At 64.9% G+C, this 93,485-nt stretch carries 104 protein-coding genes and 1 tRNA gene (1 of these 105 cut by a window edge); 73 read left to right on the forward strand and 32 right to left on the reverse strand.

All coding sequences use genetic code 11. The features are described from left to right. Positions 1-536 carry the 3' portion of a malate synthase G gene (locus LV82_RS06550; RefSeq protein ID WP_104070124.1) on the forward strand. The gene continues 1,615 nt to the left of window position 1, outside the view, so only the last 536 of its 2,151 coding nucleotides appear in the window; its start codon lies off the left edge, out of view; its stop codon occupies positions 534-536. 99 nt (positions 537-635) lie between these two features. Continuing rightward, positions 636-1,412 (forward strand): gamma-glutamyl-gamma-aminobutyrate hydrolase family protein, encoded by a 777-nt coding sequence (locus LV82_RS06555; protein ID WP_104070283.1) that lies wholly within the window; start codon positions 636-638, stop codon positions 1,410-1,412. A 76-nt stretch (positions 1,413-1,488) separates the two neighbouring features. Here LV82_RS06555 and ssb read toward each other — a convergent pair whose 3' ends face one another. Continuing rightward, the gene (gene ssb, locus LV82_RS06560; RefSeq protein ID WP_104070125.1) at positions 1,489-1,974 is read right to left on the reverse strand and encodes a single-stranded DNA-binding protein; all 486 of its coding nucleotides are present in this window, start codon (positions 1,972-1,974) and stop codon (positions 1,489-1,491) included. Between the two features lie 275 nt (positions 1,975-2,249). Between ssb and LV82_RS06565 the strand changes: the two genes are divergently transcribed. From LV82_RS06565 to LV82_RS06580, 4 genes are all read left to right on the forward strand, one after another. Then, entirely contained in the window at positions 2,250-2,501 is a 252-nt protein-coding gene (locus LV82_RS06565) for a PepSY domain-containing protein (protein WP_104070127.1), read from the forward strand. A 70-nt stretch (positions 2,502-2,571) separates the two neighbouring features. Continuing rightward, positions 2,572-3,123, forward strand: a complete 552-nt coding sequence (locus LV82_RS06570; protein ID WP_104070128.1) for a cytochrome b/b6 domain-containing protein — start codon at positions 2,572-2,574, stop codon at positions 3,121-3,123. After that, on the forward strand, positions 3,120-3,698 hold the full coding sequence (locus LV82_RS06575; RefSeq protein WP_245873091.1) for a helix-turn-helix transcriptional regulator: 579 nt from the start codon (positions 3,120-3,122) through the stop codon (positions 3,696-3,698). The genes LV82_RS06570 and LV82_RS06575 overlap by 4 nt, the downstream gene beginning before the upstream one ends. 75 nt (positions 3,699-3,773) lie before the next feature. Continuing rightward, positions 3,774-4,379, forward strand: coding sequence for a lytic transglycosylase domain-containing protein (locus LV82_RS06580; protein ID WP_104070130.1), 606 nt, complete (start codon positions 3,774-3,776; stop codon positions 4,377-4,379). Between the two features lie 5 nt (positions 4,380-4,384). Here LV82_RS06580 and LV82_RS06585 read toward each other — a convergent pair whose 3' ends face one another. The 6 genes from LV82_RS06585 to rpsF form a co-directional block, all read right to left on the reverse strand. Next, the gene (locus LV82_RS06585; RefSeq protein ID WP_104070131.1) at positions 4,385-5,002 is read right to left on the reverse strand and encodes a class I SAM-dependent methyltransferase; all 618 of its coding nucleotides are present in this window, start codon (positions 5,000-5,002) and stop codon (positions 4,385-4,387) included. Between the two features lie 15 nt (positions 5,003-5,017). Beyond that, a complete protein-coding gene (pssA, locus tag LV82_RS06590) occupies positions 5,018-5,785 on the reverse strand; it encodes a CDP-diacylglycerol--serine O-phosphatidyltransferase (protein WP_104070133.1) in 768 nt (255 codons plus the stop codon). Between the two features lie 4 nt (positions 5,786-5,789). Further along, complete coding sequence (locus LV82_RS06595; RefSeq protein ID WP_281259913.1) at positions 5,790-6,509, reverse strand: phosphatidylserine decarboxylase; 720 nt, start codon at positions 6,507-6,509, stop codon at positions 5,790-5,792. 147 nt (positions 6,510-6,656) lie between these two features. Then, complete coding sequence (gene rplI / locus LV82_RS06600; RefSeq protein WP_104070136.1) at positions 6,657-7,259, reverse strand: 50S ribosomal protein L9; 603 nt, start codon at positions 7,257-7,259, stop codon at positions 6,657-6,659. 12 nt (positions 7,260-7,271) lie between these two features. Continuing rightward, a complete protein-coding gene (rpsR, locus tag LV82_RS06605; protein WP_104070138.1) occupies positions 7,272-7,499 on the reverse strand; it encodes a 30S ribosomal protein S18 in 228 nt (75 codons plus the stop codon). A gap of 26 nt (positions 7,500-7,525) precedes the next feature. Next, positions 7,526-7,870 (reverse strand): 30S ribosomal protein S6, encoded by a 345-nt coding sequence (gene rpsF / locus LV82_RS06610; protein WP_104070140.1) that lies wholly within the window; start codon positions 7,868-7,870, stop codon positions 7,526-7,528. A gap of 205 nt (positions 7,871-8,075) precedes the next feature. On the opposite strand from rpsF, the gene fabD reads away from it, so the two are divergent. From fabD to LV82_RS06625, 3 genes are all read left to right on the forward strand, one after another. Next, a complete protein-coding gene (fabD, locus tag LV82_RS06615; protein WP_104070141.1) occupies positions 8,076-9,005 on the forward strand; it encodes an ACP S-malonyltransferase in 930 nt (309 codons plus the stop codon). Between the two features lie 61 nt (positions 9,006-9,066). Then, a complete protein-coding gene (gene fabG / locus LV82_RS06620; RefSeq protein WP_104070286.1) occupies positions 9,067-9,804 on the forward strand; it encodes a 3-oxoacyl-ACP reductase FabG in 738 nt (245 codons plus the stop codon). Positions 9,805-10,023: 219 nt separating this feature from the next. Beyond that, positions 10,024-10,257, forward strand: coding sequence for an acyl carrier protein (locus LV82_RS06625; RefSeq protein ID WP_104070143.1), 234 nt, complete (start codon positions 10,024-10,026; stop codon positions 10,255-10,257). Between the two features lie 106 nt (positions 10,258-10,363). Here the strand turns inward: LV82_RS06625 and LV82_RS06630 are convergent, their stop codons facing one another. After that, on the reverse strand, positions 10,364-11,356 hold the full coding sequence (locus LV82_RS06630) for a PilZ domain-containing protein (protein WP_170063364.1): 993 nt from the start codon (positions 11,354-11,356) through the stop codon (positions 10,364-10,366). A 149-nt stretch (positions 11,357-11,505) separates the two neighbouring features. On the opposite strand from LV82_RS06630, the gene fabF reads away from it, so the two are divergent. The 22 genes from fabF (at position 11,506) to cysE (ending at position 29,912) form a co-directional block, all read left to right on the forward strand. Further along, the gene (gene fabF, locus LV82_RS06635) at positions 11,506-12,768 is read left to right on the forward strand and encodes a beta-ketoacyl-ACP synthase II (RefSeq protein ID WP_104070146.1); all 1,263 of its coding nucleotides are present in this window, start codon (positions 11,506-11,508) and stop codon (positions 12,766-12,768) included. Further along, positions 12,768-13,922, forward strand: coding sequence for an endolytic transglycosylase MltG (gene mltG, locus LV82_RS06640; protein ID WP_104070147.1), 1,155 nt, complete (start codon positions 12,768-12,770; stop codon positions 13,920-13,922). The genes fabF and mltG overlap by 1 nt, the downstream gene beginning before the upstream one ends. A 173-nt stretch (positions 13,923-14,095) precedes the next feature. Beyond that, complete coding sequence (locus tag LV82_RS06645; RefSeq protein ID WP_104070149.1) at positions 14,096-14,422, forward strand: hypothetical protein; 327 nt, start codon at positions 14,096-14,098, stop codon at positions 14,420-14,422. Continuing rightward, a complete protein-coding gene (locus tag LV82_RS06650) occupies positions 14,370-15,713 on the forward strand; it encodes a DNA-packaging protein (protein WP_170063365.1) in 1,344 nt (447 codons plus the stop codon). Before LV82_RS06645 ends, LV82_RS06650 begins: the two co-directional genes overlap by 53 nt. A gap of 57 nt (positions 15,714-15,770) precedes the next feature. After that, a complete protein-coding gene (locus LV82_RS06655) occupies positions 15,771-16,943 on the forward strand; it encodes a phage portal protein (protein WP_104070150.1) in 1,173 nt (390 codons plus the stop codon). A gap of 1 nt (position 16,944) precedes the next feature. Further along, complete coding sequence (locus LV82_RS06660; protein ID WP_104070152.1) at positions 16,945-17,181, forward strand: GTA head formation protein, RCAP_rcc01685 family; 237 nt, start codon at positions 16,945-16,947, stop codon at positions 17,179-17,181. Positions 17,182-17,191: 10 nt separating this feature from the next. Continuing rightward, complete coding sequence (locus tag LV82_RS06665) at positions 17,192-17,752, forward strand: HK97 family phage prohead protease (protein WP_104070153.1); 561 nt, start codon at positions 17,192-17,194, stop codon at positions 17,750-17,752. A 38-nt stretch (positions 17,753-17,790) separates the two neighbouring features. Further along, positions 17,791-18,987: a phage major capsid protein gene (locus LV82_RS06670; RefSeq protein WP_104070155.1), complete on the forward strand. Its 1,197-nt coding sequence runs from the start codon at positions 17,791-17,793 to the stop codon at positions 18,985-18,987. 160 nt (positions 18,988-19,147) lie between these two features. Then, on the forward strand, positions 19,148-19,744 hold the full coding sequence (locus LV82_RS06675) for a head-tail connector protein (protein WP_104070156.1): 597 nt from the start codon (positions 19,148-19,150) through the stop codon (positions 19,742-19,744). After that, positions 19,741-20,079 (forward strand): head-tail adaptor protein, encoded by a 339-nt coding sequence (locus LV82_RS06680; RefSeq protein WP_104070158.1) that lies wholly within the window; start codon positions 19,741-19,743, stop codon positions 20,077-20,079. Before LV82_RS06675 ends, LV82_RS06680 begins: the two co-directional genes overlap by 4 nt. Continuing rightward, positions 20,076-20,483, forward strand: coding sequence for a DUF3168 domain-containing protein (locus LV82_RS06685; RefSeq protein ID WP_104070160.1), 408 nt, complete (start codon positions 20,076-20,078; stop codon positions 20,481-20,483). The genes LV82_RS06680 and LV82_RS06685 overlap by 4 nt, the downstream gene beginning before the upstream one ends. 57 nt (positions 20,484-20,540) lie before the next feature. Beyond that, positions 20,541-20,954, forward strand: a complete 414-nt coding sequence (locus tag LV82_RS06690; RefSeq protein ID WP_104070162.1) for a phage major tail protein, TP901-1 family — start codon at positions 20,541-20,543, stop codon at positions 20,952-20,954. Then, entirely contained in the window at positions 20,954-21,274 is a 321-nt protein-coding gene (locus tag LV82_RS06695; protein WP_104070163.1) for a gene transfer agent family protein, read from the forward strand. The genes LV82_RS06690 and LV82_RS06695 overlap by 1 nt, the downstream gene beginning before the upstream one ends. Further along, positions 21,271-21,474: a rcc01693 family protein gene (locus tag LV82_RS06700; RefSeq protein ID WP_104070165.1), complete on the forward strand. Its 204-nt coding sequence runs from the start codon at positions 21,271-21,273 to the stop codon at positions 21,472-21,474. Before LV82_RS06695 ends, LV82_RS06700 begins: the two co-directional genes overlap by 4 nt. Before the next feature lie 2 nt (positions 21,475-21,476). Continuing rightward, positions 21,477-22,151: a phage tail tape measure protein gene (locus LV82_RS06705; RefSeq protein WP_104070166.1), complete on the forward strand. Its 675-nt coding sequence runs from the start codon at positions 21,477-21,479 to the stop codon at positions 22,149-22,151. A gap of 10 nt (positions 22,152-22,161) precedes the next feature. Next, positions 22,162-22,794 carry a DUF2460 domain-containing protein gene (locus LV82_RS06710; RefSeq protein ID WP_104070168.1) on the forward strand — a complete coding sequence of 211 codons (633 nt, stop codon included), beginning with the start codon at positions 22,162-22,164 and terminating at the stop codon, positions 22,792-22,794. After that, positions 22,791-23,678, forward strand: coding sequence for a DUF2163 domain-containing protein (locus LV82_RS06715; RefSeq protein ID WP_104070169.1), 888 nt, complete (start codon positions 22,791-22,793; stop codon positions 23,676-23,678). Before LV82_RS06710 ends, LV82_RS06715 begins: the two co-directional genes overlap by 4 nt. Before the next feature lie 2 nt (positions 23,679-23,680). After that, positions 23,681-24,115 (forward strand): NlpC/P60 family protein, encoded by a 435-nt coding sequence (locus LV82_RS06720; protein WP_425427740.1) that lies wholly within the window; start codon positions 23,681-23,683, stop codon positions 24,113-24,115. A gap of 12 nt (positions 24,116-24,127) precedes the next feature. Continuing rightward, positions 24,128-28,030: a baseplate multidomain protein megatron gene (locus tag LV82_RS06725; protein WP_104070172.1), complete on the forward strand. Its 3,903-nt coding sequence runs from the start codon at positions 24,128-24,130 to the stop codon at positions 28,028-28,030. Beyond that, positions 28,023-28,733 carry a DUF2793 domain-containing protein gene (locus LV82_RS06730; protein ID WP_104070174.1) on the forward strand — a complete coding sequence of 237 codons (711 nt, stop codon included), beginning with the start codon at positions 28,023-28,025 and terminating at the stop codon, positions 28,731-28,733. The genes LV82_RS06725 and LV82_RS06730 overlap by 8 nt, the downstream gene beginning before the upstream one ends. A gap of 3 nt (positions 28,734-28,736) precedes the next feature. Continuing rightward, the gene (locus LV82_RS06735) at positions 28,737-29,021 is read left to right on the forward strand and encodes a DUF7742 family protein (protein WP_104070175.1); all 285 of its coding nucleotides are present in this window, start codon (positions 28,737-28,739) and stop codon (positions 29,019-29,021) included. Positions 29,022-29,108: 87 nt separating this feature from the next. Further along, positions 29,109-29,912, forward strand: a complete 804-nt coding sequence (gene cysE, locus LV82_RS06740; RefSeq protein WP_104070289.1) for a serine O-acetyltransferase — start codon at positions 29,109-29,111, stop codon at positions 29,910-29,912. Between the two features lie 74 nt (positions 29,913-29,986). Here the strand turns inward: cysE and LV82_RS06745 are convergent, their stop codons facing one another. From LV82_RS06745 to LV82_RS06775, 7 genes are all read right to left on the reverse strand, one after another. After that, positions 29,987-31,297 (reverse strand): pyruvate dehydrogenase complex dihydrolipoamide acetyltransferase, encoded by a 1,311-nt coding sequence (locus LV82_RS06745; RefSeq protein ID WP_104070177.1) that lies wholly within the window; start codon positions 31,295-31,297, stop codon positions 29,987-29,989. A gap of 10 nt (positions 31,298-31,307) precedes the next feature. Next, positions 31,308-32,684: a pyruvate dehydrogenase complex E1 component subunit beta gene (locus LV82_RS06750; RefSeq protein ID WP_104070178.1), complete on the reverse strand. Its 1,377-nt coding sequence runs from the start codon at positions 32,682-32,684 to the stop codon at positions 31,308-31,310. Positions 32,685-32,699: 15 nt separating this feature from the next. Further along, positions 32,700-33,689, reverse strand: coding sequence for a pyruvate dehydrogenase (acetyl-transferring) E1 component subunit alpha (gene pdhA, locus LV82_RS06755; RefSeq protein ID WP_104070180.1), 990 nt, complete (start codon positions 33,687-33,689; stop codon positions 32,700-32,702). Between the two features lie 157 nt (positions 33,690-33,846). Continuing rightward, the gene (locus LV82_RS06760) at positions 33,847-34,149 is read right to left on the reverse strand and encodes an FtsB family cell division protein (protein WP_104070181.1); all 303 of its coding nucleotides are present in this window, start codon (positions 34,147-34,149) and stop codon (positions 33,847-33,849) included. A gap of 194 nt (positions 34,150-34,343) precedes the next feature. Further along, a complete protein-coding gene (locus tag LV82_RS06765; RefSeq protein WP_104070183.1) occupies positions 34,344-35,234 on the reverse strand; it encodes a fructose bisphosphate aldolase in 891 nt (296 codons plus the stop codon). A gap of 87 nt (positions 35,235-35,321) precedes the next feature. Next, positions 35,322-36,113 (reverse strand): SDR family NAD(P)-dependent oxidoreductase, encoded by a 792-nt coding sequence (locus LV82_RS06770; RefSeq protein WP_104070184.1) that lies wholly within the window; start codon positions 36,111-36,113, stop codon positions 35,322-35,324. Between the two features lie 145 nt (positions 36,114-36,258). Further along, on the reverse strand, positions 36,259-37,452 hold the full coding sequence (locus tag LV82_RS06775; RefSeq protein WP_104070186.1) for a phosphoglycerate kinase: 1,194 nt from the start codon (positions 37,450-37,452) through the stop codon (positions 36,259-36,261). A 181-nt stretch (positions 37,453-37,633) separates the two neighbouring features. Here LV82_RS06775 and LV82_RS06780 point away from each other — a divergent pair, with 181 nt between their 5' ends. Together LV82_RS06780 and LV82_RS06785 are read left to right on the forward strand one after the other, a co-directional pair. Then, a complete protein-coding gene (locus tag LV82_RS06780; protein WP_104070187.1) occupies positions 37,634-38,140 on the forward strand; it encodes a peptidylprolyl isomerase in 507 nt (168 codons plus the stop codon). Further along, positions 38,133-38,747, forward strand: a complete 615-nt coding sequence (locus LV82_RS06785; protein ID WP_245873092.1) for a peptidylprolyl isomerase — start codon at positions 38,133-38,135, stop codon at positions 38,745-38,747. The genes LV82_RS06780 and LV82_RS06785 overlap by 8 nt, the downstream gene beginning before the upstream one ends. A 9-nt stretch (positions 38,748-38,756) precedes the next feature. Here the strand turns inward: LV82_RS06785 and LV82_RS06790 are convergent, their stop codons facing one another. Both LV82_RS06790 and tyrS read right to left on the reverse strand, forming a co-directional pair. Then, positions 38,757-39,506, reverse strand: coding sequence for a heparan-alpha-glucosaminide N-acetyltransferase (locus LV82_RS06790; protein WP_104070189.1), 750 nt, complete (start codon positions 39,504-39,506; stop codon positions 38,757-38,759). 10 nt (positions 39,507-39,516) lie between these two features. Further along, positions 39,517-40,767, reverse strand: a complete 1,251-nt coding sequence (gene tyrS, locus LV82_RS06795; RefSeq protein ID WP_104070292.1) for a tyrosine--tRNA ligase — start codon at positions 40,765-40,767, stop codon at positions 39,517-39,519. Between the two features lie 64 nt (positions 40,768-40,831). On the opposite strand from tyrS, the gene LV82_RS06800 reads away from it, so the two are divergent. Next, the gene (locus LV82_RS06800; protein ID WP_104070190.1) at positions 40,832-41,935 is read left to right on the forward strand and encodes an anhydro-N-acetylmuramic acid kinase; all 1,104 of its coding nucleotides are present in this window, start codon (positions 40,832-40,834) and stop codon (positions 41,933-41,935) included. Here the strand turns inward: LV82_RS06800 and rarD are convergent. Continuing rightward, positions 41,916-42,854, reverse strand: a complete 939-nt coding sequence (gene rarD / locus LV82_RS06805; protein ID WP_211289171.1) for an EamA family transporter RarD — start codon at positions 42,852-42,854, stop codon at positions 41,916-41,918. The genes LV82_RS06800 and rarD overlap by 20 nt on opposite strands. 285 nt (positions 42,855-43,139) lie before the next feature. Here rarD and rplU point away from each other — a divergent pair, with 285 nt between their 5' ends. The 7 genes from rplU (at position 43,140) to LV82_RS06840 (ending at position 48,595) form a co-directional block, all read left to right on the forward strand. Then, positions 43,140-43,583 (forward strand): 50S ribosomal protein L21, encoded by a 444-nt coding sequence (rplU, locus tag LV82_RS06810; RefSeq protein WP_104070193.1) that lies wholly within the window; start codon positions 43,140-43,142, stop codon positions 43,581-43,583. Between the two features lie 6 nt (positions 43,584-43,589). Then, positions 43,590-43,859: a 50S ribosomal protein L27 gene (rpmA, locus tag LV82_RS06815; protein WP_104070195.1), complete on the forward strand. Its 270-nt coding sequence runs from the start codon at positions 43,590-43,592 to the stop codon at positions 43,857-43,859. 269 nt (positions 43,860-44,128) lie between these two features. After that, the gene (locus LV82_RS06820) at positions 44,129-44,668 is read left to right on the forward strand and encodes a GNAT family N-acetyltransferase (protein WP_104070196.1); all 540 of its coding nucleotides are present in this window, start codon (positions 44,129-44,131) and stop codon (positions 44,666-44,668) included. A 153-nt stretch (positions 44,669-44,821) separates the two neighbouring features. Next, positions 44,822-45,850: a GTPase ObgE gene (obgE, locus tag LV82_RS06825; RefSeq protein WP_104070198.1), complete on the forward strand. Its 1,029-nt coding sequence runs from the start codon at positions 44,822-44,824 to the stop codon at positions 45,848-45,850. Continuing rightward, positions 45,838-47,001: a glutamate 5-kinase gene (proB, locus tag LV82_RS06830; RefSeq protein WP_104070200.1), complete on the forward strand. Its 1,164-nt coding sequence runs from the start codon at positions 45,838-45,840 to the stop codon at positions 46,999-47,001. The genes obgE and proB overlap by 13 nt, the downstream gene beginning before the upstream one ends. Continuing rightward, positions 46,998-48,251, forward strand: a complete 1,254-nt coding sequence (locus LV82_RS06835) for a glutamate-5-semialdehyde dehydrogenase (RefSeq protein WP_104070202.1) — start codon at positions 46,998-47,000, stop codon at positions 48,249-48,251. The genes proB and LV82_RS06835 overlap by 4 nt, the downstream gene beginning before the upstream one ends. Then, a complete protein-coding gene (locus LV82_RS06840; RefSeq protein ID WP_104070203.1) occupies positions 48,248-48,595 on the forward strand; it encodes a TraR/DksA family transcriptional regulator in 348 nt (115 codons plus the stop codon). The genes LV82_RS06835 and LV82_RS06840 overlap by 4 nt, the downstream gene beginning before the upstream one ends. 265 nt (positions 48,596-48,860) lie before the next feature. Here the strand turns inward: LV82_RS06840 and LV82_RS06850 are convergent, their stop codons facing one another. Next, a complete protein-coding gene (locus LV82_RS06850) occupies positions 48,861-49,475 on the reverse strand; it encodes a histidine phosphotransferase family protein (RefSeq protein WP_104070206.1) in 615 nt (204 codons plus the stop codon). A 29-nt stretch (positions 49,476-49,504) separates the two neighbouring features. On the opposite strand from LV82_RS06850, the gene LV82_RS06855 reads away from it, so the two are divergent. From LV82_RS06855 to olsA, 3 genes are all read left to right on the forward strand, one after another. Next, a complete protein-coding gene (locus tag LV82_RS06855; RefSeq protein ID WP_104070208.1) occupies positions 49,505-49,684 on the forward strand; it encodes a DUF3553 domain-containing protein in 180 nt (59 codons plus the stop codon). Between the two features lie 136 nt (positions 49,685-49,820). Then, the gene (gene olsB, locus LV82_RS06860; RefSeq protein ID WP_104070209.1) at positions 49,821-50,606 is read left to right on the forward strand and encodes an L-ornithine N(alpha)-acyltransferase; all 786 of its coding nucleotides are present in this window, start codon (positions 49,821-49,823) and stop codon (positions 50,604-50,606) included. Next, complete coding sequence (gene olsA, locus LV82_RS06865) at positions 50,603-51,442, forward strand: lyso-ornithine lipid O-acyltransferase (protein ID WP_104070211.1); 840 nt, start codon at positions 50,603-50,605, stop codon at positions 51,440-51,442. Before olsB ends, olsA begins: the two co-directional genes overlap by 4 nt. 4 nt (positions 51,443-51,446) lie before the next feature. Here olsA and LV82_RS06870 read toward each other — a convergent pair whose 3' ends face one another. Next, positions 51,447-52,070: a thiamine phosphate synthase gene (locus LV82_RS06870; protein ID WP_104070294.1), complete on the reverse strand. Its 624-nt coding sequence runs from the start codon at positions 52,068-52,070 to the stop codon at positions 51,447-51,449. Positions 52,071-52,197: 127 nt separating this feature from the next. On the opposite strand from LV82_RS06870, the gene LV82_RS06875 reads away from it, so the two are divergent. The 11 genes from LV82_RS06875 to LV82_RS06925 all read left to right on the forward strand — a co-directional run bounded on the left by LV82_RS06875 (position 52,198) and on the right by LV82_RS06925 (position 63,532). Next, a complete protein-coding gene (locus LV82_RS06875; protein WP_104070212.1) occupies positions 52,198-52,941 on the forward strand; it encodes an RNA methyltransferase in 744 nt (247 codons plus the stop codon). Between the two features lie 70 nt (positions 52,942-53,011). Further along, positions 53,012-54,238: an aminotransferase class V-fold PLP-dependent enzyme gene (locus LV82_RS06880; RefSeq protein ID WP_104070295.1), complete on the forward strand. Its 1,227-nt coding sequence runs from the start codon at positions 53,012-53,014 to the stop codon at positions 54,236-54,238. 55 nt (positions 54,239-54,293) lie between these two features. Continuing rightward, on the forward strand, positions 54,294-55,739 hold the full coding sequence (locus tag LV82_RS06885) for a cryptochrome/photolyase family protein (protein WP_104070214.1): 1,446 nt from the start codon (positions 54,294-54,296) through the stop codon (positions 55,737-55,739). A 52-nt stretch (positions 55,740-55,791) separates the two neighbouring features. Beyond that, the gene (locus tag LV82_RS06890) at positions 55,792-57,006 is read left to right on the forward strand and encodes an SAM-dependent methyltransferase (RefSeq protein ID WP_104070215.1); all 1,215 of its coding nucleotides are present in this window, start codon (positions 55,792-55,794) and stop codon (positions 57,004-57,006) included. A 1-nt stretch (position 57,007) separates the two neighbouring features. After that, positions 57,008-57,445 (forward strand): TrgA family protein, encoded by a 438-nt coding sequence (locus LV82_RS06895; protein ID WP_104070217.1) that lies wholly within the window; start codon positions 57,008-57,010, stop codon positions 57,443-57,445. After that, positions 57,442-58,569: an NUDIX domain-containing protein gene (locus LV82_RS06900; protein ID WP_170063366.1), complete on the forward strand. Its 1,128-nt coding sequence runs from the start codon at positions 57,442-57,444 to the stop codon at positions 58,567-58,569. The genes LV82_RS06895 and LV82_RS06900 overlap by 4 nt, the downstream gene beginning before the upstream one ends. Before the next feature lie 67 nt (positions 58,570-58,636). After that, the gene (locus LV82_RS06905; protein WP_104070220.1) at positions 58,637-59,668 is read left to right on the forward strand and encodes a cysteine synthase A; all 1,032 of its coding nucleotides are present in this window, start codon (positions 58,637-58,639) and stop codon (positions 59,666-59,668) included. After that, positions 59,668-62,079, forward strand: coding sequence for a DUF3772 domain-containing protein (locus LV82_RS06910; protein WP_104070221.1), 2,412 nt, complete (start codon positions 59,668-59,670; stop codon positions 62,077-62,079). Before LV82_RS06905 ends, LV82_RS06910 begins: the two co-directional genes overlap by 1 nt. Beyond that, positions 62,076-62,807, forward strand: a complete 732-nt coding sequence (locus LV82_RS06915; protein WP_104070223.1) for an alanyl-tRNA editing protein — start codon at positions 62,076-62,078, stop codon at positions 62,805-62,807. The genes LV82_RS06910 and LV82_RS06915 overlap by 4 nt, the downstream gene beginning before the upstream one ends. Continuing rightward, complete coding sequence (locus LV82_RS06920) at positions 62,804-63,373, forward strand: hypothetical protein (protein ID WP_104070224.1); 570 nt, start codon at positions 62,804-62,806, stop codon at positions 63,371-63,373. Before LV82_RS06915 ends, LV82_RS06920 begins: the two co-directional genes overlap by 4 nt. Positions 63,374-63,442: 69 nt before the next feature. Further along, a tRNA-Ser gene (locus tag LV82_RS06925) sits at positions 63,443-63,532 on the forward strand. 366 nt (positions 63,533-63,898) lie between these two features. Here the strand turns inward: LV82_RS06925 and LV82_RS06930 are convergent. From LV82_RS06930 to LV82_RS06940, 3 genes are read right to left on the reverse strand one after another with little or no spacing between them, the layout of a single operon-like run. Continuing rightward, on the reverse strand, positions 63,899-65,575 hold the full coding sequence (locus LV82_RS06930) for a recombinase family protein (RefSeq protein ID WP_104070226.1): 1,677 nt from the start codon (positions 65,573-65,575) through the stop codon (positions 63,899-63,901). Next, positions 65,572-65,988, reverse strand: a complete 417-nt coding sequence (locus tag LV82_RS06935) for a DUF2924 domain-containing protein (protein ID WP_245873093.1) — start codon at positions 65,986-65,988, stop codon at positions 65,572-65,574. Before LV82_RS06935 ends, LV82_RS06930 begins: the two co-directional genes overlap by 4 nt. Beyond that, on the reverse strand, positions 65,985-66,212 hold the full coding sequence (locus LV82_RS06940) for a DUF3489 domain-containing protein (RefSeq protein ID WP_104070227.1): 228 nt from the start codon (positions 66,210-66,212) through the stop codon (positions 65,985-65,987). Before LV82_RS06940 ends, LV82_RS06935 begins: the two co-directional genes overlap by 4 nt. 424 nt (positions 66,213-66,636) lie before the next feature. On the opposite strand from LV82_RS06940, the gene LV82_RS06945 reads away from it, so the two are divergent. The 4 genes from LV82_RS06945 to LV82_RS06955 all read left to right on the forward strand — a co-directional run bounded on the left by LV82_RS06945 (position 66,637) and on the right by LV82_RS06955 (position 71,162). Beyond that, positions 66,637-68,025 carry a site-specific DNA-methyltransferase gene (locus LV82_RS06945; protein ID WP_245873094.1) on the forward strand — a complete coding sequence of 463 codons (1,389 nt, stop codon included), beginning with the start codon at positions 66,637-66,639 and terminating at the stop codon, positions 68,023-68,025. After that, the gene (locus LV82_RS14865; protein WP_170063367.1) at positions 68,018-68,449 is read left to right on the forward strand and encodes a DUF5681 domain-containing protein; all 432 of its coding nucleotides are present in this window, start codon (positions 68,018-68,020) and stop codon (positions 68,447-68,449) included. Before LV82_RS06945 ends, LV82_RS14865 begins: the two co-directional genes overlap by 8 nt. Continuing rightward, positions 68,436-69,902, forward strand: a complete 1,467-nt coding sequence (gene terL / locus LV82_RS06950; protein ID WP_170063368.1) for a phage terminase large subunit — start codon at positions 68,436-68,438, stop codon at positions 69,900-69,902. Before LV82_RS14865 ends, terL begins: the two co-directional genes overlap by 14 nt. A gap of 429 nt (positions 69,903-70,331) precedes the next feature. Next, positions 70,332-71,162 carry a protein NO VEIN domain-containing protein gene (locus LV82_RS06955; protein WP_104070232.1) on the forward strand — a complete coding sequence of 277 codons (831 nt, stop codon included), beginning with the start codon at positions 70,332-70,334 and terminating at the stop codon, positions 71,160-71,162. A 19-nt stretch (positions 71,163-71,181) separates the two neighbouring features. On the opposite strand, the gene LV82_RS06960 is transcribed toward LV82_RS06955, so the two are convergent. The 9 genes from LV82_RS06960 to LV82_RS06995 form a co-directional block, all read right to left on the reverse strand. Further along, positions 71,182-73,512, reverse strand: coding sequence for a phospholipase D-like domain-containing protein (locus LV82_RS06960; protein WP_104070233.1), 2,331 nt, complete (start codon positions 73,510-73,512; stop codon positions 71,182-71,184). Continuing rightward, the gene (locus tag LV82_RS06965; RefSeq protein WP_104070235.1) at positions 73,509-74,981 is read right to left on the reverse strand and encodes a hypothetical protein; all 1,473 of its coding nucleotides are present in this window, start codon (positions 74,979-74,981) and stop codon (positions 73,509-73,511) included. The genes LV82_RS06960 and LV82_RS06965 overlap by 4 nt, the downstream gene beginning before the upstream one ends. 153 nt (positions 74,982-75,134) lie before the next feature. Then, positions 75,135-75,521 carry a hypothetical protein gene (locus tag LV82_RS06970; RefSeq protein ID WP_104070236.1) on the reverse strand — a complete coding sequence of 129 codons (387 nt, stop codon included), beginning with the start codon at positions 75,519-75,521 and terminating at the stop codon, positions 75,135-75,137. Further along, the gene (locus tag LV82_RS06975) at positions 75,521-76,840 is read right to left on the reverse strand and encodes a recombinase family protein (RefSeq protein WP_104070238.1); all 1,320 of its coding nucleotides are present in this window, start codon (positions 76,838-76,840) and stop codon (positions 75,521-75,523) included. Before LV82_RS06975 ends, LV82_RS06970 begins: the two co-directional genes overlap by 1 nt. Beyond that, entirely contained in the window at positions 76,837-77,313 is a 477-nt protein-coding gene (locus LV82_RS06980) for a DUF2924 domain-containing protein (RefSeq protein WP_104070239.1), read from the reverse strand. Before LV82_RS06980 ends, LV82_RS06975 begins: the two co-directional genes overlap by 4 nt. Further along, positions 77,310-77,528, reverse strand: a complete 219-nt coding sequence (locus tag LV82_RS14765; protein ID WP_146065135.1) for a hypothetical protein — start codon at positions 77,526-77,528, stop codon at positions 77,310-77,312. Before LV82_RS14765 ends, LV82_RS06980 begins: the two co-directional genes overlap by 4 nt. A 250-nt stretch (positions 77,529-77,778) precedes the next feature. Beyond that, entirely contained in the window at positions 77,779-79,524 is a 1,746-nt protein-coding gene (locus LV82_RS06985; protein WP_146065136.1) for a hypothetical protein, read from the reverse strand. Then, on the reverse strand, positions 79,521-81,218 hold the full coding sequence (locus tag LV82_RS06990; RefSeq protein WP_104070242.1) for a hypothetical protein: 1,698 nt from the start codon (positions 81,216-81,218) through the stop codon (positions 79,521-79,523). Before LV82_RS06990 ends, LV82_RS06985 begins: the two co-directional genes overlap by 4 nt. 75 nt (positions 81,219-81,293) lie before the next feature. After that, the gene (locus LV82_RS06995; protein WP_104070244.1) at positions 81,294-81,971 is read right to left on the reverse strand and encodes an XRE family transcriptional regulator; all 678 of its coding nucleotides are present in this window, start codon (positions 81,969-81,971) and stop codon (positions 81,294-81,296) included. Between the two features lie 110 nt (positions 81,972-82,081). On the opposite strand from LV82_RS06995, the gene LV82_RS07000 reads away from it, so the two are divergent. The 14 genes from LV82_RS07000 to LV82_RS07065 form a co-directional block, all read left to right on the forward strand. Further along, positions 82,082-82,765 carry a hypothetical protein gene (locus tag LV82_RS07000; RefSeq protein WP_104070245.1) on the forward strand — a complete coding sequence of 228 codons (684 nt, stop codon included), beginning with the start codon at positions 82,082-82,084 and terminating at the stop codon, positions 82,763-82,765. A gap of 211 nt (positions 82,766-82,976) precedes the next feature. Further along, positions 82,977-83,183: a helix-turn-helix transcriptional regulator gene (locus LV82_RS07005; protein ID WP_104070247.1), complete on the forward strand. Its 207-nt coding sequence runs from the start codon at positions 82,977-82,979 to the stop codon at positions 83,181-83,183. Further along, positions 83,183-83,545 (forward strand): hypothetical protein, encoded by a 363-nt coding sequence (locus LV82_RS07010; protein ID WP_245873095.1) that lies wholly within the window; start codon positions 83,183-83,185, stop codon positions 83,543-83,545. The genes LV82_RS07005 and LV82_RS07010 overlap by 1 nt, the downstream gene beginning before the upstream one ends. A 29-nt stretch (positions 83,546-83,574) precedes the next feature. Continuing rightward, positions 83,575-84,063 carry a hypothetical protein gene (locus LV82_RS07015; RefSeq protein WP_104070248.1) on the forward strand — a complete coding sequence of 163 codons (489 nt, stop codon included), beginning with the start codon at positions 83,575-83,577 and terminating at the stop codon, positions 84,061-84,063. Next, positions 84,060-84,938, forward strand: coding sequence for an ATP-binding protein (locus LV82_RS07020; protein ID WP_104070250.1), 879 nt, complete (start codon positions 84,060-84,062; stop codon positions 84,936-84,938). The genes LV82_RS07015 and LV82_RS07020 overlap by 4 nt, the downstream gene beginning before the upstream one ends. 13 nt (positions 84,939-84,951) lie before the next feature. Continuing rightward, positions 84,952-85,554 (forward strand): hypothetical protein, encoded by a 603-nt coding sequence (locus tag LV82_RS07025; protein WP_104070251.1) that lies wholly within the window; start codon positions 84,952-84,954, stop codon positions 85,552-85,554. A gap of 10 nt (positions 85,555-85,564) precedes the next feature. After that, positions 85,565-87,241 carry a DEAD/DEAH box helicase gene (locus LV82_RS07030; protein ID WP_104070253.1) on the forward strand — a complete coding sequence of 559 codons (1,677 nt, stop codon included), beginning with the start codon at positions 85,565-85,567 and terminating at the stop codon, positions 87,239-87,241. Between the two features lie 224 nt (positions 87,242-87,465). Next, a complete protein-coding gene (locus LV82_RS07035; protein ID WP_104070254.1) occupies positions 87,466-87,666 on the forward strand; it encodes a DUF6511 domain-containing protein in 201 nt (66 codons plus the stop codon). After that, positions 87,666-88,424 (forward strand): PD-(D/E)XK nuclease family protein, encoded by a 759-nt coding sequence (locus LV82_RS07040; protein ID WP_104070256.1) that lies wholly within the window; start codon positions 87,666-87,668, stop codon positions 88,422-88,424. Before LV82_RS07035 ends, LV82_RS07040 begins: the two co-directional genes overlap by 1 nt. Further along, positions 88,376-90,787, forward strand: coding sequence for an AAA family ATPase (locus tag LV82_RS07045; RefSeq protein ID WP_245873096.1), 2,412 nt, complete (start codon positions 88,376-88,378; stop codon positions 90,785-90,787). The genes LV82_RS07040 and LV82_RS07045 overlap by 49 nt, the downstream gene beginning before the upstream one ends. A 356-nt stretch (positions 90,788-91,143) precedes the next feature. Then, positions 91,144-91,665, forward strand: a complete 522-nt coding sequence (locus tag LV82_RS07050; RefSeq protein WP_211289172.1) for a crossover junction endodeoxyribonuclease RuvC — start codon at positions 91,144-91,146, stop codon at positions 91,663-91,665. Then, the gene (locus tag LV82_RS07055) at positions 91,662-91,868 is read left to right on the forward strand and encodes a hypothetical protein (RefSeq protein ID WP_425427739.1); all 207 of its coding nucleotides are present in this window, start codon (positions 91,662-91,664) and stop codon (positions 91,866-91,868) included. The genes LV82_RS07050 and LV82_RS07055 overlap by 4 nt, the downstream gene beginning before the upstream one ends. Then, positions 91,865-92,293 carry a DUF6362 family protein gene (locus LV82_RS07060; RefSeq protein WP_104070257.1) on the forward strand — a complete coding sequence of 143 codons (429 nt, stop codon included), beginning with the start codon at positions 91,865-91,867 and terminating at the stop codon, positions 92,291-92,293. Before LV82_RS07055 ends, LV82_RS07060 begins: the two co-directional genes overlap by 4 nt. 407 nt (positions 92,294-92,700) lie before the next feature. Next, on the forward strand, positions 92,701-93,485 hold a 785-nt coding region (locus LV82_RS07065), incomplete at its 3' end, for a ParB/Srx family N-terminal domain-containing protein (RefSeq protein WP_146065137.1).

Raw genomic sequence — 93,485 nt, forward strand, 5'->3', positions numbered from 1 at the left:
CGCTGCATGCGCTGCATTACCACAAGGTCGATGTCTTTGCCGTCCAGCGCCGGTTGCGCGCGGGCGGGCGCCGGGCGCATCTGGATGCGTTGCTGGAAATCCCGCTCGCCGCCTATCGCCGCTGGACGCCCGACCAGATCCGTCGTGAGGTGGAAAACAACTGCCAGGGGATACTGGGCTATGTCGTGCGCTGGGTCGATCAGGGCATCGGCTGTTCCAAGGTGCCGGACATCAACGATGTCGGCCTGATGGAGGACCGCGCGACCTGCCGCATCAGCGCCCAGCACGTGGCCAACTGGCTGCATCACGGCGTGGTCTCGCGCGATGAGGTGATGGAGATCCTGCGCCGCATGGCCGAGGTCGTCGATCGCCAGAATGCGGGCGACCCGGCCTATCGGCCGATGGCGCCGGATTTCCAGGGGCCGGCCTTCAGCGCGGCTTGCGACCTGATCTTCCAGGGACGCGATCTGCCCTCGGGCTATACCGAGCCGGTGCTGCACCGCTATCGCCTGCAGGTGAAGGCCGCGCAGGCCTGATCGCGCGGTTGCGCATGGATGCAGGGCGCCTGTGACAGGGCGCCCTTTTCCTTTGCCGCTTTGATGCCTATTGTCAGACCGCAGACAGGGGACATGGGCATGACACGACCGATCGTCGGCATCATAGGCAACCACAACGTTCTGGACGGCGATTATCCCGTCCACGCCACGGGCACCTTGAACACGGCGGCGGTGGCGCAGGTTGCGGGCTGCATGCCGCTGCTGATCCCGTCGGACCCGCGCTTTGTCACGGTCGAGGAATTGCTGGAGACGTTCGACGGCTTCCTGCTGACAGGCGGGCGGCCGAACGTCCACCCGTCGGAATACGGCGAAGAGTCGACCGAGGCGCATGGCACCTTTGACCGTTGCCGCGATGCGATCACGCTGCCCCTGGTGCGGGCATGTGTCGAACGCGGCCAGCCGTTCTTCGGAATCTGTCGCGGTTTCCAGGAAATCAATGTCGCCATGGGCGGTACGCTGCACCCGGAAATCCGCGAGCTGCCCGGCCGGATGAATCACCGCATGCCGCCCGATGGCACGCTGGAAGAGAAATTCGCCCTGCGTCACAAGGTGCGGTTCACCGAGGGCGGCGTCTTCCACCGCCTGCTTGGCGCGACCGAGGTGATGACGAATTCCCTGCACGGCCAGGGGGTCAAGACACCGGGCAAGCGCATCGTGATCGACGGTTGGGCCGAGGATGGCACCCCCGAGGCGCTGTATGTCCGCGATGCGCCGGGTTTCACGCTGGCCGTCCAATGGCACCCCGAATGGAACGCGGCGCAGGACCCGGTCTCGCGCCCTCTGTTTCAGGCCTTCGGAGATGCGGTGCGCGCCTATGCCGCCCAAAGGCATGGTTGCCTGCGCCAGTCGGCCTGAGGCGACGCAGATCTCGTGACCGGCAAAAAGGGGCGCCGACAGTTCGACGCCCCTGCAGGATGCAATCCCCGTCCGATCAGAACGGGATTTCGTCGTCCAGTTCCGGCCGGCTGGAGCCGCCCGACATGCCGCCCGAAGACGCCCCGCCCGACGACCCGCCACCAAAGCCGCGATCGTCGCCATAGCCGCCACCGCCGCCGGCACCTTCGCCGCGGCTGTCAAGCAGCGTCAGCTCGCCCCGATAGGGGCGCAGGGCGATTTCGGTCGTGTAGCGTTCCTGGCCCGATTGGTCGGTCCATTTGCGCGTTTCCAGCTGGCCCTCGATATAGACCTTGGACCCCTTGCGCAGATATTGCTCGGCGATGCGCACCAGGTTTTCGTTGTAGATCGACACGCGATGCCATTCGGTGCGTTCGCGCCGTTCCCCGGTGTTGCGGTCGCGCCAGGTTTCGGACGTGGCGATTCGCAGGTTGCAGACCTTGCCGCCGCTGGGGAAGTCCCGCACTTCGGGGTCTGCGCCCAGATTTCCGATCAGGATGACCTTGTTAACCGATCCCGCCATTCGGGCATTCTCCTTCCGATTCCATTTTTTCCTTTAGACCATCCCGCAGCGCGCATTTGAAGTCGATCTTCGGGCAATGGACCGCCGGTCCGGGGAGCAAATGGGCAAAGCCCCGCGTATCACTTGGGTTTATGGCGTGTCTGACGGGCATTCTAGCACCCCCGGTGGATTTGCCGGAGGTCGGACGGGTGGCAGGTCTCACTCAACCGCGCTGCCCGGGCATGGCACCAGGCTCGCGGTCCACGGAACCGATACTTCTGGAAAGGGACCATACCATGAAACGGAAACTGACCGCTGCCGCCCTGTCGGCCCTTGTGATCCTGTCGGCGCCGGCCTTCGCGTCCGGCATGATTGACGACGCAACCAAGGCGAAGATCACCGAACAGCTGACGGCCGAGGGCTATGACATCCGCAAGATCGACAGCGAGGACGGCATGATCGAGGTCTATGCGATCAAGGATGGCAAGATGTACGAGTTGTATCTGGACGAGTCGCTGAACATCGTTCGCAGCAAGGAAAAGAGCTGATCGGCCCGGGTCTCGGCGGCGCATTGCGCCGCCGTTTCCCATGTCGGCGTTTCATTCAGGGAGAGTGCGGATGATGCGTTACAAGGTCTGGGACCCTTTCGTCCGGGTCTTTCACTGGTCTGTGGTGGCGGGTTTCACCGCCAATGCCCTGTTCACGGACCCCGAAGCCAAACTTCATGAAAATATCGGCCTGGCCATCCTGGGGCTGGTCGCGCTGCGCATCGTATGGGGCGTTTTTGGCACCCGCCATGCGCGGTTCTCGGACTTCCTGCCTTCCGTTTCGGCCTCGATCGGCCAGCTGCGCGAGATGGCGACGGGACGCCGCCGCATCCATCTGGGCCATTCGCCGCTGGGCGCGCTGATGATCTACAACCTTCTGGGAACCTTGCTGGTGATCTGCATCAGCGGCTACATGATGACGACGATCGCCTTTTTCGGCGTTGACTGGGTCGAGGAACTGCATGAGCTCGCCGTGACCTGGGCCGAAATCTCGGTCCTGGCCCATATCGCGGCGGTGTTCCTGGAAAGCCGCCGGCTGGGCGTGAACCTTCCGAAGTCGATGGTGACGGGCTACAAGGAAATCGACGACGACGTCATCAATGGCAGGGCAACAGAGGCATGAGCAAACAGCCTGAACCGCGGCGCTACATGGGGGTGGAGCTCGCCCTGATCGTATTGATCGCGGTCCAGGGCTTCTGCGCGGCCTTCTTCCTGGTCGATCTGGCGCGGGACTTCATCGAGTCGCCGTCGGCCGCGATGGGTGATCTGCACTTCTGGGTCGAGATGATCGCCAATGTCGGACTGGTCGCTGGAATCGGTGTCGAATGGGTGTTCCTGATGCGTCTGCTGCGGCGTCAGGCGCGGGCGGAACGGGCGCTTTCGGCCGCGTCGGGAGCGCTGCACGACGTCATCGAGGCGCATTTCGAGGATTGGGGGCTGACGCCCGCCGAGGCGGACGTCGCCACCTTTGCCATCAAGGGTCTGTCGATCGCCGAGATCGCCCGAATGCGTGGCTCTGCCGAAGGCACCGTCAAGACCCAGCTGAACGCCGTGTATCGCAAGGCCGGAGTGCGGGGGCGCACGGAACTGGTGACAATCCTGATCGAGGATCTTCTGGATGGTGCCCTGTCGCGGCGGCGCAAGGACGAAAGGGCGGGCGCAGAATCCTGCGAAGACGCGGATGTCGTGGTGAACTGACCGCGCGATCCTTCGGGCTGGCCCCGACGGGGGACTTTGCGCTATAGTCCGCCGGGCAAAAACGGGGGGCAGTCAATGCGCAAGGTGCTTCTTGCGGCGCCGATCATGGCGCTGGCCCTGATCGCCGGGCCGGTGCCGGTCAAGGGCGAAGGGTTGTCTTTGTCGCGCGCGACGACCGGTTCGCGACTGGCCATGTTCCGCAAGCAGGTCGCCGTTCTGGATAGCCGTGCGGCCGTGCAATATGACAACTCGGTCAGGCTGACGCCCAAGGCGAAGGTTGTGACGCAGGTTGCCATTCCATCCTATTCCGGCGCGTATCGCGGACTTTACCTCGAGCCGGCACGCGCTGCCGCCCGGCGCCATGGCGTGCCCGAGGACCTGTTCCTGCGCCTGATTCAGCAGGAATCGGGCTGGAACCCGCGCGCGATATCGCCAAAGGGCGCCCGGGGTCTGGCGCAGCTGATGCCCGCCACTGCCCGGCTGCTGGGCGTGGACATCAATGATCCGAACCAGAACCTGGACGGGGGCGCGCGCTATCTGCGGATGATGTACGACAGGTTCGGGAACTGGCGCCTGGCGCTGGCCGCCTACAATGCCGGACCCGAGGCCGTCGAGCGGCATGACGGCATCCCGCCCTATCGCGAGACCCGCAATTACGTGCGCGCGATCCTGGGAAGCTGAGCAGCCTATGCGCGCTTGACGAAGCGCAGGAAGGTGAAGACCCCGAACGGGTCCAGCTGGCGGCTTTCGGCAAGGGTCAGATCGGGCTGGCCCATGACGCGGTGCACGGGAAAATCGGAATGCCAGCCGATACGATCGGCCAGCGGCGCAAACAGCCGTTCCAGCAGGGCAAGCGCGCCCTTGTCGCGCGCGAAATGGCCGGCGATCAGCACCTCTCCGCCCGGCTTGCAGACGCGCGCGGCCTCGGCCATCACGCGTTCGGGTTCAGGCACGACCGAGATGACGAACATCGCCACGACCGTATCGAAGCTGCCATCGGGGAAATCGAGATTTCGGGCGTCCATCTCGTCCAGCCGGACGACATTGGCCAGCTTTTGACGCGCGACCTTCTCGCGCGCGCGGGCAAGCATGTCGGGCGATGCGTCGATGCCGGTAACGGTGATCTCGGGTCGATAATGCGACAGCGAAAGGCCCGTGCCGACGCCGATTTCAAGGACAGAGCCGGGCCGGGTATTCACATGGGCCACGACCTTTCGCCGCGCCTGCCGGGTGATCCATCCGAAGCTGTGGTCATAGATCGGAGCCCAGAAACGATAGGATTTCCTGACGGCCGAGATATCCATGACCCTTCCTTTCGTTCAGTGTTGTCGAATGCCCCGTGCAGCCAGCACCTTGCCGGCCGAATGCAACAGGATCACGATGTAGATCAGCGTCAGGACGATCAGCGACAACCAGAAGCGCGTGAACAGCGCGCCGATCACCAGCGCCATTGCCAACAGAATCAGCCCCGAACGTTCGCGCGGGACGCGCAGCGATTTCAGCGATGGCGTCGGCAGGCGGCTGATCATCAGCCCGCCGACCAGCAAAAGCCAGACCCCCGTCAGCACCGGATGCGTCGCCGGCGTCCAGCCGGTTTCGAATGCGGCCACGACCGGCAACAGGGCAAGCATCGCGCCCGCGGGGGCGGGGACGCCGGTGAAATGCGCCGCGGGCTTGGTGCCGGCCAGCTTGGCCCGTCCATCGTCCACGTTGAATCGTGCCAGCCGCAGGCAGGCGCACGAGACATAGATCAGCACCACGACCCAGCTGCCCATGCGCTCGCTGCTGGCGAGTGCGTATTGATACACGATCAGGCCGGGCGCCACGCCGAAATTCAGGAAGTCGGAAAGCGAATCCAGCTGCGCGCCGATATCGGATGTCGCGCGCAGTCGCCGGGCCAGCTGACCGTCCAGGCCGTCGATTGCCGCCGAAAAGACGATCAGCGCGACGGCAAGTTCGAACCGGCCGGCAAGTACGAGGCGGATCGCCGTCAGCCCCGCGCACAGGCCCAGCATGGTGACCATGTTGGGCAAGAGCGCCAGAAGGGGCTGGCTGTCGCTTCTGCCTGACGGGCGTTCCTGGGTCATGGTCCTAGCGGATCGCACCGCGCCGGGGGCCTTCGGTGCCGTCCAGATCGGCCAGCACGGTTTCCCCGGCCACCATCGTCTGGCCCACGGCGACAAGGGGCGCGACACCCTTGGGCAGATAGACATCCAGCCGCGATCCAAAGCGGATCATGCCAAAGCGCTGTCCGGCCAGGACGTGCTGGCCTTCCTTGACCTCGCACACGATCCGACGCGCGACCAGGCCCGCGATCTGCACCACGCCCAGGCGGCGGCCGTCCTCCATCCGGATGGTCAGGCCGTTGCGTTCGTTATCCTCGCTGGCCTTGTCGAGAGAGGCATTGAGGAACTTGCCCGGCCGATAGGCGATGCGCTCTATCTGGCCGGTCACGGGCGCGCGGTTCACATGGCAGTTGAAGACATTCATGAAGATCGCGATCCGGGTCAGGGGGTCGGTCCCCAGGCCCAGCTCGGCCGGGGGCACGAAGTCGCCGATCATCTGCACCACCCCGTCGGCCGGCGAGATGACAAGATTGTCGTCAACCGGCGTCACCCGGTCCGGATCGCGGAAGAAGTAGTAGCACCACACGGTCAGCCCGACGCCGATCCAGCCCAGCACATCCGAAATCAGGAAAAGAACCAGCGTCGCGGCGGCAAAGATTGCCACGAAGCGATAGCCCTCGCGGTGCATCGGCTTGATGAAGGTGGACAGCATCGACATGAAAGATGGCCTTCGCGCGGTTTGGATCGTGCCTTTAATGACGGCAAAGGCCCGGGCGTGCAAGTCCCCGGCCCGCGTCGGCAGCGGGGCGCAAGGACGGGAAAACACCCCCTGCAGACGAAAAACCGCGCCGGAAACCGGCGCGGTTCTGGTTCTTAGGAATGATCCGGCCGCTTATTCGGCGGATTTTTCCGCGGCTTCGTCTTCGTAGCCTTCCTGGGCGGCACCGCCCACGTCGTCGAAGAGTTCGGCGATCTCGAACTCGGCCGCGGCTTCCTCTTCGGCAGCCAGTTCCTGGATCGACTTGCCCGAGGCCTGCAGTTCGGCCTCTTCCAGGGTGCGGGCCACGTTCAGCTTGACCTTCACCGAAACCTCGGGGTGCAGGTCGATCTGGATTTCGTGCAGGCCCAGTTCCTTGATCGGGCGCGACAGCACGATCTGGCGGCGGTCGACGGTGAAGCCCGCTTCGGTCGCGGCCTGGGCGGCGTCACGCGTGGTGACCGAGCCATAAAGCGCGCCGCTGTCCGAGGCCGAGCGCAGGATGACGAAGACCTGACCTTCCAGCTTCTCGGCGACCTTTTCGGCCTCCTTGCGGGTTTCCAGGTTCTTGGCCTCGAGCTGAGCCTTGCGGGCCTCGAAGGCCTTCAGGTTCTCTTCCGAGGCGCGCATGGCCTTGCCCTGCGGCAGCAGGAAGTTGCGCGCGTAGCCGTCCTTGACCTTGACGACATCGCCCATCTGGCCAAGCTTGGCCACGCGTTCCAGCAGGATGACTTGCATTGTCCTGTCTCCTCACTTCACGACATAGGGCAGCAGGGCGAGGAAGCGGGCGCGCTTGATGGCGCGGGCCAGCTCACGCTGCTTCTTGGCCGAGACGGCGGTGATGCGCGACGGCACGATCTTGCCGCGCTCGGAGATGTAACGCTGCAGGAGGCGCACATCCTTGTAGTCGATCTTCGGCGCGTTGTCGCCCGAGAAGGGGCAAACCTTGCGGCGACGGAAAAACGGTTTAGCAGCCATGGTTCGTATCCTTTCCTTCAGGCCTGTCAGCGACGCTCGCGGCGCTCTTCGCGTTTCTGCATCTGGACCGAGGGACCTTCCTCGTGCTGATCGACCTTGACGGTCAGGATCCGCATCACGTCGTCATGCAGACGGGCCAGGCGCTCCATCTCCTGCACCGCGGCCGCGGGCGCGTCGGAGCGGAGGAAGAGGTAGTGACCCTTGCGGTTCTTGTTGATCTTGTAGGCCATCGTCTTGACGCCCCAATACTCGCTGTCGACGACCTTGCCGCCATTGTCCGCGAGAATGGTGCCGAAATGTTCGATCAGCCCTTCGGCCTGCGCGTTGGAAAGGTCCTGGCGCGCGATCAAGACATGCTCATACAGCGGCATGTGCTCTCCTGTCTGTTCGGGCGGCTTCATAGGCGGGCATCGAGCCTTCCGCGACCCGCCACGAGAGGCTTCGCCGGTTTCGCATTTTGCGGAAGGATGCGGCCTTATACAAATTCGGGCACAGGATGCAAGGGAAAGGGCGCGGATTGCGCGCGCGGGCGGTTGCGGCTATGCGGGGAAGGCAACGGAATGAGGGAAACGAACAATGACGCGCGCATTCGTGTTTCCGGGCCAGGGGGCCCAGGTCGTGGGCATGGGCAAGGCGCTGGCCGATGCCTATCCGGCGGCGAAAGCGGTTTTCGAGGAGGTCGACGAGGCGCTGGGCGAAAGCCTGTCGCGGCTGATCTGGGAGGGGCCGCAGGAGGATCTGACGCTGACCATGAACGCCCAACCCGCGCTGATGGCGACCTCGATCGCGGCGATGCGGGCGCTTGAGGCCGAGGGGTTCGGCATCGAGATGGCGGCCTTCGTGGCGGGGCATTCGCTGGGCGAATATTCCGCGCTGTGCGCGGCCGGGGCGCTGAGCCTGTCGGATACCGCGCGGCTGCTGCGGTTGCGCGGGCGCGCGATGCAGGAGGCCGTTCCCGTGGGGCAGGGCGCGATGGCCGCGCTGCTGGGCCTGGGCCTTGCGCAGGCCAGCGAGGTGGCCGCCGAGGCCGCACAGGGGCAGGTCTGTCAGGCCGCCAATGACAACGATCCGACCCAGGTCGTGATCTCGGGGCATCGTGAGGCGGTCGAGCGCGCGCTGGAGATTGCCAAGGGCAAAGGCGCCAAGCGGGCGATCCTGCTGCCGGTATCGGCGCCGTTCCATTGTGCCCTGATGGAGCCGGCGGCAAGGGCCATGGCAGAGGCCCTGGCCGAGGTCGAGATTCGCGCGCCGAAGGTGCCTTTGGTCGCCAATGTGCGCGCCGAGGCGGTCACCGATCCGGCGGCGATCCGGCAGCTGCTGGTCGAGCAGGTCACCGGATCGGTTCGCTGGCGCGAGAGCGTCGAATGGATGGCGGCCCAGGGCGTGGACGCGTTCTGGGAGATTGGCGCGGGCAAGGCGCTGTCGGGCATGATCCGGCGCATCGCGAAAGAGGCGAGCGTGCGCGCGATCGGAACGCCCGAGGATATCGCCGCGCTGAAGGCGTGAGGCTTGGTTGGCGCGGGGCTGGCCCCGCGCCGCGTATGGGATGGAGGAGGCAGGACTGGCCATGTTTGACTTGACGGGAAAGAATGCTCTGATCACCGGCGCGTCCGGGGGGATTGGCGGTGAGATCGCGCGGGCGCTGCACGGTGCGGGGGCGACGGTCGCGCTGTCGGGCACGCGGGAAGAGCCGCTGCGCGCGCTGGCGGACGAGTTGGGAGAGCGCGTGCATGTGCTGCCCTGCAACCTTTCGGATGCCGAAGCGGTCGAAGGCTTGCCCAGGCGCGCCGTCGAGGCCATGGGCAGCGTGGACATCCTGGTCAACAATGCCGGCATAACGCGCGACAACCTGTTCATGCGGATGTCCGACGAGGACTGGAACGCGGTCATCGATGTGAACCTGAATGCGACCTTCCGCCTGTGCCGCGGCGTGCTGCGGGGCATGATGAAGGCGCGCTGGGGCCGGATCGTGAACATCACCTCGGTCGTGGGGACCACGGGCAATCCCGGTCAGGGCAATTATTGCGCCGCCAAGGCGGGTGTCACCGGAATGAGCAAGGCCTTGGCGCATGAGGTTGCAAGCCGTGGCATCACGGTCAACTGCGTGGCGCCGGGCTTCATTGCGACGGCGATGACCGACAAGCTGAACGATGAACAGAAGGCGCGGATCAACGAGCGAATTCCGGCTGGCCGGATGGGCAATCCCGAAGAGATTGCCGCGGCCGTTCTTTACCTGGCCAGTCCCGAGGCCGCCTATGTGACGGGGGCGACGCTGCACGTCAATGGCGGGATGGACATGGTCTGAGCCGGTTTTCGACTCCGTCCGTGGCGCGGGCAAGAACACGCATTGCGAAAGCGTTTGCGTCCAGTCCATACTGTGCTATAGGCGGCGACGAAAAGCCAGCTGGGCCCGATCGCTTTGGCGTCTGGCTTTGACGGTCCCGCGCTGGTTGCGGGAATGAGGCGCTCGGAACGAGCAAGGAAACAACAAGGCGGGATCGGCCCGCAAGAATGAGGGTTTGACATGAGCGACATCGCAGAACGCGTCAAGAAGATCGTCGTGGAGCACCTGGGCGTGGACGAAGCCAAGGTTACCGAAAGCGCGTCCTTCATCGACGATCTTGGCGCGGACAGCCTGGACACCGTCGAGCTGGTCATGGCGTTCGAGGAAGAGTTCGGGATCGAGATCCCCGATGACGCAGCCGAGACCATTCAGACCGTCGGCGATGCGGTGAAGTACATCTCGGAAGCCGTCTGAGACCAGCGGCATGTTTCGAATGGACGGCGTCCCGATGGGGCGCCGTCTTGCTTTTCTGGCGGGGGCGTGGTGTCAGGGCCGGATGGCCGGCCCGGGCCAGAGCGATTCATCCCGTCCGGGCGTGATCGGTTTGGGTGGGTGAAACGTCGGCCGTGCTGTCGGTGGTGTCCTCGGCAGCACGGAAGAGAATGCAGCTTTGCGGGCATTCGGCCGTATGGCAGGGTGGCCGGGGCAGCTGGCGGGTGCCATCATGGCGCGTCATGCGATCATGGTCGAGAAGGCGCACGAGTGCCGCCCGTTCCAGGCTGTTGCGAAACTTGACGCCAGCGAAAAGGCTGTTCGACCAGACGATCTGACCGGGCAGTGCGATCTTTTCGATGAAAAGCGTGACATTGATGCAATCGAGCGGGGCGTTGAGGCGCAGCTTGCAGCCCGAGCGGCTGATGTCGAGAACCGTCACCGGCTCGCAGTAATTGGCCCCGCGCAGTGCGCCCAGGATGAAGCAGGGATGTCGCTTGCCATTGCGACGGTCGGGGATGCGCGGCGTCAGGGCCGCGCGCAGGCAGGCGAGTGCCGCGCCGACAACGATGAGCGCAAGCAGCATGGTCAGGGTGGAAAGATCAGGGATCAATGCCGCCATGCGGTGACGGGCGTCAGTTGCGGCGGCGGGGCCGCGGATCGGCGAAAGCGCCTGAAGGATCCGTACCGGAGCAGGGTTGTCTGCCCCTTGGGGCTGGCAGTCAAGGCTGTCGACCCGAGCCGCGAGCCAGCTGCGGCGATCGAGCCAGCGTTCGGAGGAGAGCAGATCCCGAAGGGCAGCCTGGTCGTCATTCCGCAACAGCTCGGCCGCGCGGGTGGCGACCGCCTGGCTGGCGCGCAGACCATCGGAGAGCGCGCCGTCCGGCAGCGGTTGCGCCGCCCTGTCGGACAAAGCGGTCACGGTTGCATCCAGATCGGGGTCGAACCGGGAGCTTGATTCGATGCGCGACAGCACATGCACCGTATCGACGAGAAGCGCGCAGGCGTCATCGGCTTGGGCGGGCAGGGCAAGGCCAAGGGCAAGGGTCAGGGTGCAGGCAAGATTGTGAAAGCGGATCATCGGTAACCATCCTGTTTTGGCGCATCCTGACATGGCAGGGTTGCGGCAAGCTTAACGGCGAGGCTCCGCACAACGCGGCGAACGGCCTTGCCCGTCATCGGGCCGGGCGTGTATCAAGCCCTGAACGCGAAACTTTGTGGGGAACACGGATGAGGCGAGTTGTCGTAACGGGGCTTGGAATGGTCACTCCCTTGGCCTGCGGGGTCGAGGAAACCTGGAAGCGGCTGATTGCCGGGCAATCCGGCGCGGGGCCGATAACCCGGTTCGACGCCTCGAATGTCGTGACCAAGTATGCCTGCGAGATTCCCTTTGGTGACGGGTCGGACGGAACCTTCAACCCGGACGACTGGATGGAGCCGAAGGAGCGGCGCAAGGTCGATGACTTCATCCTGTATGGTCTTGCGGCGGCCGAACAGGCGGTTCGCGATGCGGGCTGGATGCCAGAGGACGAGGAAAGCCGCCTGCGGACCGGCGTGATGATCGGATCGGGGATCGGGGGGCTGAGCTCGATCGCGGAGACGGCCAACCTGATCAAGGACCGTGGTCCGAAGCGGGTTTCGCCCTTCTTCATTCCTGGCTCGTTGATCAACCTTGTTTCGGGGCAGGTCAGCATTCGCTATGGCTTCAAGGGGCCGAACCATGCGGTGGTGACGGCCTGTTCGACCGGAGCGCATGCGATTGGCGATGCCGCGCGCCTGATCCAGTGGGGTGATGCGGATGTGATGATCGCCGGCGGGGCAGAGAACCCGATCTCGGAAATCGGAATCGCGGGGTTCAATGCCTGCAAGGCGCTGTCCACCAAGCGTGCCGATGAGCCCCAGAAGGCAAGCCGGCCCTATGACGCGGATCGCGACGGATTCGTGATGGGCGAGGGCGCGGGTGTCGTGGTGCTGGAGGAATACGAGCACGCCAGGGCGCGCGGCGCGAAGATCTATGCCGAGGTTCTGGGCTATGGCCTTTCGGGCGATGCCTATCACATCACCGCGCCGAGCGAGGATGGGGATGGGGCCTATCGCTGCATGCAGGCCGCCCTGAAGCGGGCGGGGTTGACGCCCGACCGGATCGACTATGTCAACGCGCATGGCACGAGCACCATGGCCGATGTGATCGAACTGGCCGCCGTCGAGCGTTTGCTGGGCGAGGCTGCGGGCAAGGTGACGATGTCGTCGACCAAGTCGTCGATCGGACATCTGCTGGGCGCGGCCGGCGCGGTCGAGGCGATCTTCTGCGTGCTGGCCATTCGTGACCAGATTGCGCCGCCGACGATCAACCTGGACAATCCGGCGGTCGAGACACCGATCGATCTTGCGCCGAACAAGGCGGTGAAGCGTGAGATCAACGTGGCGCTGTCGAACTCGTTCGGCTTTGGTGGCACGAATGCGTCGCTGATTCTGGGTCGGGTGGACGCGTGATGTGGCGCAATATCGCCTCGGGCTTTCTGACGGTTGCGATCGTGCTGCTGCTGGGGATTGCGGGCCTCGTGGCCTGGGCTCAGAAGCAGTATGAAGGCCCGGGGCCGCTGGCCGAGGCGATCTGTCTGCGCGTTCCGGCCGGGTCGAACTTTCGCAAGATCGCGGCGGACCTGGCCGAGCGCGGGGCGATATCGAGCGAGTTCATCTTTCGCGTCGGCGCCGACTATGCCGGAAAGACGGCTGGGCTGAAGGCTGGTTCGTTCCGGATCGAAGAACATGCGTCCATGGCCGAGATCGTCGACGCGATCACCGGGACCGGGGTTTCGACCTGTGGCGCGGAGGTCAATCTGCGCATCGGTGTGAACGGGACGGATATCCTGTTGCGTGAGCTGGAACCTGCCGAAAATCGCTATGTCGAAGTTGCGCGGTTCGATCCGGCGACCGAAGAGGCACCCGCCGAATATGTCGCGGGGATGGAAGATCCCGGTCTTCGCTTTCGCGTGACGATGGCCGAAGGTGTCACGAGCTGGCAGGTGGTCGAGGCGCTGAAGCGGGCGGACTTCCTGAGTGGCGAGGTGGAAGAGGTTCCCGACGAGGGATGGCTTGCGCCCCATAGCTATGAGGTCGAACGGGGCGAGGAGCGCAGCGCCCTGCTGCAGCGGATGCGGCAGCGGCAGGAGACGATCCTGGCGGAGGCCTGGGCCGCGCGGGCAGATGGTTTGCCCTATGAGACGCCGGAAGAGGCGTTGATCATGGCCTCGATCGTGGAGAAGGAAACCGGCGTGCCCGAGGAGCGGCGGATTGTCGCGAGCGTATTCGTCAATCGGCTGCGCAAGGGCATGAAGCTGCAGACCGACCCGACGGTGATCTATGGGATCACCAAGGGCAAGGGCGTGCTGGGGCGCGGGCTGCGGCAGAGCGAGCTGCGGGCGCGCACGCCTTACAATACCTATGTGATCGAGGGCTTGCCGCCGACGCCGATTGCCAATCCCGGCCGTGAAAGCATCGAGGCGGCGCTGAACCCGGCGGAGACGGATTACCTGTATTTCGTTGCCGATGGGACGGGCGGACATGCCTTCGCCGAAACCCTGGCCGAACACAACCGCAATGTTGCGCGCTGGCGCGCGATCGAGGCGGAGAGGGCAGGGCAGTGAAGTGACGAACGGTTCGTTAACACACTGATAACACTATTTTTCTTGACTTTCCGAACGGTCGGAGATATACGTTCGGGCAAGCTGGAAGAAGTGGGCAAGCGGCCCCGGGAGCGATCCCGGAGCCGCTTTTTCGTTTCTCTCGTACGGACGGGCAGGAGAGGCGGTGCAACCGGATGATCAGGCGCGTTTCGGAGCGGGATATCTGCCAAAGCCCCGAGGTCGTGGAGGTTCAGAAGCTGTTCGATGAAACCGTGGGCGCGCTGCGCCTGTCGCTGGAGCGGTTGAGGTCGGGCGAGCTGGGCGATGTCAGGGAGATTGGCCGGCAGGTGGGTGATCTGCGAACGGCTTACAAGCTGATTTTGGAAGAGAGGGTGCGCGTTGCAAAACTTCGCAAGGACGAGGAGGGCATCGTCTATGACTATGCCCTCGACCTGGAGGCGGCGCGAGATGAGGTCTGCCGCCGGCTGGCTTGCCTGCGCGACGCAGGATGTGGTGGATGAGTTTCTGGGCGGGTTGAGCGACGGGGCGCTGATGGCGTTGCCGTGGCTGTTCGAGTTCTGGGCGCTGCCGCACCAGCTGCCGCCCGAGGGGGGCTGGAAGACCTGGGTCATCATGGGCGGGCGGGGCGCGGGCAAGACGCGGGCAGGGGCCGAGTGGGTGCGCGCGCAGGTCGAGGGCGCCGCGCCGATGGACCCGGGCGTGGCGCGGCGGGTGGCCTTGGTGGGGGAGACCCTGGAGCAGGTCGAGAAGGTCATGATCTTTGGCCAGAGCGGGATCATGGCCTGCAGCCCGCCCGACCGGCGCCCGGTCTGGGAGGCGGGCAAGCGGCGGCTGGTCTGGCCGAATGGCGCGGTGGCCGAGGTCTATTCGGCGCATAGTCCCGAGGGGTTGCGGGGGCCGCAATTCGATGCGGCCTGGGCCGATGAGCTGGCCAAGTGGCCGAAGGCGCATGAAGCCTGGGACATGCTGCAGTTTGCGCTGCGACTGGGAACCGATCCAAGGCAGGTGGTGACGACGACGCCGCGCAATGTCGGCGTGTTGAAGGCGATCCTGAACAATCCGTCGACCGTGGTGACGCAGGCACCGACCGAGGCGAACAGGGCCTATCTGGCGGAATCGTTCCTGGAGGAGGTGCGGGCGCGCTATGGCGGAACGCGGATCGGGCGGCAGGAGCTGGACGGTGTGTTGCTGGAGGATGTCGAAGGCGCGCTGTGGACGACCGAGATTCTGGAGAAGTGCCGCTCGGCGGCACCCGAGCGGCTGAGCCGGGTCGTCGTGGCAATCGATCCGCCGACCAGCGGGCACGAGGCGTCGGATGAATGCGGGATCGTCGTGGTCGGGGCGCTGACCGAAGGGGCGCCGTCGGAGTGGCGGGCGTGGGTCCTGGAGGATGCCTCGGTCCAGGGGGCGCGGCCCGATGGCTGGGCGCGCGCGGCGATTGCGGCGATGGAACGGCATGGGGCCGATCGGCTGGTCGCCGAGGTGAACCAGGGAGGGCAGATGGTCGAGGCCGTGATCCGGCAAATCGATCCCGTGGTTCCGTTTCGTGCGGTGCATGCAAGTCGGGGCAAGGCCGCGCGCGCCGAGCCGGTCGCGGCGCTGTATGAACAGGGGCGAGTCCATCACCTGCGGGGGCTGCATCTGCTGGAGGAGCAGATGTGCCGGATGAGCCGGCAGGGCTATCAGGGCCGGGGCTCGCCCGACAGGGTGGACGCGCTGGTCTGGGCGCTGACGGAGCTGATTGTCGAGCCCGCAGCGCGGTGGCGCCGGCCGCGGGTCAGGCCGCTCTAGGAGGCTGGCGCGGCGAGCGGAGTGCCCGAAGAGGCCGAGCGAGACAGGAGAAATCGGATGGTATGGAATTTCTTTCGGCGCGCGGAACCCGCGGCGTCGGAGCGGAAGGCGTCTGCCGCCGGGCGGGTCGTGGCCTGGGGCAGTTCGGGGCGGGTGGCCTGGTCGCCGCGCGATACGGTCAGCCTGACGCGGACCGGGTTCATCGGAAATCCGGTGGGCTTTCGGGCGGTCAAGATGATTGCGGAGGCGGCAGCGGCCCTGCCGCTGGTCTGTGAAGATGGCAAGTGTCGATATGACACGCATCCGGTGATCGACCTGATCCGGCGTCCCAATCCGGGCCAGGGGCGGGCCGAGATGTTCGAGGCGCTGTACGGTCAGTTGCTGTTGTCGGGCAATGGCTATGTCGAGGCGGTCGGCGGGCCGGGGATTCCGCAGGAGCTGCATGTGCTGCGGTCGGATCGCATGAGCGTGGTGCCGGGGCCGGATGGGTGGCCCGTGGCCTATGATTACGCCGTGGGCGGGCGCAAGCATCGATTTGACATGACGGGGCCGGTCGATCCGATCTGTCATATCAGGAGCTTTCATCCTCTGGACGATCATTATGGGTTGTCGCCGTTGCAGGCGGCGGCGGTGGCGATCGACGTGCACAATTCGGCCTCGGCCTGGTCGAAGGCATTGCTGGACAACGCGGCGCGGCCTTCGGGGGCGATCGTGTTCCGCGGCGCCGACGGTCAGGGGATGCTGAGCGAGGATCAGTACGAGCGGCTGCAAGAGGAGCTGGAACGCTATCATCAGGGCGCGCGCAATGCCGGCCGGCCGATGCTGCTGGAGGGCGGGCTGGACTGGAAGCCGATGGGCTTCAGCCCTTCGGACATGGAGTTCCAGAAGACCAAGGAGGCTGCCGCGCGGGAGATTGCCGTGGCCTTTGGCGTGCCGCCGATGCTGATGGGGATTCCGGGGGATGCGACCTATGCAAATTACCAGGAGGCGAACCGGGCCTTCTATCGGCTGACGGTCCTGCCGCTGGCCCAGCGTGTCACGGCGGCGATCGGGCATTGGCTTTCGTCGCATCTGGGCGAGGAGATCGTGCTGCGGCCCGACCTGGACCAGGTGCCGGCGCTTGCGGGCGAGCGTGACCAGCAATGGAAGCGTATCGGCGAGGCCGATTTCCTGACGGACGATGAGAAGCGCGCCCTGCTGGGGCTGCCCCGCCTGTCGGGAGGGGATTGAGATGTCGGGGCCGGGATCGCGGTATCTGAAGGAGCCGTTCGAATGTGCCCATGAGCATCGGTTCGCGGCGACCGAGAAGATCATGGCGGTTCAGTTCGAGGCCGTGGACAAGCGGCTGGAGCGGATCGAGGCGATGATCGCGGGCGTCGAGCGGCGGTTGTGGATGACGGTCTTTGGCGTGGTCGGCGTGATCCTGAGCCAGGCGGTGCAGGGGCTGATCGATTTCGGGCCGAAATAGGAAGGCGATCATGGGGATCAACGACTTTGGGCTGGAGACGAAGTTCTGCCGGCTGGGTGGTGACGTGGCCGTGACCGATGGCTGCGTGATCGAGGGATATGCCTCGGTCTTCGGGCTGGAGGACCAGGGCGGCGATATCGTTCTGCCGGGAGCCTATGGGCGGTCCTTGAACGGTGCGCCCGGGGCACGTGGCGCGGTGAAGATGCTGTGGCAACATGATCCGGCCCAGCCGATCGGCGTATGGGAGGAGATCGTCGAGGACGCGCGGGGCCTGCGGGTCAGGGGGCGCATCCTGACGGAGGTGGAGCGCGGACGCGAGGCGGCGGCGCTGGTCGCCGCCGGGGCGGTTGACGGATTGTCGATCGGCTATCGCGTGGTGCGAGCCGAGAAGGATTCGAAGGGGCGACGGCTTCTTCGGGAGGTGGAGCTGTGGGAGGTGTCGTTGGTGACGTTCCCGATGCTTCCACAGGCGCGTGTCGCGGCCAAGGGCGAAAGCCCGGAGGCGGCGGAGACGGCCGAGCTGGCGGCGCTGTTCGAAGCGGCGCGCCAGATGCTGGCGGGCGGGGAGTGAGCCTGTCTGCACACATCATCTGACGTGAGGTGAAGGCAATGAGCAAGGCCGAGACGAAGGCTCGGACCGATATCGGCGTGCCTGGCGCGCCGGGCGGGGACGTGAAGTCTGCGTTCGAGGGGTTTCTGAAGGAATTCAGGGGCTTTCGTGACGAAGTGAAAACCAGGTTGCAACAACAGGAAGAGCGACTGACCATGCTGGATCGCAAATCTATCGTCGCCGGGCGCCCGGCGCTGGCCACCCACGCCGATGTCGAGGCGCCGCATCGCAAGGCCTTTGCCGCCTATCTGCGCAGCGGCGACGATGACGGGCTGCGTGGCCTGGCCATCGAGGGCAAGGCGATGAACACGCAGGTGGCGGCCGAGGGCGGATTCCTGGTCGATCCCGAGACGACCGATCGGATCCGTGGGGTGCTGCGTTCGTCCAGTTCGCTGCGGCGGGTGGCGCGCGTCGTCACCGTGGAATCGGGCAGCTTTGACGTTCTGGTGGATCACAGCGAGATGGGATCGGGCTGGGCCACCGAAACTGCGGGGCTGAGCGAGACGACGACGCCGCAGATCGACCGCATCTCGATCCCGCTGCACGAGCTGGCCGCGATGCCGAAGGCGAGCCAGCGGTTGCTGGATGACACGGCCTTTGACGTCGAGGGGTGGCTGGCCGAGCGGATTGCCGACAAGTTTGCCCGTGCCGAGGCGCAGGCCTTCATCAGCGGCGACGGGATCGACAAGCCCAAGGGATTCCTGAGCCATACGGCGGTGGACAACAATGCCTGGACCTGGGGCACGCTGGGCTATGTGCCGACGGGCGCCGCGGGTGACTTTGCCGCGACCAATGCGTCGGATGCGATCATCGACCTGGTCTATGCGCTGGGCGCGGAGTATCGCGCGAACGCGACCTTCGTCATGAACTCGAAGACCGCGGGCGCGGTGCGCAAGATGAAGGATGCCGATGGCCGCTTCCTGTGGACGGACGGTCTGGCCGCCGGCGAGCCGGCGCGTCTGATGGGCTATCCGGTGCTGATTGCCGAAGACATGCCGGATATCGCGCCGGATGCCTTTGCCATCGCATTTGGCGACTTCAAGGCGGGCTATACGATCGCCGAGCGTCCCGACATGCGCGTCCTGCGCGATCCCTTCAGCGCCAAGCCGCATGTGCTGTTCTATGCGTCGAAGCGCGTGGGCGGTGATGTCAGCGACTTTGCCGCGATCAAGCTTCTGAAATTCGCCGTCTCGTAAGGGGCGCGGATCGGTCGGGCAGGGCCCGGCTGCCGGGCGCGGGCCCTGTTTGCCCGTCGTGTCGTCCAGCTTGACCATCTCTCTCCGTCCGAGCGGTGCGGGGGGTGGGTCCGCGTCCGGGATTGTTTCTGCGTTGGGGCGGATTTCGGGAGGATTTCCCATGATGCTGAGCGAAGTCGCGCCGGTGGCGCAGTCTGCATTGCCCGTTGCGGCCTTCAGGGATCACCTGCGGCTGGGATCGGGTTTCGCCGATGACGGGGTGCAGGACGCGCTGGCCGAGAGCTATTTGCGGGCCGCCATCGCGGCGATCGAGGCGCGGACCGGAAAGGCGCTGATCGAACGGGAATTCGTTCTGGAGCTGGAGCGGTGGCGCTGGCCGGATGTGCAGGCGTTGCCGGTTGCGCCGGCTGTGAGCGTGCGTTCGGTGACGATGCTGGATCGCGAAGGCGTCGCCAGCCTGGTCGATCCATCGGCATACCGGCTGGTGCGGGATGTGCAGCGGTCGCGGATCGTCGCCGTTGGAAGCCTGCTGCCCGTGGTGCCGGATGGCGGGCGTGTCGAGATCGTCTTTTCCGCCGGATTTGGACCGGGATGGGCCGATGTGCCGGCGGATCTTGCGCAGGCGGTGTTCCTGCTGGCGGCGGCGTATCACGAGAACCGGCATGAGACCGGTACAGTCCGCGGCCTGCCCGCAGGTGTTCTGGCGCTGATCGAGCGGTGGCGGACGGTGCGGGTTCTGGGCGGAGGCGCGGCATGAATGCGCCTGTCCTGAACCGGCGCCTGGTGCTGGAGGAGGCGCAGCGGGTCGCCGATGGCGCGGGGGGCTACGGCACGGTCTGGGCCGGTCTTGGTGTCCTGTGGGGTGAGATCCGCCCCGGCGGCGGCAGCGAGCGTGAGGGCGAGGGTGTGACATTGTCGCGCGCCCGGTACCGGATCGTCGTGCGGGCCGCACCGCCGGGGGCGCCGTCGAGGCCTCGGCCCGATCAGCGTCTGCGAGAGGGCGCGCGGGTTTTTCGCATAACGGCGGTGACCGAGCTGGATCGGCACGCGCGCTATCTGGTCTGTCATGCCGAGGAGGAGGTCGTCGCATGAGCTATGGCGGCGGAACTGCCCTGCAGGGGGCGGTGTATCAGCGACTGGTGACGGACCCGGCGGTCGCGGACCTGGTGGGATCGGCGGTCCATGACGCGGCTCCGGCGGACTTTTCGGGCGGCACCTATGTCACGCTTGGTCCCGAGTCGGTTCGCGATGCCTCGGACGTGACGGGGCGGGGGGCGTGGCACGATTTCGTCGTGTCTGTCGTCAGTGACGAGGCGGGGTTTCAGACCGCCAAGGACGTCGCGGCCGCGGTGACGGATGCGTTGACGGGGCAGGAGCTGGCGTTGGCGCGCGGCCGTGTGGTGGGGTTGTGGTTCCTGTCCGCCCAGGCGCGACGAGTCGAGAAGGCCGGGAAACGGCGTATCGACCTGACCTTTCGCGCGCGCATCGAGCTGTGATTTGGGGCGTCGGCCATCGGGCCGGTGCCGGAAGCGGAAACTTTTGGAGAGCGACAGATGGCTGCCCAGAATGGCAAGGATCTACTCATCAAGCTCGACCTGACTGGGGGCGGGCAATTCACCACGATCGCGGGCCTGCGGGCGACGCGGATCAGTTTCAATGCGGAGACGGTCGATGTGACCTCGCTGGAAAGCCAGGGCGGGTGGCGCGAGCTTCTGGGTGGCGCGGGGGTGCGGTCGGCCACGGTTTCGGGTTCGGGCGTGTTCGTCGATGCGGCAACGGATGATCGCGCGCGGCAGATCTTCTTTGCCGGGTCGGTTGAGCGGTTCCAGGTGATCATTCCCGATTTCGGCATCGTCGAGGGGCCGTTTCAGATTACCGCGATCGAGTATGCGGGCAGCTATAACGGCGAGGCGACCTATGAGCTGACGCTGGCATCGGCCGGCGTGCTGAACTTCACGGCGATCTGATGGCAAATCCGTGGGCTGGTGAGGTGGAGATCCGCCTGGATGGCGAGCCGCATGTGGCGAAGTTGACCCTGGGGGCGTTGGCAGAGCTGGAGGCGGGATTGGGCGCGTCGAGCCTGGTTGAGCTGGTCGAGCGGTTCGAGACGGGGCGGTTTTCTTCGCGCGATGTGCTGATGGTGATCGTGGCGGGTCTGCGGGGCGGTGGCTGGAAGGGGCGCGCCGAGGATCTGATGTCGGTCGAGATCGGGGCGGGCCCCGTGGAGGCAGCTCGGCTGGCGGCGGTCCTTCTGGCCCGGGCCTTTGCGTTGCCGGAGGCGGAATGAGCGGGTTCGACTGGCCGGGATTGCTGAGGCTGGCGTTGGGGCGGCTGGGGTTGCAGCCCGAGGCTTTCTGGCGGCTGACCCCGGCAGAGTTCGTTCTGATGCTGGGTGAGCCGACGGTAGCGCGGCCCCTGGATCGCAGTCGGCTGGAGGAGTTGGCGCGGCTGTGGCCCGACAGGCCCGGGCAGGCGGAAGGAGAGTGAAAATGGCGCTGAGCGAGGACACATCGGACGGCCTTGTGGGGTTGGCCGGGCAGGCGGCGTTGCTGGAGGCAAATCTTGGCGGCGCGCGGACGATGATGGCGGCCTTTGACGCGGAATTGGGCCGGATTCGGGAAAGCATGGTCTTTGCCGGGCGCGAGGTGAATGCGTTGTCGAAGAGCTTTTCGGGGGCTTTGCGGCGTGCGTTCGACGGGGTCATCCTGGATGGAATGAAATTGTCGGATGCCCTGAAGGGCCTGGCCGAGAGCATGGCGAATTCCGTTTACGCGACGGCGATGCGGCCGGTGCAGGATGCCGTTGGCGGCGCGATCGCGCAGGGCATGAACGGATTGTTGAGCGGGGTCTTTCCCTTTGCGGCGGGCGGAGCCTTTTCGCAGGGGCGGGTGATGCCCTTTGCGCGCGGCGGGGTCGTGACGCAGCCCACCTACTTTCCGATGCGCGGCGGCACCGGGCTGATGGGAGAGGCGGGGGCCGAGGCGATCATGCCGCTGGCGCGTGGGGCGGATGGCCGTCTGGGCGTGCAAGTGTCGGGCGGCGGGCGGCCGGTGAACGTGGTGATGAATGTCTCGACCCCGGATGTCGAGGGCTTTGCCAGGTCGCGCAGCCAGATCGCGGCGCAGATGAGCCGCGCCTTGATGCGGGGCAGCAGGAATCGCTGAGGGAGGTCCGATGACGTTTCACGAGGTGCGGTTTCCCGCCAATCTGAGCTTTGGTTCGGTCGGTGGGCCGGAGCGGCGCACGGAGATCGTGCAGCTGACCAATGGTCACGAGGAGCGCAACACGCCCTGGGCGCAGTCGCGGAGGCGATACGATGCGGGCGTGTCGCTGCGCAGTCTGGATGACATCGGCGAGCTGATCGCCTTTTTCGAGGCGCGCAAGGGGCAGTTGTATGGGTTCCGGTGGAAGGATTGGGCTGATTACAAGTCGTGCCCGGCCTCGGCCGAGCCGACATTCGAGGACCAGCTGATCGGTATCGGCGACGGGGTGCGGCGTGAATTCCAGCTGGTCAAGACCTATCGGTCGGGTCTGGCCGAGGAGGTGCGCGTGATCCGCAAGCCGGTGGACGGGACCGTTCGGGTGGGGCTGCAAGGCGACGAGTTGCAGGAGGGCGTTCACTTCACTGTGGATGTAACCACCGGGATCGTTGCCTTTGAAAGTGCGCCCGGCGTGGGCGCGCGCGTGACCGCGGGGTTCGAGTTCGACGTGCCGGTGCGCTTTGACACCGACCGGATCCAGGTGTCGGTCGCGTCCTTTCAGGCGGGGGACGTGCCACAGGTGCCGGTGGTGGAGGTGCGGCTGTGAGCGGGGCAGAGGGGCTGAAGGCGCATCTGGCGCAGGGTGTGACGAGCGTGGCGCGTGCGGTTGCGATCCGGCGGCATGACGGCGTGGAGCTGGGCTTTACCGACCACGACCGGGATCTTGAATTCGAGGGAATCCTGTTCCGGGCGAATACGGGCATGAGCGCGCGTGCCATCCAGCAGGCGACGGGCCTGTCGGTGGACAATACCGAGGCCTTTGGGGCGCTGTCGTCGGAGGCGATTTCGGAGCGGGATATCCTGGCCGGGCGCTATGACGGGGCAGAGGTGCGCGGCTGGCTGGTGAACTGGGCCGATGTGTCGATGCGTGTGTTGCAGTTCCGCGGAACGCTTGGCGAGGTCGTGCGCTCGGGTGGGGCGTTCAGCGCCGAGTTGCGTGGGCTGAGCGAGGCGCTCAACCGTGAGCAGGGGCGGATCTATCACGCCGAATGCTCGGCCGTTCTGGGCGATGGGCGATGCGGTGTGGATCTGAGCGCGTCCGGATATTCCGAGGAGCGCCCGGTCGAGGTGGTCGAGGATGGGCGGCTGTTCCGCTTTGCGGCGTTTTCGGCCCATGCCGACAGGTGGTTCGAGAAGGGCAGGCTGCGGGTTCTGTCCGGGCCTGCCCGGGGGCTGGTCGGGGTGGTGAAGAACGACAGGCTGACGGGTGATGGCAGCAGGGTGGTCGAGTTGTGGCAATCCTTGCGGGTCCACCCCGTTGCGGGGGACCTGGTTCGCATCGAGGCAGGATGCGATCGGCGTCTGGAAACCTGCCGGTTGAAGTTCGGCAATCTGCGCAATTTCCGGGGCTTCCCGCATATTCCGGGCGAGGACTGGCTGATGTCCTATCCGGTTCGTGGAGGCGCCAATGACGGGGGGGCGTTGCGATGAGCATGGACCGGGGCGCGCGCGTGGTGGAGATCGCGCGGGCGTGGATCGGCACGCCCTATCGGCATCAGGCATCGGCGCGCGGGGCGGGGACGGATTGCCTGGGCCTTGTGCGCGGTGTGTGGCGCGAGTTGAACGGCAAAGAACCCGAGCCGGTGCCGGCCTATACGATGGATTGGTCGGAGCCCGCCGGCGAGGAGCGGCTGTGGGAGGCTGCGTCGCGTCACCTGCGGGAATGTGCCGTGAGTGAGCCCTGGCGCGTTGGTCAGGTTCTGCTGTTTCGCATGCGATCGGGCGCGGTGGCCAAGCATCTGGGCATCCTGTCGGAGAGTGGTGCGGAGGCGCGCTTTGTCCATGCCTATTCGGGGCATGGCGTGATCGAGAGCCCGTTGTCGGCGCCGTGGCGGCGCCGGGTGGCGGTGAGGTTCGAATTTCCCTGAGGGAGGGTCGGCATGGCGACCATTTTGCTGTCGGCCGCGGGCGCCGCGGTCGGGGCGGGCTTTGGCGGCTCGGTCCTTGGCCTGTCGGGGGCGGTGATCGGGCGTGCGATTGGCGCGACCCTGGGCCGGGCGATCGATCAGCGGTTGCTGGGAGCGGGTTCGGAAAGTGTCGAGACGGGACGGGTCGATCGTTTTCGTCTGACGGGAGCGAGCGAGGGTGCGGCCGTTGGCCAGGTCTGGGGCCGAATGCGCGTCGGCGGCCAGGTGATCTGGGCGTCGCGCTTCAAGGAACATGTGACGAAGAGCGGTGGCGGGAAGGGTGTGCCTTCGCAGCCCAGCGTGAAGGAATATTCCTATACCGTGTCGCTGGCCGTTGCGTTGTGTGAAGGAGAGATCGCGCGTGTTGGGCGAATCTGGGCAGACGGCGTCGAGATATCGCCCGAGGACGTGGTCATGCGCGTCTATACCGGCGGCGAGGAACAGCTGCCCGACCCATTGATCGAGGCGATCGAGGGTGAGGGCAATGTGCCGGCCTATCGGGGCACGGCCTATGTCGTGTTCGAGGATCTGGAGCTGGGGCAGTTTGGCAATCGGGTTCCCCAGTTCAGCTTTGAAGTGGTGAGACGCGCGCAGGGCGATCTGGCCGAGGCCGTGGGGGCGGTTTCGGACCTGGTCCGCGGAGTCGCGCTGATCCCCGGTACGGGGGAATATTCGTTGGCGACGACTCCGGTCCATTATTCCAAGGGATTGGGTCAGAACGTGTCGGCCAACGTCAACAGTCCGGGATCCGAAACGGATCTGACCGTTTCCTTGCGGGCATTGGACGAGGAATTGCCGAACTGCGGGTCGGTTTCCCTGGTCGTGTCGTGGTTTGGGGACGACTTGCGTTGTGGCCAGTGCAGCCTGAAGCCCAAGGTAGAAGATGCGCGTTTTGATGGCGTGGGAATGCCTTGGCGGGCAGGCGGCATTGCGCGCGATCAGGCCGAGGAGGTGGTGCGCAAGGATGGGCGGCCCGTCTATGGCGGCACGCCCGCCGATGCAGCGGTCGTCGAGGCGATCGAGGCGCTGAAGGCGCAGGGCAAGTCGGTCGTGTTCTACCCGTTCATCCTGATGGAGCAGATGGCGGGAAATGGGCGGCCCGATCCCTGGACCGGCGCGGCCGATCAACCGGAACTGCCGTGGCGAGGGCGGATCACCCTGTCGGTCGCTGCGGGTCGGGAGGAATCGCCGGACGGGTCGGTTGCCGCGGACGCCGAGGTTGCCGCGTTCTTTGGCAGTGCCAAGGCGACGGACTTTTCGGTGGTTGGCAAGGCGGTAAGCTATGGCGGGCCGGATGAGTGGTCCTATCGCCGCTTCATCCTGCACTATGCGCATCTTTGCGCGGCTGCAGGCGGTGTCGATGCGTTCTGCATCGGCTCGGAAATGCGCGGATTGACGCAGATCCGGGGCGCGGGAGGTGCATTCGTTGCCGTCGAGGCCTTGCGCGCGCTTGCAGCCGATGTGCGGGCGATCCTGGGGCCGGATGTGAAGATCGGCTATGCCGCGGACTGGAGCGAATATTTCGGATATCGGGATCCGGCAGGGGACCTGTACTATCATCTGGATCCGCTGTGGGCCGACGGGAATATCGATTTCGTCGGCATCGACAATTACATGCCGATCTCGGATTGGCGCGAGGGCGACAAGCATGCGGATGCCGGATGGGGCTCGATCTACAATCTTGAATACCTGAAGGCCAATGTCGTCGGCGGCGAGGGATACGATTGGTATTATGCGAGCGACGCGCATCGCGATGCCCAGATCCGCACGCCGATCGTCGATGGGGCCCATGGCGAGGATTGGGTCTGGCGCTACAAGGACATCCGGTCGTGGTGGGAGAACGAGCATTTCGACCGGGTTGGGGGGCAGAAAGGCGCGAAAAGTCCCTGGGTGCCGCGGTCGAAGCCGATCTGGTTCACCGAGTTGGGATGCGCCGCGATCGACAAGGGGACGAACCAGCCCAACAGGTTCTGGGATCCGAAATCGTCCGAATCCGGGTTGCCGTACTATTCGGATGGGCGACGCGACGATCTGATACAGGCGCAATATCTGCGCGCGGTATTGGGGTATTGGAGCGATCCGGAGAACAACCCGATTTCGCCGGAATATGGCGGGCGAATGATCGATCTGGCGCGGGCACATGTCTGGGCCTGGGATGCGCGGCCGTTCCCCTGGTTTCCGAACAATTCGGAGCTGTGGGCGGACGGCGACAATTATGCGCGTGGACATTGGCTGAACGGCAGGGTCACGGCGCAGGATCTGGGCGCGGTTGTGGCCGAGATCTGCCAGCGTTCGGGGCTGCGGGAAGTGGATGTCTCGGGCCTTCATGGGCTGGTGAGGGGCTATGTCGTAAGCGATGTGGCCTCGGCTCGGGCGGCCCTGCAGCCGTTGATGCTGGCCTATGGGTTCGATGCCGTCGAACGCGACGGCGCGCTGGGCTTTCGCATGCGCGATGGCCGGGCGGATGCCGTGATCGACATGCAGCGTCTGGCGCATGTCGAGGATCTGGAGGGCTGGGTCGAAACGGCCCGGGCCCCGGAAGCGGAGATCGCGGGGCGCGTGCAGTTGAGCTATGTCGAGGCCGAGGGCGACTTTGAGGCGCGTTCGGTCGAGGCAATCCTGCCCGACGAGGAGGGTGGTGCGATCGCCCAGAGCGAGATTGCGCTGGCCCTGACACGGGCCGAGGCGCGGCGCGTGGTGGAACGCTGGTTGGCCGAGGCAAGGGTTTCCCGGGATGGCGCGCGCTTTGCGTTGCCGCTTTCGATGGCACATGTCGGTGCGGGGGATGTCGTCGATCTGGGCGATGCGGGGTTGTACCGGGTCGATCGGGTCGAGCGTGCCGAGGCGCTTGCAATCGAGGCGGTGCGGGTCGAGCCTGGGGTCTATATGCCGTCCGATGAGAGCGAGGAGCGTGTTGCGCCAAGGGCCTTCAGTCCGGCGATGCCGGTTTTCACGCTGTTCCTGGATCTTCCGCTGATGAGCGGCCAGGAAGTGGCACATGCGCCGCATGTGGCGATTACCGCAACGCCATGGCCGGGTTCGGCAGCGATCTACGCTTCGGATTCCGACGACGGCTATTCCCTGAACACGCTGGTTCAAGCCCGGGCAACCATCGGCCAGACAGAAACGGCACTGTTCGAGGCAGCGCCCGGCGTCTGGGATCGCGGTGCGCCGCTGCGCGTGAAGCTGGCAAGCGGTTCGCTGAGCTCGGCCAGCGAAATGCAGATACTGAATGGGGCCAATCTGATGGCGATCGGAGACGGCAGTTCGGACCGTTGGGAGCTGTTCCAGTTTCGCGACGCCGTTCTGGTTGGCCCTGATACATATGAGCTGAGCATGAGGCTGCGTGGGCAGGCGGGAACGGATGCCGTCATACCGCAATCCTGGCCGCCCGGCTCTTATGTGGTGCTGATCAATGGCGCGCTGAAGCAGATCGAACTGGGGCTGAACCTGCGCGATCTTGCGCGGCACTACAGGATTGGGCCGGCGGCACGGGGCTATGACGATCCTGCCTATGAGCATCGGATTGAAGCATTCGCCGGTATCGGCCTGCGGCCGTATTCGGTGGCCCATCTGCGTCTGAAGCCCGACGGGTCGGGCGGGGTTGTGGCAAGCTGGGTTCGGCGGACCCGGATCGGGGGAGACAGCTGGTCCGGGCTGGATGTGCCTTTGGGCGAAGCGGTGGAGCGCTATCTGGTGCGTGTCGTGGAGGCCGGCCAGGTCCGGCGCGAGGTGATCGTTGGCGCCACGCAGTGGAGCTATTCGGCCGCGGAGCGCGCGGCCGATGGGGTTGCGATTCCATTCGAGATCCATGTGGCTCAGTTGTCCGACCTGTTCGGGCCGGGGCCGTTCAGAAAGGGTGTGGTCGATGTCTGATACAGCGAGGCTGAAGCTGCCGTTGCTGCAACCGTCACAAGCGCAGAAGCATGTAACCGTGAACGAGGCTCTGACGCGGCTGGACGGTGTGGTGCAGCTGGTGCTGGAGAGCCGTTCGTTGGCGATGCCGCCGTCTGTTGTGGTTGATGGGGCTTGTTATGGCGTACCGCAGGGCGCCGTGAATGCCTGGGCTGGACAGGATGGGCGGATCGCGATCGGCGCAAATGGCGGCTGGGAGTTCGTTTCGCCTGTGCGTGGGTGGCGTGCCTTGATCGCGGACGAAGGGGTGCAGGCCATCCATGACGGGACAGCATGGCGGGCGGGCCAGGTCAGCCTGTCACCCGGCAATGCGGGGCTGGCGATCCGTGTCGTCGAAATCGATCACGCAATTCAGGCGGGTACGGTTTCGGTGACGAGTACTGTCATTCCCGCCGGGGCCGTGGTGATCGGTGTAACCGGGCGGGTCATTCAGGACATCACCGGCACGGCAAGCAGTTGGGCATTGGGAAATCCCGGGGCGAGCGGGCGCTTTGGTTCGGGGCTGGGGCTGAGTGCGGGATCATGGGTGCGGGGCGTGCTTGGGCAGCCGATGGCCTTCTATTCGCCGGAACCATTGCAGATCGAGGCAGAGGGAGGCGATTTTTCTGGCGGCGTCGTGCGACTGGCCGTGCACTTCATGGAGCTGGCGTTGCCGGATCTTTGAGCCATGCGTCAGATAACGCATTCCGACGTTGTCGTTGCGGCCTGTGCATTGCGCGGAATGCCGCGGGGGCGTTGGCCGGACGCCTTGCGCGTCTGGCTGGACCGGGCTCATGCCGCGGACATCTACAGGAAGCGGTTGGGGCGGTTCCATCCATCGTGGGGTAATGGGGCGCTGGGGGGCGCAATCCCACGGCCCATCCCCACCGAGGCGCCATTGTCCGATCCCGATCAGATGGAAGCGATGGCGTTCGTGATCGAGGCGCTGCTGGCATGGCGACATTCACGATAGCGCGAGTCCATGCCGGGCGCTGAAGCTTTGCATTTTTCGCGCGGTGGCCATATGTGCTAGCCTCTGACTGCAATGGAGGTGTCCGGCATGCCCGAAACGAGAGCGAAAGTCGCTGAAGTCGATCCCGTATGGTCGCATATCTGCGAAGAGGCGCGGGCGGCGGTGCGCGAAGAGCCGATTCTGGGCGGGCTGTTCCATACCGGGATCTTGCACCATCCAACGTTGGAGCGGGCACTGGCCTATCGTTTCTCGTTGAAGCTGGCATCGGGCGAGATGAGCGAGCAGATCCTGCGCGAGATCGCGGATGAGGCCTATGCAAACGACCCCTATCTGGGTGAAGCCGCGAGGGCCGATATCGTCGCGGTTCACGATCGCGATCCGGCATGCCACAGGTTCTTGCAGCCCTTGATGTTCTTCAAGGGCTATCAGGCTGTGCAGGCCTATCGGATCGGGCACTGGTTGTGGACCCACGGGCGGCGGGATCTTGCGTATTTCGTGCAGATGCGGGTGAGTGAAGTCTTTGGCGTCGACATTCATCCGAACGCGCGGATCGGCAAGGGGGTGATGATCGACCATGCGCATTCGGTCGTGATCGGAGAGACGGCTGTTGTGGGGGACAATGTCTCGATGCTGCATTCGGTGACGCTGGGCGGGACCGGGAAGGAAGAGGGCGACCGGCATCCGAAGATCGGCGACGGCGTACTGATAGGGGCGGGCGCCAAGGTTCTGGGCAATATCCGTGTCGGGAATTGCTCTCGTATCGCGGCCGGGTCGGTGGTGCTGCATGACGTTCCGCCTTGCAAGACCGTGGCCGGGGTGCCGGCGCGCATTGTCGGGGATGCGGGGTGCGATCAGCCGGCCTTGAAGATGGATCAGGTCATCGACGAATGAGTGATCCGAAGATGGGGGTTCTGAACGAAAAAGGCCGGGCTTTCTGCCCGGCCTTTGGCATTTGGACCTGTGTGTCAGGCCAGCATCGTCATCGGGTTTTCGAGATATCCGACGATGGCCTGAAGCAGCTGTGCGCCGAGGGCGCCATCGATCACGCGATGGTCGACGGACAGGGTCATTGACATCACGGTGGCGACGCCAAGTTCGCCGTCGTCCTTGACGATGGGCTGCTTGATGCCGGCGCCGACGGCGAGGATGGCGCCATGCGGCGGATTGATTACGGCGTCGAAATTCTCGATCCCGAACATGCCCAGATTGGAGATTGCAAAGCTGCCGCCCTGGTATTCGTGCGGTGCCAGCTTGCGATTGCGCGCCCGGGCGGCGAGATCCTTCATTTCCGACGACAAGGCCGACAGGGTCTTGAGATGGGCATCTTTCAGCACCGGCGTGAACAGGCCGCCTTCGACCGCGACGGCAACGGCCACGTCCGACGGCTTCAGCTTCAGGATTCGATCGCCAGCCCAGACGGCGTTGGCGTCCGGCACGTCCTGGAGCGCGAGCGCGCAAGCCTTGATGATGAAGTCGTTGACCGACAGTTTCACGCCGCGTGATTCAAGCTGCTTGTTGAGCTGGCTGCGCAGGGAGAGCAGGGCGTCGAGCCGAACGCTGCGGCGCAGGTAGAAGTGCGGGATGGTCTGCTTGGCCTCGGTCAGGCGCGCGGCGATCGTCTTGCGCATGCCGTCGAGGGCCACTTCCTCGAACTCGCGGCCTTCGTAGAGGCGGGCAATCGCATCGGCCGAGGGCGAGGCCGGTGCGCTTGGCGAGGCCTGCGCAGATTGCGCGGCCTGGGTCGAAGCAGGAGCCGCGGCGGGCTTGCCGGCCGCCGCCTCGACGTCGGCCTTGACGATGCGCCCATGCGGGCCGCTGCCCTTGATGGTTGTCAGGTCAATTCCCTTTTCGCGGGCGATGCGACGGGCCAGCGGAGAGGCGAAGATTCGCTGGCCGTCTGCAACCGGAGCCGCCGGTGCAGGGCTGTCGGTCTTGGCGGGTTGCGTCGATGCGCCTGCAGGAGCCTGGGCGGGTTCGCTTGCCGGTTCCGGGGTCGTCGCCGGTTTCGAGATGTCAATGTCGTCGATGCTTTCGCCTTCCTCGACCAGGATCGCGATCGGTGTATTGACCTTGACCCCGGATGTGCCTTCCGGAACGAGGATCTTGCCGATCACGCCTTCGTCGACGGCCTCGAATTCCATCGTGGCCTTGTCGGTTTCGATTTCGGCAATGATGTCGCCGGAGGACACCGTGTCGCCCTCCTTGACCAGCCATTTGGCGAGTGTGCCCTCTTCCATCGTGGGCGAGAGGGCGGGCATCAGGATTTCGGTGGCCATGTGACCCTCCTCAGCGATAGGTGACCTGCTTGACCGCCGCGATGACCTCGTCTGTGGTCACAAGCGCGAGCTTTTCCAGATTGGCGGCATAGGGCATCGGAACGTCCTTGCCGGTGCAATTGATGACGGGCGCATCGAGATAGTCGAAGGCCTGCTGCATCAGGACCGATGAGATGTAATTGCCAATCGAGCAGACGGGCCAGCCTTCCTCGACCGTGACGCAGCGGTTGGTCTTCATGACCGAACGGATGATCGTGTCAGTATCCATTGGACGCAGCGTTCGCAGGTCGATGACCTCTGCGCTGATGCCTTCCTCGGCCAGTCGCTCGGCAGCTTCCATCGCATAGGTCATGCCGATGCCGAACGACACGATGGTGACATCGCTGCCTTCGCGCCAGATCTTGGCCTTGCCGAAAGGGATGGTGAAATCCGGAAGATCCGGCACTTCGAAGCTGCGGCCATAGAGGATTTCGTTTTCCAGGAAGATCACCGGGTTCGGGTCGCGGATCGCGGTCTTGAGCAGCCCCTTGGCGTCGGCCGCCGACCAGGGTTGCACGACCTTCAGGCCCGGGACGTGTGAGTACCACGCGGCGTAATCCTGGCTGTGCTGGGCCGCGACCCGGGCGGCGGCACCGTTCGGGCCGCGGAACACGATCGGGCAGCCCATCTGGCCGCCGGACATGTAAAGGGTCTTGGCGGCCGAGTTGATGATCTGATCGATCGCCTGCATGGCGAAGTTGAACGTCATGAACTCGACGATCGGACGCAGGCCGGCGAAGGCCGACCCGACGGCAATCCCGGTAAAGCCATGTTCGGTGATCGGCGTGTCGATCACGCGGCGCTCGGTGAATTCGTCCAGAAGACCCTGGCTGACCTTGTAGGCGCCCTGGTATTCGCCGACCTCTTCGCCCATCAGATAGACGGTTTCGTCGCGGCGCATTTCCTCGGCCATGGCTTCGCGCAAGGCTTCGCGCACGGTCATGGTCTTCATGGGGGTGCCTTCTGGCCAGTCGGGTGAAAGATCGGCCTGGGGCGCGGCGGGGGCGGACGGCGCCGCCTGCGCGGGCGCGGCAGGGGCCGGAGCGGGCTGGCTTTCAGCCTTGGGAGCGGCGGTCGCCGCGGAGGCGAGGTCGTCAACGCTTTCGCCTTCCTCGACAAGGATCGCGATCGGCGTGTTGACCTTGACCCCTTCGGTGCCTTCAGGGATCAGGATCTTGCCGACGACGCCTTCATCGACCGCCTCGAATTCCATCGTGGCCTTGTCGGTTTCGATTTCGGCGATGATCTGGCCCGAGGTGACGGTGTCGCCTTCCTTGACCAGCCACTTGGCGATCTTGCCTTCCTCCATCGTCGGGGAAAGCGCGGGCATCAGGATTTCGGTTGCCATTCTTCTGTCTCTCCCTCAGGCGTAAACGTCCGTCCACAGCTCCTCGACCGGGGGCTCTGGGCTTTCCTTGGCGAATTCGGCCGCCTCGTTGACGATTGCCTTGATTTCCTTGTCGATGGCCTTCAGCTCGTCCTCGGTCGCGTGCTTGCCCTGCAGCAGCAGCTCGCGCACATGTTCGATCGGGTCACGCTCTTCGCGGATCTTCTGGACTTCCTCGCGCGGGCGATACTTGGCCGGGTCGGACATCGAGTGACCGCGATAGCGGTAGGTCATGACCTCGAGGATGTAGGGGCCCTTGCCCGAGCGGCAATGCGCGACGGCCTTCTCGCCGGCCGCCTTCACGGCCAGTACGTCCATGCCATCGACCATTTCGCCGGGGATGCCGAACGCTTCGCCGCGGGTATAGAGATGCGGCGTCGAGGTCGATCGGCGCTGGGCGGTGCCCATTGCGTACTGGTTGTTCTCGATCACGAAGATACAGGGCAGTTTCCACAGTGCGGCCATGTTGAAGGTCTCATAGACTTGGCCCTGGTTCGCGGCACCGTCGCCGAAATAGGTGAAGGTCACGCGGTCGGTGCCCATGTACTTGTCGGCAAATGCCAGCCCCGCGCCCAGCGGCACCTGGGCACCGACGATCCCGTGACCACCATAGAAGTGGCGTTCTTTCGAGAACATGTGCATCGAGCCACCCTTGCCCTTGGAATAGCCGCCGATGCGCCCGGTCAGTTCGGCCATGACGCCCTTCGGGTCCATTCCGCAGGCCAGCATGTGACCGTGGTCACGATAGCTGGTGATGCGCTTGTCGCCTTCCTCGGCCGCGGCCTCGAGCCCGACTACGACGGCTTCCTGGCCGATATACAGGTGGCAGAAGCCGCCGATCAGGCCCATGCCATACAATTGGCCGGCCTTTTCCTCGAATCGCCGGATCAACAGCATGTCGCGATAGAACGACAGCAGTTCTTCCTTGGATGTGTTTGGTTTGGAAGTGCTTTTTCGTGCAGCCATGCGGAAGACCCCCCTCGCATGCGGAAAATAGTTCAATATTAAACTATCCCATACACCATAAGCGCGAGTTGTGCGAGCGGATTTTGCCGGCCCGGCATGAAGCTGCCCTTGCCAAGCCCGGACGCGCCGGGTGTCGTGGGGCTGGCGCGCGTCGTGCTTATTGGATCACGATTTCATCGGCGCGGACATAGCCCAGCACGTCGCGCGCGCGTTCGTCCAGCAAATCGAGATCGAGATACCTGTCCGACAGTCGGCGCGTCAGGTTTTCAAGGCGCGAAACCTCGGCTTGAAGACGCGCGCGCTCCTCGATCAGGGCCTGTTTCTCGGCGCTGACCTGGATGCGGCGGAACACGCCGTAATCACCCTGAACCGCGGCGAATGCGAAATAGGCCCCGACGCCCCAGAGAACGGTCATGATCAGCGGGAATGCAATGTTCCCGGTCTTTTGAGCGCGTGCCATGTCCTGCCTCGGTCAAACGCCTCTGACGGGCGGTTTGGCGAATCATTGCACATGATGGCGCGGAATGGAATCCCCTCGGCACGGCCGACCGCGCTGCTGGGTCATTTGGTCAGGGAGCCGCGAGCTCGGGGCCACCGCGAAAAGGGCAGCCCGGTCGGGCTGCCCATGCGCGTTACGCAATGATGACGCTGCTCTCAGGTGATCGAGGCCTCATAGATCGACTGGATCGCCCGATCGAGAGCGGCGTTGAATTCCTCGTCGCTCTGGTTTGCCGACAGGCCCTCGGTCAGCGCGCGCGAGAAACTGGCGATCATTCCGTGGTTCTGTGCCAGCAGGCGGTTGGCCTCTTCGCGCGAATATCCACCCGACAGCGCCACGACCCGCATCACGCGCGGATGCTCGATCAGCGGACGATAGAAGTCCGGCTGCGAGGGCAGGCTCAGCTTCAGCATCACGTCGCGCCCTTCGGGCAGGGCATTCAGGTGGCGCAGGATCTCTTCGCGCAGGATTTCTTCGGCTTCGGCCTTGTCAGCGATGTCGATCAGCACCTCGGGTTCGATGATCGGCACCAATCCGCGGTCAAGCACACGGCCGGCCAGTTCGAATTGCTGATCCACGATGGCGGCGATGCCCTGACGATTGGCGGCCTCGATGACCGAGCGTTCCTTGGTGCCGAAGATCCCCGCTTCGATGGCCCGCGACAGCAGGGCATCCAGATCCGGGATCGGCTTCATCAGCCGCACGCCGTTTTCGGACGCCTCCAGCCCCTTGTCAATCTTCAGAAAGGGAACGATGCCCTTTTCCTCCCACAGGTAGCTGGCCGACGGTTTGCCCGCGATCTGGCCATCCATCGTGCGTTCGAACAGGATCGCGCCGATCACGCGGTCGCCATTGAAGGCGGGCGATGTCGCGATCCGCACCCGCATCTGATGGATTAGGTCGAACATCTCCTCCTCGTTCGACCAGGCATCATCGGAAATGCCATAGAGACGCAGCGCCTTGGGCGTCGAGCCTCCGCTTTGGTCAAGCGCGGCGATGAACCCCTTGCCCGTGCGGATCTTCTGTTCCTGATCTTTGCGCGACATGTTCCTGGCGGCCTCCCGAAAAGCGGTGAAAATTGTCCGTGATCAGGCTTTTAGGTCAACGACAGGGCGCATGCAAATCTGGTTGCGCTAACGCGCCGCATTGTCCCCGCGCAGGAACATCGCGGTGATCCGCGCCAGCATGCGTCGCGGCAGAAGATGCGACGAAAAGGCAAACAGCCTGTTCAGCAGGCCGGTCACGTGGATGGTCTTGCCACGTTTCATGGCCTTCCAGCCCGAAGCGGCGACCTTTTCGGCCGATGTCGGCCGCATCAGACGGAACAGCGGCGCATCCTGCATCCTTGCGACTTCGGCGAATTCGGTCGCCGTCGCGCCGGGGCACAGGGTCGTGACGGTGACGGCAGAGCCCCGCAGTTCCTCGGCCAGCGCAACCCCAAGGCTCAGCACATAGGCCTTGGTCGCGTGATAGACCGCCAGGTTTGGCCCCGGCATGAAGCCTGCGACCGACCCGACATTCAATACGCGGCCGCCACCCTGGCGCAGCATGTGTGGAATGGCGCGCTTGGTCAGCTGGGTCAGCGCCGCGATGTTGACCAGGATCATGTCGCGATCGCGCGCGGGATCGGTTTCGGCAAAGGCCCCGCTTTGGCCAAGGCCGGCATTGTTGACCAGGATCTCGATATGGCGCCGCATGCTGGCCTGCCGCCAAAGTCTTTCGACGGCCTCGGGATCGGTCAGGTCGGTCGGTATCACCTCGACGGCGATGCCGTGACGGGCACGAAGCTCTTCGGCCAGCCGTTCCATCCGCTCGGCCCGCCGTGCGACAAGGATCAGATCACGCCCCTCGGCCGCGGCCAGCCGCGCGAATTCCACGCCCAGCCCGGAAGACGCACCGGTAATCATCGTCCATTTCGATGCCATGATCCCTCCGATTTCATGCCTGACGACTCGCAGCGGCAGGTCATCGCATGACTGTCCGGCAGCAATTGGGCCGCATCACCGCAATCGTGCCGCAATCAGGCAAAGGGACGGCGACCGCAACCGCCGCCCCTCGATGGGCCTGATTTCAGACCTCCAGCGCCGCGACACCGGGAAGGGTCTTGCCTTCCATCCATTCCAGGAATGCGCCGCCCGCGGCCGAGACATAGGTGAAGTCCTGCGCGACGCCCGCCTTGTTCAGCGCCGCGACCGTGTCGCCGCCACCGGCGACCGAGATCAGCCGCCCCTCGCGCGTCAGCCGGGCCGCGCGACGCGCCGCCTCGTTGGTCGCGGCATCGAAGGGTTCGATCTCGAAGGCACCCAGCGGGCCGTTCCAGATCAGCGTCCGGCTTTCGGCCAGGATCTTGCCGATCGTCTCGACGCTTTCGGGGCCCGCATCCAGGATCATCGCATCGGCGGGGCAGGCATCGACCGGCACGGTCTCGCTTGCCGCGCCCGCCTTGAATTCGCGTGCCACCACGACATCGACCGGCAGGACGATGCGGCAACCCTCGGCCTCGGCCCGCTGCAGAATGTCGCGCGCGGTGTCGGCCATGTCGCGCTCGGCCAGCGACTTGCCCACCTCGACCCCCTTGGCGACCAGGAAGGTATTCGCCATGCCGCCGCCGATCACCAGGTTGTCCACCTTGGTTACGAGGTTCGACAACAGGTCGAGCTTGGTCGAAACCTTGGCGCCGCCCACGACCGCGGTGACCGGACGCTGCGGGTTGCCAAGCGCGGCCTCCAGCGCCTTCAGTTCGGCCTCCATCAGACGGCCCGCACAGCGTTCCTTCATCAGCCGCGCCACACCCTCGGTCGAGGCATGGGCACGATGCGCGGCCGAGAAGGCGTCATTCACGTAAACCTGGCCAAGCGCCGCAAGAGCCGCGGCCATGGCGGGATCGTTCTTTTCCTCGCCCGCGTGGAACCGCGTGTTCTCCAGCAGCAGGACGTCGCCCTTTTCCATCGCCGCCACGGCCTTCTTGGCCGGCGCACCGATGCAATCCTCGGCAAAGGCGACCTTCATGCCCAGAACGCGCTCGAGTTCCGGCAAGACGATGCGCAGGCTCATCTCGGGAACGACCTGACCCTTGGGGCGGCCAAAATGGGACAGCAGCACGACCTTGCCACCCTTGGCGCGAATGTCCCGGATCGTCGGAACGGCGCGTTCGATCCGCGTCGCATCGGTCACGCGGCCGTTTTCCACGGGCACGTTCAGGTCAACGCGCACCAGGGCAACCTTGCCATCGAAATCCACATCGTCGATCGTTTTCCAGGCCATTTGGGAATTCCTCTGTCCGTGGGGAAGGGGCATGTCGCGCCCAGATCGCCCGAAGCGGCCGCAAAGGTCAACGGGTAGAGTGACAATGTCGCCCGTGGAATGTTGCGACGAATGTCGGGCGGGGGGCTTTCCTTGGCATCGCGGCGCGACTAGGTTCCACGCAAAGCGCAAGGAGAAGCCCATGACCGAAATCAAGGATCCCGAGAACACGATCATCATGACGCTGAAGGATGGCGACGTGGTGATCGAACTGTTCCCGGACGTGGCACCGCACCATGTCCGGCGCATGAAGGATCTGGCCCGCGCCGGCCTTTATGACAACGTGGCCTTTCACCGCGTGATCGATGGTTTCATGGCCCAGACCGGCGACGTGCAACATGCGAACCTGGAAAAGGGCTGGGATCCGCGGCGCGCGGGAACGGGCGGTTCGGACATGCCCGACCTGCCGGCCGAATTCTCGGACATTCCGCATGATCGCGGCACGCTTGGCGCGGCGCGCACGATGGACCCGAATTCGGCCAATTCGCAATTCTTCATCAATTTCGGCGACAATCACTTCCTGAACGGTCAGTACACGGTCTATGGCCGCGTGATTTCGGGTATGGAGCATGTCGACGCGATCGCGCGGGGCGAGCCGCCCGCAAACCCCGACCGCATGATCCGCGTCAGGGTCGCCGCCGATGTCTGACGGGCGCGTGTTCATGGGCTCGATCCTCGCCGCGGCGATTGCCGGGGGGGCAGCCTTCTTCCTGTACACCAAGCAGGTGAATTCGACCGTTCCCGATACCGACGGTCCCGGTCCGAACCTGGTGATCGAGGTCGCGGGCCAGGCCAACGGTCGGGTCGTGATCGATCTTTACGCGGACAAGGCGCCAAGGCATGCCCAGAGGTTGGTCGAGCTTGCCCGCACCGGGGCCTATGACAATGTGGTTTTCCACCGCGTCATCGACGGCTTCATGGCGCAGACGGGTGATGTCCAGTACGGCAAGCTGGGCGGCAATCTCGAGCTTGCGGGCACGGGCGGTTCCGCACTTCCTGATCTTCCGCTGGAACCCTCGGACATTCCCTTTCGTCGCGGCGTCGTCGGCATGGCGCGCGGGTCGGACCCCGACAGCGCCAATTCGCAGTTCTTCATCATGTATGGCGCGGGCGATCACCTGAACGGTGACTACACCGTCGTCGGGCATGTGATCGAGGGGATGGAGGTCGTCGATGCCATCAGGAAGGGGGACTTCGACCTGAATGGTCGTGTCGAGAACCCCGATTACATGGTCAAGGTGACGGTCGAGGAATAGGCGCGGCGCTTAGCGCACCAGCTGCGTTGCCGCCCATACCAGCCCGATCAGCACCGGCTGGTGCACCAGATAGACGACCAGGCTGTGCCGCCCCGGCCAGAGTGTCCAGGCCGGGGCGCAGGCCGGCCTTGCGGCCAGCCATTGGAACAGTCCATGGCGATCGGCGATCCGGGCAGCGGCGATGCCTGCCAGGAAAGGCGCAAGCCACGGGACCAGGGGCACATAGTCTATCGCGGGCGGATTGGTCCGCGACAGGCCCAGCGGCCAGAAGATCGCGGAATCGAAGACCGCAGTGCCAGGCAGTCGGGCCAGCGCCACGACCGCCACAGCCGCGGCAAGCGTGACCATCGCAGGCATCCGCAGGAAGGCGAGGCCGACGATACTGGCCGCCGCGATCGAGTGAAGAATGCCGAAATAGACAAAGCGGTCGGGCATGGCGGCCCAAGTGCCCAGGCTGACAGCTGCGGCGGCCACGCCGATCACCGCCAGGCGGCGCATGAAGGAAGCCCAGCGAATTCCCTCGCGATGCGCCAGAAACAGGCTGACGCCCGCCAGAAACAGGAAGCTGCCCGCGACCAGCCGGGCAAAGACCGCCCATCCGCCCGTCACGGCCGTGCCTGGCGGCAGGTGGCCGAACATCTCCAGATCATAGGTCAGGTGATAGACCGCCATCGCGACCAGGGCCGCGCCGCGCGCAAGATCGAGCGCAGGGATGCGTCCAGCGCCCTGTCCGCCGATCGCGGGCCGCGCCCCGGCCATGCCCAAGGCCCTAGCCCAGTGTGACCAGCGCGTGGCGCTTCTTGCCCGCGCTGATCTTGACCGGCTCGGCCAGATCAGCGGGACCGAACATCTGCCCCGCATCCGATGCGGGCTGGTCATTGACCCGGCATCCGCCCTCGGCGATCAGCCGCTTGGCGTCCTTGCCGGACTTCGCAAGGCCCGAGCGCACCACAAGCTGGGCAAGGCTGATCCCGTCGCCCACGTCCTGGGGCGTCAGCTTCAGCGTGGGCAGGTCCGCACCCACGCCGCCCTTCTCGAAGACCTCGCGCGCGGTGGCTTCGGCGGCTCGCGCAGCCTCGGCGCCATGCAGCAGCGTCGTCACCTCGTTGGCAAGGATGATCTTGGCCTCGTTGATCTCGGCCCCTTCCAGCGTGCCCAGGCGCTCGCATTCCTCAAGCGGGAGCTCGGTGTACAGCTTCAGGAACCGACCGACATCGGCATCGGTCGTGTTGCGCCAGAACTGCCAGAATTCGTAGGGGCTCAGCATCTCGGCATTCAGCCAGACCGCGCCACCCGCAGATTTGCCCATCTTGCGCCCGTCGCTGGTCGTCAGCAGCGGCGAAGTCAGGCCATATATCTCGTGATCCAGCACCCGCCGCGTCAGGTCTATGCCGTTGACGATGTTGCCCCACTGGTCGGACCCGCCCATCTGCAGGATGCAGCCATGGCGCCGATGCAGCTCGAGGAAGTCATAGGCCTGCAGGATCATGTAGTTGAATTCCAGGAAGGACAGCGATTGTTCGCGATCCAGCCGGGATTTCACGGACTCGAAGCTCAACATGCGGTTGACGCTGAAATGTCGCCCGATATCGCGCAGGAAATCGAGGTAGTTCAGATTGTCCAGCCATTCGGCATTGTTCAGCATCATGGCGTCGGTCGGGCCGGTGCCATAGGTCAGGTAGCGGTCAAAGACCTTCTGCATCCCGGCGATGTTTGCGTCGATCTGCTCGGGCGTCAGCAGCGGGCGCTCCTCGGACCGGAACGAAGGATCGCCGACCTTGGTCGTGCCGCCACCCATCAGCGTGATCGGCCGATGACCGGTCTTCTGCAGCCAGCGCAGCATCATGATGTTCAGCAGGTGCCCCACATGCAGCGACCGCGCCGTGGCGTCATAGCCGATATAGGCCGTCACCACGCCCTTGTGCAAAGCCTCGTCCAGGCCCTGATAATCGGTGCAGTCCGCGACAAAGCCGCGCTCCATCATGATGCGCATGAAGTCGGATTTCGGGTGGTAGGTCATCGCCGCATTGTCCATTGTGACTTTGCCGTCGCATATATCCGCGCGGACATCAAAGGGAAAGGGCATGAAGGAAACCGGACCGATCTGGGCCTTGGGCACGATGTCGGGCACCTCTCTGGACGGGGTGGATGCGGCCCTGGTGCGCACTGACGGGCAGCGCATCTTCGATTTCGGCCCCACGGCCTATCGCCCCTATCAGCCGGCCGAGCGTGACACGATCCGCGCCGCTCTTGGCCGGTGGCAGGGAGATCCGGGCGTGGCGCAGGCCGCCCGCGTGGTCGAGGATGCTCATATCTCGGTGATGAGGCGGCTTGTCGGCGGGGCCGATCTGTGTGGGTTCCACGGCCAGACGCTGGCCCATGATCCGGGCGGCCGCGGGACGCATCAGGCGGGCGACGGCGCGCGTCTTGCGCGCGCTCTGGGCAAGCCGGTGGTCTGGGACTTCCGCTCGGCGGATGTGCGCCTTGGCGGGCAGGGGGCGCCGCTTGCACCCTTCTTCCATTTTGCCTGTGCCAGTTGGATCGACGCGCGCGAGCCTCTGGCCTTCCTCAACCTTGGCGGGGTGGGCAACGTGACCTGGATCGATCCCGCTCAGCCGGGGCCGGAAATTCCCGGCGCGATCCTTGCCTTCGATACCGGTCCGGCCAATGCGCCGATCGACGATCTGGTCTATCGCAGGATGGGCCTGTCGTGCGACCGCGACGGGGCGCTGGCCGGCTTCGGGCGGATCGACAAGACCATCCTGAAGCGCTTCCTGCTGCATCCGTTCTTCTTTCGCGTGCCGCCGAAATCGCTGGACCGGGACGCCTTCCCGGATCTGGTGCGCGCTGTTGAGGATCTGGCTGTCGAGGATGCCGTCGCAACCCTGACGGCTGCGGTGGCCTGCGCGGTCGCGCGCGCGGCCGAGCATTTTCCGCGCCCTGTCTCGCGCGTGTTGGTCACGGGGGGCGGGCGGCGCAACCCGACCATGATGCGCATGCTGGCCGAGGCGCTGGAGGTTCAGGTCGACCCGGTCGAGAGCGTGGGCCTGGATGGCGACATGCTCGAGGCGCAGGCCTTTGCCTATCTCGCCGTTCGCGTGTCGAGGGGGCTGCCCACATCATGCCCCGCCACGACCGGGGTGCGCACGGCCATCGGTGGCGGCCGAATCAGCCGGCCCGAGCCATAGCGCGTGCCGCCCGGCTCTTGCGGGCTGCGCGCAGCATCGCGGTCGTGTAGATGATCAGGGCGGCCCAGATCAGCGGAAACGCGATCATCCGTGCCCGGCCAAAGGGCTCCTCGAACACGAAAACGGCGATCAGGAAGATCATCGTCGGCGCGACATATTGCAGGATCGCGATCGTGGACAGCCGCAGCCTCTTGGCGCCGTTGGCATAGATCATCAGCGGCACCGCCGTGACGACGCCGCAACCGATCAGCAACAGCGTGTCCCGCAGGCTGCCCATGGCGAAATGCCCCTGTCCGGTCCACTGGACATGGGCAAACCAGCCAAGGGCGGGGATCATCAGCAGCATCGCCTCCAACGCAAAGCCCTGGTTCGGCCCGATGGGCAGACGACGCTTGAAGAAGGCGTAAAAGCCCCATGTCACCGTCAGGCCAAGCGAGACGACCGGAACCCCACCGCCATCGACGGCAAGAACGCCAACGGCGATCGCGGCCAGCGCGATCGCGACCCATTGCGCGTGGCTTGGCCGTTCGCCCAGCAGAACGGCGCCCAGAAAGATCGAGAACAACGGGTTGATGTAATAACCCAAAGCCGCATCCAGGGCGCGCCCGGCGCTGATCGCCCAGACATAGATGCCCCAGTTGATCGAGATCAGCCCGGCGGTGACCGCCGCCATGCCGACCATCCACGGCGTGCGAAGCGTCCGCGCAAGATCGCCCGTCCGGCCGGTTGCGGCCAGCACTGCCAGCGCCACCGGCAAGGCCCAGATCACCCGGTGCGCGAGAACCTCCAGCGGCGGAACATGCGAGACCGCCTTCAGATACAGGGGCAGGAACCCCCACAACGCATAGGCCGCAAGCGCATACAGGAACCCTGCAAGTGTATCTTCGGGGACGATGGCGTGGTCGGCGTTTCGGGACATCGGGCATTCCTTTCTGGCCATGGTTCCCAGATACGCGCAAGAGCGCGCCTCCGCCATCGCGCGATTGTATCAGCAACAATGCCGTACCACCCGCATGGGGCGAACCATCGGCCTTGACTCTGGGGCGCGGCTGAAGGATAAGCCCGCAATCTGGATGGGGTGGCCCGTCCGGAACGTCATTTGATTGTCAACAACGCCCCACGGGGGCGCGCTGTCCGAGGCGGGGAAACCCGGAAACACCGTCTAACGGGGCCACAGGGCGCGGCAAAGGAAAAGGAAAGACCAATGTTTGCGGTCCTCAAGACCGGCGGCAAGCAGTACAAGGTTCAGCCGGGCGACGTGCTTCGGGTTGAACTGATCGCGGCCGAACCGGGCGAAAAGATCCAGTTCAACGAAGTGCTCATGATCGGCGGCGACAAGCCGGTGCTGGGCGCTCCGCTGGTTGACGGTGCGGCCGTTCAGGCCGAGGTCATCGATCAGATCAAGGCCGACAAGGTCATCACCTTCTGGAAGCGTCGGCGCAAGCATTCGTCCAAGCGCACCCGTGGGCACCGCCAGAAGCTGACGCTGGTCCGTGTCACCGACATCGTCGAGAAGGGCGCGGACAAGACCGGTGTCAAGGCCGCGATCGGCACGCGCGCCGCGCGTCTGGCCGCGCATGACGCCCCGGCCGCCAAGGCAACCAAGAAAGCGCCGGCCAAGAAGGCCGCCGCCGAGTCGAAGGAGTAACACCCCATGGCACACAAGAAGGCAGGCGGTTCCTCCCGTAACGGCCGCGATTCCATCGGTCGCCGTCTTGGCGTCAAGCTGTTCGGCGGCGAGAACGCGACCCCGGGCGCAATCATCATCCGCCAGCGCGGCACCAAGTGGTGGCCGGGCGAAGGCGTCGGCATGGGCCGCGATCACACGCTGTTTGCCCTGAATGCGGGCCGCGTCGTGTTCAAGAAGGGCCTGAAGGGCCGAACCTTCGTATGCGTGCTTCCCGAAGCGCAGGCAGCCGAGTAAGCCAAACCGTTACATTACAGATGTAACAGGGACCGGCCGAAAGGCCGGTCCTTTCAGTTTCGGGACACGGATTTCAGCGATTTCAGGTGCCGGCCCGCCGGCTTCTGTAACAAAAGCAGGCTTGATGCAGTCCCATGAAGGCCCCATTTTCGTTGTATCAGGCAGGCCAGCGCCGCGAATTCCAGAACAACAAGGCGCAGCGGAAGCGAATGGCGGACCGGTCACGTTCCGGATGATCGGACCTTACGCATTGCCGAGAGGAGGAGAGCATGTTCCAGGAAACCATCGTCGTACAGCCCACTTTGGCGGCCGAGCGTTTCGTTCTGCGGCCCATCCGCAAGTCGGATGCGGGACTGATTGCGATGTATACCTCCGATCGACGCGTGGCCGAGCAAACGCGTTCGATTCCGCATCCCCTGCCGCCCGGCGCGACCGAAGCCTTCATTGCGCGCGCGCTGGCCGAGGACCGCAAGGAAGACGTCTGGGTGATGGACGGCTCCGAACTTGGCCAGGACGAGGTTCTGGGTCTTGTCAGCCTGACCCGGATGGACAATGGCCAGAGCGAAATCAAATATTGGGTCGCGCCGGCCTTCTGGAACACGGGCTATGCCTCGGAAGCTGTGCGTGCCATCGTCGATGCCAACCCGCATGAGGCGCGCACCCTGTTCGCCGAGGTCTTTCAGGACAATCCCGGCTCGGCGCGTGTCCTGACCAATTGCGGCTTCGAATATCTGGGCGATGCCGAGGCCTATTCGGTCGCGCGTGGCGCAATCGCCCCGACATGGACCTATCTGCGCAAGATGGTCTGAATCGGGCGCGCTGGCTGCCGCCGGGCTTGGGTGGGCGCGGATGCCTTACCGCGCCCGCTTTCATTGCGGGTGGTGCCGTGTCTTGCCGCGCGCGCTCTTGCGTCGGCCAATGTCTGACGGTATCGCCATGAACGAACATGAAAGGCGCCGAAAATGAAGTTTCTGGACTACGCGAAGGTCTATATCCGCTCGGGCGCGGGCGGCGCGGGCTGCGTATCGTTCCGGCGCGAGAAGTATATCGAGTTCGGCGGCCCCGATGGCGGTGACGGCGGCAATGGCGGATCCGTCTGGGCCGAGGCCGTGCCGGGGCTGAATACCCTGATCGACTTCCGCTATCAGCAGCATTTCTTTGCCAAGAACGGCCAGCCGGGCATGGGAAGCCAGCGCACCGGCAAGTCGGGCGAGGATATCGTGCTGAAGGTCCCGGTCGGGACCGAGATTCTCGAGGAAGACGGCGAAACCGTGATCGCCGACATGGTCGAGGTCGGCCAGCGCGTCCTGCTGGCCCAGGGCGGCAATGGCGGCTGGGGCAATCTGCGCTTCAAGTCCTCGACCAATCGCGCGCCACGCAACGCCAATCCCGGCCAGCCCGGGGTCGAGCGGACGATCCTGCTGCGGCTGAAGCTGATTGCCGATGCCGGGCTGGTGGGCCTGCCCAATGCGGGCAAGTCGACGTTCCTGGCCTCGGTGTCGAATGCGCGCCCCAAGGTCGCCGATTATCCCTTCACGACGCTGGTTCCCAATCTGGGCGTGGTCGGCATTGACGGGCGGGAATTCGTGATGGCCGACATCCCCGGACTGATCGAAGGCGCATCCGAGGGGCGGGGCCTGGGCGATCAGTTCCTGGGTCATGTCGAGCGTTGCTCGGTTCTGCTGCACCTTGTCGATGGCACATCTTCGACCATTGCCAGGGATTTCCGCACCATCGTGACCGAGCTCGAGGCCTATTCGCCCAAGCTTGCCGCCAAGCCGCGCATCGTGGCGCTGAACAAGATCGACGCGCTGGACGCGAGGACTTTGGCGAACCGTCGCCGCAGCCTTGAAAAGGCCAGCGGCGGGCCGGTCCATCTGATTTCCGGCGCAACCGGTCAGGGTGTGCGTGACCTGTTGCGCGCGCTTTGGCGCGAGATCGAACCCTCGCGGATCGAAAAGCAGGAGAGCGCTCCGAAATGGGAACCCTGAAGCCCGACATCACGGCCGCAAGGCGGCTGGTGGTCAAGATCGGATCGGCTTTGCTGGTCGATGCGGGCGGGGGATTGCGGCGCGACTGGCTGGTGGCGCTGGCCGAAGATGTCGCACAAGCCAAGGCGCGCGGCACCGATGTCGTGCTGGTCTCTTCGGGGTCGATCGCCCTTGGCCGCGGCGCGCTTGGCCTGCCGTCCGGTCCCCTCACCCTGGACCAGAGCCAGGCGGCGGCCTCGGTCGGACAGATCCGGCTGGCGCGCGCCTATGAAGAGGTGCTGGCGCCGCATGGCCTGACGGCCGGGCAGGTTCTGGTCACGCTGGAGGATACGCAGGACCGGCGCCGGTATCTGAACAGCCGGGCGACGCTGGAGACATTGTTGTCGATGGGCGTCGTGCCCATCGTGAACGAAAACGACACGGTCGCAACCGACGAGATCCGGTTTGGCGACAACGACCGCCTGGCCGCGCAGGTCGCGGTCACGATCGGCGCCGATCAGCTGGTTCTGCTGTCCGACGTCGATGGGCTGTATACCGACAACCCGAAGCTGAACCCCCAGGCACGGCGGCTGGATATCGTCGAACGCATCACGCCCGATATCGAGGCCATGGCGGGCGATCCGGTCTCGGGCCTGTCGCGGGGCGGGATGCGAACCAAGCTGATGGCCGCGCGCACCGCGACCTCGGGCGGGTGCGCGATGGCGATCACCGAAGGGTCGGTGCGCAACCCGCTTCGTGCCCTGGCCGAAGGCGCCGACTGCACGTGGTTCCTGCCCGACGGCACGCCCCAGGCCGCGCGCAAGCGCTGGATCGCGGCGATGAAGCCGCGCGGGGCGCTTGTGCTGGATGCAGGGGCGGTGCGCGCGCTGCACGGGGGCAAGTCGCTGTTGTCCGCCGGCGTCACTGGCGTCAGGGGAGCGTTCGACCGTGGCGATCCGGTCCAGATCCTTGGTCCGTCGGGTGAAGTTCTGGGGGTCGGGCTGGTGCGCTATACCGCTGCCGAGGCGCAAGCGATCGCGGGTCGCAAATCGGGCGAAATCGAGGGCATCCTTGGCTATGGTGGCCGTGGTCCCGTCGTTCACCGCGACGACATGGCGATCCAGGCGGTGGCTCAGCCGGCGGTGGCCGGGCAGGAAAGGGGGGCAGAATGAACGAGATGGGCAGCGTTGCCACGATGATGGACGAACTTGGCAGGGCCGCGCGCCTGGCCGCGTCGCAGATCGCCTATGCGCCCTCGGACGCCAAGCGCAAGGCGCTGGACGTCGCGGCCGACGAAATCGAAAGGCAAGCGCCTGAAATTCTTGCCGCCAATGCCCGGGACATGGAGTTCGGCCGGGACAAGGGGCTGAGCGCGGCGATGCTCGATCGGCTCATGCTGGACGAAAAGCGGATCAGTGGCATTGCCGCCGGCCTGCGCGCGGTTGCGGCGCAGCCCGATCCGGTTGGCCAGGTGATGGCCGAGTGGGACCGCCCCTCGGGCCTGCACATCCGTCGTGTCCGCACCCCGATCGGGGTGGTCGGTGTGATCTATGAAAGCCGCCCGAACGTCACCGCCGATGCCGGTGCGCTGTGCCTGAAATCCGGCAATGCCGTGATCCTGCGGGGGGGATCGGAAAGCTTCCATTCCAGCCGGGCGATCCACGCCTGTCTGCAGGCGGGGCTGGCAGAGGCCGGTCTGCCCGAAACGGCGATCCAGCTGGTGCCCACGCGCGATCGCGCGGCCGTCGAGGCGATGCTGCGCGCGGTCGACCACATCGACGTGATCATCCCGCGCGGAGGCAAGGGGTTGGTCGGCCTGGTTCAGCGCGAGGCACGGGTGCCGGTCTTCGCCCATCTGGAAGGGATCTGCCATGTCTATGTCGATCGCGATGCGGACCCCGAGAAGGCCCGCCGCGTGGTCCTGAACGCCAAGACGCGAAGACCGGGCATCTGCGGGGCGGCGGAATGTCTGCTGGTCCATCGCGACGTGGCCGAAACGCTTGGCCAGCAGATCGTTGATGACCTGATGGCGGCCGGTGTCGAGGTTCGCGCCCAAGGTTTGCGCGGCACCCGTCCCGCGCAGCCCGACGATTTCGGCCGCGAGTTTCTGGACATGATCATCGCCGCCCGTGTCGTCGACGATGTGGATGACGCGATTGCCCATATCCGTCGCTATGGATCGCAACACACCGAGTCGATCGTTACCGAGAACGAGGCCACGGCCGAACGCTTCTTTTCGCGCCTCGACAGCGCGATCCTGATGCGGAATGCCTCGACCCAGTTCGCCGATGGCGGAGAGTTCGGCATGGGGGCCGAAATCGGAATTGCCACGGGCAAGCTGCATGCGCGCGGTCCGGTCGGGGCCGAGCAATTGACAAGCTTCAAGTATATCGTCCTGGGGGACGGAACGATCCGGCCATGAACGATCCGACCGACGAAGAACTGAGGGCACGCTTCCGTCCGCTGATCGAGGCCGAGCTTGCCGCGCTGTCGTCGGCCTCGGAAACGACGGGGTCTGATCGTCGCCCCGTCGAACTTGACCAGCAGTCGGTCGGGCGGTTGAGCCGCATGGACGCCATTCAGGGCCAGGCCATGGCAGCAGCGCTGGAGGCCCGGCGGGCCGCGCGGCGGCTGGTGCTGACGCAGGCCCTTGGCCGGATGGAGACGGACGAATACGGCTATTGCGCCGATTGCGGCAACTTCATCGGACGCAAGCGCCTGGAAACCGACCCCGCGGCCACCAGATGCATCGACTGCGCACGGTAGCGTGCAAAAAGATCCGCAGGTCTTTCGCGATCCAACCGCGCCCCCGCCGGGTTTTCCGCCGGGCGCGCGGCAGCCGGACGTGCTGATCCTTCCCGCCGTGACCTCGGGCCATGTCGGGAACCGCGGGCCGAACCTGCTGCGTCGCACTTCAACTGCATTTGCCCCGCGCTTTTTCGTTTCGAGCCGCGACCGTCCCGGGTTCGTTGGTGGCAGGACCCAGGGATGATCCGTCCAGGGCCTGCAATGGCGGCAAGGGCGCGAGCGGCTAGAAGCTGATCGCGAGTTTGTCTTCGGCGGTATCCAGGCGCAGGCGCCGGTTCATGCGCGCCGCCTCGAGCGGCAGCAGGATGAATTGCACCTGTGCCGCGCTGATCTGTTGCTGTCCGATCCCGTCATCGGGGTCGCCCGTCAGGCGCGCCCAAAGCTGGCGGTCGAACTTCAGCCGATCCGATCGCGCCTCGAGCTGCCAGCCGGTGGCCGAGGGACGCGACACGGTGATCTGGCCACCCATGGGCAGGGCGGTTTCAAGGCATTGAATTGCAAGAAATGTCAGCTTGGCCTCGGCCCGGCTGGGGCTGTCATCGACGTTCCATGACACCCGAATGCGGCCGCCTTCGGTCATTTCGGACAGGATGGTGCGGATCTCGTTGCGGGGGACGGGTTGACTGCCTTCGGACTTGCCAAAGGCGATGCGAAAGAAACGCAGGCGCGCATTGGCCTGGGCCACGCTTTGCGCGACAAGGCCCATTTCGGGGCCGCCGCCACCCGTCAGGGCCAACAGCTCGATCCCGTTGCCGATTGCCCCCAGCGGGCTTACAAGGTCATGACAGATACGCGACCCCACCAGGGCGGCAAGATCGTCAGCCGAAATCCTGGTCATTTGCGTGCACCCAAGGTGAGGAACGGGCGATGCTGGAACTTCTTGAGCCGGGAATGTATGTCCGCCATCCCCGCCAGCCGGATTGGGGCCTGGGGCAGGTCCAGTCGCGGATCGGGTCGCGTGTGACGGTGAATTTCCAGCATGCGGGCAAGCAGGTGATTGATGGTGAGCAGGTCGAACTTATCATCGTCTTCGATCCGCAGGAATAGGCCCGACTGGCTAACAATCGGTTAATGCCGGTCCGTCCCGGACCCCTATCGACCATCCAGCCCCAGGTCGGTTGCAATCTCTCGGGCCGCTGCATAAAACCTGACGCGCCAGACCCCACGGGAGCCGATGTCCCAGATGAGTGTCGAAACCGCGCAGTTTCGTGTCCGCCTTGCGACCAGCGAGGCAGACCGGCTTGGGGCTCAGCGACTGCGCTATCGCGTATTCGTCGAGGAACTGGGCGGGGACGGTCCGCTTGTCGATCACGCCCAACGGTTCGAGCGCGACGAATTCGACGACGTCAATGACCATCTGGTGCTGATCGACACGCGGCGTGACGAGGCCGCGCTGGACCATGTCGTCGGCGCCTATCGCCTGCTGCGCGGTGACCGGGCCGCCGCGTTCGGGCGGTTCTATTGCGATGCCGAATACGATCTGGCGCCGCTGCGTGCCACGGGGCGGCCGCTTCTGGAGCTTGGCCGATCCTGCGTGCATGTCGACTATCGTGGCGGGCCGGGCATGCTGCTGTTGTGGAACGGTCTGGCCGAATACGTGCTGCGCAACGGGGTCGAGATCATGTTCGGCGTGGCAAGCTTTCACGGCACCGACGCCGCGGCACTGAAGGTTCCCCTGTCGTGGCTGCACCATCACCATCTGGCGCCGCCGCATCTGCGCGTTCGTGCCCTTCCTCCACATGCCCAACCCATGGACCTGATGCCGGCCGAGGCGCTGGACCGGCGCGAGGCCATGCAGGCCATGCCCGCACTGATCAAGGCCTATCTGCGTCTTGGCGGCTTCGTGGGGCAGGGGGCCTTCATCGATCACGCCTTCAACACCACCGATGTCTGCCTGGTCATGGACACGGCCGCAATGAGCGCCCGGCACAAGGGGTTTTACGTGCGAAAGGCCGGGGGACAGCAATGACCACATGGCGCGACGAAGTGCCATCGGATCATGTTGATCTGACGCCGTTGTCGTGGACACTGATCGTCCTGCGTGGTCTGGCAATGTTCGCCGTGACCTTTGGCGGGCTGGCGCTGCTAATGCTGTTGCGGCTGGTCGAGCGGCCGATCTTCGGCCTTGACCGTCCCATCACGCCGCATGTCACCCGCGCGGTCTGTCGGGCGGATCTGGCGATCATGGGGATAAGCTATCGCGTTCACGGACGCCCCATGCGCCACGTCGGCGCGGTGGTCGCCAATCATTCCTCGTGGCTGGACATCTTCGCCCTGAATGCCTGCCAGACGGTCTATTTCGTCTCGAAGGCCGAGGTTGCCCGCTGGCCGCTGATCGGCTGGCTGGCTCGCGCCACGGGCACGGTCTTCATCGCGCGCGATCCGCGACAGGCCAAGGCGCAGCAGAAGCTGTTCGAGGATCGCATCCGCGCGGGCCACAAGCTGGTCTTCTTTCCCGAAGGCACATCGACCGACGGGCTGCGGGTTCTGCCATTCAAGCCGACGCTGTTTGCGGCCTTCTACACCCACGGCCTGGACCGCGTGATGGAAATTCAGCCCGTGACGGTCGTCTATCATGCTCCGCCGGGACGCTCGCCGCGCTTTTACGGCTGGTGGGGAGACATGGATTTCGCGCCGCATCTGGTGCGCGTGCTGGGCCAGTTGCGGCAGGGCCGCGTCGAGGTCGTCTTTCACGCGCCCGTGGCCGTGTCGGACTTTTCGTCGCGCAAGGAACTGGCGCGCCATTGCGAACAGGTCGTGCGCGCGGAACTGGCCCGCGCGCTGGGCTCGGCCCATGCGGGATGAGGGCTCAGCCGCCCAGCGGTGCCAGCATTTCGCCAAGCGCTTTGGCGGGATCCTCGGCCGACCAGATTTCTTCGCCGATACCAAAGAAATCGGTCACGGGGGCGAGTGACTCGACCAGATCGCGCGTCAGGCCGCCCTCGGCCACGACGGGCAGCTCGATCATCTCGGACCACCAGGCAAAGAGATCGCGCTCGGCAATCTCGCCGGTGCCAAGCTGCGTATCGCCCACCGGGCCAAAGGCGATATAGTCGGCCCCGGCCTCGCCCGCATTCATGCCGTCATGGCGCGACGTGCCGCAAAAGGCGCCGACGATCGCATCGGCCCCCAGCGCCTTGCGCGCGGCCCGGACATTGCGCGCGCCGTCGCGCAGGTGAACGCCGTCCAGACCGTGGCGTTCGACCAGTTTCAGATGCGTGTCGATCACGATCGCCACGTCGCGCTGGTGGGACACTTCGCGCAGCGTGTCGGCGGCCCGGCCGATCCGGTCGGCATCGCTGCCCGCCATGGCCAGCCGCAGGCAGGCGATTTCGTGCGCGTCCAGCACCTGCGCCAACCGGGGGGCGAATGTTTCGGGGTCAAGGTCTGGCGGCGTGATCAGATAGATCTGGGGGCGGTCTTGGCTGGACATCCGCGACTCCATGCTCGGAAAGGCTCGCCGCCGATTAGCGCAGTTTCGCGCGCTTGGCTACAGGCCGCGTCGTCTTGCGCAATGGTTCCCGCGCGCGTATCAGGCGCCCTGCGTGAAAGGAAACCCGATGAGCGAACGTCAACCGGCCTTCATCCTGGTTCGCCCCCAGATGGGCGAGAATATCGGCGCGGCGGCCCGCGCGATGCTGAATTTCGGCCTGTCCCACATGCGGCTGGTCGATCCGCGTGACGGCTGGCCCAATCCGCGCGCGGTGGCCATGGCCTCGGGCGCCGCGGGACGGGTTCTGGACCATGCCGGCCTGTTTGCCGATCTGGATGCGGCGATCGCCAATTGTCACTATGTCTTTGCCACGACCGCACGTTCTCGCGATCTGACCAAGCCGGTCATGACCCCTGAACGCGCCATGGAACATGCCCGCGCCCTGTCGGCTGCGGGCCAGAAGGTGGGCGTGCTTTTCGGTCCCGAACGCGCCGGGCTGGAAAACGAAGACATCGTGCGCGCCAATGCGATCATATCGGTTCCGGTGAACCCGGACTTTCCGTCGCTGAACCTGGCGCAGGCGGTGCTGCTGTGCGCCTATGAATGGGGCAGGCAGGGCACGCAGACGCCGCCCGAGGTCGTCGCGCTTGCGGGCACCGAACATGCCACGGCCGAAGAGGTCGCGCGACTGGCCGAACATTACGAACAGCGGCTGGACGAGGCAGGGTTCTTCTTCCCTGCGTCCAAGGCAGAGGGGATGAAGCTGAACCTGCGCAACCTGTGGAGCCGGATGCCCCTGACCCGCGCTGATGTGCAGACCCTGCATGGCGTCCTGCGCCAGCTCGTGCGCAAGCGCGATCGCGACGGCTGACCGGCGGATCCGGGATTGCGGCGCGCGCCGGGCTGGGTAAACCTGCCCCATGAGATCGGGGGAGGGGACCATGACCTTGGACATTGATTTCGTGCGCGCGCAGTTTCCGGCCTTTTCGGTGCCGGATCTTGCCGACAAGGCGTTCTTCGAAAATGCCGGCGGTTCCTATGCCTGCGGGGCAGTGATCGACCGGCTGACGCGGTTCTACCGCGAACGCAAGGTCCAGCCCTATGGCCCCTATGCGGCCTCGGCCGCGGGCGGGGCCGAGATGGACGAGGCGCGCGCCCGGCTGGCCGCGATGATGGGCGTGGCGACGCATGAGGTCAGCTTTGGCCCCTCGACCACGCAGAACACCTATGTGCTGGCTCAGGCCTTCCGTCAGGCCCTGAAAGCAGGCGAGGCGATCGTCGTCACCGACCAGGATCACGAGGCCAATTCGGGCCCGTGGCGCCGTCTGGCCGACGACGGAATCGAGATCCGCGAATGGCGGATCGACCCTGTTACCGGTCATCTGGACCCCGAAGCGCTGCGCCCGCTGCTTGCTGATAGGCGGGTGCGGCTGGTCTGCTTCCCGCAGTGCTCGAACGTGATTGCCGAGATCAACCCGGTCGCCGAGATTGCGCAGATCGCGCATCAGGCCGGGGCGGTCGTGTGCGTGGACGGCGTGAGCAACGCGCCGCACGGGCTGCCGGAAATTCCCGCGCTGGGGGCGGATATCTACCTGTTCTCGGCCTACAAGGTCTATGGACCGCATCAGGGGATCATGGTGATCCGCGAAGATCTGGGCATGCGGCTGCCCAATCAGGGCCACTTCTTCAATGGCGACGTGCTCTACAAGCGGTTCACGCCGGCAGGCCCCGACCACGCGCAGGTTGCCGCCTGCGCGGGGATGGCCGACTACTTCGACGCCCTGCATGACCACCACTTTTCGCCCGAACCCGACCCCGCGCGGCGCGCGGCCCGCGTGGCTGGGCTGATGCGCCGCCATGAGGCCGAGATCTGCCAGCCTCTGCTGGACTATCTTTCGCAGCGCAACGATCTGCGGCTTTTGGGTCCGGCGCAGGCCGACCGGCGGGCACCGACGGTTGCCGTGGACCTTGGGCGCAAGGCCGAGCCCGTGTCGGCCGCGCTTGCCGAATACGGCATCAATTGCTGGGCCGGCGATTTCTACGCGGTCCGGCCCTTGCGCGCGATGGGCATTGATCCGGCGCAGGGGGTCCTGCGTATGTCGATGGTTCATTACACAAGTGCCGACGATGTCGCGCGCCTGATCGAGGCACTGGACCGGGTCCTGTAGCACCTGTTCCGCGACGTCGCGGCGGCCCGAACAACACTGCAAGGAAGCCAAGAGCATGGACCAGCCGCGCCCCGTCATCGTTTGGTTTCGCCGCGACCTTCGGCTGGGCGATCATGCCGCGCTGCGGGCGGCGCTGGATACCGGACAGCCCGTGATCCCGGTCTTCATCCATGACGAGACGGTCGAGGCATTGGGCGCGGCGGCACGCTGGCGCCTGGGAAAGTCGGTCGAGGCGCTGGGCAAACGCCTGGCCGCGCGTGGATCTCGGCTGATCCTGCGTCGGGGACCCGCGCTGAAGGTGCTGACGGATCTGATCTCGGAAACCGGGGCAGGGGCCGTCCACTGGCAACGGACCTATGACCGTGACGGCATCGCGCGCGACAAGGCGGTGAAGGCCCGGCTGACCCAATCCGGCATAACGGCGAAGAGCTTTCCCGGCGCGCTCCTGCACGAGCCATGGCAGGTCCAGACCGGCTCGGGCGGGCCATACAGGGTTTATTCGCCCTTCTGGCGGACAATCCGCGGGCTTGATCCGGGGGCACCCCTGCCGGCCCCGTCGCGCATTCCGGCCCCGCAGGACTGGCCGCGCTCGGAGCATCTTGACGACTGGCGGATGGGCCAGGCCCTGCGGCGGGGCGAACCCGTCGTCGCGGCCCACGCGGTGATCGGGGAAGATGCCGCGCGGGACCGGCTGGAACGTTTCATTGCCGAGCGCATGGCGCGCTATCCGCAGGACCGGGACCGACCGGATCTTCCGGGCACCTCGGATCTGTCGGAAAACCTCGCCTGGGGCGAGATCTCGCCGCGCGTGATCTGGCATCGCACCCGCGCCGCGATCGAAGAAGGGGACGCGGCCGCGGCAAAGGGGGGCGAGAAGTTCCTCTCGGAGCTTGCCTGGCGGGACTTTGCCTGGCACCTGCTGTATCACGCCCCCGACATGGACCGTCGGAACTGGCGCCCGGAATGGGATGGCTTTCCCTGGCGCGGTGACAATGACGACGCCGAGCGATGGCGCCGCGGCATCACGGGGGAACCCTTCGTCGATGCGGCCATGCGCCAGATGTATGTCACGGGCCGCATGCATAACCGCGCACGGATGATCGTTGCGTCCTATCTGACCAAGCATCTGCTGACGGATTGGCGCGTGGGGCTGGCCTGGTTCGCCGATTGCCTGACCGATTGGGACCCGGCCTCGAACGCGATGGGCTGGCAATGGGTGGCCGGGTGCGGCCCCGATGCCGCGCCCTATTTCCGGGTGTTCAACCCCGCCACGCAGGCCGAGAAGTTCGACCCCAAGGGCGCCTATCGCCGCGCCTGGATCGCCGAAGGGCAGAAGGATCCGCCAGAAACGGCAAGAAGCTGGTTCAAGGCCGTTCCGCGTTCCTGGGGCCTCTCACCGGACGCGCCCTATCCCGCGCCGATGATCGACCTGAAGGCCGGGCGTGAACGGGCGCTGGCCGCCTATGCCGCGCGGAAGGCGGGTGAATCCTCTGCCATATGAAGCGCTTGCCCGCTGGTGATGGCTGGATATAGTGAGCGCAAGGGGGGAATGCATGGACGTTCTGACGACCACCGAGGGGCAGACTGGCCTGCCGAGATATTTTCCGCAGGTCTTTGCCATTGCGAAGAAAATGCGCAATGGACGTCTGGACTTCGTCATGCCCGACGGGCGGCGTTTTCGCGCCGAAGGCACGGGGCCCGGGCCGGTGGCCGAAATCGTCGTGCATGACGACGACATCTTTGCCCGCCTGATCCGCGAAGGCGATCTGGGCTTTTCCGAAGCCTATCTGGAAGGCGGATGGAGCACGCCGGACCTGCAGGCCTTCATGGACCTGATCCACTCGGACAATTACGAGGTCTATGACGGGTTCCCGGGAATGTTCTGGGTCCGGCTGTACGAGCGGCTTCGCCACCTTCTGCGGTCGAATACCCGCCGCCAGGCACGGCGCAACATCGCCTATCACTATGATCTGGGCAACGAATTCTACGCCAAGTGGCTGGATTCGACGATGACCTATTCCTCGGCCCTGTTCCGAACGGGGCAGGAAAGTCTGGAGGCGGCGCAGATCGCGAAATACGAATCGCTGGTCGATCGCATGAACGTTCGGCCGGGTGATCACGTTCTGGAAATCGGCTGTGGCTGGGGCGGTTTCGCCGAATATGCCGCGCGTGAGCGGGGCTTGCGCGTGACGGGGCTGACGATTTCGCAGGCCCAGCTGGATTATGCGCGTGAACGGATCGAACGCGCGGGCCTGTCCGACAGGGTAACGCTGAAGCTGCAGGATTATCGCGACGAAAGGGGCGTCTATGACGGGATCGCCTCGATCGAAATGTTCGAGGCCGTGGGCGAAAAATACTGGCCGGTCTATTTCCGCACCGTGCATGACCGCCTGAAACCCGGCCGCAGTGCCGCGCTGCAGATCATCACGCTTCAGGACGGCCGTTTCGAAACCTATCGCAAGGGCGTGGATTTCATCCAGAAATACATCTTCCCCGGCGGCATGTTGCCGTCGCGCACCGTTCTGATCGAAGAAATACGCCAGGCTGGTCTTGTATTTGCGGATTCCTTCGAATTTGGCAAAAGTTATTCCCTGACGCTGCGGCGTTGGTATGAGACTTTCAACCAGAAATGGGACGAGATTTCAAAGATGGGGTTTGACGAAAGATTCCGGCGCATGTGGAATTTCTATCTGACCTCATGTGCGGGCGCATTCGAGGGCGGCAATTGCGACGTCACCCAGGTGACGGTCACAAGGCCGGCGGTCTGACATGCCGACCGCATCAAAATTCTTTGCCGCCCTGGCCTTTGCAGCCGTGGGCTTCTTCACGGCTGAAATCTACCGCGCCCATCTGCCGGTGATGCCGCTTGGGTATTTCTCGCTGGCCGCCGCGCTGCTGGGCGTGATCTGCGGCTGGGCGCTGTTGGGCCCCGAGGCGGGGCGGGGAATGTGGCAATCGGCGAATGCGGGGTTGAAGACGGCGGTCGTGCTGATGCTGCTCGCGTTGTTCGTCTTCTCGGCCTACGAGATGCTCATTCAGGCGCTTCGCCTGCGTTATGACGATGCGTTCGAGGCCATTCTGGGCATGGTTGACCTTGCGACGATCTACTTCATCCGCCTGATCCATTGGGACGTCCTGCTGACCCTGTTCGGCGGCGGAATGCTGGCCGGCCTTCTGGCCGAATGGGCTGCGCGGCGCTGGCCGTGACGATACCCGTCTTCCTGTACGGCACCCTGTGCCACCTGCCGTTGCTGCGGGTCGTTCTGGGGCGCGACCCGCAATGGCGCGCGGCGCGGCTGCCGGGTCATCGTGTTCTGGCGGTCGAGGGCGAGAGCTTCCCGATTCTGGTCGAGGGCAATGGCATTGCCCGGGGCATCCTGCTCGAGGGTCTGGATCGGGCCGACAGGGACCGGCTCGACTTTTTCGAGCGTGGCTTTGGCTATGCGCCCCACGCGACGCTGGTCGAGACCGAAGGCGGCGACAGGGTCCAGGCGATGGTCTATCGACCGCAACCCGGCCGCTGGCGGGCAGGCGACCCGTGGCGGCTGGGGGATTGGGTTCGCAAATGGGGCGATGTCACCACATTGGCCGCGCAAGAGGCCATGGCGCTCTACCAGGCGGGGCAGGGTGATCGCATGGCGCAGCGCTGGCCGATGATGCTGATGCGCGCGGGGGCGGCGGTGCGGGCCCGAAAGTCCGAGGCCCCCGCGACCCTGCGCCGCCCCTGCGCGCCCGGTGATATCGTGGTCGATCATTGGTCACAACCTTATGCCAACTATTTTGCCGTCGAGGAAAACGACCTCCGCTTTCGCCGCTTCGATGGCGGGATGAGCCCGGTCGTGAACCGTGCCGCCTTTGTTTCGGGCGATGCCGTGGTGGTCCTTCCCTTCGATCCCGTCCGGGACCGGGTGCTTCTTGTGGAACAGGTCCGCATGGGGGCCCATGGCCGGGGCGACCCGCAGCCCTGGCTGATCGAGACCGTGGCCGGGCGGGTCGATGGCGGAGAGACCCCGGAAGAGGCCGCGCGGCGCGAGGCACGGGAAGAGGCGCGGCTGGAGCTGCGCGACGTCCTGCCGGTTCTGGAATGCTATCCATCGCCCGGCGCGATGACGGAATATCTGTATCTTTTCGTGGCCTTGACGGATCTTCCTGACACAGCAGCAGGGATCGCCGGCGCGGATGACGAACACGAGGACATCCGCGTTCATGTCGTGACTTTCGAGCGCATGATGCACCTGATCGAGACCGGCGAGATCAACACCGCGCCACTGATCCTGCTGGCGCAATGGCTGTCGAGAGAGCGCGAGCGACTGCGCGCCGCGGACTCCTAGCCCGCACGGGGCTTGAGGTCGGCCGACCCGAGGCCTAGGAAGAAGGCAAGCTACAGGAGGATATCCCATGCGTGTCTGCCGCGACCTTGCCGAAACTGTGGGCAAGACCCCGTTGATCCGTCTCAGGAAGGCCAGCGAGATGACTGGCTGCGAGATCCTGGGAAAGGCCGAGTTCCTCAATCCGGGCCAGTCGGTCAAGGATCGGGCCGCGCTGTTCATCATTCGTGACGCGGTTGCGCGCGGCCTGTTGCGGCCGGGCGGCACGATCGTCGAAGGCACGGCGGGCAATACCGGAATCGGTCTGGCATTGGTCGGGGCGTCGATGGGCTTTCGCACCGTCATCGTGATTCCCGAAACGCAAAGCCAGGAAAAGAAGGACATGATCCGCCTGGCCGGCGCCGAGCTGGTCCAGGTGCCCGCGGTCCCATACCGCAATCCGAACAATTACGTGCGCTATTCCGAACGTCTGGCGCGCGAGCTTGCAAAGACCGAACCGAACGGCGCGATCTGGGCCAACCAGTTCGACAACGTCGCCAACCGCCAGGCCCATATCGAGACGACCGGCCCCGAGATCTGGGAACAGACCAACGGCAAGGTGGATGGCTTCATCTGCGCGGTCGGCTCGGGCGGGACGCTGGGAGGCGTGGCGATGGCGCTGCAACCCAAGGGGGTCAAGATCGGGCTTGCCGACCCGGAAGGATCGGCGCTCTACAGCTATTACACCTCGGGCGAGCTGAAGGCCGAGGGAAGCTCGATCACCGAAGGGATCGGGCAGGGGCGCATCACGGCCAATCTGGAAGGTGTGACCCCCGACATGGCCTATCGCATCCCCGATACCGAGGCGCTGCCCATCGTCTTCGATCTTCTGGCCGAAGAGGGGCTGTGCCTGGGGGGCTCGTCGGGGATCAACGTCGCGGGCGCGATCCGCATGGCGCGCGAGATGGGGCCGGGCCACACGATCGTGACGGTGCTGTGCGATTACGGCACGCGCTATCAGTCGAAGCTGTTCAACCCTGATTTCCTGAAGGCCAAGTCGCTGCCCGTTCCGCAATGGCTTGATCGTGCGCCGCGACCCCTGCCCGAGGTGTTCGAAGAGTGATGCGCCTGCTGCGATTCCTGGCTCTGACCTTCGCGCTGGCCCTGGCTGCGCCGGCCTTTCTGTGCCTGACCGCACCGGCCGCCGTGGCGCAGGAAGCCGAGTTGCCCGATTTCGCGGCCTGGGAACGTTTTGCGAAATCGGTCGAAGAGACCTTGGCAAAGTCCAACGTGCCCCAGGCGTCTCTCGAGCAGATGCGCAAGCAACTGGTCGAGTGGCGGACGCGGTTTTCCGCCGCGCAGGGCGTGAATGCTGCCCAGATCGATACGGTTCGCCAGCAGATCGCGGCGCTTGGTCCGGCGCCCGCCGAGGGCGAGACCGAGGCACCGGACATCGCCCAGCGTCGCAAGGAGCTGAACGCGAAACTGTCGGAATTGCAGGCGCCCGTGCTGGCCGCCGAGGAGGCTCGGCGGCGCGCCGACGGCCTGATCCGCCAGATCGATACCCTTGTGCGCGAGCGCCAGACCAGCGAGCTTTTGACCCTGGCGCCGACTCCGGTCAACCCGGTCAACTGGCCGGCGGGCTGGGCGGTGCTCAGCCAGGGGATCAAGACCCTGGGAACCGAGGTCGCCGATGCCTGGGCCAGCGAGGAGAAGCGGGCCGAGCTGCAGCGCAACCTGCCGCTGATCCTGCTGTATCTCGCCGTCGCCACGTTCCTGGTGCTGCGCGGCCCCGGTATCGCCGAGCGGTTGACGACGCGGCTGCTGCGTTCGCAATCGATGCGCGCGCGCCGGGTTGCGGCGGCGACCGTATCGCTGGGACAGGTCATCGTGCCTGTTCTGGGCGCCTTCCTGCTGGTGCAAGCGGTGATCGTCACCGGCATGACAGGAACGCGCCTGCGCGCGCTGATCGAGGCCGTGCCGCAGGCGGTCGGCATCTTCTTCACCGCGCGTTGGGTGTCCAGCTGGCTGTTCCGTTCGGATGGGTTCGTCGAGCTTCTGACCCAAAGGGCAGGCGAGGCGCGGTTCCATGTCAACATGCTGTCGCTTGTTCTGGCGGCCGAGTCCTTCCGCGTCGCCTTCATTACCGAAGTGCGCCCGCCGCTGTCTCTGGCCGCCAAGGGGGTTTGGGGCGCGCCGCTGGTCGTCATGGCCGGGGTGCTGCTGTTCCGGTTCGGGCTGATCCTGCGGCCGCGGCAGATCGAGAGGGGGGCGGAGTTCCGCGACACGATCCTTCGCTGGCTGGGAACCGCGACCGTGGCGGTTTCGATCGTGGCGCCGCTGCTGGCCCTGATCGGTTATGTGAACGCTGCCAACGCGCTGATATGGCCTGCGATCATGACGCTGGGATTGCTGGGCCTGATCGTGATCCTGCAGCGCTTCCTGGCCGAGCTTTACCTGCTGATCCTGCGGCGCGAGGACGAAGAGCGCGATGCGCTGGTTCCGGTCCTGATCGGTTTTGCGCTGGCGATCCTGGCGATTCCCCTGCTGGCGTTGATCTGGGGCGCGCGCACCGAGGACCTGCTTGAATGGTGGACCCGGTTCAGCGAGGGGATCAGCATTGGCCAGACCCGCATCTCGCCATCGGTCTTCTTTGCCTTCGTGTTCATCTTTCTTCTGGGCTATGGCCTGACGCGCCTGGTGCAAAGCGCGCTGCGCTCGACCATTCTGCCGCGTACCAAGCTGAAGAAGGGTGCGCAGACGGCGATCGTCTCGGGTGTGGGTTATCTGGGCATCTTCCTTGCCGCGCTGATTGCGATCGTGGGGGCCGGGATCGACCTGTCGTCGCTGGCCATCGTCGCCGGGGCGCTGTCCGTCGGTATCGGCTTTGGCCTTCAGAACATCGTGCAGAACTTCGTCTCGGGGATCATCCTGCTGATCGAGCAGCCCATCGCCGAGGGCGACATGATCGAGGTCAACGGCCAGTTCGGCACGGTGCGCGGCATCTCGGTCCGGTCGACCATCATCGAAACGTTCGACAGGACCGACCTGATCGTGCCCAATGCCGATCTGATTTCCGGTGTCGTCACGAACCTGACGCGGACGAACACGATGGTTCGTCTGATCATTCCGGTCGGGGTGGCCTATGGGTCGGACACGCGCAAGGTTCAGGCCATCCTGAAGGAGATTGCCGAGAACCATCCTCTGGTGCTTGTCGATCCGGCGCCGGCGGTCCACTTCGTGGCCTTCGGGGCGGACAGCCTGAACTTCGAGATCCGCTGCATCCTGTCCGACGTGAACTTCAAGCTGGATGTCCAGACCGAGATACTGCACCAGATCGTCGAGCGTTTTGCGCAGGAAGGAATCGAGATTCCCTTCCCGCAGCGCGATATCTGGCTGCGCAATCCCGAGGCGCTGCGGCAGGCGCCCGAACCGCCCGCCGCGCCGCAGCCGCCAACGCCGTCCGAAACCCGGCTGGCCACGCGCGATGACACGCGCGGCCACGATCCCGCCCTTGACGGAGACGATGTATGAGCGAACCCTTGTACCGCGCCAGGCCCTATCTGCGCCGTGCGGTCGCGCGCGTTGCGGGCGTGACCGAAGACGGTGGCATCGTCGTCGATGAACCCTTGTTCTATCCAACGGGTGGCGGACAGCCCGGCGATCGCGGAGAGCTTGTCTGGAACCGGGGAAGGGTGCGGATCGTCAACACGGTCAAGGGCGAAGGCGGCGCATCCGTCATGGTGGCCGAGGATGGAGCCGAGCTGCCCTTCGTGGGGGAAGAGGTCGAGCAGATCCTGGACTGGGAGATGCGGTATCTTCACATGCGCGTTCACACGGCCCTGCATCTTCTGTCGGTCGTGATCCCGCTGCCGGTCACCGGGGGACAGATCGGGGCGGGCAAGGGCAGGCTGGATTTCGACATGCCCGAACCTCCCGCCGACATCGCCGCGCTGGAGGAGGAACTGAACACCCTGATCGCGCGCGACCTGCCGGTGACCGAGGACTGGATCACGGACGAGGAGCTGGCGGCCAACCCGGCTCTTGTCAAGACGATGTCGGTCAAGCCCCCGATGGGGCAGGGGCGGGTTCGCCTGATCCGCATCGGCCAGGGGACCGATCAGGTCGATCTTCAGCCCTGCGGGGGCACGCATGTCGCCCGGACCGGAGAGATCGGCCGCATCCGTCTGGGCAAGGTCGAGAAGAAGGGCCGTCAGAACCGGCGGGCAAGCCTGCATCTTGTCGATGGGCCGCAGCCATGAGAAAGCTGTTCAGGACCGTCCTTCCGCATCTTCTGATCTTTGTCACGCTGGCTGCGGGCTACCTGGCGTTTCGGTATTTCTACCAGATCTCGGGCGACTATCCCTACAGCCAGGAACTGCTTCTGGTCTTTATCGGCGCGGTTGCCACGGTGCTGATCACGGCCGCGCTGCTCAATCGGCAGACCGAGCTTGAGCTGCGCAAGGAAGGTCAGGTCCTGCTGCTGGATCAGAAGGCATCCATCTACACGGCGCTGATCGACCACCTTGGCGAGATCGTCGAAAAGGGGCGGATGGAGCCCGCCGCGCTGGCCGAGCTGCGCGTCCTGAACCACAAGATCGCGATGATCGGCAGCGCAGAGGTGATCTCGCATTTCTCGCGTGTTCTGAAGATTCTTGACCACGCGATGCATGATGAGCTGATCCACCAATCCGAAGGGCGCGAGATCATGGCCGCACTGGCCGAACTGACCTTCTACATGCGCCGCGACCTGCTGGGACGGATCGAGGACGAGGATACCGACGCGGTTCTGCGGATGATCCGTTCGAACAATGCGGATATCGATTAGGCAAGTCGGATGGCGTCGATCCGGTCTTGAACTGCCCGTCAGGCTGGCTATACATGCCGGCAGTGAGCAGGACGGTTGGCCGAGTGGTCGAAGGCGCACGCCTGGAAAGTGTGTAGGCGGGAAACCGTCTCGAGGGTTCGAATCCCTCACCGTCCGCCACCCACATCCGCCCCTTTTCCCTGACCCGGTCTCGGCCGGGATTCCCCCGCAATTTCCGCGGGTTGCCTCACTGGGTCCCCGACAGAGACCGCTGCAGGGGCGTGTGTTGCGTCCGAATTCCCCCGAAGTCTCAGAGGCCCTGACAGCGGGGTTCGGTTTCGGGCGGGATTTCCCTGTTTTCGGCCGATTAACAGGGAATTTCGCCCGGAATCGCGCGTTTCGCCACAAGCGCACGCGGATTCTGCACGGCGCAGCAGTGACTTGCGGGCAAATTCCCTGCGCATCGGAACAGGGAATTTCTCCGCACGAACAGGGAATTTTCGCGGGCGATCAGGGAAGCGTTGCGCGGTATCAGGGAGCCGCGCGTCAGACCCCGAACAGCCGCTCCTGCGCGGCCCAGTCGAGCGGCAGCGCCCTTTCGGTCAGGCGCTTCAGCGTGAGCTCCGGCGGCTGGGTGCCCTCGAGGATCGCGGCCTGGATTTTTGGTGCGAGGAAGGCGAGCTGCGCGCGGGTGCGCAGGAAGGACTCGGAGACGCCTTCGGCCGTGGCGATCTCGGAAAGCGGGCGCCCGGCCCTGAGCGCCCTGGCCCAGCCATGGGCGCGGATCAGCATGGCGCGCAGGTGCGGGTCGGGCGCGGGTGCGGGTTCGCCGGCGATGATCTTCGTCTCGACGCCGCGCCGGCGGAGGCGGAGCGGCGCGGTGATGTGGCAGAGGGTGGGGGCGAGGTCCTCGGCCGTGAGGCCAAGCGCCTCGGCCAGCTTGTTGGCGTCGAGGTCGATCGCGACCCTGTTCCGCGCAAGCCGGCCTTCCGCGATGAGGTCGGCCCACGCGGGGCCGGCATCCGTGCGCAGGCGCCCGACGAAGTTGGCGACCGCCTTGGCCACCGCGGCGTCCTGAGACGCGTCCGGCGAAGCCAGCACACGATGCGACGCTGCAGCTTCCTCGAGGTGGTCGCAAAGCACGTCGCGGATCGCCCGCTCCAGCGCCGGGGCCGGCAGGCGCCAGCCGCTGGGGTCTGGGCCGCCGGAGACGAGGCGGTTGGAGATGTAGTAGCGCAGCCGGCGCCCGTGGCGGCTCGTATGGGTGGGGGTGAGCCGGTCGCCGGTCTCGTCGCGCAGCTTGCCGGTGAGCACGGCTTGGGTCGACTGCGAGCGGCCCGGGATCTCTTCCTTGCTGCCGCGCGGCCGCCGCGCCGCTGCCTGCAGCTTCTCCTGCACCTCCGTCCAGAGGCCTTCTTCGATGATGGGTTCGTGTAGGCCCGGCCAGACCTTCTCGCGGTGGCGAATCTGGCCGCGATAGACGGGGTTGCAGAGGAGATAGTGGATCTGCCCGCGCGAGAGCGGGCGGCCGCCGGTGAGAGTGCCATCGGCGCGAACCCGGCGCTTGGAGCGCAGCCCCTCGCGCGCTGCGGCCTCGGTGACCCGGCGCAGGCAGCCATGCTCGGCGTAAAGCGTGAAGAGGCGGCGTACCGTCCGGGCTTCGTCCGCGTTGACCACCAGCTCGCGGGTGTTGGGATCGGGGTGGCGATCGTAGCCAAGGGGCACGGTCCCGCCCATCCAGAGGCCCTTCTTCTTGGAGGCGGCGATCTTGTCGCGGATGCGCTCGGCGGTCACCTCCCGCTCGAACTGGGCAAAGGACAGGAGCACATTGAGCGTCAGCCGGCCCATCGAGGAGGAGGTGTTGAAGGACTGGGTGACCGAGACAAAGGAGCAGCTGGCCTGCTCGAAGCGCTCCACCAGCCGTGCGAAGTCAGCCAGCGAGCGGGTGAGCCGGTCGATCTTGTAAACGACGACCATGTCGATGCGGCCCGCGTCGATGTCGGCGAGGAGGCGCTGGAGCGCGGGCCGCTCGAGCGTGCCGCCGGAGAGGCCGCCGTCGTCGTAGCGGGTTGCGAGGAGCTTCCAGCCCTCGTGGCGCTGGCTGGCAATATAGGCCGCGCAGGCCTCTCGCTGCGCATCGAGCGAGTTGAATGCCTGGTCGAGCCCATCGTCGGAGGACTTGCGCGTGTAGATCGCGCAGCGGATCTTGCGCGGTGTGGTCATCCCTGTGCCTTTCCGCTCAACCCGAAGAAGCGCGGTCCCGACCAGTGCGCGCCGGTGATCGCCCGGGCGATGGCCGAGAGCGAGCGGTAGGACCGGCCGTTCCAGGCAAACCCGTCCTCGGTCACGTCGACGACATGGGTCACGCCGTTCCACTCGCGCACGAGCCGCCCGCCGGGCTTCAGCCGCGGGCTGACGCGGCGCGGCGTGCCGCCCGTGCCCTTCTCGATAGCGGCCGCGACGGCGCGGGGCAGCCTGCCATGGCGGCGGGCCTGTAGTTCGAAAGCGATGAAGCGGCGCAGGAAGGGCTGGCTGAGACCGCGGGGCACGGGCGTGTCGAACAGCTCCTGCCAGAGCGCGGTGAGCGCGGGCCGGTCCATGGCCTCCAGTTTGCGGACATCATCGGGCCAGTTCACGACTTCGCCTCCGGCTCACGGGGGATGTGCCAGGTGGCGGGCTTGCCGTCCGCGCCTTCGCGGCGCTCGATCGGCAGTCCCTTCTTGCGCAGGGTGCTGAGCGCGGCGCGCACCGAATGGGCCTGCCAGCCGGTGGCCTTGCAGAGCGCCGCGAGGCTGGCCCCCGCGGGCCGCGCGAGCATGGAGCGCACCGTGTCGATCTTGGTCTGTGGTGATTTGGGCATGGGTTTTCTCCCTGGCTGTCGCGGGACCGCGGGATGCGGCCCCTCCTACCGAGGAGAGCCCGAGGCAGTCGGGCGTGGTGACAGGGATGCTTCCGTTGCGCGGGAAGTCCAGCCCTCTTTGGCCGCCCAGGTTTCTTGCCAAGAAAATCAAGGGTGTGGATTGCAGGTGCCAGATTCTATGTCAACAAAATCAATAACTTGCAGGCATAACCCGCATCGCTTATCTTGGGACTACCCCGAGGTATTTGGGCTTGGCCTGCTGGCAATAGTGCCGGAGTCCGCCCCAAGCCGATCTCATCCTTGATCACGGGGCTCGTCACCGGATTGCAGCGATCCGGGGAGGCGCTTGGCGCGCCCTCCCTCCGGCTGCCTGCGGTCCAGAGATCCACTGCCGCCGCGGCGGCCCGAACGAGAACGAGTGCCCATGCGCCAAAGCCCCACGCAGCGTGGCGGACCCGCCAGCCCGCCCACCATCTGGATGGCCGAGAAGGTGGTCCAGACCCCGCTCTCCAGGCTCAAGCCCTATGCCAACAACAACCGCGTCCATACCGAGAAGAACATCGCCAAGCTCAAGGCCTCGGTGGCGCAGTTCGGCTTCGTCACCCCGATCCTTGTCGATGCCTCCGGCGTGATCATCGCCGGGCACGGGCGCTTCGAGGCGGCAAAGGCCCTTGGGCTTGAGACGGTGCCGACCGTGGTCGCCGATCATCTCTCCGAGGCCGAGGTGCGGGCCCTGCGCATCGCCGACAACCGGCTGGCCGAGCTCTCGGAGTGGAACGTCGAGGCGCTGCGGATCGAGTTCGCCGACCTGCTCGACCTCGGGATCGAGGGGGATCTCGACTTCAGCCTCGACATCACCGGCTTCGAGATGCCCCAGATCGACATCATGCTGGCCGGTGCGGGCACCGAGGAGGAGGAACCCGAGACGGTGGACCTGCCCGATCCCGATCGCCCGGCCATCGCCCGTCCCGGGGATCTCTGGATCCTCGGGCCGCACCGGCTTCTGTGTGGCGACGCGCTCGATGCGGCGAGCTACGCGCGGGTCCTCGAGGGCGAGGTGCCGCGCATGGTCTTCACCGATCCGCCCTACAACGTGCCCGTCCAGGGTCACGTGCGCGCGGGGAGCAACGGGGCGCATCGCGAATTCGTCATGGCCTCGGGAGAGATGACGGCGGACGAGTTCCGCCGCTTCCTCGGGGGCTTTCTCGTCCACCTCGAGCGCCACCTGCCCAAGGGCGGCATCGCCATGGTCTGCATGGACTGGCGCCACGTCGAGGAATTGATCGGGGCGGGCAAGTCGGCCGGGTTCGAGCTGATCAACCTCTGCGTCTGGAACAAGACCAACGGCGGGATGGGCAGCCTCTACCGCTCCAAGCACGAGCTCGTCTGCATCTTCAAGAAGCCCGGCGGGGCGCATGTGAACAACGTCGAGCTGGGCCGGCATGGGCGCAACCGTACCAATGTCTGGGACCATGCCGGGGTCAACAGCTTCGGTGCCGGGCGGGAGGCGGACCTGGCCGATCACCCGACGGTCAAGCCCACGGCGCTGGTGGCCGATGCGATCATGGACGTGAGCCACAGGGGCGAGGTGGTGCTCGATGCCTTCGGCGGCTCGGGCGCGACGCTGCTTGCGGCCGAGCGCACCGGCCGGCGGGCACGGCTCATCGAGCTCGACCCGCTTTATGTCGACGTGGCGATCCGGCGCTGGCAGGAGATGACCGGCGGGCAGGCCCGCGAGGCGGTCACGGGTGAGCGCTTTGCCGAGCGCGCCGAGCGGCTGGCCGCGGCACAAGAGGAGGTTGCCGATGGCTGAGCGCAAGACAGACTACGAGGTGGGCTACCGCAAGCCGCCGAAGCACACGCGGTTCCGGAAGGGGCAGTCGGGCAACCCGAAAGGCCGGCCGAAGGGCGCCCGCGGGCTCACGGCCAGCCTCAAGCGCGAACTCGAGACGAAGATCACCATACGGGAAGGAAATCGCGAGCTGCGACTGACCAAGGGCGAGGCCATGGCCAAGCGCCTGACCAATGATGCGCTCACGGGTGACAAGAAGGCGCTGCTGGCGCTGCTGAAGCTCGACCCGCAGCTCTATGGCACGGTTGCCGACCAGGTCGAGGAGGCGGGCAAGGCGGCCCAGGCAGAGCCGGTCGATTTCGAGATCCTGCGGGATTACTTCGGTCAGTCTGAGAAGGGGGCTGCGACCGACACCGCGGAGGAGGGTGCCGATGACGAAGCCTGACCCCGCGCTCATCCGGCAGGCGGCGCTGGCGGTTTGCCGCGACGACTTCTTCGCCTTCCTCTGGCGCGCCTTCGACACGCTGCATGCCGGGGCCGGCGTGAAGTTCGTGCCGGCTTGGCACGTGCGCGCCATGTGCCATGAGCTGGAGGCCTTGCGCGCGGGCGAGAACAAGCGGCTGGTGATCACCATTCCGCCCCGTTGCCTCAAGTCGGTCACCGTGGCCTGGCCCGCGTTCCTTCTGGGCCACGCACCAGGGGCGAAGATCATCGTGGCAAGCTACGGGCTCGATCTTGCCCGCAAGCATGCCGAGGACTGCCGCAAGATCATCTCGGCGCAATGGTACCAGGAGATCTTCCCCGCAACCCGCCTTGCCCGCACCGGCAACACCGTCGAAGAGATCCGCACCACTTCCGGCGGCAGCCGCAAGGCGGTCTCGATCGGGGGCGCGGTGACCGGCCACGGCGCTGATCACATCATCATCGATGACCTGATGAAGGCCGCTGATGCCACCTCGGAGGCCGAGCTGATCCGCGCGCAGGACTTCATCGAGGGCACGCTGCTCTCGCGCTTCGACAACCCCTCCGAGGGGCGGGTGGTGATGGTGGCGCAGCGGCTCCACGAGATGGACCCGCCGGGCTACCTGATCGACAAGGGCACCTACCGGCACCTGAACCTGCCCGCCATCGCCGAGACCCACGAGCGGGTCGCCATCGGCCGGGGCCGGGTGCACGAGCGCCGCCCGGGCGATCTGCTCTTCCCCGAGCGGCTCGACCGCGAGACGCTGGACCGGATGCGCCGGGAAATGGGCAGCGCCGTCTTCAACTGCCAGTACCAGCAGAACCCTGTGGCCCCCGAGGGCTCGCCGCTGCGCTGGGAATGGTTCGGAACCTGGGACGAGGCCCTGCCGCGGGCCCGCTACCAGCTCATCGTGCAAAGCTGGGACACGGGCATGTCGGCGGACCCAAGGTCCGACTGGTCGGTCTGCACCACCTGGGGCTACCTGCACCCGCACTGGCACCTGCTCGATCTCTGGCGGGGGCAGCTCGATTACCCGGACCTCCGGGCACGGGTGATGGCACTGGACCGGCAATGGGCGCCGGAGAAGATCCTCATCGAGGACGCCGCGACCGGAAAGCCCCTTCTCGACGAGTTGGCCCGGGCCGGGCGGGACCGGCGCTTCGTCGCGATCAGGCCCGATCAGAACAAGGAGACCCGCTTCTCCGCCGCCTGCGCACCCGTCCAGGAGGGCAAGGTCATGCTGCCCCGCGAGGCCCCCTGGCTGCCCGCCTTCCGCCACGAGCTCCAGGCCTTCCCCCGCGGCCGCAATGACGACCAGGTCGACAGCTTCAGCCAGTTCCTCAACTGGTCCAGGACCCGCGGCTTCCTGCGCGCCCTGCGGCCCGAGCACCCGCTCAAGGAACGGCGGAGAAGGGATATCCGGAGGAGGCCGTGAGCGGGCGGTCCCGGCGGTTCGAATCCCTCTCGGGCCGCCACCATCACCATTGCGAAACTTGCAACACCCCCGGTCAGCGCCGGAATTTTCCCTGTTTTCAAAGGGGTTTGCGGATTGGGTCCGAACCTCTGAGACGGGCTGCACCCCCGGTTTCGGTCTCTGAACCGCCCTTGGTCTCTGGTCGAGCGAACCTCGCGCAATTCGGTTCGGTGTGATTTTCACAAGCGTTTTCAATGACCTGAGTTTCAACCCCGCCAAAACTTCGCCCCCTGTCTCCAATGCCTACGAGGGGAACATGGCGCGAACCAACAGGAGGCGTAGTGGCTGGGGCTGGTGGCAGGCTGGTGCGTAGGGATGACGGCATATGTCTCCCGTCCGCCCGCGAAAGCCTTGATGACAAACGCGCAATCCGTCTCTAGCCTGGCCGCGATGTCGAAAGCGCCCTGGACCGATGAAGAAAACGACCTGATCGTCGCGGATTACTTCGCGATGCTGGCCGATGATCTGGCCGAGCGGCCCTACAACAAGGCCGAACATCGCCGTGCGCTCCTGCCGCTCTTGAACGGCCGGACTGAAGGCTCTGTCGAGTTCAAGCACCAGAACATCAGCGCGGTCTTGAAGGGGCTGGGCGAGGATTGGATCCCCGGTTACAAGCCCGCGTTCAACTTCCAGACATCCCTGATCGATGCGGTGGCACGATGGCTGGCGCTCAACCCGGCTTGGCTGGGGCGGATGCCGAAAACCGCCGCCGGGTTGCACGAGGCCGCGCCGCTCTGGGTCGGTCCGGCGCCGACGCTCTCGAACCAGCCGCCGCCGCAGGAGCTGGAGCAGATGCTGCATGTGGCCGCCAAGTTCGACGTCGCGGGCCGGGACGAGCGCAACCGCGCCTTGGGCCGTGCCGGCGAGGAACGCGTGCTGGCGCATGAGCGGGCCACGCTCAAGGCCGCCGGGCGGGATGACCTGGCGCGCAAGGTGCGATGGGTGTCGGAGGAGGATGGCGACGGCGCGGGTTATGACATTGCCAGCTTCGCACCGGATGGCCAGTCGCGGCTTATCGAGGTGAAGACGACGAACGGATGGGAACGCACACCGTTCTACATCAGCCGCAACGAACTGGCCGTTGCCGAGGAGCGGCGCAAGGAATGGTGCCTGTTCCGGCTCTACCGGTTTTCCCGCGAGCCCAAAGCGTTCGAACTACGCCCGCCGCTCGATGCGCATGTCTCGCTGACGCCGACGACATTTGAGGCGAGCTTTCATTGAAGGCAAAGTGAAATCTTCCTCACGAAAAGAGGTAACCGAACCTCGTCTCCAGCTTCTCTTCGAGGCCAGCCAAAGAGGCTGAGTCGGAATCGTTGCCCTTTGAGATGGCTTTGACTTGCGTATCGATGTCGGCGGCTATTTCTTTGAGTTTCCTTTGGATCGGAGCCAGGGCGGGGCTGGCAGAAGCGCCCTTGACCGCCGCGCGCGCAGCAAATCTGGCTGTGGCGAGATAGTCGAGAACGCGGGTGTGTTCGGCTTCATCTGCTTCTACATCGAGCAACTGGAGAGCGCGGATCGTGCCGAAGTGCTGCAAGAGCAGACGGCCGATCAGGCGGGGCCACTCGGTACCATCCTTTGAGTTCAGCGTGAGCACCTGATGCGCCCGCGATGCGCCCGATATCGGCACCGCGCTTGCCATGACAACCTGAAGCAAGGCGCGCAGTCTGACGAGCTCGGCAGTGGTGATCCTTTTTTTCTTCAACGATGCGGTCCGCTTTTCGAATGATTGAACGGCTTCCAGGAACTTCCTAGCTGTCGCCTTTGCGCGTGCGCGCTGCGCAGATTTTTCTTGCTTGGAAACAGAGTTATCGTGACTTTCCGCCGTATTCTCGTCGTCTTGCGAAGGCTCGGTCGTGCGAAGATCCGTGGAGGCATCCTGCATCAAGGCGCGTTCGTCCGCCTCTGAAAAATCTTCGGATACCAAACCCACGAGGCGGTTCAAGCAGGCGTTGATAACGCTGGCCGCGGTTTCTCCCCGGCCAGCGACCCAATGGGGACGATGTTGATCCTGCTCACGAGCACGATTTCGGGCTTGCACGAATGCTTCATATGGAAGGACCTTGTGGTCCTTGTTTTCCGAGTCGGTCGATGTTTCTTTCGCGTGCGGTTTGCTCTGGGCAGATATTTCATTCTGAGAAGGATCGTCGAGCATCTCCAATTCGTTCAACGCCTCGAGAATGGTCAGGTCCTCCTGCTCCAGTTCTTCCAGTTCATCAATAATCCTGCGTTTGCGTCCCCGCTGTACGGGACGTGTTGACGAGGCCAGCACATCGAGATCTATCACGTATGTCGGCGCGGAACGGGTGCCGTCCGTCGCCACGACCACCGCGAGCCGAGGGCGCGGCAAATCGGGATCAATTTCCCAGTTTTTGCCCGAGGCGGCACCGATCTCGAGAACCTGGCCTGTCTCTGACCCGTCCCGGTCGAGAAGCCGGATTTCACGTGCGTCGAAGGCGCCGTGCACCGGCGGCCGCCATGTCAGCCTACACGCGTGCAACTCGAATGTGCCAGCGTCTGCCGGATCGGGCGGGGACGAGAGTACAGATGCCCTTTGATCTTTCGGTGGAAGGTCCGAGAACTGCAGGGGGTGGTCCTCATATCCCTCCAACCCAAGCGTGGTCAGAGCGGCGCCGCGGATGACGCGCTTGTAGATTCCTGCCTCGGCATTGCCATTGGATGCCTCGGGCCCGAGCAGTGCCGGAAACGAGCAGTTCATGCTGCCTGATATGACGTGATCCCACGTCGCGCCCCGTGCGAGGAAAAGTTTCGCGTGGACGAATCTCGCGGACCCGTCAACGGCAGCATCGAAAAGCCTTAACTTGTCATGTCGCGTCACGCTCTCCACCGGGAATTGCCCCGCCGAAGACTGCACCAGCAGATCGGTTTCAGGATTTCCAAGAGCGTTGCGAAGCCGCCTGAGCCCTTCTAACCCTTCATCCCAGAACGGCGAAATCACGATCAGCCGTTCGATCGGATCTCCGCCGATCGCCTTTACGATCTGCCCAAGGATGGCTTCGTCTGGCCGGTCGATGATTAGCTTCAAATCCTCCAGATCTTCACTTGTTTCATCAAGATACGCCGTCTGCAGCCATCGCGACTGCCTGAATGCACGCTCGAGCGCGGAAGAAAACCACGGATCGTCGCTGGGAACATGACCCGCGATATAGCGCAGAGCTTGCCCGAAAATGTGCAAGTATTCTGGCCGCTCGGCAGTATATGGAATGTCGGCAATCAGTTCACGATTTCCGCCCAGCCCCAGGCCCGTGAGGTTGGCCGAACCAATCAGCAAGCGGCCCTTTTCCGCCCCGCTCAGCAACGTGATTTTGGGATGGAACGCGCCTGGTACGGAAATCTTGACGACATGATAGAGCGTGCCGGCAAAGCGCGGCGGACCGAATTCTTCGAAGCTGGTGTTTACCATGCCCTGATCTGCCAACACCGAAATATTCCGGCACCCAGCGCCCCTCAGGCGCGGGAACGGCACATCCTCGAACGCCTGGGCTGAAAAGGCGTAAGTCGTCAAGAACGCGGAATCATATCCGCTTTCTCCAAAAACGTCGTAGTATTTCATTGCCGCTCGATTTCACTCAAACCCAAAGTCGTCGGTCCGTCATCGTTCAGCAATTTTGCGTCTCTCAGGAACTGGACCGCCTGGTCGATCCGCGGACTGCTCGGGGAAACCGTGAAGCCGGTGCGGTATCGCAGCATGCCGTCGTCCGGCTCCATCAGAAAGGTATAAGCCCTTTGATTGCGGAATTTTCGCGACGCAACCCACAGATGCCGTTTGATGATCCTTTCGGAAATGATTGCGCTCAAGGCCGACCCAGTCGGACGGTCCAGGAGGTCCTCGAAGTAGCGCAGTTCAGTGGCGTATGAACGGAAGTGGTCCGCCGCCCGGAGCCACCGCATGGTCTCGGGTCGATAGTCTTCGCGCTTGGCCCATAGCGCTCCGATCAGTTCGAGCGCGGCGCGGATTTCGTCCGCGTCCTCGCCTGTCTTTTCTGCATCCAAGAGTCTGGCCTGCGCATTCCTGGCGGTCGTTTCCGGCGCTGCTTTCGCGGAAAGGGCGGTAAGCGTGTCGGACCACGATTCTGTCGCATCGATACCGGAGAACTCGGCAATGTCTGCCACAAGCGTGGTTAGAGGTTGGCGACTGAAAGGAGCGCGGTTCAGTATGCGCAACCCGGCCGACAAAATACCCTCATAGGCCAGACGCATGAGGTCGCTTGCCTGATACAGAGACCAGAGCCCCAAAACCCCGTTGTCGTCATCGGAGCGGTCACGATCATTCGTTTCGAACCATGCCCATTTGGCGTCGTCTGCGCGGGGCGCCCGACCGAGGGCTTTGGATAGTTCCAGAAGCTTGAGCAGAGTTTGACGTCGAAGGGCGTCGGACGCACCGGCATTCTGTTGCCTGCCGGTCAATATCGCAACGAGGGCTGCCTGCTCCGAACTTCCTTCGCGGATGCGAGAAGGCTTTAAGGGCGCGAGCCGATCCAGATCTTCAACGGTGACGCGACCTTCTTCGACTGCGGCAAGGAACACTTCCGCCAGATCGCCCAGTTCGTTCTGCATCGCTTCCGCCAGAGGCATGGCCGCGTTTAAGCAATATGGAACCGGAAGATCGGGATCATCCATTCGGATGAGATTCATTTCGCGCAACTGGCTGGCGTAAATGCCGCCAAATGCGCCCCCCTTGTTCTTCAGGTAACGATTGTCAGGACTCGCATCAGGAGCGGCACCGTCCGAAAAATCGATGATCTGGTCCATACTCGGGTCGCTGCCGATGCCACTCACAGCGCGCAAAGCCCATTCGATTCCAGCGACACCAGGTTCATAGTCGCCACGCGCGCATATCAGCGCAAACAGCGCCTCGGCACGCCGCTGGAAGATCCGGAAATCTTCCAAAGCGGTGCTTCCGCTTCGGCGCGCGTAGGCGTCGAGAAGCCAAGGGAAGAACGAATAATAGCGCAAACGTAGAGTGATGGTGCTGATTCCAGGCAAGAGAGACTGATAGACGACTTCAATGGGTCGTTGCATTCCCAACGGATCAAGGCCTGTGACCTGACCAAGTTCGGTCCATTGGGGAAAGCCAGGTTGAAATTCATTCTGGTCTAGCAATTTGATCTACTCCACTCGTCACGTGCAACTGAGAGTAGAACTTGGAGACGGTCATTGGAATAGGTATTGGTTTCAATTATCCTCAAACACCCGCTCCACCTGCTCCTCCCATGGTAGCGAGGCGATCAGGCAAAGCTCGTAGATGGTGATCGCGCAGGGTTCGCGGTGGACGACGAGGCGTTCGAGTACCTCGGGCGCCAGCCAGGCGAGGCGTGTGAGGCGGCTGAGGTAGCGGTCGGAGAGACCTTCGTCGGCGGCGAGATCGGTGAGCGTGGCGACCTCGCCGGCCTCAAGCATCTTCCGCCAGCGCCAAGCCCGTCCGATGGCGCGCAGGAGGCGGGGATCCTGACCGGTGGGCGTTGCGGCCTCCGTGTCCTTGGGCGGCAGGATGCGCGGGCGGCCGCCGCGCTTGCGCAAGGTGAGCGGCACGTGGACGCGGATCGTGTCTTGCGTGGGCATCAGGCTGCGTCCTCTGCTTCGGGCGTCAGCAGGCTCGCCAAGGCGCCGAGCCCGTCATGGCGCAGGTCGATGTCCATGCCGTCCTCGCCGACCGTTACGCGCGCGACCAGGAGCTGCACCACGCGCGCCTGTTCGGCTGGGATCAGCGCGGCCCACATGTCATCGAATTGCGCGAGCGTGGCGACGACGGTGTTCTCGTCGAGATCCGCGCGTTCCTTCTTCAGTGCCCGTGCCGTGCGCGCCACGACCTCGGGCGTGCGCAGCATCCGCCGCACTTCGGCGATCACCGCTTCCTCGACCATCGCCGCCGGCAGCCGTTGCGGCCCGCGCAGCTCGGCCCTTGGCCGGCCCCGGATCACGTCCATCGAAGTGTAATAGCAATAGCGCTTGCCCTTGCGCTTGGTGTGATGCGGCGTCATCGCGGCGCCGGTCTGGGTGAAGATCAGCCCGCGCAAAAGGGCTGGCGCGGCCGCCCGGGTGCGCCCGGCGCGGGCATGCGTGTTGCCCTTGAGAACGGCATGGGCGGCGTCCCACAACTCGGGGCTGATGATCGCCTCATGCGCGCCGGGATAGGTCGCGCCCTTGTGGGTGATCTCGCCACGATAGATGCGGTTGTGCAAAAGCTTGTAGAGCGCGCCGCGGTCGATGGGCCGGCCGCGCTTGGAGCGGATGCCGCGCGCGTCCAGTTCGCGCACGACCGAGGCCGTGGTCTCGGACCGCGCGAAAAGCTCGAAGATGGTGCGAACGTTCTCGGCCTCGGCCGGGTTGATGACCAGCTTGCGGTCAACGGCGTCATAGCCGAGCGGGACGAAGCCGCCCATCCACATGCCCTTCTTCTTCGAGGCGGCCACCTTGTCGCGGATGCGCTCGCCGATCACCTCACGTTCGAACTGGGCGAAGCTGAGCAGGATGTTGAGCGTCAACCGCCCCATGGAGGTGGTGGTGTTGAAGGACTGGGTGACCGAGACGAAGGTCACGCCGTGGCGGTCGAAGATCTCCACCAGCTTCGAGAAATCCATCAGCGCGCGGCTGAGGCGGTCAATCTTGTAGACCACCACCACGTCCACCAGCCCGTCCTCGATGTCGGCGATCAGCTGCTTCAGCGCCGGGCGGTCGAGCGTACCGCCGGAAAACCCGCCGTCGTCGTAGCGGTCCCGCAGGCAGGCCCAGCCCTCGGCGCGCTGGCTGGCGATGTAGGCCTCGCAGGCCTCGCGCTGCGCATCGAGGCTGTTGAACTCCATGTCGAGCCCTTCCTCGGTGGACTTGCGGGTGTAGACGGCGCAGCGCAGGCGGCGCGCGGGCGTTTGTCGCGCGGTCATTTCACCCCTCCCGTCCGGTCGAGGCCGAAGAAGCGCCAGCCGTTCCAGTTCACGCCGGTGATGGCGCGCACGGCGGCCGAGAGCGACTTGAAGCGCCGCCCCTGCCATTCGAACCCGTCCGCCAGCACGGTGACGACATGCTCTTCACCCTCCCATTCGCGCACCAGCTTGGTGCCGGGGGCGGGTTTGCGCGGATCCGAGACCATGCCGCCCAGCTTGCCGGCGGCGACCTCCTCGGCCAGCACATCGAGCGTGCGCCGGGTCTCGCGCCCCAGCCCGCCGAGGGCCAGTTCCTGGATGCGGTAGCCCAGTCGAAGCTCGAGATTGCCGCGGCTGCCATTGGGCGCAGGCGCGTCGAACAGCGCCTCCCATTTCTCGCGCAACTGCGCCACGCTCATCGCCCGCAGGGCCATCAGCTCGGCCAGGACGTCGGGCCGTCCTGTGGAGCTTCCATTCGATCTTGTGTGCCTCATTCCTCGCCTCCAACTCGGTTTCGCAACTGCCTCCGACGACGGCGTCTGAGGGCGAGAATGTCCAGCGAACTGTCTGGGTCGGTGGGAGAATTATCGTTAGGTTTCGCCGGGTTGGCGCGCGAAACGGCGCCGGCGAGGATCTCGGCCAGTTCAGCGAGCCGCTGGTTGGCGGTGAGCGTCTCGGCGGGCGGCGCGAAGGACAAATCGTCGGGCATGGGGAGCGAACCTCCTGAGGCAGTTTGCTCCGTGTTCGCCGCGCGAGGGGAAGGATTTCAAGAGAAATCAGAGGGTTGTCGTAGGGATGCGAAACTCAAAGAGCTTGCTCGTGTTTGCCATGCCTGATCATCATTGGCGGGGTTAGACCTTTCACCTCGGTATCAGGCCATGTTGACCCATTGGGTGAAGAATCTCGGACTGAAGGCAATGCTCTGAGCGGCAGTTTGAGAGCGAACGTGTTTTTCCCGATCAGACATTTCCCAGCTGATCGTCGGCTTTCCTCGCCACTACGTCCTTTTTCCTCTGGTTGGCGTTGTCGACCTGGAACCAGAGATGTGGCGGCAAAGGTACGCGATGATGCCGACACGCGGTCATGAACAACGGGACTAAACCGCGTACAAAAGCTTCCATTCGAAGAATCTGATCATGTTCGGTGACGAGTGCGTCAATTTCATCTGATAACGATGTATCGCTGTCGTCAGTGTTGACCTCTGTAATTGGAATGCCGAACCCTATCGTTTCGCCAGTTCGCCAGATGAAATTATCCGTCTGTTCACTGGGAACCCATACCTGCTTGGTCATATGAGAAAGTACACGGCCCACGACATCTCTGAAAGCTTTCACTTCGTCCGTCGCTGAGAGGCGCTCTAGCCCAACGAGGACGAAAGGAACAAGAACACTCCCGCACGTGGAGCGCTCAAAATAGGCGTCGTCGCGACTTATCGGATGGCGGGCCAACTGACGATAATCTTGGAAGTAGGTCACCCAATGCGAACGGCGGATATATCGATACGAAAGCCGGGATGCTACCTCACGAAAATAGTGGTCAACATCATGCACGCGGCCGCAACCTTGGGCCAGAAGCATTAGCATACCAATCTCGATGTGATGATCGTCTCGCATCGGGGCAAGCAAGCTTGGATTCGTGTTGATCATGGAAATTGCGAGGTCAAGGATCTGGTCGCGCAGTTTGAGGTGTTCGCCCTGTCGGTCACCTTCGCTCGAGCAAGCGATATAATGGTGCCATAGTCCCAGAAGTGCGGCACGTCCTAGGGTCTCGAACAATGCCAGGTTGACGTCGAGCGAAGACCGTGAACGGACAGCAGCCGAAAGCGCGTTCTGCTTCACTGTATGCGGCCCGACTTTCTCGACTATCAGCTTGTTACTTACGTTGAGGTAGAGTGAAAGAACGTGGTCAAGAATCTCCTGACGTTCTGCGCGTCGGACCCTCGCACTTTCGGGGCAGCGCCGGAACGCATCCCAGGCATGCAGCATCGCCAACTCGCATGCCCGGTAAGGTGCGTCGAGATTACCCGCATCAATACCGTTACTTACGACGATCCAGAGGCAAATCATCATTTGCCGGAGGCGTTTTGTGCCTTGCCGGTCGGTTTCAATACTCTCGGTGAGGGCATCCAGTAGCGCCCGGAAATTTCGGTATGACTCTCCCGGCTCGCTCACCAGGGCTACCGCCTTCTGGAAGTGCGAGCGATGGTCAGGATCAAGTAGCTCTTGTCCAAGGATGCCCGACAGGATCAAATTTGCCAGACGATCGCCGTTCCACTCACGTATGCGGAGTGTTTCTGTTGAATGGCGCTCAACAAACCCGCGCCATTGCGCCCGGATTCCCTCTTGGATCTCCCCTCCCATGCAAACGCATATCGCCACTGGCAGGCTGCGATACTGCTGGGGAACCCGATTTGGAATGTAGTCGTCTAGAACCTCTCCCAAAGATGGACGTACCGCCTGCAACGTTCCGTCCCAGTCTACGCGCCCTACGTCGCCAGCTTTGATAACAAATAGCAAAAGTGACTTCGCTCCATCCGCGTCAGGATCAGGGCCAACAGCAGCGACATCGACGCCTGCTTGCCGTCCACCAATTCTTGGATGATGAACGATTTCGTAGCCCAATTCGCTGAGGAGCAGCGGCAGCAGAACGTCTAGCTCTCCGCGCTCCTTCATGCCTTGCAGATGCTGTCGAACGAGGAGCTTCACGCGATCACCCTCTGCTCATGGCGGAACCTCTCTAGCAACCATTCAGTCCCGACCGGGTCGAAAATAACTCCCTTTGGAAGTTCACTGCTGACAGACATTTCAGCCATGTGCACCGCCTGGGAGCAGCGATTGCCTTCACCGTCTTTCATGCTGAAACTCGACTGATCGCCATAGAGCAGCGATTGCGTCGTCACAATCTGTGCGAAAATTGATTTCTCTCTGGCCATTTCTTGAATCCGGGCTGCTTCTTCTGCTTCTTGAAAGCGAACAAGAGCCCTCTGAGACGCTTGTGGCTCCAACTCGACAACCTCACGGGCCGCCTCAAATCCGTCCAACAGCTTATTTGCCTGGTGGATGGCGGAGCTAATGGCTTTTGTTTCAGGGCCATCAGTGCCGTTGATACTCTCAAGCCAGTCCTTGAGCGCGCCACCATAGTTCAACAGCAATGGGTCGAAGAGTAAGTCTGCTACTTCCCTTGTAGCTTCCGGATTCCCGGCCCTGAGGACCGCGACTATCCAAGATGCGGCGGTCATGGGCGAAAGAAACAAGAAGCCAATGGCTTTTCGGCATAAGAAAACCTGATCGATGGGGTCGAGAGGCAGGTCTGCTGGCTGAATATCGACGCAAGGAGAAGTTCGGTTTATCTCGGAGAGGTGTGACGTTAGCGTTGAGCACACATGATAATTTCCTTCCAAAAGCCAGCTGGTCGCAAGCGTCGCAAGACTCTTGCGATCACCTGACACTGTTGCCGAAAAGAATCCCTGCAGTTCGTCTTTGCCGATAGCTCCTTCAGTACGGGCGATAAGATTTGCAGCCGTCTGGCCCGCCTGCTGTGGGTTTGATTTCCAAAGGCGACGCAGTGCTGAGTCGATTTCTTGAATTGTGCCTCTGTTTTCTGGGTTCACCTTAAGGATGCCCTCCAGGCATCTCTGAACTTCTTCTGGGCACATCTGGTTCAGATGCATGTTCAATGCGTTGGCCATTAGGTGAACGCTTATTGGGTAATCGCTTTCTGCCGTTCGATCGAACGCTTCAGCAAACTCCGCTCGGTCTAGATCTTCATGTTTGGCGGCTATGTCCAGAGCAGCCTTGATAAGTGCGGCGGCCCCCTCAGCTTCACAACTCTCCGCTATTCCCAATATGTAGGCAACGGCCTGCTCCGCCTCGGCTAGCGTGAGCGCCATCCGGGAAAGGGCGAGCACACCCGCCGTTCGTTCTTCGCCTATGGCTTCGGCGGAGCGCATCGCTTCCTGGAAGTCGTCCTTGCTTTCTAATGCAAATACGAGATGACGAAGCGACAATGAATCACCGGCGCGCGCAGATGAAATTATCTCCTGGGCCCGTCTCTTGTCGGATTCACACCATTGTCGGAACGCTGCGTTTGGCTGATTTGCAGCGAGATCATCTCCGCCTTTCTCCACAAGCAAATGTACCAAATTCATCACTTCGTTGGGTGCCGCGTCTAAGAATGGAATGATCTCGCAAGCAATTATTTGGATATCAAAGAAATCAGTTCCTGAAAGCTTGCGGAGGAAATCCAAGTCCTGTTGGGACAGAAGAACATTACGTCGTGAAGCAGCTTCCGCAATCGCCCTGATTAAATTTTCATCTTTGCGGTCAGTGCGATCGAGCTCCTGCAAGGTGCGAAAGAACCCCTGCGCGACAATCCTCTGTTCAATTTCGTGCAAATTCACCCTCCAACACTGCTTAGGTTCCGCTCCACGCCGAAGCAATGGCACGTCCTGTTGGTATCCTACAAAGGGTTCAGTTCACAACTCCCGCGCGAACCAACGAATGCGGCCGACGATGTAGATTTCGTCGGCCGTTCGTTCATAGGGGCTGTAGACGGGATTGTCCGAGATGACGCGCACGGCGGGCGGGTCGCTGTTGGGGATGTGCTCCAGCCGCTTGGCGACCAGCCCCATGCCGTCGTCCAGCACGAAGATGCCGGGCGGGTTGGGGGTGCGGCGGGCCATGTCGACCAGCACCGTGTCGCCGCTCAGAAGCGTCGGTGCCATGCTGTCGCCTTCCACATGCATGATGCGCAGCTGCGAGGGGCTGGCGCCGAGGCTGCCCTTTATCCAGGAGCGACGGAAGTGATAGGCGCGGCCGGCGCTGTCCTCGTGATCCTGCACCACCGCGCCGCCGCCCATGGACGGGCGCGGGCTTGCGTGGGCGATGGAGACGAAGGCCTCGTCGGGGTTCTCGATGAAGGGGGGCGTGCCCTCGACATCGCCGATGCCGTGGATCAGCCAGTCCCGTTCCACCTTCAGAACCCGCGCGACGGCGCCAAGGCGCTCGACGTTCGGACGGGTCGAACGGCCCCGCAGGATGTCGTAGACGAAGGAGCGGTTGACCCCGGCCATCTCGGCCACATGCGCGGGGCTGAGCCCGAGCTGGTGCGCGCGGGCCCTGAGACGGTCGGCCAGTGTGTGATGCAAGGTCATGTTGTCCCCAGCGGGTTGTGGATAGAATAGGATAAAACAGGATTGAACGTGAGGCGTCAAGCGAATAGGAACAAAGGGTAAACAATCGGGGCGGGATTCGGAGGGCGCGCGTGCATATCGAGAAGCTGTATTTCACGCTGCCCGAGATCCTGGAGCGCTGGTCGATCAGCGAGGATGACCTCATCTATCTCGCCGAGAACGACAGGCTGCGGCTGTCGGTGCGGGTCTTCGGCGTGCCGATCGAGTTCGGCGATTTCGAGGAGACGCCGGAGGGGGAACATTTCCCGGTGCCGTGGGAGCAGACCCGCTACAACGGCCTGCTGGATCTGCACGCGCAGGACGTCTTTCAGCTGTTTCGCTGTGGCCAGATCCATGTGAGCGCGTTCCGCACCGACCGAGCCGGTTACGCGGTTGTGCAGGACGTCGCTGAGCCGGTCCTCGTGATGATCGGGGATCTCCTGCTGCGGCGGGATGAGCGAGATCGCTTTGAGATTCAATCCGGATTCTCCGGTCGTTCGGGAGCAGGCGAGGAGAACACCTTCATCGTCTCCGCCGATTACCAGGACGTGCGCTGCAACGGCTACCGCTTCAAGCTTGGCCCGATCCAGGCCGAGGTGGTGCGCGCGCTGCACGCGGCGGCGCAGGCGGGCGAGCCCTGGCAGAACGGCAAGGCGATCCTCAGCATGGCCGGCTCGAAGAGCCTGCGCATGGCGGACGTGTTCAAGTCGAAGAAGAACTGGCGCCAGCTGATCCGTTCGGACCGCAAGGGCGGCTATCGCCTGAACGTCGACTGAGTCGGCTTTTTCCCTCACGATCCGACTCGCGGATCGCGCCAAAGGGGGATCGGCTGGGGGATGGTGGGGGATCACTCATCCCCCAGCTGACCGGAAACCCCACTGCCGCAAGGCGCAAGTGATCCCCCTCTGCATCCCCCGCTGATCCTGACGACATCCCCTAGCGGGATTTGGCATCACTTCCCCGAAGCCATCAACGAGGGGAAGCACGATGCGGAAACCACATTGTCTCAACCAGAAGGAACTCGCCCGGCGCTGGACCATTTCCCACCGCACGCTGGAACGCTGGCGGTGGGCAGGTGAAGGCCCCGCCTACATGAAGATCGGCGGCCGGGTGGTCTATCGGCTCGAGGACATCATCGCCTTCGAGCAGGTTCAGCTGCAACAAACCGCCGACACCACGCCGGGAGCGGCGTGATGGGACGCCTGTCGCCCATCACCGAGGCCGAGGTGGTGCCGATCCACGGGCTGAACGGCCCCGGGCTCGACGAGGTCGGGCTCTGCGCCTGGATCGCGCAGGCCGAGCCCGGCGAAACGCTGGTCTATCACCGAGGCTTTCTCGCGGTGGATGCGACCTCGGTCGTCTCGCGGCTCTCGTCCGAGCAGCAGCGCAGCCTGCAACAGGTGGCGGCGGCGGCCATGCGCGCCGCGGACCAGGGGCTCGTGCATCTCGTGCAGACCCGGCTCGGCCCCGACGAATTCGCCTACATCGCCATTGCCCGCCCCAGGCCGGGCCCGCCCGGCGCGCCGCTCTCCATGCGGCTGCTTGAAGCCGCCTGACACAAATCCCCCCAACACCGGAGACCACCATGCCATACCCCGAGAACACCCCGAGCATCGACGAGTTGCTCAACCAGCCCACCGGCGAGATCGCCCAGCTTCCGGTCGAATTGCTCGCCGCCATGCAGCGCGAGATCGCCGAGGCCGCGCGCCAGATGCGCGCCGTCACCGCACGGTTCAACGCCGCGCTGGACGTCCGCTACGGCTCTCGTGCCGCCGAGGCCCGCCGCGCCTGCGGCAAGGACACCGGCACCGTGCGCATCGCCGATGGCGACTTTACCGTGGTCGCCGACCTGCCCAAGCGGGTGGATTGGGACCAGGAACAACTCGCCGCGATGGTCGAGCGCATCCGCGCGGCCGGCGACGATCCCGCCCAATATGTCAATGTCACCTACAGGGTGCCCGAGCGCAAATACGCCGCCTGGCCCGAGGCGATCCGTGCCGGATTCGAACCTGCCCGCACCGTGCGTCCCGGCGCGCTGAAGGTCGAGATCAAGCCGGAAGGGGCGGATCAATGACCCTACCCATCATCACCGCCGATCAGCGGTTGGCCGAGATGCGCGGCGTGAAGGCGGCAATCTTCGGGGCGAGCGGGATCGGCAAGACCACGCTGTTGCGCACGCTCAAGGCAAGCACGACGCTGTTCTTCGATCTCGAAGCAGGCGATCTCGCCGTCGAGGGGCTGGCGATCGATACGATCCGCCCGCGCACCTGGACCGAATGCCGGGATTTCGCGGTGTTCATCGGCGGGCCGAACCCGGCGCTCCGCGACGACCAAGCCTACAGCCGGGCGCATTTCGAGGCGGTCTGCGTGAAGTTCGGCGACCCCGCCGCGCTCGACAAATACGACACGATCTTCGTCGACTCGATCACCGTGGCTGGCCGGCTGTGTTTCCAGTGGTGCAAGGGACAGCCCGAGGCGCATTCGGAGAAGACCGGCAAGCCCGACGTGCGCGGCGCCTACGGGCTGCACGGGCGCGAGATGATCGCCTGGCTCACCCATCTCCAGCACACCCGGGCGAAGAACGTGATCTTCGTCGGCATCCTCGACGAGAAGCTCGACGACTTCAATCGCAAGGTCTTCGTGCCGCAGATCGACGGCTCGAAGACGGGCCTCGAACTGCCCGGCATCGTCGACGAGGTGCTGACGCTGACCGCGCTGCCCGACGATCAGGGCGTGCCGCGGCGCGTCTTCGTCTGCCAGACGCAGAACCCATGGGGCTATCCGGCCAAGGACCGCTCCGGTCGGCTGGAGATGCTCGAGCCTCCCGACCTGGGGCGCCTGATCGACAAGATCCACCAGCTTCTGCCGCTCGATGCGCGCCCGCTGGTGATCGACCCGCCGACCATCCCGGCGCCCACCGACACACCTCAAGCCGATCCCTCCAACTGAAAGGACCAATGCCATGTCTGGCCTGTGGAACGACTTCAACGACGCCCAATCCAACGCAAACCTCATCCCCAAGGGCACGCTCGCCAAGGTGCGGCTGACGATCCGCCCCGGCGGCTTCGACGACCCCGCGCAGGGCTGGACTGGGGGCTATGCCACCCGTGGCGCGACCGGTGCCGTGTATCTCAACGGCGAGTTCACCGTGCTTGAGGGGCCCTATGCCCGGCGCAAGATCTTCACGCTGATTGGCCTTTACAGCCCTAAAGGGCCGGACTGGGCCAACATGGGCCGCAGCCTCATCCGCGGCATGCTGAACTCGGCGCGAGGGATTTCCGACAAGGAACAGTCGCCCGAGGCACAGGCGGCGCGGCGGATCAGCGGCTTTGCCGATCTCGATGGGCTGGAGTTCGTCGCCCGGATCGATATCGGCACCGACGCCATGGGCGAGGAGAAGAACGAGATCCGCGGGGCGGTGACGCCGGAACATCGGGATTATGCCCGGATCATGGGGACGGCAGGGCACGGTTATCAGCCGCCTGCGCAACCTGCGCCGCAGTCTTCGACCGCGCGGCAACCCACCGCCCCGGCAACCCCGGGCCGCCCGTCCTGGGCCGAGTGAGGGCACGCCCATGCGCCTTCGTCCCCGCCAGAAACTCTTCGTGGAGCGCAGCCTCGCTGCGCTCTCGACCCACGGCAACACACTCGGCATCGCACCGACCGGATCGGGCAAGACCATCATGTTGTCGGCCGTCGCGGGCAAGATGGTCGAGAGCGGTGCCAAGGCCTGCGTTCTGGCCCATCGCGACGAGCTGACGGCCCAGAACCGCGAGAAGTTCGGCCGGGTCAATCCCGATATCTCCACCTCGGTGGTCGATGCCGTCACGAAGGACTGGTCCGGCCAGGTCACCTTCGCCATGGCCCCGACCCTGAGCCGCCCCGCCAATCTCGAGGCCATGCCGCAGCTCGACCTGCTGGTGATCGACGAAGCGCATCACGCGATTGCCGACAGCTACCGCCGCATCGTCGACCGGGTGCGGGACGCCAATCCAGAGGCCCGCATCTTCGGCGTCACGGCGACGCCCAACCGGGGGGACCGGAAGGGTTTGCGCGAGGTCTTCGACAACGTCGCCGATCAGGTCCGGCTGGGGGAGTTGATCGCCTCGGGCCACCTGGTGCCGCCGCGCACCTTCGTGATCGACGTGGGCGTGCGCGCGCAGCTGCAGAAGGTGCGCAAGACCGCCCTCGACTTCGACATGACCGAGGTCGCCGAGATCATGGACCGCGCCCCTGTTACCGAAGAGGTGATCCGCCACTGGCGCGAGAAGGCCGCCGGGCGGCCCACCATCGTCTTCTGCTCCACCGTCGCCCACGCCGCCCACGTCGCCGAGGCCTTCAACGCGGCGGGCATCCCGGCGGGGTTGATCCATGGCGAGCTTTCCTCCGACGTGCGCCGCAACATCCTCGCCGCCTACGCCTCGGGCGAGATCGCCGTGCTGGTCAACGTCGCGGTGCTCACGGAGGGCTTCGACCACCCGCCCACGTCCTGCGTGATCCTGCTGCGCCCCAGTTCCTGCAAGTCCACCATGATCCAGATGGTCGGGCGCGGCCTGCGCACGGTCGACCCCGAGGAACATCCCGGCATCGTCAAGACCGACTGCGTGGTGCTGGATTTCGGGACGTCGAGCCTGATGCACGGCACACTGGAACAGGACGTGGACCTCGACGGCTGCGAGGCTAGCGGCATGGCGCCCACCAAGACCTGCCCGGACTGCGAGGCCGAGATCCCGCTTGGCGCGCGCGAATGCCCGCTCTGCGGCGCGCTGCTGGTCGAACCGAAGGAAAAGGGCGGCATTGAGGCGCTCGAGGGCATAGTGATGACCGAGATCGACCTGCTGAAGCGGTCGAGTTTCCAGTGGGTCGATCTCTTCGGCGACGAGGCCGCGCTGATGGCCACGGGCTTCAACGCATGGGGCGGCATCTTCTGGCTGGACGGGCTCTGGTATGCCGTCGGTGGCCGGCGCGGGGCGCAGCCCCGGCTTCTCGGCATAGGCGAGCGCGCGGTCTGCCTTGCGCAGGCCGATGACTGGCTGAACGCGCATGAAAGCGACGAGAGCGCCTTCAAGACCCGGGGCTGGTTGCGGCAGGCGCCGACCGAGAAGCAGCTGCAATACCTGCCGCCGAGCGCGCGCCAGGATTACGGGCTCACCCGCTACCACGCCTCGGCGTTGATCTCCTTTCGCTTCAACAAGCGCGCGATCCGGCAGTTGGTCCAGGCCGCCGCCACCCCGGAACGGAGGGCCGCGTGAGCCATGTCGCGCAAGTCCCACCCCCGCCCGCATCGCCTGCGGATCGACCGGGCTTTGATCGCTTATGGCACCCGCGCCCGGTGCTCTGCGCCGTCTGCACATCCCGCACCCGCGGCTTCGGTTGGTTCGATCCCAACCGTCCGCGTCCAACCCGCACTCGCCGCTGGTTCTGCTCCATGTGCTGCCAGGCGGCCTTCACCCGCAAAGCGAAGAGAGGACTGAGCATGGTCGATTTCACCGAGGAGGAAACACAGGCGCTGCCCGCCGTCATGCGCTCGCTCGCCCCCGAGATGGAGCGCATCGGCTGGGACCGGCCGCTGGGCCAGCTGACGCAGAACGACATGCACCGGCTGATCGTCATCACCATCGAGGCTTTCCGCACCGAGATGGCCGAGATCACCGCCGAGTCGGAGATCCCGTTCTGATGCTGGATTACAACCACCGCCCCAGCATTGCGGAGCGCATCAACGCGGCCGTCGACGCCTCCCTCGAGGCGGAGCGCGCCGCGACCCCACCGCGCGACTATCTCGGCGCCTCCCGGCTGGGGCAGCCTTGCGAGCGTGCGCTGCAGTTCGAGTTTGCCCATGCCCCCAAGGACGAGGGCCAGGAGTTTTCGGGCCGGTCGCTGCGCATCTTCGCGATCGGTCACGCGCTCGAGGATCTCGCCGTCAAGTGGCTGCGCGCCGCCGGGCTCGATCTCGCCACCCGGAAGCGTGACGGCGGCCAGTTCGGCTTTTCCGTCGCCGGCGGGCGGATCCGTGGCCATGTCGACGGGATCGTCATGGGCGCCCCCGCCGCGATTGGTCTACGCACCCCCTGCTTGTGGGAGTGCAAGACCATGAACGCGAAGAACTGGCGCGCCTGCGTCAAGGACGGCGTTGCGGCCTCGAAGCCCGTCTATGCCGCGCAGATCGCCCTTTACCAGGCCTACATGGAAGCGACGGTGCCTGGCATTTCGGCCAGTCCCGCGCTCTTCACCGCGATCAACAAGGACACCGCCGAGCTGCACAACGAGCTGGTGCCGTTCGACGCCGATCTCGCGCAGCGCATGTCGGATCGCGGCGTGCGGATCCTGCGGGCCACCGACGCGGGCGAGCTGCTGCCGCGCATGGCCCGGAACCGCGACTTCTTCGAATGCCGCTTCTGCCCGTTCTCGACACGCTGCTGGAGCCTGCCGACATGACCGACGCCCCCAAAGATCCGCCCGATGCGCAAGAGGATACCGACATGCGTGACGACACCACGCCCGATCAGCCCAGGGCCAACCTCGTCCATTTCAACCCCTGGCGCGATTTCAACGACGCGGCGCCGCAGATCGACCCCTTCGGCGATGAGCCGGACCCCGAGCAGATCGCAAGTTTCATGGAGGTGGTGTTTGGCTATTGCGACGGGCTGATCCCGGTGCGCAGCTTCATCGACAAGGGCCAGGGGATCGACGGGCGCCCGCACAACATCTGGATCACAGCCGATGAGACGGCGCCCGAGAAGATGGCGACCTTCGCGAACTGGGCCGCGCGCGAGGGGGCGGCGGTCTATGTCATCCCCGGCACGGTGGCAGAGGCCGGCCAGGCCAAGGCCGTCGACGTGGCGCAGATGCAGGCCGTGGTCGTGGACATTGACACAGGCGACATCGCCGCCAAACGCGCCCATCTCGAACGCCATCTCGGCCCGCCCACCATGGTGGTGGAAAGCGGCGGCATCACGCCCGAAGGCCAGCGCAAGGCGCATGTCTGGTGGAAGCTGACCGAGCCGGCCGAGGGCGGCGACATTGCCCGTGTGACGCGCCTGCGGGGCGACATTGCCGCCAAGGTCGGGGGCGACATGCATTTCCGCTCGGCGCATCAGCCGATCCGCGTGGCGGGTTCGGTCTATTACAAGAACAGCCTCAAGACGCTGGTGCGGATCGTCGAACTGAACGCGCGGCTGGAGCGCGATCTCGACGAGTTCGCCGAGGCGGTGACCGACATGCCGCCGGCGCCGGATGTCAATCTCACGCCGGACTTCACCACGCCCGACAAGCCCGCCGTGGACGAGGTGCTGGTCACTCCGGTGCGCGCGGGCGGTGCCGACGACTGGTCGCGCTTCGAAGGTGCCTCGGCGGCCATCGGCTACTTCATCCGGCTGGTCCACGAGGGCCGCCTGTCGAAGAGCGAGGGCTGGGAGGCGATCTGCGGCTACAACGCCGCCATGCTGCGGCCCCAGTGGCCGGTGGAGCGCCTCAAGCGGGAATCCGAACGCCTCTGGGCGCGTCATGTCGAGCGCCACGGGCCGCCGCTCGTCCGGCTCGACAGCGCCGCTCCCGCACCCGACGAGATGCCGACCTTCACGCTGGGGCAGCTGCTCGACCACACGAGCCCCATGCCCGCCGACCTGATCGGCCCGCGCGTGCTGACGCCGGGAGGACTGCTGGTGCTCGGCGGCGCGCCCAAGGTGGGCAAGAGCGATCTGTTGATCGCCTGGCTCGTGCACATGGCCGCCGGTGTGCCTTTCCTCGGTTTCACGCCCCCACGGGCCTTGCGCATCTTCTACCTGCAGGCCGAGATCCAGTATCACTACCTGCGCGAGCGCATGCAGCAGATCGGCCTGCCACCCGATTTGATCGCCGCCGCGCGCGACAACCTCGTCGTCCCGCCGAAGCTGAAGATGCTGCTCGATGCCGAGGGCAGCGCCCGCGTGGCCGCCGCGGTCCGGGCTGCGTTCCCCGACGATCCGCTCGACATCCTCTGCATCGACCCGATCCGAAACCTCTTCGACGGCGGACCGGATGGTGGGGGCGAGAACGACAACGCCGCGATGATGTTCTTCCTCAAGGACCGCGTCGAGGTGCTGCGCGACCACGTCAACCCCGACTGCGGTGTGATCCTCGTCCACCACACCAAGAAGCTCTCCAAGCACCAGGTGAAGGAGGATCCCTTCCTGGCGCTTTCCGGCGCCAGCGCGCTCAGGGGCTTCTATACGACGGGGCTCATCCTGCACCGGCCGGACGAGGAGGCATCGGAGCGGAAGCTGGAGATCGAGCTCAGGAACGGCCCGGCGCTGAAGCCCAAGCTCGTCGACAAAGTCAAGGGCCAGTGGGTCGAGGTCAACCCGATGAACGAGCGGCTCGTGCGCGCCGAACAGGGCGCGAAGTTCGATGCCGAACGCGTTCGGAAACAGGACGTGATCCTTGCTCTGTTGCTTGATGAGGCGGCCGAGGGACGGCTTTACACCTCCACCCAGTTCGGGGCGGCCTTCGAGAACCAGCACGGTCTGGGCAGTCAATACACCATCCGCGACCGGCTGAGCGTGCTGGCGACCAAGGGCTTCGTGAAGTTCCGTCGCGATCTGGCCGAACATGGCTACCCCGCCACGCGATCACACTTCGGCTACCTCTGCGTGGAGGGCATGCGCTTCGGCCGCGATCCGGTGGTCGATGACGAGACCGGGGAGGTCCTGGCGGAGGGCGAACCGGTACTGCCGACCCATTTCAAATGCCCCCATTCCGGGCGCGCCAGGGAGGTCGAGAACCCTGCCGTCTGGGTCTATCCGGAGGGGCTCGATGAGTGACTTCGTCATATGACAAAGGCCTTTGTCATCCTCATACCTTTGTCATGAACCCAATGAAATCAACGACTTGGCGATGACGATGACAAAGGCCTCTGTCATGCCCCTTTGTCATCCAAAACGGGAGAAAGAAACGTGAAAACAGAGACTTGTCAGGATCGGATGAGGAAGAGTGGGAACCCCCATACTCCGTATGGGGGCCAACCTGAAGGTTTGGCCCCCATCCATACGGAGCAGAGCATCCGCGCGCGGGGGCTCTGACTTTCCCCGTCCATCAATCCGACGACGGCGGCCGGTACCGCCAAGCATCAACCGCCGTCGTCTTCCACCCGAGCAGCCACCAGAAAAGGAGACCACCCATGGCTGATACGACTCTGTCCGGCGTCGAGCCCGGCGCAACCTTGAATCCGCCGTCACGCACCATCCTTGCCCTCGATCTGGGCACCACGACCGGCTGGGCCTTGCGCGGCCATGATGGGCTGATCACCACCGGCACGGTCTGCTTCCGCCCCGGCCGCTTCGACGGCGGCGGCATGCGGTATCTGCGCTTCACCAACTGGCTGAGCGAGATCGATCGGCTGTCCGGCCCAGTGGAAGCGATCTGGTTCGAGGAAGTCCGTCGCCACGCGGGCACCGACGCGGCGCATGTCTACGGCGGGCTCATGGCCACCCTGACCGCATGGGCCGAACTACGAGGCGTGCCTTACGAGGGCGTCCCGGTGGGCACCATCAAGCGCCACGCAACCGGCAAGGGCAATGCACCGAAGCACGCCATGATCGACGCTGCCCGTGCCCGGGGCTTCAGCCCGGCCGACGACAACGAGGCCGATGCCATCGCAATCCTCATGTGGGCGATCGAGACCAAGGGAGGGGTGGCATGAAGGCGATGCGCTTCACACCGCCGGGCTATGGCGGGCGGCGACGCGACCCCGATGAGGTCAAGCGCGACGGCTGGCGGAAGCAAGGCCTGCTGGCAGTTTCCCTTGACGACCAACGGCTTACTTGGCCTGAGCGTGAACTTGTGCGGCAACTCGGCGAGCGTCTTTACGGCGCGCGCCTCGACAAGACGGAGGACAAACGATGACCCATTGGACACCAGCCCTCGTGGAGGAACGGCTCGCGGAAGCGGCCCTGATCCTGCGACGGCTACCGGACCCGCGCCGGCGTGGCTATTTCTCGACCTGGCCCGAGATCGTCCACAGCTTTGCCGACAAGGTGGGCCAGGAGCCCAAGCAGATGCGCGTGCTGCCCTCGCCGCAGGCGATCAGCCGGATGGAGGAGACGCTGACCTGGACCGGCTGCCTCGAACCCATCGACGGCAAGATCGTCTGGATGAAGGCGCATGGCGAGCGCTGGAAGGAAATCTGCTACGCCGTGGGCCTGCAACGGGCGGCGGCACATCAGCACTGGGCCTACGGGCTCTCGATCATCGCGCTGACGTTGAATCGGCAACCGGTCAACCGACAGCTATCCAAGCGCAAGCTGATCCGCCTCGCACGCGGCGCGTAGCGGATGGAAAATTGTCTGGCAGACAGTTTTCGATGAGACAAAAACGGCTCTTCCGGGGTAGAAATCAGGTATCCTCGGGAGAGGCCCGCGCGGGACGGCCCGAGCCGCTGGCTTCCGTGGTTCCCCGAAGGGTCCAGATGGGGTCCAATCCGCTAACCCTTTGAAAACTTGGTTCCTTCTGGGCCGGATACGTATGCTGGCGGGCTTGGCGCGCAATATCGCCAGCGACAGGGCCGGTTTTTTGGGAAGCCACCCGGAATCCGGATCCACCCGCACCCCGCGCAAACCCCAATAAACATTGGCCTTCCGGCCGGATACCCCGGACGCCGCTGGACCCTGCGAGGAGTCCAGCATGGCATCCGGTGTCCACCCCGCCGGAATCCACCACCATTCACGGAACACCGCCCATGACGCTGAGCTTCGCCCCCGAGCGGATCGAGATGTGGCCGCTGTCAAAGCTTCAGCCCTACGCCAAAAACGCGAAGGTGCACGGGGCCGACCAGGTGGCGAAGATCGCCGCCAGCATGGCCGAATTCGGCTGGACCGTGCCCTGTCTTGTTGGAGACGACGGGGAGTTGATCGCCGGCCACGGCCGCGTGCTGGCCGCCGCGCAACTGGGGTTGAAGGAGGCCCCGGTGATCGTGCTCGGGCATCTGACCGAGGCGCAGCGGCGGGCCTATCGTCTGGCCGACAACAAATTGACCGAACTTGGCGACTGGAACGAAGCCGTTCTTTCGGCGGAACTGCAGGATCTGCTGGCCGACGATTACGACCTGTCGCTGGTCGGCTTCTCCGATGGCGAACTCGACAAATTGCTGGCCTTCGTGCCGGAGGGGGACGGTGAAGAAGAAGTTGGCGCCGGGGGCTCCGTGCCGCCGGTGACCATCCCCGAGCCGCCGCGCAATCCGGTATCGCGCACCGGCGATCTGTGGATCCTCGGCGATCACCGGCTGCTCTGCGGGGACAGCACGAACCATGAGGACGTCCGCCGCCTGATGAACGGCGAGCGCGCGGTGCTGTTCGCCACCGACCCGCCGTATCTCGTCGACTACGACGGCTCGAACCATCCGACCCGGAACAAGGACTGGTCGCAATCCTACGGCGTCACCTGGGACGACAGTTCGCAGGGCGCGGAGCTCTACGACGACTTCATCGCCGCGGCTGTCGCCGAGGCGATCACCGAGGATGCCGC

It is taken from the genome of Albidovulum inexpectatum (assembly GCF_002927635.1).
Taxonomy (GTDB): Bacteria; Pseudomonadota; Alphaproteobacteria; order Rhodobacterales; family Rhodobacteraceae; genus Albidovulum; species Albidovulum inexpectatum.

Excerpts from the sequence above, each read along its gene's own strand:
- fabG (WP_104070286.1), top strand. The coding sequence starts at position 9,067 with ATGTTTGACTTGACGGGAAAGAATGCTCTGATCACCGGCGCGTCCGGG.
- LV82_RS06575 (WP_245873091.1), top strand. The coding sequence starts at position 3,120 with ATGAGCAAACAGCCTGAACCGCGGCGCTACATGGGGGTGGAGCTCGCC.
- LV82_RS06855 (WP_104070208.1), top strand. The coding sequence starts at position 49,505 with ATGCTGGAACTTCTTGAGCCGGGAATGTATGTCCGCCATCCCCGCCAG.
- LV82_RS06995 (WP_104070244.1), bottom strand. The coding sequence starts at position 81,971 with ATGACCTTGCATCACACACTGGCCGACCGTCTCAGGGCCCGCGCGCAC.
- LV82_RS07050 (WP_211289172.1), top strand. The coding sequence starts at position 91,144 with ATGGCTGATACGACTCTGTCCGGCGTCGAGCCCGGCGCAACCTTGAAT.
- LV82_RS14765 (WP_146065135.1), bottom strand. The coding sequence starts at position 77,528 with ATGCCCGACGATTTGTCCTTCGCGCCGCCCGCCGAGACGCTCACCGCC.
- rplI (WP_104070136.1), bottom strand. The coding sequence starts at position 7,259 with ATGCAAGTCATCCTGCTGGAACGCGTGGCCAAGCTTGGCCAGATGGGC.
- cysE (WP_104070289.1), top strand. The coding sequence starts at position 29,109 with ATGCCCGAAACGAGAGCGAAAGTCGCTGAAGTCGATCCCGTATGGTCG.
- LV82_RS07045 (WP_245873096.1), top strand. The coding sequence starts at position 88,376 with ATGCCGCTTCTGCCCGTTCTCGACACGCTGCTGGAGCCTGCCGACATG.
- LV82_RS06655 (WP_104070150.1), top strand. The coding sequence starts at position 15,771 with ATGGTATGGAATTTCTTTCGGCGCGCGGAACCCGCGGCGTCGGAGCGG.
- LV82_RS07040 (WP_104070256.1), top strand. The coding sequence starts at position 87,666 with ATGCTGGATTACAACCACCGCCCCAGCATTGCGGAGCGCATCAACGCG.
- rpmA (WP_104070195.1), top strand. The coding sequence starts at position 43,590 with ATGGCACACAAGAAGGCAGGCGGTTCCTCCCGTAACGGCCGCGATTCC.
- LV82_RS06945 (WP_245873094.1), top strand. The coding sequence starts at position 66,637 with ATGCGCCAAAGCCCCACGCAGCGTGGCGGACCCGCCAGCCCGCCCACC.
- rpsF (WP_104070140.1), bottom strand. The coding sequence starts at position 7,870 with ATGCCGCTGTATGAGCATGTCTTGATCGCGCGCCAGGACCTTTCCAAC.
- LV82_RS06745 (WP_104070177.1), bottom strand. The coding sequence starts at position 31,297 with ATGGCCACCGAAATCCTGATGCCCGCCCTCTCGCCCACGATGGAAGAG.
- obgE (WP_104070198.1), top strand. The coding sequence starts at position 44,822 with ATGAAGTTTCTGGACTACGCGAAGGTCTATATCCGCTCGGGCGCGGGC.
- LV82_RS06725 (WP_104070172.1), top strand. The coding sequence starts at position 24,128 with ATGGCGACCATTTTGCTGTCGGCCGCGGGCGCCGCGGTCGGGGCGGGC.
- LV82_RS06970 (WP_104070236.1), bottom strand. The coding sequence starts at position 75,521 with ATGCCCACGCAAGACACGATCCGCGTCCACGTGCCGCTCACCTTGCGC.
- LV82_RS06960 (WP_104070233.1), bottom strand. The coding sequence starts at position 73,512 with ATGAAATACTACGACGTTTTTGGAGAAAGCGGATATGATTCCGCGTTC.
- LV82_RS06790 (WP_104070189.1), bottom strand. The coding sequence starts at position 39,506 with ATGGCCGGGGCGCGGCCCGCGATCGGCGGACAGGGCGCTGGACGCATC.
- LV82_RS06885 (WP_104070214.1), top strand. The coding sequence starts at position 54,294 with ATGGACCAGCCGCGCCCCGTCATCGTTTGGTTTCGCCGCGACCTTCGG.
- tyrS (WP_104070292.1), bottom strand. The coding sequence starts at position 40,767 with ATGACCTACCACCCGAAATCCGACTTCATGCGCATCATGATGGAGCGC.
- LV82_RS06875 (WP_104070212.1), top strand. The coding sequence starts at position 52,198 with ATGAGCGAACGTCAACCGGCCTTCATCCTGGTTCGCCCCCAGATGGGC.
- LV82_RS06700 (WP_104070165.1), top strand. The coding sequence starts at position 21,271 with ATGAGCGGGTTCGACTGGCCGGGATTGCTGAGGCTGGCGTTGGGGCGG.
- pdhA (WP_104070180.1), bottom strand. The coding sequence starts at position 33,689 with ATGGCTGCACGAAAAAGCACTTCCAAACCAAACACATCCAAGGAAGAA.
- LV82_RS14865 (WP_170063367.1), top strand. The coding sequence starts at position 68,018 with ATGGCTGAGCGCAAGACAGACTACGAGGTGGGCTACCGCAAGCCGCCG.
- LV82_RS06840 (WP_104070203.1), top strand. The coding sequence starts at position 48,248 with ATGAACGATCCGACCGACGAAGAACTGAGGGCACGCTTCCGTCCGCTG.
- mltG (WP_104070147.1), top strand. The coding sequence starts at position 12,768 with ATGTGGCGCAATATCGCCTCGGGCTTTCTGACGGTTGCGATCGTGCTG.
- terL (WP_170063368.1), top strand. The coding sequence starts at position 68,436 with ATGACGAAGCCTGACCCCGCGCTCATCCGGCAGGCGGCGCTGGCGGTT.
- ssb (WP_104070125.1), bottom strand. The coding sequence starts at position 1,974 with ATGGCGGGATCGGTTAACAAGGTCATCCTGATCGGAAATCTGGGCGCA.
- LV82_RS07005 (WP_104070247.1), top strand. The coding sequence starts at position 82,977 with ATGCGGAAACCACATTGTCTCAACCAGAAGGAACTCGCCCGGCGCTGG.
- LV82_RS06680 (WP_104070158.1), top strand. The coding sequence starts at position 19,741 with ATGAATGCGCCTGTCCTGAACCGGCGCCTGGTGCTGGAGGAGGCGCAG.
- LV82_RS06570 (WP_104070128.1), top strand. The coding sequence starts at position 2,572 with ATGATGCGTTACAAGGTCTGGGACCCTTTCGTCCGGGTCTTTCACTGG.
- LV82_RS06735 (WP_104070175.1), top strand. The coding sequence starts at position 28,737 with ATGCGTCAGATAACGCATTCCGACGTTGTCGTTGCGGCCTGTGCATTG.
- LV82_RS06890 (WP_104070215.1), top strand. The coding sequence starts at position 55,792 with ATGGACGTTCTGACGACCACCGAGGGGCAGACTGGCCTGCCGAGATAT.
- LV82_RS07055 (WP_425427739.1), top strand. The coding sequence starts at position 91,662 with ATGAAGGCGATGCGCTTCACACCGCCGGGCTATGGCGGGCGGCGACGC.
- LV82_RS07010 (WP_245873095.1), top strand. The coding sequence starts at position 83,183 with ATGGGACGCCTGTCGCCCATCACCGAGGCCGAGGTGGTGCCGATCCAC.
- LV82_RS06880 (WP_104070295.1), top strand. The coding sequence starts at position 53,012 with ATGACCTTGGACATTGATTTCGTGCGCGCGCAGTTTCCGGCCTTTTCG.
- LV82_RS06650 (WP_170063365.1), top strand. The coding sequence starts at position 14,370 with ATGAGGTCTGCCGCCGGCTGGCTTGCCTGCGCGACGCAGGATGTGGTG.
- LV82_RS06660 (WP_104070152.1), top strand. The coding sequence starts at position 16,945 with ATGTCGGGGCCGGGATCGCGGTATCTGAAGGAGCCGTTCGAATGTGCC.
- fabF (WP_104070146.1), top strand. The coding sequence starts at position 11,506 with ATGAGGCGAGTTGTCGTAACGGGGCTTGGAATGGTCACTCCCTTGGCC.
- LV82_RS06835 (WP_104070202.1), top strand. The coding sequence starts at position 46,998 with ATGAACGAGATGGGCAGCGTTGCCACGATGATGGACGAACTTGGCAGG.
- LV82_RS06915 (WP_104070223.1), top strand. The coding sequence starts at position 62,076 with ATGAGCGAACCCTTGTACCGCGCCAGGCCCTATCTGCGCCGTGCGGTC.
- LV82_RS06625 (WP_104070143.1), top strand. The coding sequence starts at position 10,024 with ATGAGCGACATCGCAGAACGCGTCAAGAAGATCGTCGTGGAGCACCTG.
- LV82_RS06695 (WP_104070163.1), top strand. The coding sequence starts at position 20,954 with ATGGCAAATCCGTGGGCTGGTGAGGTGGAGATCCGCCTGGATGGCGAG.
- LV82_RS06580 (WP_104070130.1), top strand. The coding sequence starts at position 3,774 with ATGCGCAAGGTGCTTCTTGCGGCGCCGATCATGGCGCTGGCCCTGATC.
- LV82_RS06770 (WP_104070184.1), bottom strand. The coding sequence starts at position 36,113 with ATGGCATCGAAATGGACGATGATTACCGGTGCGTCTTCCGGGCTGGGC.
- LV82_RS06665 (WP_104070153.1), top strand. The coding sequence starts at position 17,192 with ATGGGGATCAACGACTTTGGGCTGGAGACGAAGTTCTGCCGGCTGGGT.
- LV82_RS06785 (WP_245873092.1), top strand. The coding sequence starts at position 38,133 with ATGTCTGACGGGCGCGTGTTCATGGGCTCGATCCTCGCCGCGGCGATT.
- LV82_RS06765 (WP_104070183.1), bottom strand. The coding sequence starts at position 35,234 with ATGTCGCGCAAAGATCAGGAACAGAAGATCCGCACGGGCAAGGGGTTC.
- LV82_RS06975 (WP_104070238.1), bottom strand. The coding sequence starts at position 76,840 with ATGACCGCGCGACAAACGCCCGCGCGCCGCCTGCGCTGCGCCGTCTAC.
- LV82_RS06820 (WP_104070196.1), top strand. The coding sequence starts at position 44,129 with ATGTTCCAGGAAACCATCGTCGTACAGCCCACTTTGGCGGCCGAGCGT.
- LV82_RS06720 (WP_425427740.1), top strand. The coding sequence starts at position 23,681 with ATGGACCGGGGCGCGCGCGTGGTGGAGATCGCGCGGGCGTGGATCGGC.
- LV82_RS06730 (WP_104070174.1), top strand. The coding sequence starts at position 28,023 with ATGTCTGATACAGCGAGGCTGAAGCTGCCGTTGCTGCAACCGTCACAA.
- LV82_RS06690 (WP_104070162.1), top strand. The coding sequence starts at position 20,541 with ATGGCTGCCCAGAATGGCAAGGATCTACTCATCAAGCTCGACCTGACT.
- pssA (WP_104070133.1), bottom strand. The coding sequence starts at position 5,785 with ATGACCCAGGAACGCCCGTCAGGCAGAAGCGACAGCCAGCCCCTTCTG.
- LV82_RS06555 (WP_104070283.1), top strand. The coding sequence starts at position 636 with ATGACACGACCGATCGTCGGCATCATAGGCAACCACAACGTTCTGGAC.
- LV82_RS07015 (WP_104070248.1), top strand. The coding sequence starts at position 83,575 with ATGCCATACCCCGAGAACACCCCGAGCATCGACGAGTTGCTCAACCAG.
- LV82_RS06955 (WP_104070232.1), top strand. The coding sequence starts at position 70,332 with ATGTCGAAAGCGCCCTGGACCGATGAAGAAAACGACCTGATCGTCGCG.
- LV82_RS06930 (WP_104070226.1), bottom strand. The coding sequence starts at position 65,575 with ATGACCACACCGCGCAAGATCCGCTGCGCGATCTACACGCGCAAGTCC.
- LV82_RS07035 (WP_104070254.1), top strand. The coding sequence starts at position 87,466 with ATGGTCGATTTCACCGAGGAGGAAACACAGGCGCTGCCCGCCGTCATG.
- LV82_RS06850 (WP_104070206.1), bottom strand. The coding sequence starts at position 49,475 with ATGACCAGGATTTCGGCTGACGATCTTGCCGCCCTGGTGGGGTCGCGT.
- LV82_RS06645 (WP_104070149.1), top strand. The coding sequence starts at position 14,096 with ATGATCAGGCGCGTTTCGGAGCGGGATATCTGCCAAAGCCCCGAGGTC.
- LV82_RS06710 (WP_104070168.1), top strand. The coding sequence starts at position 22,162 with ATGACGTTTCACGAGGTGCGGTTTCCCGCCAATCTGAGCTTTGGTTCG.
- LV82_RS06705 (WP_104070166.1), top strand. The coding sequence starts at position 21,477 with ATGGCGCTGAGCGAGGACACATCGGACGGCCTTGTGGGGTTGGCCGGG.
- proB (WP_104070200.1), top strand. The coding sequence starts at position 45,838 with ATGGGAACCCTGAAGCCCGACATCACGGCCGCAAGGCGGCTGGTGGTC.
- olsA (WP_104070211.1), top strand. The coding sequence starts at position 50,603 with ATGACCACATGGCGCGACGAAGTGCCATCGGATCATGTTGATCTGACG.
- LV82_RS06775 (WP_104070186.1), bottom strand. The coding sequence starts at position 37,452 with ATGGCCTGGAAAACGATCGACGATGTGGATTTCGATGGCAAGGTTGCC.
- LV82_RS07060 (WP_104070257.1), top strand. The coding sequence starts at position 91,865 with ATGACCCATTGGACACCAGCCCTCGTGGAGGAACGGCTCGCGGAAGCG.
- LV82_RS06675 (WP_104070156.1), top strand. The coding sequence starts at position 19,148 with ATGATGCTGAGCGAAGTCGCGCCGGTGGCGCAGTCTGCATTGCCCGTT.
- LV82_RS06905 (WP_104070220.1), top strand. The coding sequence starts at position 58,637 with ATGCGTGTCTGCCGCGACCTTGCCGAAACTGTGGGCAAGACCCCGTTG.
- rarD (WP_211289171.1), bottom strand. The coding sequence starts at position 42,854 with ATGTCCCGAAACGCCGACCACGCCATCGTCCCCGAAGATACACTTGCA.
- LV82_RS06895 (WP_104070217.1), top strand. The coding sequence starts at position 57,008 with ATGCCGACCGCATCAAAATTCTTTGCCGCCCTGGCCTTTGCAGCCGTG.
- LV82_RS06565 (WP_104070127.1), top strand. The coding sequence starts at position 2,250 with ATGAAACGGAAACTGACCGCTGCCGCCCTGTCGGCCCTTGTGATCCTG.
- LV82_RS06980 (WP_104070239.1), bottom strand. The coding sequence starts at position 77,313 with ATGAGGCACACAAGATCGAATGGAAGCTCCACAGGACGGCCCGACGTC.
- LV82_RS06920 (WP_104070224.1), top strand. The coding sequence starts at position 62,804 with ATGAGAAAGCTGTTCAGGACCGTCCTTCCGCATCTTCTGATCTTTGTC.
- LV82_RS07030 (WP_104070253.1), top strand. The coding sequence starts at position 85,565 with ATGCGCCTTCGTCCCCGCCAGAAACTCTTCGTGGAGCGCAGCCTCGCT.
- LV82_RS06585 (WP_104070131.1), bottom strand. The coding sequence starts at position 5,002 with ATGGATATCTCGGCCGTCAGGAAATCCTATCGTTTCTGGGCTCCGATC.
- rplU (WP_104070193.1), top strand. The coding sequence starts at position 43,140 with ATGTTTGCGGTCCTCAAGACCGGCGGCAAGCAGTACAAGGTTCAGCCG.
- LV82_RS06965 (WP_104070235.1), bottom strand. The coding sequence starts at position 74,981 with ATGCAACGACCCATTGAAGTCGTCTATCAGTCTCTCTTGCCTGGAATC.
- rpsR (WP_104070138.1), bottom strand. The coding sequence starts at position 7,499 with ATGGCTGCTAAACCGTTTTTCCGTCGCCGCAAGGTTTGCCCCTTCTCG.
- LV82_RS06750 (WP_104070178.1), bottom strand. The coding sequence starts at position 32,684 with ATGGCAACCGAAATCCTGATGCCCGCGCTTTCCCCGACGATGGAGGAA.
- LV82_RS06780 (WP_104070187.1), top strand. The coding sequence starts at position 37,634 with ATGACCGAAATCAAGGATCCCGAGAACACGATCATCATGACGCTGAAG.
- fabD (WP_104070141.1), top strand. The coding sequence starts at position 8,076 with ATGACGCGCGCATTCGTGTTTCCGGGCCAGGGGGCCCAGGTCGTGGGC.
- LV82_RS06685 (WP_104070160.1), top strand. The coding sequence starts at position 20,076 with ATGAGCTATGGCGGCGGAACTGCCCTGCAGGGGGCGGTGTATCAGCGA.
- LV82_RS06800 (WP_104070190.1), top strand. The coding sequence starts at position 40,832 with ATGAAGGAAACCGGACCGATCTGGGCCTTGGGCACGATGTCGGGCACC.
- LV82_RS06870 (WP_104070294.1), bottom strand. The coding sequence starts at position 52,070 with ATGTCCAGCCAAGACCGCCCCCAGATCTATCTGATCACGCCGCCAGAC.
- LV82_RS07020 (WP_104070250.1), top strand. The coding sequence starts at position 84,060 with ATGACCCTACCCATCATCACCGCCGATCAGCGGTTGGCCGAGATGCGC.
- LV82_RS07025 (WP_104070251.1), top strand. The coding sequence starts at position 84,952 with ATGTCTGGCCTGTGGAACGACTTCAACGACGCCCAATCCAACGCAAAC.
- olsB (WP_104070209.1), top strand. The coding sequence starts at position 49,821 with ATGAGTGTCGAAACCGCGCAGTTTCGTGTCCGCCTTGCGACCAGCGAG.
- LV82_RS06760 (WP_104070181.1), bottom strand. The coding sequence starts at position 34,149 with ATGGCACGCGCTCAAAAGACCGGGAACATTGCATTCCCGCTGATCATG.
- LV82_RS06670 (WP_104070155.1), top strand. The coding sequence starts at position 17,791 with ATGAGCAAGGCCGAGACGAAGGCTCGGACCGATATCGGCGTGCCTGGC.
- LV82_RS06630 (WP_170063364.1), bottom strand. The coding sequence starts at position 11,356 with ATGATCCGCTTTCACAATCTTGCCTGCACCCTGACCCTTGCCCTTGGC.
- LV82_RS06910 (WP_104070221.1), top strand. The coding sequence starts at position 59,668 with ATGCGCCTGCTGCGATTCCTGGCTCTGACCTTCGCGCTGGCCCTGGCT.
- LV82_RS06940 (WP_104070227.1), bottom strand. The coding sequence starts at position 66,212 with ATGCCCAAATCACCACAGACCAAGATCGACACGGTGCGCTCCATGCTC.